Source organism: Microbacterium sp. NPDC055502 (assembly GCF_053643635.1).
Genome location: NZ_JBSHKJ010000002.1, coordinates 283,489 through 396,041, shown reverse-complemented (window position 1 = coordinate 396,041; position 112,553 = coordinate 283,489). Strand labels below are relative to the sequence as shown.

The window sequence follows — 112,553 nt, the reverse complement described above, 5'->3', positions numbered from 1 at the left end:
CGCCCTGCTCGACTTCGACGACCCCGTCCGCATCCTGGAGCACCTCGTGATCGGCTCGGAGGGCACGCTCGCCTTCGTCGCCGAGGCGCGCTTCCGCACGATCGAGGTACGCCCCGCGATCGCGACCGGGCTGCTCGTGTTCGAGACGCTGTCGGCCGCCATGTCCGCACTGCCCGACCTCACCCGTCTCGGTCTCGCCACGATCGAGCTCCTGGATGCGGCGTCGCTGCGCGTGGCCCAGGGGCTGAGCGACGTCCCGGCGGCGATCGCGGAGATCGACGTGCGGGGGCACGCCGCCCTCCTCGTGGAGGTGCACGCGGCCGACACCGACGCACTGACGCTCGCGAGCGCCGCCGCCCAGTCGCACTTCGATGCCCTCCCCCTCGCCGTGCCGCCACGGCTCACGACCGACGCGGCCGAGCGGGCCGCGCTGTGGCACGTGCGCAAGGGCCTCTACACCGCCGTCGCCGGTGCCCGCCCCTCCGGCACGACCGCGCTGCTGGAGGACATCGTGGTACCGGTGCCCCGGCTGCTGGCCACGTGCGAGCGCCTGATCGAGCTGTTCGCGGAGCACGGCTACGAGGGATCCGTCATCTTCGGGCACGCGAAGGACGGCAACGTGCACTTCCTGCTCAACGAGCGCTTCGACGACCCCGACAGCGTGGCCCGCTACCGCCGCTTCACCGACGACCTCGTCGAGCTCGTCCTCTCCCAGCAGGGGTCGCTCAAGGCCGAGCACGGCACCGGTCGCATCATGGCGCCGTTCGTCCGGCGGCAGTATGGCGACGAGCTCACCGACCTGATGTGGGAGCTCAAGCGACTCATCGATCCGGACGGCATCCTCAACCCCGGCGTGGTGCTCTCCGACGACCCCGACTCCTACCTGCACGACCTCAAGCGCGTTCCCACGGTCGAGAGCGAGGTGGACCGCTGCGTGGAGTGCGGGTACTGCGAGCCCACGTGCCCGAGCAAGAGCATCACCCTCACCCCGCGGCAGCGCATCGTGCTGCGCCGCGACATGGCGTGGGCCGAGGAGCAGGGCGACACCGAGCTGCTGCGCGACCTGCGCGCCGACTACGACTACGACGGCGTGCAGACCTGCGCCGTCGACGGCATGTGCGGGGTCGCGTGTCCGGTCGACATCAACACGGGCGACCTCGTGCGGCGGCTGCGGGCCGAGCAGTCGAACGCGGTCGAGGGCGCCGTCTGGGGCACCGCCGCGAAGCACTGGAGCATGGTCACCCGCGCGGGCGGCGTGGCCCTCACGGTCGCGGACGCCCTCCCCGCCCCGCTCGTCCGCGGCGTGACGCAGCTCGGACGCGCCGTGCTCGGCGCCGACACCGTGCCGCTGTACGACGGCGGACTCCCCCGCGGCGGCTCGAAGCCCGATCGACCGGTGTCACCGCCCGACGCGCAGGCCGTGTTCTTCGGCGCGTGCATCGGCACGATGTTCGGCGCGGAGGACGGCGGCCACGGATCCCGTGATGCCCTGCGCCACCTGCTCGACCGGGCGGGGATCGCGGTGGTGATCCCGGAGGAGAACGGCGGGCTCTGCTGCGGCACCCCGTGGAAGTCGAAGGGACACCTCGACGGCTACCGGCTGATGTCCGACCGGGTGCTGGCGTCGCTGTGGGAGGCCAGCCGTCACGGCGAGCTCCCCGTGGTGTGCGACGCCGCGTCGTGCACCGAGGGGCTCGACGTGATGCTCGCCCAGTCCGTCGCGAAGGATCCGCGCTACGCGGGACTGCGCATCGAGGACGCCACGACCTTCGTCGCCCGCGAGGTGCTGCCGCGGTTGAGCGTGCCGGCGAAGCTCCCCTCCATCGCGGTGCACCCCACCTGCTCGACCACGGCGCTCGGGGCGACCGGGGCCCTGACGGAGATCGCTGCCGCCGTGGCCGACGACGTGTTCGTGCCCGAGGGTTGGGGCTGCTGCGCGTTCGCGGGCGACCGCGGCATGCTGCACCCCGAGCTCACCGCGAGTGCGACTGCGCAGGAGTCGGCCGAGGTCGCGGCCGCTGACGGGGAGCGCGGGGGCTTCGACGCGTTCGTGTCCGCCAACCGCACGTGTGAGATCGGCATGACCCGCGCCACCGGGCGCCCCTACCGGCACGTGATCGAGGTGCTGGAGGAGCTCACGCGACCCTGAGCCGCGCGGGGCGATGGAAGCGGACGAGGGCTCCGGTGCGCGACACCGGAGCCCTCGTCGTTCGCATCGTGCGGGGTGGCTGCTCAGACGCCCTGGGCGGACAGCACCGCGACCGGAGCGGGCTGCAGCCCCGGCGGGATGGTGGCGACAGCGCCGGAGCCGTCTCGCGACACCTCCGCCTCCGAGCCGTCGCTCCAGCGCAGCGTGGCGTGGTCGAGCTCCGCGGGGAGCTCGATGCGGCCGGCCGCGGGGTCGAGCGCGTGGACGTGCACGGCACCGGCCGAGGTCGTGTAGCGGCGCGGGGCCCCGGCCTGCTCCCCCATTCGGATCCATGGCCGCGTGCCGTAGACGGCGTCGCCGTTCGCGTCGAGCCACGACCCGAGCTCGCGCATGGCCCGGCGCTGCAGCTCGGGGATCGAGCCGTCTGCCGCGGGGCCGACGTTGATGAGCAGATTGCCGTTCTTGGCCACGACGTCGACCAGCAGGCGGATCAGGGCCGCGCCGGACAGGGAGTGGCGCTCGTCCTCGTCCTGGTTGAAGCCGAACGAGTAGCCGAGTCCGCGCGTGGACTCCCACGGCTCGGGGATGATCTCCGGGATGTCCGTGTACTCGCGCGTGAGGAAGCCGTGGTACGGCACACCCCAGCGGTCGTTCACGACGCCCTCGGGCACCGCATCGAAGTAGCGGCGCAGCAGCGCGGCGACCGCGTACTCCTGGTCGCCCTTGCCGCCGTCCGGCCACTCGATGTCGTTCCACAGCACATCCGGCGCGAAGCGTTCGACGAGCTCCTCCAGCTGGGCGGCCGAGTATCGCGCGAAGTGCTCGTCGTTGCGGCGGAACCGGAACAGGTCGGTGTCGGACTCGATCGCCGGGAAGTCGCTGACGTGCCAGTCGAGCGCCCCGGAGTAGTACACGCCGAACTTCGCGCCCGCGCGACGCGTGGCGTCGTGGAACTCGGCGATCAGGTCGCGCCGGGGCCCACGCGCGACGGCGTTGAAGCCGGTCGTCGCGGTGTCCCACAGACAGAAGCCCTCGTGGTGCTTGGTGGTGGGCACGATGTACCTCGCGCCCGCGCCCACCAGCTCTCCGACGAACGCATCGGCGTCGAACGCGGCGGCGTCCCAGCGGTCGGCGAGGTCCTCGTAGGAGGTGCCCGGGCCGTACAGGCGCTGGTGCCGCTCCCACGTGGGGCTCCCCGCGATGCGCACGGTGTTGCCGTACCACTCCGCGTACTGGTGCCACGCGTAGGCGTCCTCCGTGGGGATGTTGACGCCCTCGCCGTGCTGCACCGCCCACGCCGGCACCGAGTACAGGCCCCAGTGCACGAAGAAGCCGAGCTTCGCGTCGCGGTACCACTCCGGCACACCGTTCGCGGGGTACACCGGTGCCGCGGAGCCGAGGTCGGGCCCGGTGCGCTTCTCGAAGTTCATCATGCGGGGGTCTCCTCTGCGGGGGTGGAGTCGACGGGCGTCTCGGCGTCGCCGCGGCGGACGACCGTCGCGGTCAGGTCGGGCGTGCCGGTGGTGTCGAAGGGGTAGACGCCAGGGCGCAGACGGTGGTGGCCGAGGCGCAGCAGGTCCTGGTCGACGCCGCCGGGCGTGAGCGCGAGCGTCCAGTCGGCGGCGAGCTCGTACAGCTCCGGCTCCAGGTAGCCGATCTTCACCACGACGATGTCGGCCTCGGTGGGCTCGAGGCCCAGCATCCGGAAGTCCGAGAGGTGGTGGAAGGGCTTGCGGCGCTCGGTCACGATGGCGTGCAGGCCGCCGACCGCGATCACGGCCTGGGTGCCCGCGTCGGGGTCGCCGTGCGTGATCGAGAAGACGGTGCCGCGGATCGTGACGGGCCCGTGCGGACCCGGGTCGACGCGGGCCCCCGCCTCGAGCTCGACCTCGGCGCCGACACCCGCTGCGACCGCGCGCGCGACGGCCTCACGGTCGAAGATCGACGCGACGAGGGTCGTCTGGCTCCCGTCGGTGAGCTCCGGTCGCTCCAGCAGGCGCGCGAGCGTCCAGGTCACGTCGCCCGCTCCCCCGGCGGTGGGGTTGTCGCCCGAGTCCGAGATGAGGTACGGCCGGGCGGCTGCGGGCGCAAGCGCGCGGTCCAGCGCCTCGTCGAGCGTGCCGGTCTCGGCCACGAACACGAAGTCCTCGCGCGCGCCCCAGAACCGGCGGGCGAGGCGCTCGGCCTCCCGGGCGATGACCTCACGGTCGTCGCCGGTGACCACGACGTAGGCCTGGCAGCGCGGCTCGTCGGCCCACGCGTACCCGATCCAGACGGACGCGTCGACCACGCCGGGCAGCGCCTCGATCGCGGGCAGCTCGGCGTAGATACCGCGCGCCGGTTCGAGCCGCGTGCTGGTCTTCTCACCGGGCAGCAGCACGGGGACCGGCACCCAGGCGGTGAAGGGCCGTCGCGCGAGCGGGTCGGCGCCGTGCGGCCCGCGCAGCCGGTCGAGCAGGTTCCACACCGCGCGCTCCTTGGTGTTGAGCCAGTCCTCGTGCGGAGCCATCCGGTAGCAGGTCAGCAGGTCGACCGCATCGCGCAGCACCTCCGACACGTTGCCGTGCAGGTCCATCGACGTGGAGACGAGCGTGTCGGACCCCAGTGCCTCACGGACGGCACGGGCCAGGTCGCCCTCGGCGTCGTCCATGCCCACGACGCTCATGGCGCCGTGGATGTCGAAGAAGAAGCCGTCGAAGGGCCCGTGCTCGCGGATGCCGTCGAGGATCGCGTCCTTCATCCGCCGGTACGTCTCGGGGTCCACGGCGCCGCCGGGCAGCGAGCGGCCGTGCGTGAGCGGAACCCACTCGGCGGCCTCGGCCAGCTCGCGCCCATCGTCGAGGAACGGGTAGTAGGCGCGGAGGTCCGCGCCGGTACGGATCGTGAAGGCCTCGTCGCCGGAGATGTGCGGCGAGAACGTGCTGGACTCGATCGAGATGCCGGCGATGCCCACGCGGGGCTTCGGCAGGCCGCCGTCGGCGACGGGCGGCAGCGGGCCCATCCAGATCTCGTGGGCGTCCTGGGGTGCGGTCACGATGCGATACCTCTCATCCGGGGAGTCGATTCAGAGTGGGGGTGCGGGGGCGAGGGCCCGACGGGCGGTCTCGATCGCTCCGAGGGCGACCGCATCGGAGCCCAGTTGCGCCGGGACGATGCGCAGCGGGATGCCCGACACCGGCGAGTCCGTGCGCAGGGTCGCCTGGATCGCGGGTTCCAGCAGGTCCCACGCCGAGGCGACGCCACCGCCCACGATCACGGTCGGCAGGTCGAGCAGGGTCGCGGCGCTCGCACTGGCGAGGGCGACCGCGCGACCGGCGGCGGCGAACACGGCGAGGGCGTCCGCGTCTCCACCCCGAGCGAGGGCGGCGACCGCCCGGGCGTCTGCCGCTTCGCCGCCCGTCCGCTCGCGGTAGCGCAGGGCGATGGAGGTTCCGGAGGCCAGCGTCTCCAGGTGCCCCGTCTGCCCGCAGGTGCACACGAGCTCGCTGTACCCGGGGGTGTGTCCGATCTCGCCCGCCGCACCGTGGGGCCCGTGGTGGAGCGCGCCGTCGATGATGACGGCTCCGCCCACGCCCGTGCCGAGCATCACGCCCAGCACGTCGCGCTCGGTGCGGCTCAGCGCGGCCGCTTCTCCGAGCAGGAACGCGTTGACGTCGTTCTCGACGCTGACCGGCACGCCCAGGCGTCGTCCGAGCTCGTCCGCGAGCGGGAATCCCGCCCAGCCGACGAACGTGGCCGAGGCCGCGCGCACGGTGCCGGTCTCGTGGTCGATGACGCCCGCGGCGCCCACGCCCGCTGCGGCGAGCGGCACCCCGGCCTCGCCGGCGAGTGCCCGGACGAGGCCCGCCGCGGCATCGGCCATGGCCGCTCCGCCCAGGGCGGCAGGGGCCGGCACGCTGCCGCGGGCGACGACGGAGCCGTCCTCCCCCACGACGAGCGCGGCGATCTTGGTGCCGCCGATGTCGATCCCCGCCAGCCCGGTTCGCGGACGCGGTCGACCGTCGATGGGCACAGTGGTGCCCTGTTCCTGACCGATCATGCTCAGCGTCCGCCCAGTCCTGCCATCGCGATGCCCTTGACCAGGTGCTTCTGCAGCACGATCACGAGCACGGTGGTCGGGATCATCGAGATGATCGCCGCCGCCATCTGCAGGTCCCAGCGGGTGCCGGTGAGACCGGCGAAGCTGGCCAGTCCGACCGGGAGCGTGCCGTGCGCGTTGTAGTCGACCGTCACGATCAGCGGCCACAGGTAGCTGTTCCAGAACGACAGGAACGTGAACACCGCGAGCACGGCGACGGCCGACTTCGACAGCGGGAGGATGATCTGCAGGAACGACCGGACGGGACCGGCGCCGTCGACGCGTGCCGCCTCCTCCAGCTCATAGGGGATCCCGCGGAAGAACTGCCGCATGAGGAAGGTCCCGAAGGCGCCGAACGCGAACGGCAGGATGAGCGCCTGGTATGTGTCGACCCAGTTGAACCACTGCATGACCTGGAACATCGGGATCACGAGCACCTCGGCCGGCACCATGAGCGTGGCGAGGAAGAGCACGAACACGGCGTCGCGCCCCTTCCACCGCAGCCGCCCGAACGCGTACCCGGCGGTGGTCGAGACCACCAGCACGACCAGCGTGCCGCCGACCGCCACGATGAACGAGTTCATGATGTACGTCAGGAACGGCCCGTAGGCGAACACGTCGACGAAGTTGCTCCAGCGGATCTCCGAGCCGACGAGCGTCGGCGGCATGGAGAACATCTCGGAGTTGGGCTTGAGGGCCGAGAAGAACGCGTACGCGAGCGGCGCGATGAAGATGAGCGCGGCGATGTAGATGCAGACGTGCGCGAGTACCAGGCGAAGGCGGGCACCCGGAGTCGTGGAGGCTCCGCGAGCCTTCTCGCGCTCACGCTCGCGGTCGCGGCGCGGCGCGGGGCCGGCGGGGCGGACGAGGGTCTCAGTGCTCATAGTGCACCCACTTCTTCTGCGCGGCGAACTGGAGGCCGGTGATCGCGATGATGATGGCGAACAGGATCCAGGCGGCGGCGGCCGCGAGGCCGAGGTCGCCGAACGTGAAGCCCTGCTCCCAGATGTACATCACGAGCGGCTTGGTGGCGTTGCCCGGGCCGCCGCCGGTGAGCATCTGCGGCTGCACGAACACCTGCAGCGAGGTGATCATCGTCATGATGGTGGCGAAGAAGATCGACGGCGAGATCATCGGGATGATGATGCTCCACACGCGGCGGAAGCCCTGCGCGCCATCGATGCTGGCCGCCTCGAGCACGCTCTCGGGGAGCTGCTCGAGAGCCGCCGAGAAGATCAGCATGTTGTAGCCGAGGCCCTGCCAGACGCTCATCACGACGACCATGATCATGGCCCAGGAGGGATCGGCGAGGAAGTTCGGCAGCTCGATCCCGAACCAGCTGACCGAGAGGCCGTTGAAGAGGCCCTGCGGCTGCAGCATCATCTTCCACACCAGCACGTTGGCGACCATCGGCGTCACGACCGGGATGAAGAAGAGCACGCGCAGGGCGCCGCGACCGCGGATCCGCGGTCCGAGTCCGAGAGCGAGCACGAGCGAGAGGGCGACGCTCAGCGGCACGTACAGCAGCGTGTACACCGCCGAGTTCCGCAGCGCCGGCCAGAAGTCGGGGCTGCTGGTGAACAGCTTGACGTAGTTGTCCACCCCGTTGAAGGTCCGCTCGCCGAAGGTCGGCCAGTCGAAGACGCTCATCACGATCGACAGCCCGACGGGCACGATCGTGAACAGGGCGAGGCCCACCAGGGCCGGGCTTGCGAAACCCAGCGCCTGGCGGCCCTCGACCTTGGCGAGCGATCCTCGACGTGTCGTCGTGATCGTCATCTCTTGTCTTTCTCTGTTACTGCTGCGGCGGCCGGAGCCGGGTCACTCGCCGAACTGCGCCTGGGCGTTCGACAGCAGCTCCTCCATCGTCATCTGGCCGTTGTAGACGCTGACGAGGTTGGGCTGGATGTAGCTGTCGAGCTTCTGCCAGCTCTTGGTCATGTACAGCGGCACGGTGTCGGCGAACGCGGCCTCGAACACCGACTGCACCTGGTCGCGGTACTGCTCGTCGATCGACTCGAAGTACAGCGGCTGCGAGGAGGTGCGCGCGGGGTACGAGCGGCCGGACGACGCGATGTAGTCCTGCGCGTCCTCACCCACCAGCGAGCCGAGGACCTTCAGCGCGGCCTCCGGGTTTTTGCAGTTGGCGGCGATGCCGTAGCCCGAGCCGAGGATCGGTCCGGGGTTGCCGTCGACGCCCGCGGGCAGCGGCACCATGCCGGCGGCGAAGCCGGACTCGTTGTTGAGGTAGCTGACCGCGTTCCAGGTGCCGTCGACGGCCATGGCCGCGTTGGCGCCGGTGTACTGGTTCTCGCCCCAGCCCGTGTCGGAGGCCGAGGCGACGGGCGCCGCGACCTTCTGCTCGGTGACCAGCCCGGCGTACCAGGTGGCCGCATCGACGAACGCGTCGTCGTCGATGTGCAGCGTGCCGTCCTCGGAGGCCGGCTGCGTGGCGGAGTACGCGATGGGCATCGACATCCACTGGTAGCCGCCCATGCCCATGCCGAAGCCGTACTTGCCGTCCTTCGTGGCGTCGGCGGCGATCGCGGAGAAGTCGTCGAACGTCCAGCCGATCTCCGGCGTGGCGGCACCGGCGGCGGTCAGCATGTCCTGGTTGTAATAGACGAGCATGGTGGCCACGTCGAACGGCACGCCGTAGACCTTGCCCTCGAAGCTGAGGATGCCGTCGGCGCTCGGGTTGAACTCCGACCAGTCGATCCCGGCCGTCTCGAGGTCCTTCTCGCTCAGCTCGCGGAAGCCGCCCGTGTAACCGCCGAGCTGCGCGCCGCTCATCCCGGTGATGCACGCCATGTTGCCGCTGGCCATGTTGGTCGTCAGCTTCGTGAAGAAGTCGCTCCAGGGCGACGTCTGCAGCTTGATGGTGATGTCGGGGTTCTGCTTCTGCGCGAACTCGATCTGCGCCTCGAGCGCATCGACGTCGGACTCGCTGCCCGCCCACATGTCGACGACGATGGTGTCGCCGTCGGCGGAGCCTCCGGAGCCGCCCGTGCTGGCACAACCGGTCATCGCCACGGCGACGCCCGTGACAGCGGCGACAGCCCCCACACGCAACTTCTTCATTGAATGCCTCCTGAGAAGGGAAAGGTTATTTCGCGGGTCGAATTAACCTAATAGGATTTCGTATGAAGTGAGGCTTTCATAGTTCGGGGAGTGCCGCAAGCTGAACATCCGATGTTTATCGGACGGTGATACGGCGTCACCTCCCCGAAACACGACACTCCCCCGCTACGCTGACGATGCTCCGAGACGAAGGGCTCCCATGACGAACCCCGCCGACACCCCCGTCGACGACCCGCACACGCGGCGCATCCTCGACCTCGTCGCGCGCGGTCAGGCCCGCTCCCGCTCGGAGCTGGCGGCGACGATGGGCGTCGCCGCGTCCACGGTCGGACTCCGCGTGCAGGCGCTGCTCGACGCCGGCGTGCTGCAGGAGGCCGGAGCCGGCACCTCGCGCGGCGGTCGCCGGCCCCGCGTGCTGCAGATCGCCTCCGACGGCCTCGTGCTCTCCGCCGACCTGGGCGGAAAGCACGCCCGCGTGGGACGGCACGACCTGAGCGGCGCACTGCTCGACAGCGAGACGATCGCGATCGACGTCGCCGACGGCCCGGAGGCCACGCTCGCGCGAGTCGCCGAGGTGTTCGACCGCCTCGTGGCGGACACCAGGGTGCACGCGATCGGGGTCAGTCTCCCCGGCCCGGTCGACATCGCCACGGGATCCGTCGACCAGCCCTCGCGCATGCCGGGATGGCCGGGCTTCCGCGTGGGCGAGCACCTCGCCGAGCGCTACGGCGTGCCGGTCGTCGTCGACAACGACGCGAACCTCGCGGCGCTCGGCGAGCATCGGGAGCAGCTCGGTCACGGACAGCACAGCATCACTGTGAAGGCGGGGACCGCGATCGGCAGCGGCATCATCGTCGACGGTCACGTGCACCGCGGCGCGACGGCCGCGGCGGGCGACATCACCCACACCCGCATCGACGGCAGCGGCGACATCCCCTGCTCGTGCGGCAACACCGGATGCCTGGAGACCGTGGCCAGCGGTGCCAGCCTCGTGCGGCAGATGCACGAGCGCGGCAACACCGCCGTCGCCTCGACCGCCGACGTGCTCACGCTCGCGCGCGACGCCGATCCCGTCGCGACCACGCTCGTCCGCACGGCGGGCACGCACCTGGGTCAGGCGCTCTCCGGTGTCGTGAACTTCTTCAACCCGCACGCCGTGTTCCTGACGGGCAGCATGAGCGCCTCGGAGCCGTTCATCGCGGCCGTCCGCAGCCGGGTCTACGAGGCCTGCCACCCCCTGGCCACGCAGCGCCTGCGCATCGAGGCGGCGACCACGGGCGCGGACGCGATCCTGTACGGCGCCGCGCGGCTGGCGCTCGAAGGCGTGGAGATCCCGGTGGCGACGGCCTGAGCCGCCGCCACCGCCCGCTCACTCCGCGCGCAGGCGCAGCTCGATCACCGGCACCAGCACGTCGGGACGACGCACGGGCAGATGCACCGTGAGCGTCCCCTCGGCCTCGCCGGCGGGGGTCATCAGATCCGCCTGCTGCTCGGGGTCGGACACCGAGGTGCGCAGCCACGAGCCGTCGTTCAGCAGGCGCGCGTACGTCACGCGGTCGGCGAGCCCGGGAAGGTGCACGAACCCGAGCGGCCAGCTGAACAGGCTGAGGTAGAGGCGGTCGCCCCGCAGCGTGTACACGCCCTCGCGCGGCGGGGTGAACGGGGCGTGCCCTGCACCGATGACCGCGCGCTCGTGCAGCCGCATCCACTCCCCGATCTCCGCGAGCGTCCCGGCATCCCGCGGCGCGATCGCCCCGCGGCCGTCCGGACCGATGTTGAGCAGCATGTTGCCCCCCATCGAGACCGAGTCGACCAGCATCTGCACCAGCAGCGTCGGCGACTTCTGATCGGTGTTGTCGCGGTGGTATCCCCACGATCCGTTGAGGGTCTGGCAGGCCTCCCACACCAGGGGCTCGCCGTCGCGCAGGAGTGGCGCGGTCGGCTGGTACTGCTCCGGGGTGACGAAGTCGGCGGGGATGCCCAGGCGGTCGTTCACCAGCATCTCCGGCTGCAGCTCGCGGCACAGAGCAAGCAGCGCCTCGGCGTCCCAGTCCTGGGGCCCCTTGCCGGCCCAGCCGTCCTTCTCCTCGGGGTAGGTGAAGTCGAAGAACAGGTAGTCGATGTCGCCGTACGCGGTCAGCAGCTCGCGCACCTGCCCGTGCAGATACGCGCGGTACCGCGACATGTCGCGACCCTCGTTGAGCGCGTGCGCGTTCTCGTCGTCGCGGCGGGGGTGGTTCCAGTCCACCGTGAAGTCCGGGTGGTGCCAGTCGATCACCGAGTGGTACAGCCCCACCTTGAGCCCCTCGGCGCGGAGCGCGTCGACGTACTCGCGCACGAGGTCGCGCCCGACGGCCGACACCGACGTGAAATCCGTGAGTGCGGAATCCCACAGGCAGAAACCGTCGTGGTGCTTGGTCGTGAGCACGACGTAGCCCATCCCGCTCTCCTTGGCCGTCCTGGCCAGGGCGGCCGCATCGAACAGATCGGGGTCGAAGTTGTCGAAGTACGGGCGGTAGTCCTCGTCGGTGAGGCGTTCGTAGTTCTGCACCCACTCGTGCCGCGCCGCGCCGCTGTACAGCCCGAAGTGCACGAACATCCCGAAGCGGGCGTGATCAAACCATTCCTGTCGCATGCCTCCCATCCTGGCATAGACATCCGATGTTTGACGGACGAATGAGGTCCGGAAACGCAGAACGGGCGCCCCCGAGGGGACGCCCGTTCCTTCGACGATCGACTCAGCGCGCGGCGCTGCCGTCCACGTAGTCCTCGTCCTGCTGCTTCCAGGCAAACAGCGACCGCAGCTCCTTGCCGGTGGCCTCGATCGGGTGCTGCTCCTCCTTGGCACGCAGCGCGAGGAACTCCTCGGCGCCGTTGTCCTGGTCCTCGATGAAGCGCTTCGCGAACGCGCCGGACTGGATGTCGGACAGCACGCCCTTCATGCTCTCCTTGACGCGCTCGTCGATCACGCGCGGTCCGGAGACGTAGTCGCCGAACTCAGCCGTGTCGGAGATCGACCAGCGCTGCTTGGCGATGCCGCCCTCCCACATCAGGTCGACGATGAGCTTCAGCTCGTGCAGCACCTCGAAGTAGGCGATCTGCGGCTGGTACCCGGCCTCGACGAGCGTCTCGAAGCCCGCCTGCACCAGGTGGCTCATGCCACCGCAGAGCACGGCCTGCTCACCGAAGAGGTCGGTCTCGGTCTCCTCGGTGAACGTGGTCTTGATGACGCCGGCCCGGGTGCCGCCGATCGCCTTGGCATACGACAGCGCGAGGTCCCAGGCGTGACCCGATGCATCGCGCTCGACGGCGATGATGTCCGGGATGCCGCGACCGGCGACGAACTCGCGGCGCACCGTGTGACCGGGCGCCTTCGGGGCGACCAGGATCACGTCGACACCCTCGGGGGCGTCGATGTAGCCGAAGCGGATGTTGAACCCGTGCGCGAACGCGAGGGTCTTGCCCGCGGTCAGGTTCGGGGCGATCGACTCGCTGTAGATCGTGCGCTGGTGCTGGTCCGGCGCGAGGATCATGATGACGTCGGCCCACTCGGTCGCATCGGCGACGGTCTTGACCGGGAAGCCGGCCTCCTCCGCCTTCGCGGCGGACTTGGAGCCCTCCTTGAGGGCGATCGCGACCTCGACGCCCGAGTCGCGCAGGTTCTGCGCGTGGGCGTGACCCTGCGAGCCGTAGCCGACGATCGCGACCTTCTTGCTCTGGATCAGGGACAGGTCGGCGTCGTCGTCGTAGAAGATCTCGGTGCTCACGGTGTGTTTCTCCTTGATTGTGGTTCGGAAGAGTGGGGAATGGTCAGCCGCGCAGGACGCGCTCGGTGATGCTCTTGCCGCCGCGGCCGATGGCCAGGAGACCGGACTGGGCGATCTCCTTGATGCCGAAGGGCTCCAGCGCACGCAGCAGCGCCTCGACCTTGCCCTTGTCGCCGGTGACCTCGATCACCAGGGCGTCGGAGGCGTAGTCGACGACCGACGCGCGGAACAGATTCACGACCTCGATCACGTTCGACCGGGTGGCGTTGTCGGTGCGCACCTTCACGAGCATGTGCTCGCGCTGCACCGAGGTGGTCGGGTCGAGCTCGACGATCTTGATCACGTTGATCAGCTTGTTCAGCTGCTTGGTGACCTGCTCGAGCGGAAGCTCCTCGACGTCGACGACGACCGTGATGCGGGAGATCCCCGGCACCTCCGTCACGCCGACCGCGAGGGAGTCGATGTTGAAGCCGCGGCGGGCGAAGAGCCCCGCGACGCGGGTCAGCAGGCCGGGGGTGTTCTCCACCAGCAGGCTCAGCACGTGGGTCGACATGGCTCAGTCCTCCTCGTCGAAGGCGGGCGCGTGGTCGCGCGCGTACTGGACATAGCTGTTGCTGACGCCCTGCGGCACCATCGGCCACACCATGGAGTCGGCGCTCACCACGAAGTCGATCACCACGGGGCGGTCGTTCGTGTCGAGAGCGAGCTGGATGGCCGCGTCGACCTCCTCCTCCTTCTCCACACGGATCGCGAGGCAGCCGTACGCCTCTGCGAGCTTGACGAAGTCGGGGATGCGCACCGTGCCGTGGCCGGTGTTCAGGTCGGTGTTGGAGTGACGGCCGTCGTAGAACAGCGTCTGCCACTGCCGCACCATGCCCAGCGAGGAGTTGTTGATGATGGCGACCTTGATCGGGATGTTGTTGATCGCGCAGGTCGCGAGCTCCTGGTTGGTCATCTGGAAGCAGCCGTCGCCGTCGATCGCCCAGACCTGGCGTTCCGGCTCGGCGACCTTGGCCCCCATCGCCGCGGGGACCGAGTAGCCCATGGTGCCGGCTCCCCCGGAGTTGAGCCACGCGTTCGGACGCTCGTACTTGATGAACTGCGCGGCCCACATCTGGTGCTGCCCCACGCCCGAGGCGAAGATGCCCTCCGGTCCGGTGAGCTCGCCGATGCGCTGGATCACGTACTGCGGCGCCAGCAGCCCGTCGGTCGTCGGCGCGTAGCCGAGCGGGAACTCGTTGCGGAGGCCGTCGAGGTACGACCACCACTCCTCGATGTCGGGCTTCGCGCCACCCGTCGCACCGCGGAATGCGGCGTCGAGGTCGGTCAGCACGTCACGCACGTCGCCCACGATCGGCACATCGGCCGTGCGGATCTTCGAGATCTCCGCGGGGTCGATGTCCACGTGCACGACCTTGGCGTGCGGAGCGAACAGCGCCGCCTTGCCCGTCACGCGGTCGTCGAAGCGCGCGCCGAGCGACACGATGAGGTCGGCCTCCTGCAGCGCCAGCACCGCCGGAACGGTGCCGTGCATGCCGGGCATGCCCAGGTGCTGCGCGTGGGAGTCGGGGAAGGCGCCGCGAGCCATCAGCGTGGTCACCACGGGGGCGCCGGTGGACTCCGCGAGCTCCAGCAGCTCGGCGGCCGCACGACCGCGCACGACGCCGCCGCCGACGTACAGCACCGGCTTCTTGGCCTCGGCGAGCAGGGCGGCCGCGGCCTGGATCTGCTTGCCGTGCGCCTTGGTGACCGGGCGGTAGCCGGGCAGGTCGATCTTGGGCGGCCACACGAACGGGGCGACCGCCTGCTGCGCATCCTTCGTGATGTCCACGAGCACAGGACCGGGACGACCGGTGCCGGCGATCTCGTAGGCGGCCGCGATCGCGCCGGGGATGTCCGCCGCGTCCTTCACCAGGAACGAGTGCTTCGTGATCGGCATCGTGATGCCCACGATGTCGGCCTCCTGGAACGCGTCCGTCCCCATCAGGGTCGAGAACACCTGGCCGGTGATCGCCAGCAGCGGCACCGAGTCCATGTAGGCGTCGGCGATCGCGGTGACGAGGTTCGTCGCGCCGGGACCGGAGGTGGCGATGCACACGCCGACCTTGCCCGACGCGGACGCGTACCCCTCGGCCGCATGACCGGCGCCCTGCTCGTGGCGCACCAGGATGTGGCGCAGCTGCGACGCGTCCATGAGCGGGTCGTACACCGGCAGGATCGCGCCACCGGGGAGACCGAAGACGTCGGTGACGCCGAGCAGCTCGAGCGAGCGCACGACGGCCTCGGCACCGGTGATCTCCGGGGCGGATGAACGGGCGGGCGGCCTCGGCACGGCCGAGACGGTGTCAGCAGTCATGACTTTCCTTCTGGTGAACTGTGGAGGACGCCGGATGCCGATGCATCCGGGTCAGCCGGTGGTCGCTCCCTCGGCGGCGGACCGCACGAGGCGCGAGTACTTGGCAAGAACGCCTCGGGTGTAGCGCGGGGGAAGCGGCTCCCAGCCAGAGCGGCGGGAGGCGAGCTCCGCCTCGTCGACGAGTAGGTCGAGAGAGCGAGCTGCGATATCGACCCGTATCAGATCACCATCGCGCACGAAGGCGATGGGACCAGCGTCCACCGCTTCGGGTGCTATGTGGCCGATGCACAGGCCGGTTGTGCCGCCTGAGAATCGTCCGTCCGTCAAGAGTAGTACATCTTTTCCGAGCCCAGCGCCCTTGATGGCCGCGGTGATCGCGAGCATCTCCCGCATGCCCGGTCCGCCCTTGGGGCCCTCGTAACGGATGACGATGACACTGCCCGGCTCGATCGAGCCCTCGGCGACCGCGTCCATCGCCGCACGCTCGCGCTCGAACACACGCGCCGGTCCCTCGAACACGGCCGCGTCGAATCCGGCGGTCTTGACCACGGCACCCTCCGGGGCGAGCGAGCCGTGGAGGATGGTGAGGCCGCCCGTCGCGTGGATGGGGTTGTCGAAGGTGTGGATGACCTCGCCGTCGATCGGCTGCGGGTCGAGGTCGGCGAGGTTCTCGGCGAGCGTCTTGCCCGTCACGGTGAGCGCGTCGCCGTGCAGCAGGCCCTCGTCGAGCATGGCCTTCATGATGACGGGGATGCCGCCGTGACGGTCGACGTCGTTCATCACGTACTTGCCGAACGGCTTCATGTCGGCCACGTGCGGCACGCGGTCGCCGATGCGGTTGAAGTCGTGCAGGCTCAGCTCGACCTCGGCCTCGCGGGCGATCGCGAGCAGGTGGAGCACCACGTTCGTGGAGCCTCCGAGGGCCATCGCGAGCGCGATCGCGTTCTCGAACGCCTCCTTCGTGAGGATGTCGCGGGTCGTGATGCCCTGGCGGAGCAGGTTCACCACGGCCTCGCCGGAGCGGTGCGCGAAGTAGTCGCGACGGCGGTCGGCCGCGGGCGGAGCAGCCGAGCCGGGAAGGCTGAGGCCGAGCGCCTCGGCGACCGACGCCATCGTGTTGGCGGTGTACATTCCGCCGCACGCCCCCTCACCGGGAGCGATCGCGCACTCGATGCGCTTGAGGTCCTCCTCGCTCATGAGACCGGCCCGGCACGCGCCCACCGCCTCGAACGAGTCGATGATCGTGACGTCCTTCTCGGTGCCGTCCGAGAGCTTGACCCACCCCGGCGCGATCGATCCGGCGTAGAGGAACACGCTGGAGAGGTCGAGGCGGGCGCTGGCCATGAGCATGCCGGGGATCGACTTGTCGCAGCCCGCGAGGAGCACGGAGCCGTCGAGGCGCTCGGCCATCATCACGGTCTCGACCGAATCGGCGATGACCTCGCGCGAGACGAGCGAGAAGTGCATGCCCTCGTGGCCCATCGAGATGCCGTCCGACACCGAGATCGTCCCGAACTGCAGCGGGTAGCCGCCGCCGGAGTGCACGCCCTCCTTCGCGCCCTGTGCCAGACGGTCGAGGCTCAGGTTGCACGGCGTGATCTCGTTCCAGCTGGACGCGATGCCGATCTGGGGCTTGTCCCAGTCCTCGTCGCCCATGCCGACGGCACGGAGCATGCCGCGGGAGGTCGTGGCCTCGATGCCGTCGGTGACGACGCGGCTGCGGGGCTTGATGTCGATGGGCGCGCTGGAGGAGGGATCATGCGAGGACATGACGAGAGTCTATTCCTGCGCGAGCACCCGTTCGTCCGCACGCGGGCTCCAGAAGCGCGGCGATCTGTTGTGGGGTGTCCACACGCGCGCAGCGGGAGCCGGAGGGTCAGCGCCCGAGAGCGACCTGCCGCTCGTCGGCGAGCGTCTCCAGCAGGGCGCCCACCTGCTCCGGGGAATCCACCCGCAGGGCCGCGGCGCTCTCCCCCGGGCCGACGCGCACGCCGAGGTCGCCCTCCCCGAGCACGCGCATGGCGTCCTCATCGGTCACGTCGTCGCCCGCGAAGAGGATGCCCGTCGCGTCGAAGCGCTCACGCAGCGCGGCCATCGCCGCATCCTTCCCCTCCGCCCGGGACGAGAACTCCAGCACCCGATGGCCCGCGCGGCGACGCCAGTGCGGGAACCGCTCGGCGACCAGCGCGTCGATCTCCGCGAACACGCGCTCCTCGGTCTCGCGGTCGGCGCGGCGCGTGTGCACCCCCATGCCGAACGTCTTCGGCTCCAGCTCCGCCCCCTCGTAGCGGTCGATGATCGGCTGGGCGGCCGCCCACAGCTCCTCGCGCGCACCGTCCGCCGTGGGAGCACCCGGCGCATCCGCCGCGCCTTCGCCGGGGAACCAGTACTGTGCGCCGTGCGACCCCGCGAGCGCGATCACCGAGTCGTCCGTGTGCTCGGTGATCTCACGCAGGTCGTGCATGCTGCGGCCGGAGACGAAGGCCACGACGGTGTCGCGCATCGCGGCGAGCCGGGCGATCTGGGTGGCGACCGCGGGATGTGCCCTGGCGGCCATCGGGTCGACGACGAGCGGCGAGGCGGTGCCGTCGAAGTCGAGGGCCACCACGAGCCGGGGGGTCGCGGCCAGCGCGGTCAGGTCGGCGTCGGCGGTTCCGGGGGTCCAGGGGCGCGTCACGGGTTCTCCGTTCGAGGTGCGGGTATCGGGCGGGCTCAGCGACCGCGTACCGCGGCGAGGGCCTCGAGGAAGGAGGTCGACCAGGCGTTCACGTCGTTGTCGAGCACGCGGCGCCGCAGCGACCTCATGCGGCGCGCCTGCTCGGCGGGCGACATCTCGACGGCCTCCATGATGGCGTCCTTGAGCCCGGCGATGTCGTGCGGGTTGACCCGGACGGCCTGGCGTAGCTCGTCGGCGGCACCCGTGAACTCGCTCAGCACCAGCACGCCGTGGTTGTCGGTCCGCGTCGCGATGTACTCCTTGGCCACGAGGTTCATGCCGTCGCGGAGCGCGGTCACGAGCATCACGTCGGCCGCGAGGTAGAGCGCCACCATCTCCTCGCGGGGATAGCCCTGGTGCAGGTAGCGGATGGCGGAGTGTCCGACCGTGTCGTGGTCGCCGTTGATGCGGGCGACCGCGAGCTCGATCTCGTCGCGCAGGTGGGCGTAGGCGTCCACGCGCTCGCGGCTCGGGCTGGCGACCTGGATGAGCGTGACGTCCTCGACGGCCAGGCGCCCGTCCTCGAGGAGCTCGCCGTAGGCCTTGATCCGGTGACCGATGCCCTTGGTGTAGTCGAGGCGGTCGACCCCGAGCAGGATCCGTTTGGGGTTGCCGAGACTCGCGCGGATCTCGGCCGCCCTCGCCCGGACGTCCGGTCGCGCGGCGAGCTCCAGGTACGGCGCCGTGTCGATGGAGATCGGGAACGCCTTGGCGAGCGCGGTCCTGGTCTCGCCGCCCTCGGGTACGGCGACGTTGGCTCCCTTGACCTCATAGCGCAGCCGACGCCGCACCGCCGTGAGGAAGTAGGTCGCGTCCTGCGCCCGCTGGAAGCCGATGACGTCCGCCCCGAGCAGGCCGCGCAGCACCTGGTCGCGCCAGGGCAACTGCGCATAGAGGCCGTGCGCGGGGAACGGGATGTGGTGGAAGTAGCCGATGGTCACGTCGGGTCGCAGCTCGCGCACCATCTGCGGTACGAGCTGCAGCTGGTAGTCGTGCACCCAGACGGTGCCGTCCTCCGCCACGGCTGCCGCGGCCGCCTCGGCGAAGCGCCGGTTCACCGTCACGTACGCCTCCCACCACTCGCGGTGGTACTGGGGTGGCGCGATCACGTCGTGGTAGAGCGGCCAGATGGTGTCGTTCGCGAAGCCCTCATAGTAGTCGGCGACCTCCTCCGCGCTCAGAGCGACGGGGATCAGATCGATGCCGTCCGCCTCGAACGGGTCCAACGCGACGTCGGGCTGCCCCGGCCAGCCGACCCAGGCGCCGTGCACACGGCGCATCATGGGCTCGAGGGCGGCCACGAGACCGCCCGGCGAGGTGCGCCATGTCTCTTCGCCGTCGGGGCCCACCACCCGGTCGACGGGTAGGCGGTTGGCGACGACGACGAAGTCAGCAGCGGTCACGGAGAGCTCCTTGGGGGTTTCATCCAGGCTATCGAGGAACCGCGGCGCTCGCCGATCTGCGCTCAGGGCTTGACGGGCGCGCGTCGATGCGTCACGCCGCTGAGGGCCCAGTTCGCGACACCCGCGCCGAACGCGATGGCTGCGGCGACCATGGGCAGCACCAGCGCGGCCTCGGTTCCCGCGCTCTCCGCGAGCTCGCCCGCCACGGCCGCGCCGATGGACTGACCCACGACGACACCGGATCCGAGCATCGTCATGACCGTCGCGGACCGACCGCGTGGGCTGCGTGCCGCACCGAAGCTGTACTGCGTGACCAGGGTGGGGCCGATGCCGATGCCCATCACGGCCAGCGCGATCATCATGGCCGCGGGGCTGTCGACGACCCAGAGGAGCAGCGTGCCCGCGAGCAGGATCGCGGAGAACACGAGCCACCGCGCCCGCAGCGTGAAGCGGGCGGGGAGCCACGCGACGCCCAGGGCGAGCGCCGCCGATCCCACGCCCATCACGCCGTACAGCAGCCCGGCCTGCTCCGGCGCACCGCGGTCGGCCATGAACGACGTGAGCGAGGTGAGCATCGCGCCGAAGAACAGTCCGACGCCCAGGATGCCGAGCACCACGATCAGCAGTCGCGGGCGGAACAGCTCGGACACGGCCGAGGGAGCACGGCCGTCCGCGTCGCGGTCCTGCGACACCTGGCGACCGCTGGGGTGCAGGGCGAAGGCTCCCACGAAGACCAGCGTCAGGACCGCCGCGCCCACCAGCGGGGCCCAGGGCGCGAGAGCGGATGCGAGGATGCCGACCAGGAACGGCCCGAACACGAACACGGTCTCGTCGGCCGCCGACTCGTACGCCATCGTTCCGGACACGGTCCTGGTGCGGCGCTCCTCCGGCATCCGCTCCACGATCAGCGTGACCAGGCGGGAGCGGGACAGCGGGGCCACCTGGGGCGCCGTCGCCCCGATGCCGACCGCGGCGAGCAGGACGAACCCGTCGGCGGCCTCGCCGTACACGACCGCGGTGAACAGCAGCAGCATGGCGGCGTTGCCGACCGCGAGCACGAGAAGCACAGCGCGCTGACCGAACCGATCGGCCGCGGCGCCCAGGAGCGGCCCGAAGCAGGCGGTCCCCAGGCCGACCGCGGCGGAGGTGAGTCCGCCGAGGGCGAGGGAGCCGCGGGCCGAGACCACCACGGTGAGCACGCCGACGACCATCATGGCGAACGGCAGTCGCGCGATGAACGCGATCAGGAAGTAGGGCAGGCCGGCGAGGCGGAAGAGGCTCGGCTCGTGGGCGCGGGCAGGAGGGGTGACGGTGACGTGTGTCATGGCTCTCGCGCGTCGATGACGCGATGTCGGGTGCCGCCGCTGTCCGCCGGAGAGGCCGGCGGCCGGTAGATACACGGTGTGTGCGGCCGCGGGTGACCCGCGACTCCCCCATGATAACGACCCCGCCTGCATGGGCGCCCTGCCAGCACCGCCCTCGCGTTGTCAAGGCAGGGCGAGGGACGGAGGGCGGCGGGTAGCGTAGGGGCATGCGCTACCTCTTCAGCACCGGACTCGTCGCCGCGATCTCGGCAGGGATCTCGCTGCTGCGCGGCACCCGCAACGAACCCATCACCTGGCGCTCGCTCCTGTCGTGGGTGAGCTGGGGCATCACGATGGCACTCGCGGTGGGCGCCGTGGTCGACATGCGTCGCGAGCGCCACGGCGTCCCGGTCGACGCCGACTCCCCGCAGTCCGTCAAGAAGTCGAAGAAGGCGCAGCGGCTGCAGTTCCGGTCGCAGAAGGCCCTCGCCGACGCGCAGGGGCACGCCCAGGACAAGCGGTCCTGACGCGCCCCCACGGCCCGCGGTCGTTCACCGGGTGAGGATGAGCGCCTCGCCCTGCCCGCCGCCGCCGCACAGCCCGACCGCGGCCGTGCCGCCCCCGCGTCGCACGAGCTCGTGAGCCGCGTGCACGACCAGGCGGTTCCCTGACGCTCCGATCGGGTGGCCGATCGCGATCCCGCCCCCGTGCACGTTGACGATGTCGCTGTCGAGACCCAGTTCGGTCTGCGACCGGGCGACGACCGCACCGAACGCCTCGTTGATCTCCACGATGTCCAGATCCGCCGGCGTGATGCCCTGCTTCTCGCACGCGCGCTCGATCGCCCGTGCGGGCTGCGCCTGCAGCGAGTTGTCCGGCCCAGCGGTCTGCCCGCTCGCGCCGACGGTCGCCAGCACGGGCCAGCCCTTCGCCTCCGCGATGCGCCGCGTCGCCACGACGACGGCCGAGGCGCCGTCGGAGATCTGCGAGGAGTTTCCCGCGGTGATGCTGCCGCCCTCCGCGAACGCGGCACGCAGCCCGGCCAGCGACTCCACGGTGGTGTCGGGGCGCACGCCCTCGTCCCTCGTGACGCGCAGCGGCTCACCGCGTCGCTGCGGCACCTCGACCGGCACGATCTCCGCGTCGAGCACGCCGGACTCCTGCGCCGCGGCGGCCCGCTGGTGCGAGAGCGCGGCGACCGCGTCCTGAGCCTCGCGCGTGAGGCCGAAGCGCTCGTTGTGCCGCTCGGTGGACGCCCCCATGCTCTCGCGGTCGTACGCGTCGGTCAGGCCGTCGTAGGCCAGGTGGTCGAGCACCTCGACGGTGCCGTACGCCCAGCCGTCGCGCGACCCCATCAGCAGATGCGGGGCCCTGGTCATGGACTCCATGCCCGCAGCCACCACGACCTCGGCGTCGCCGGTGCGGATCATGCGGGCGGCGTCGATCACGGCCGTCAGCCCGGACAGGCACACCTTGTTCACGGAGTGCGCCGGCACGTCCCAGCCGATCCCCGCGCCGATCGCCGCCTGCCTGGCCGCGTTCTGTCCCGAGCCGGCGGCGAGCACCTGTCCGACGATCACGGCATCCACGTCGCCGGGGTCGACGTGTGCCTGCTCCAGAGCGCCGCGGATCGCGAACGAGCCCAGCTGCGGCGCGGTGAACGCGGCGAGCTGACCCTTGAGCCGGCCCTGCGGGGTGCGCGCGGCGGCGACGATGACCACGTCGTCGTCCGTCACCATGTGGTTGTCAGTCATGGGTGGGGGTCCTTCCGTTCTGCAGTTCCGGGGAGAGGCTGAGGGGCGGTTCCGTGGCGGCGGCGACCTCGTCGATCGTGACACCGGGGGCGAGTTCGACGAGCACCAGGCCGTCGGGCGTCACGTCGATCACGGCCAGGTCGGTGATGATGCGGTCGACCACTCCGCGGCCGGTGAGCGGGAGGGAGCAGTCGTCGACGATCTTCGCCGACCCGTCCTTCGCCACATGCTCCATCAGCACGATGACCCTGCCCGCGCCGTGCACGAGGTCCATGGCGCCGCCCGGACCCTTGACCATCTTGCCCGGGATCATCCAGTTCGCCAGGTCGCCCGCGGCCGACACCTGCATGGCACCGAGGATCGCGGCGTCGATCTTCCCGCCACGGATCATGCCGAAGCTGAGGGCGGAGTCGAAGAAAGCCGCTCCGGGGAGCGTCGTCACGGTCTCCTTGCCCGCGTTGATGAGGTCGGGGTCGACCTCCTCCTCGCGCGGGTAAGGCCCGACCCCCAGGATCCCGTTCTCGGACTGCAGCACCACGGTCACGCCGGGCGGCACGTGGTTGGGCACGAGCGTGGGTAGCCCGATCCCCAGGTTCACGTAGGAGCCGTCCTGCAGCTCGGCGGCGGCGCGGGCGGCCATCTGGTCTCGCGTGAGCGCCATGTCAGGCTCCTTCCGCCGCGACGGTGCGTCGCTCGATGCGCTTGGGGATGTCGGTGCCGACCTCCACGATGCGGTGCACGAACACCCCGGGCAGGTGCACCGTGTCGGGGTCCAGGTCGCCGGGCTCCACGAGCCGCTCCACCTGCGCGATGCAGATGCGTCCGGCCATGGCCGCGAGCGGGTTGAAGTTGCGCGCAGCCTTGGTGAAGACGAGGTTGCCGTGACGGTCGCCCAGGGCGGCGTGCACGAGGGCGAAGTCGGTGGTGATTGCCTCCTCCAGCACGAACTCCCTCGGCTCCCCGCCCACGTCGAAGGTGCGCACGTCCTTCGCCGGCGATGCGACCGCGATGGAGCCGTCCGGGTGGTAGCGGCGCGGCAGGCCGCCCTCCGCAACCTGTGTGCCCACACCCGTCTGTGTGAAGAACGCCGCGATACCCGCACCGCCGGCGCGCAGCTTCTCCGCGAGCGTGCCCTGGGGCGTCAGCTCGAGCTCGAGCTCGCCGCTGAGGAACTGGCGCTCGAACTCCCTGTTCTCCCCCACGTACGACGAGGTCATCTTCCGGATGCTCTGCGCCGCGAGGAGGATGCCGAGCCCCCAGTCGTCGACGCCGCAGTTGTTGCTGACGATGCTCAGGTCGGTCGTGCCCTGGGCGAGGAGAGCCTCGATCAGGGCGATCGGATTGCCGGAGAGGCCGAACCCGCCGACCGCGAGAGAGGCGCCGTCGGGGATGTCCGCGACGGCCGCGGCGGCGGACTCCCAGTGTTTGTCGATCACGTCTGCTCCTTCGGTTTCGTGCTCTCCTCCAGGATCCGCCCGGCGGGTGCGACCACGCCAGCACGGTCTTGTGATGTGGCCCGCAGGCCGACTACCGTCCACAATGTGGAATCGACGTCTCGAAGCGTGCCCGGGGCCCAGGCGATCGCGAGGGCGGCCGGGCTCCTGCGCCTGGTCACCGCGTCCGGGGCGGAGGGCGCGACGCTGCAGGAGCTCGCTCGCGCCTCGGGGCTGTCGCGCTCCACGGCGCATCGGCTGCTCACCGCCCTCCGCGTGGAGGGCCTGGTCGACCGGGACACGGACAGCGCGCGCTGGATGCCGGGGCCGGAGCTGTTCCTGATGGGATCCGTGGCGGCGGCGCGCTACGACGTGACCGGCCTCGCGCGCGACATCGTGCGCTCGCTCGCCGTCACGACCGAGGAGAGCGCGTTCTTCTCGGTGCGCCGTGCCGACGAGACCGTCTGCCTGCTGCGCGAGGAGGGCTCGTTCCCGATCCGCTCCTTCGTCCTGAGCGAGGGGGTGCGCTTCCCCCTCGGTGTCGCGAGCGCCGGCCTGGCGATCCTGTCCTTCCTGCCGGACCACGATGTGGATGCCTATCTCGAACGCCACCCCGACCTGGAGACCCGCTGGGGTCGCGCCCACGGGCGGGCTCCCCTGCGTGCGCGACTGGCGGAGACCAAGGAGCGCGGGTACGCCGTGAACCCCGGTCTCATCGTGGAGGGCAGCTGGGGCCTGGGCGCCGCCGTGTTCGATCGCGCGGGGCGCCCGGAATGGGCGCTGAGCCTGACCGGTGTGGCCTTCCGGTTCGGACCGGATCGCCAGGCCGAGCTGGGCCGCATCCTGCTGGCGCACGCCCATCAGCTCTCGGCGCGGATCGCGAACGCCCGCCGCTGACGCGTATACATACCAAGCGATATATACTGGCTGGTATGAATCGCGTGGATGTCATCCCGTCGCTCGTGCTCTCCGGGTACGCGCTCGGCCGGATCGCCGCTCAGGACGCGGGGAACGACGCCCCGGCGGCACAGTGGCGCGTCCTCAGCCTGCTCACCCAGACGGGGCCCCGTCGCGTGGGCGAGCTGGCCGCGGCGGCGCGCACGACCCAGCCCGGCATGACGCGGCTGATCGGCACCCTCGAACGCGAGGGGCTCGTGCACCGCTCCCCCGATCCCGACGACTCCCGGGCGATCACGGTCGCCATCACGGAGGCCGGGACGGCAGCCGTGGACGAGTGGAGGGCGGAGTTCCGCTCCACCATCGCCCCGCGATTCGCAGACCTCGACGACGACGACTGGGCCGCGCTCACCCGCGCGGCCCGGATCCTCGCCGAGCGCACCACCGCCGACAGAGCAGGAGACCACCAGTGACCCAGACCACCGCCGCATCGACCCCGTCCGTCTGGAGGCAGCCCGCGCAGGTGTGGGCGGTCGCGTTCGCCTGCGTCGTCGCGTTCATGGGCATCGGGCTGGTCGACCCCATCCTGCCCGCCATCGCCGAGTCGCTCGAGGCGTCACCGGTCGAGACCGAGCTGCTGTTCACCAGCTACCTCCTCGTCACCGGCCTCGCGATGCTCGTCACCAGCTGGGTCTCCAGCCGTATCGGCGCCAAAGCGACGCTTCTCGTCGGTCTCGCGCTGATCGTGGTGTTCGCTCTCCTCTGCGCCCTGAGCGGCAGCGTCGACGCGGTGATCGGGTTCCGGGCGGGCTGGGGCCTCGGCAACGCGCTGTTCATCTCCACGGCTCTCGCGACCATCGTCGGGGCAGCCTCGGGCGGCAGCGGCGCGGCGATCGTGCTGTACGAGGCAGCCCTGGGTCTGGGCATCGCCGTGGGTCCGCTGCTCGGCGGCATCCTCGGCGAGCAGAGCTGGCGCGGCCCCTTCTTCGGTGTCGTCGTGCTCATGGCGATCGCGTTCATCGCGGTGTCCCTGCTGCTGCGCGGCCCGAGCGAGAAGCGCACGCCCGTTCCGTTCTCCGCGCCGTTCACAGCACTCCGTCGTCCCGCGCTCGCGATCCTCGCCGTCGCCGCGCTGTTCTACAACATCGGCTTCTTCGTGCTGCTGGCGTTCTCGCCGTTCCCCCTGGGCTTCGGCGCGATGGGCATCGGCTTCACCTTCTTCGGCTGGGGTGTCGCGCTCGCGGTGACCAGCGTGTGGGTCGCACCCGTGCTGATGCGGCGCATGCCCCGCACCCGGATCATCCTGGTCGTGCTGCCCCTGCTGGCGATCGACCTCGTGGTCGCCGGACTCGTCGTCGACAGCGCCGCCGCGCTCGTGGCGTGCATCATCGTGGGCGGCCTGCTGCTCGGCATCATGAACACGGTGCTGACCGAGGCCGTGATGGAGGCCACCGATCTGCCCCGCTCGGTCGCATCGTCCGCCTACTCGGCCGTCCGCTTCCTCGGTGGCGCGATGGCTCCGCCGATCGCGGCACTCCTGTGGCACCTGTTCAGCGCGACCGTTCCGTACCTGTTCGCGGCGGTCGCGGTGCTCCTCGCCGCGCTCACCGTGTTCCTCGGCCGTCGTGCCCTCGCGCACATCGACGACGAGCCCGCTGACCCCGCGGCGGAGGACGCCCAGGCCATCGTCGTCGGCGACGCGGCCTGAGCGCCTCCACTACCGTGGTGCCATGACCGACGCGCCCTCGCTTCCCGAACGCAGCCGCCTGGTGCATCAGCACCTCGTCGAGTCGGGTGTCGATGCGGAGATCCGGGTCCTCCCCGACTCCGCTCGAACCGCGACGGAGGCCGCGGCCGCCATCGGCTGCGAGGTCGCCGCGATCGCCAACAGCCTGGTGTTCCTCGCCGACGGTGACCCGGTGCTCGTGATGACGAGCGGCGGACACCGGGTCGACCTCGGCGTCCTGGCGCGCAGTGTCGGCGCCACGGAGGTCTCGATGGCGCCGGCGTCCGTCGTGCGGGAGGCGACAGGTCAGGCGATCGGCGGCGTGGCACCGGTCGGGCACCCGGCACCGCTGCCGACCTACCTCGACCGCGCACTCACGGCGTTCCCGGAGATCTGGGCTGCCGCAGGGCACCCGCACACGGTGATGCCCCTCACCTTCGCCGAACTGGAGCAGCTCACGCACGGCACCGTGATCGACGTCGCCGGAGCCTGATCCGGGCTCCGTGCATCCAGGGCCGTGCACCCGCGCACCCCGTGCAGCATGATGGGACGATCGAGTCCGGTGCGCGGGGCATCGGCGGACACGGATCTGCGAGGGTGAGACATGTGCGGACGATTCGCGAACGATGCGACCACCGACGAGCTGATCCGCGAGTTCGTCGCCGAGGGCGGCCGTCCCGAGGACTGGTGGAAGTCGTGGCACGGCGCCTACTCGATCGCCCCCACCGAGAACGCACCGATCGTCCGCGACCGCGGTGAGGGCCGCATCCTCGAGCTCGTCCGCTGGGACTGGCAGAGCCCGCCCAACCGCCCCCAGCGCGCGCCGCTCATCAACGCCAGGATGGAGAAGCTGGCGGCCGGGTTCTGGGCACCCGCGTTCTCCGCCGCCCGGTGCATCGTCCCGATGCGCGGCTACTTCGAGTGGACCGGCGAGAAGGGGCGGAAGACCCCGCACTTCCTGCACGCCGACGGCCTGCTCGCCGCCGCGGGACTGACGTGGTCCATGGAGCACGAGGGAGAGCGGGTGCGATGCTTCGTCGTGGTCACCAGGGAGGCCAGGGACGCGAGCGGCGAGGTCCACGACCGCATGCCGGCCTTCCTGACGCCGGACACGTGGGACACCTGGCTCAGCCCGGACAAGCTGACCGGGCAGGCGAAGCTCGACGCGCTGGCGATGCTGGACCATAGCTCGGCGGATGTCGCCGCCACGATCCGTGGGCGCATCGTGGACCGCAAGGTCAGCAACACCCGCACGCTCGACCCGTACGACCCCACCCTCCTCGATCCCGTCGCCTGAGACGCCCCTGTCGCCGGCCGGGGTACCCGGTTCCTCGAATGTGTGAGACCGTAGAGGAACACCACACCAGTGATCATCTTGGTTGCGCCTCTTGGCACAGGTTTCTGTGGCGGAACAGGAAGCAGGTCATGGGTCGTTTCGTGTACGAGAACAGCGTGAAGGTCGAGATCGAGGATCGGGCACTCACACACGTCCAGCTCGTCATGACCGCGAAGCTCCGCCGCGGGGAGCCGTTCGGCTTCACCTGGCGGGAAGACGCCAGCATCGGCGGCGGACGCACCACGGTATGGGTGCACGCGGGCAGCTCGCTCGTCTTCAAGTACAGCGGCAGCCGCCAGCCGGCCGTCAACCGGGCCTGGGTCGACGCACTCGCGTTCACGGCCAACGCCCCCACCGGGCTGTACCTGGTGTCCGAGCCCGCAGAGCAGGCACCGACGGATCGCGAAGCGGTCCTCGCCCCGGCGTGACCGCCCGTAACACGATGCGCAGGCTGGTTCAACCCCTCTTGCCGCCTCGGTGAGCCCTGCCTACCGTGGACCGCATGGGGAACACCGAGACGACCACGACGCACATCGAGATCGATGGGCACGACTTCGCGCTCCCGTCCAGCACCGACGTGGCTGACCTCATGACGCGCATCGAGGCTGCGGCACGTTCCGAGCCGACCTTCGTCGATCTCGCCACCGGCGACAGTCTGACGAGTGTGCTGATCACGGCGCACTCTCGCGTGGCGGTCTACCTGCGGCGGAGCACCACGGATGCGCCTCCTCCCGTCGATCTGCGATCCGCCCTCGACTGGGACCTCTGACGCGTCGCGCGCCTCCTAAGCTGGGAGGATGCTCATCGCCCTCATCCGCCCCCTCGGCACCGCAACCGCCGACGTCGTCGGCACGTCCCTCGAGGATGTGCGCACACAGCTGGCCGCCCACGCGCAGCCTGGGTTCGACCTGGCATCCGCACCGGTGCGGATGCTGAAGGGCGAGGCGAAGATGGAGGCCACGGGAACGTTCCGCCGGGTCGACGGCGTCGAGCAGATCGAGGCGGAGGACATGGCGTCGCTCGAGGCCAAGGTTCCGGAGGGCTGGCAGATGCTGTCCGTCCGGCGCGCCTGACCGCACGCCGTCGACCGGACGAGCACCGTACGAGAGAAGCCCTCGACCGTGGAGCACGGATCGAGGGCTTCTGCGTGGTGCACCCCCAGGGACTTGAACCCTGAACCCACTGATTAAGAGTCAGTTGCTCTGCCGATTGAGCTAGAGGTGCGTGGCCCGGGATAACCCCGACCGAGGAATTACATTACCAGCCGATCAGCCGCCGACGAAATCGTGTGCCGCCCGGGCGCGCCAAGCGCACGCGTACGCCTCGGGACGCGGCCATGGTGGCCGATGGTCACTCAGGGCGGCGCGGTCACCGCCACTATCCTGGGAGCGTGACTCAGCCCCCTGCCGCGACCGACCTGCGCGCCGACCTTGCCCTCGCCCTCCGGCTCGCCGACGCGGCGGACGCCCAATCTCTGCCGCGCTTCGACGCCGCGGATCTGGAGATCTCCACCAAGGCCGACCGGTCGCATGTCACCGACGCCGACCTGGCGACCGAGCGTGCAGTGCGCAGCATCCTCGAGACCGAGCGGCCCGATGACGGCATCTTCGGCGAGGAGTTCGGCGCACAGGGGGCCACGGACCGACAGTGGATCATCGACCCGATCGACGGGACGGCGAATTTCCTGCGCGGCGTGCCGCTGTGGGGCACCATGATCGCTCTGGCGGTCAACGGGGTGCCCCAGGTCGGGGTGGTGAGCATGCCCGCGCTGGGGCGACGCTGGTGGGCGGCCGCCGGCGACGGCGCGTGGACCGCCGTGGACGGCGAGGAACGACGGCTGACGGTCTCCGCCGTGTCCTCCCTGGATGACGCGAGCGTGAGCTTCCAGAGCATCGCTCAGTGGCGGGACGCCGGGCACCTCGACGCCCTCCTCCGACTGTCGGACCGGGTCTGGCGGGACCGCGCCTACGGCGACGTGTACGCCTACATGCTGCTGGCCGAGGGCCGCCTCGACATGGTGGCCGAGTTCGATGTGAAGGAGTATGACATCGCGGCCGCCGTGGCGATCGTGCGCGAAGCCGGCGGCCGGATGACGTCCTTCGAAGGCAGCGAGACGATCTCCGCCCGCTCGACACTCGCCACCAACGGAGTCCTTCACCAGGACCTCATCGCGCTCCTGCACGACGACTGACCGCCACCGCGATCCCGAGGACCCCCATGACCGCCCGCAGCCTTCCCGCCGCCACCGGCGCGCTGCTGGTGCTGCTGCTGGCGGGCTGCAGCGGGGCTCCGCACGCCGAGCCCACCCGCTCTCCTCCTGCCACGGCCGACACCACGGTCGAGACGTCCTCCCCCGCCCCCGTTCCGGCGCCCGAACCCACGGGCGAGGAGCTCACGTGCGAGTCGATGATCTCCGACGGCACGGTCGCCGCGCTGACGTCGGCCGGCTGGAGTGCGCAGGGCAAGGAGTTCCGGGCCGGAGGCGTGGAGTTCACCGAGGGACTGCTCTGCTTCTGGGCCGACTTCTCGGTGCCCTCGGACCACGGTCAGCTGTACGGATGGGCCCGCGTCAGCGCCGCGGACGCGGCGGAGGCGCAGGCCGGGCTGCTCGCCGAGGGGTGGCAGCGCGAGGAGTCGGAAGAGGGCGTGTACGTCACGGAGGACCCGGAGTTCTCGATGGGAACCGATGAGGACGGCTACGGCATGACCTACCTCTTCGGCGACGGCTGGGTGAAGTTCGCCGACACCCGCCAGAGCCTGCTGCTCGTCGACTGGGCGGGCTGAGGGCACCGCGGCCGCTCAGGGGCGACCGCGCCCCATCGAGCTGTCGCGGATGCGCCCGAACCGGTGCGTCGTCGGCGGCGTCCACAGCAGGGTCACGAGCACGCCCGCGACCAGCCCCGTGATCCCGGCACCCCAGTCCCAGCGATCCCCCGCGAGCAGCACCGCGACGCTGACCGCGATGGCGAGCGTCAGCACGATCGTGAGCAACAGGCGCGACAACCCGCTGCCCCGCCGCACGCCCGCCGCGATCGCGAGCACCAGGAGCCCGAACAGGGCGATCGATGCGCCGAGGAGCGAGAACGCCGTCCGTCCCACCGTCCCCTCGTAGCGCGAGAGGAACACCAGCACACCGAACGCCGTGGCGAGCAGGCCGAAGACATAGGCGAGGGCTGCGACCCCATTCGTGAGGACCCGCGCCACGGTGCTGCCGCGGGCAGCCTGAGCGGCGCGCTCGGTTTCGCCGGTGCGGTCGCCGCTCGGGCGAACACGATCGACGACGACGCGGCGATGGACGAACCGGATGATCTCGATCGCGGCGATCATCACCGCGACGATCCCGGTGAGGGCCAGCGCGAGCTCCTCCCCCGGATCGACCAGGGCGAAGAAGCTGCGCGCCGGCGGCAGGCTGAAGATGCCGACGAGCAGCACGAACATGGCGCCCACCACGAGGACCTTGAAGCGATTGAGGGGCCGCGCCAGCACCGCCAGCACCCAGATGCCGACGATCGCGAGGATCACGGTCGCGCCGGTACGCAGCTGCTCCTCGGAGACGCCGAGACCGCGCGCGACAGCGTCGTACCAGGTGAGGCCGCCCGCCACGACGACGCCGGCCGGGATCGCGAAGCTGAGGGATCGCCGCAGGAAGCCGGGGAGGTAGCGCGAGGCGTTCGGCATGAGCGCCAGGAAGAACGCGGGGATCCCGATGGTGAGGCCGTCGGTGATGGACAGCTGGCGCGGGAGGAACGGGAAGGCCAGGATCAGCGCACCGAACACGACGGCGAGGGTCGTCGCATACGCCGTCTTGGTGAGGAACAGCATCGAGACGCGTTCGATGTTCGCGATGACCTGCCGCCCCTCGGCCACGACGTCGGGCAGGTGGGAGAACTGCCCGTCGAGCAGGACGAGGCGCGCGACGGCCTTCGTCGCCGGCGAGCCGGAGTTCATGGCGATCCCGATGTCGGCCGTCTTGATCGCCAGGGCGTCGTTGACCCCGTCTCCGGTCATGGCGACGGTGTGTCCGTGGCTCTGCAGCGCGGTCACCATGCGCTTCTTCTGCTCCGGCGTCACCCGCCCGAACACCTGCTGGCTGTCGAGGAGCCGGGCGAGCTCGGCATCGTCGTCGGGGAGCTCCCGCGCGTCGAACCCCTCCTCCACGTCGAGTCCGACCTCGCGCGCGATCGCCGCCACGGTCCGCGGGTTGTCTCCGGAGATGATGCGGATGGCCACCTCCTGGCGGCGGAAGTACTCCAGCGTCTGCGCGGCGTCAGGACGCACCTGTTCGCGGAAGGTGAGGACGCGGACGGGGGCCAGTCCGGCGGGCAGGCGCTCCTCGGCGATCTCCGACTCGGACAGCGGCTGTTCCGCCCGCGCGAGGACCAGCGTGCGGCGCCCGCTCTCCGCGAGCCTCGTGACCGTGCGGCCGAGCTCGGTGCTGCTCGAGGTGGCCTCGTCGCCGAAGATCATCTCCGGTGCCCCCATCACCCAGGTGCCGTCGACCTCCTCGAACACCGTGGCGCTCCATTTGCGCGCCGAGGAGAACGGGATGTCTCCGCGGACGTGCAGCGGTGCGCGCACCGGGTGGTCGGCGCGCAGGGAACGGGCCGTCGAGTTCGCGTCCGGAGCTGCCGCATACCAGGCCAGCACGGCGGCCACCTCGTCTGCACGGGACGGAGACGCGCCGCCGATCGTGTGCTCGGCGTCGAAGACGATGTCGCCCACCGTGAGCGTGCCGGTCTTGTCGAGGCACACGACGTCGACACGAGCGAGCCCCTCGACCGCCGGCAGCTCGTTCACCAGCACCTGTCGACGCGCGAGCCGCGACGCTCCGACCGCGAACGCGATGCTGGTCATCAAGACGAGGCCGAGCGGAATCATCGCGGTCAACGCGGCGATCGTGTTGACGACCGCCTGCTGCCACGAGCCTGAGCTGAACGCCGTCGCATAGCCGCCGGTCACGATGATCTGCGCGTTCAGCACGAGGAGCCCGACGGGACCGATGATCCAGCCCACCCAGGTGAGGACGCGATCGATCGACGACCGGAGCTCGCTCGCCACCAGCGAGAACCGCCGCGCCTCACCCGTGAACCGGTTCGCGTACGAGTCCGCCCCGACCCGGGTGGTGACGGCGAGCCCTTCGCCGGCGACGACGACCGCCCCCGACAGCGCCTCATCGCCCGGGTGCTTCTCGACCGGGTCCGACTCGCCGGTGAGCATCGACTCGTCGATCTGCAGCCCGCGGGACTGCGTGACCGTGGCGTCGGCCGGGACCTGTTCGCCGGCACGCAGCACGAGCACGTCGTCGAGCACCACATCGCCGGGGACCACCTCCGTCTCGGCTCCGTCCCGTCGGACGAGCGCACGCGGGGCGTTCATCAGGGCGAGGCGATCGAGGGCCGCTTTCGCTCGGAACTCCTGCACGCAGCCGATGATCGCGTTGGAGAACGCGGCGAGACCGAAAAGGGCATCCTGCCACCGCCCGATCGCGAACAGCACGAAGAAGCACGCGAACACGATCCCGTTGAAGATGGTGAACACGTTCGCGCGGACGATGCTCCAGGCGCTCCGGCTCGTATCGGCCGTGAACGCGTTCGTTCGGCCCGTCGAGACGCGTTCCGCCACCTGGGCGCGCGTGAGTCCGTCGGCGGGCGTGGGCGGGGTCATCGTCACGGCCTCAATATAGGCTGCGCCGGCGTCTCCTGCGGCATGCCCTCCTCCGCGTCTGCTCCCTGGGCCGCGCGTGGTCGCATTGTCAACCGTCTGGCCCCCGATCCTCCGGGAGGAGAGGGTGGAGGAAGTCACCCAGAAAGGAACGCGCATGAGCAGCGACAGCCACCGCAACGACATCAGCACCGAATCCTCCCCCGGGCCCGACGAGAACGACAACCTCGGCGCCGAGGACAACAAGGGCGAACCGCCCACGGTGCCACCCACCGGCGACGACGACGTGGAGGCTCACGACGGCACCGACGCCGACTAGCCGGTCTCGGAACGACGAAGCCCCCGTGTTCATGAGGAACACGGGGGCTTCGTCTGTGACAGCGACCTGGTGGAGCTGGGGGGAATCGAACCCCCGTCCAACGCTGAGTCTCCACGCCTTCTCCGGGCGCAGTCTGTGGAAGCGTTCTGCTCGGCTCCGACCTTTGTCACAGACACCTAAGTCGACGAGCCCAGCCTGGGAAGAGTCCCACGTGACGTCCAGACGCCGTCACGCAGCAAGATTCCTAGATGACGCCAGGATCCGTATCGGAATCACATACGGTCTGACGGACTATCGGGCTCGCTTAGGCAGCGAGGGCGAAGTCGTTGCGCTTGGATTCGGCAACTATTGTTTTGCAGAGAGCGTTTACGAGATAACTCTGCATCCTCGGCCCGCTTCTCGTGGATTCACAGGCGCTGTCGAAACCGATCAGCCCCGTGGTCCTTCTCGCGAAGGAGCCGCTGTCACACTGTGGAATTACCAGGCCGGGCGACATGCACCCGAGCATCACAGGTTACAACGTTCGGAGGCCCTTCGCCATTCCGCCCCTGCCCCGACCGGCTCGCGTAGAGTCGGCGCATGAGCGAGGTCATCGTCACCGTCCGTGGTGAGCACGAAGTGCGGGTCCACCCCGAGCGTGCCACCGTCCGTGTCTCCGTCCGTGCCGAGGGGCCGGAGCGCGGCCCCGTGGTCGACGAAGCCCTGCGTCTCTCCGAGCCCGTGCGCGAAGACCTCGCCGAGCGCACGAAGACCGGGTCAGCGCTCGACTGGAGCAGCGCGAACCTCAGCGTCCGGGCGGAGCGCCCGTGGAGCAGCGATGGCTCGCGCCTCGCGCCCGTCTACATGGCCGGCGTCAACTTCACCGCGACGTTCGCGGAGGACGGCGAGCTCTCCCTGTGGGTCACCGAGGTCTCAGCGCGGGAGGGAGTCGAGGTCGGCTGGGTGGACTGGCACCTCACCCCCGAGACCCGCACCCGTGTCGAACGCGAGGTCGCGGCCCGCGCCGTGGAGGCCGCCGTGCTGCGCGCCGAGGCGTACGCGGGTGCCGTCGGCCTCCATCAGGTCTCGCCCGTCGAACTGGCCGACGTCGGACTGATCGCCCCCGGCCACCCCGGCCCCGGTACGCCCCTGATGAAGGCTCGCGGAGCGGTCGCGTTCGCCGCCGACGCCGCACCCTCCATGCAGTACGAGCCGGAGGAGATCGTCATCTCGGCAACCGTCGAGGCGCGTTTCCTCGCCCGCTGAGCGCGCAGCTCACCCCTCCGCGACGAACGGCGCCAGCTCGGCCGCCAGACGTTTGGACACCCGCGCGTGCACGGCGCTTCCCTGCTCCTGATGCTCGACGGAGAGCAGCATGCCCGTCTCGTGGATCGCGGCGACGAGGTCGCCCCGGTCGTACGGGACCACCGCACGAATCTCGACCGCGGGCTGGGGCAGCGCCGCCTCGATCGCGGACCGCAGCTCGTCGATGCCCTCCCCCGAGCGCGACGACACGAAGTGCGCGTGCGGCTCCAGGCCGCGCAGCACGAGACGCTCATCCTCGGGGATCAGGTCGGCCTTGTTGAAGACCACGATCTCCGGCAGGTTGCGCACCCCGACGTCGCCCATCACGTCGCGAACCGTCTGCAGCTGGCCGGCCGGGTCGGGGTGCGACCCGTCGACGACGTGCAGCACGACATCGGCGTCGCCCACCTCTTCCAGCGTGGAGCGGAAAGCCTCGACCAGCTGGTGCGGCAGGTTCCGCACGAAGCCCACCGTGTCGGTGAGGGTGTAGACACGGCCGTCCTCGGTCGCCGATCGGCGCACGGTCGCGTCGAGGGTGGCGAAGAGGGCGTTCTCGACGAGCGCGCCGGCGCTCGTCAGGGCGTTCAGGAGGCTGGACTTGCCGGCGTTGGTATAGCCCGCGATCGCGACGGAGGGAATGGTGTTGCGCTTGCGCTCGGCCCGCTTGGCCTCGCGAGCGGGCGCGAAGTCGCGGATCTGCTTGCGCAGCAGCGCCATCTTCGTGCGGATGCGACGACGATCCAGCTCGATCTTCGTCTCACCCGGGCCGCGCGATCCCATCCCCGCGCCGCCTGCGCCGACCTGCCCACCGGCCTGGCGGCTCATGGACTCACCCCATCCGCGCAGCCGCGGAAGGAGGTACTCGAGCTGCGCGAGCTCGACCTGGGCCTTGCCCTCGCGGCTCTTCGCGTGCTGGCTGAAGATGTCGAGGATCACGGTCGTGCGGTCGATCACCTTGACCTTGACGACGTCTTCGAGGGCGCGACGCTGGCTGGGCGCCAGTTCGGTATCCGCGATGACGGTGTCCGCGCCGACCGCGGCCACGATGTCCTTCAGCTCCTGCGCCTTGCCTCGTCCGAGATAGGTCGCGGCGTCAGGGTGGGGCCTCCGCTGCAGCACGCCGTCCAGGACCACGGCACCCGCCGTCTCGGCCAGCGCGGCCAGCTCGCGCAGCGAGTTCTCGGCGTCTTCCTGCGCCCCCTGCGGGTACACGCCCACCAGCACGACGTTCTCGAGCCGTAGCTGTCGGTACTCGACCTCGGTGACGTCTTCCAGTTCGGTCGAGAGTCCGGCCACGCGACGCAGCGCATGGCGATCTTCGAGGTCCCACTGCTGACCGTCGGTCTGCGAGTGCGCGGCCGTGGCCTCGTCCTGCAGGGCCTGGGCGGCGCCGAAGACGCGGACCTCCGATCGCTTCTCCGCGTTCGAAAGCACTCGGTCGACCGTCTGGTCGTCGGTGGAGGGGATCTTCGTCTCCGTCATCCGTTCCTGTCTCTGGTTTCCTCGCGAGCCTTAACCTTAGCCCGCACCGTCCGGTACGCTCACCGTATGGGGTCCGACCACTACTTCACTGCGGCCCCGGCAAGCCCCGAGAACCTGCGCACGATCCGTGTATCCCTGGCAGGGCGCGAGCTGGAGATGACCACCGCCGGTGGGGTCTTCAGCCCGGATCGGCTCGATGCCGGAACCGCGGTCCTTCTCGCCAACACTCCGCCCGTTCCACCCGGCGGCCATCTTCTCGACCTCGGCAGCGGCTGGGGACCCATCGCCCTGTCGATGGCTCTGGCTTCACCGCACGCCACCGTCTGGGCGGTGGACGTGAATGAACGTGCGCTCGACCTCGTGCGTCGCAATGCTTCCGCGCTCGGCCTCACCAATGTCAACGCCGCGCTGCCCGGAGATGTTCCCGACGACGTGACCTTCCGCACCATCCGCTCCAACCCGCCGATCCGCGTGGGGAAGAACGAGCTCCACGGGCTTCTCGAACGGTGGATCCCCCGGCTCGACGAGCGCAGCGATGCCTGGCTCGTGGTGCAGCGCAATCTGGGTGCCGACTCCCTGCAGCGGTGGATCGCCAGCACGTTCCACCCCGGCTTCAGCGTCTTCCGCACCGCGACCGGCAAGGGCTACCGCATCCTGAAGGTGCGCAAGCACGGCACGCCACCGACGGAGCCGATCGCGCTGGTCTGATCCGCGCCTCAGAGCAGGTCGATCTCGCCCTGGAAGACCAGCTGCGCAGGCCCGGAGAGCGCGACGTGCTCGCCGTCCTCCGCCGGGAACATCCGCACGGCCAGTGTGCCACCGGGCACCTCGACCTGCCAGTTGTTCGGCGCCTGCGCACCCGCCCAGTACCGCACGGCGAGGGCCGTCGCCGCGACACCGGTTCCGCAGCTGAGCGTCTCGCCGACACCGCGCTCGGAGACCCGCATGCGCACATGGCCGATGCCGTCGCGGACCAGGGGTTCACCCGGGACGACGAACTCGACGTTGGCGCCCGCAGGAAGGGCGGGTTCGAGCTCGGGTGCACGCGTGAGCTCGAGCAGCGCGAGTTCGGCCTCGGATGCCAGCGCGACAACGACGTGCGGGTTGCCCAGATCGATGCCGAGGCCGGGGCGGGTCACGGTGAGCCCATCCGCACGGACGAGTGGGTCGTCGCCCGACAGGCGCCACGCCCCGAGGTCGACCTGGTAGCCGTTCGCGCTGCGGGTCACGTCGCGCACTCCGGCCCTGGTACCGATCGGCAGCGTCGCGCCCTGCTCGATACTCGCGAGACCGGAACGCACCAGATAGTGCACGAACACGCGGATCCCGTTGCCGCACATCTCCGCGACCGAGCCGTCGGCGTTGCGATAGTCCATGAACCACTCCGCGGCGGGCTCTTCCGCCAGCGCCGCAGCGCCCTCCGGAAGGGACGCAGAGCGGACGACCCGCAGGACCCCGTCTGCGCCGATGCCGAAGTGGCGGTCGCAGAGCACAGCCACCTGCTCCTGTGACAGAGGCAGCTGCCCATCGGGGTCGGCGATGATGATGAAGTCGTTGCCGGTGCCGTGCCCCTTGGTGAATGCGACCATGCTCCCAGTCTAGGGACGGTTCGTTCCCCCCTCGTCGCGGACGACGCGATAGCGCCCGCACAGGAAGCTGCGGTTGCGCGCGACCTCGAGCAACTCCAGATCGAGTCGACGAGGAAGAAGCGGTGCACCTGACCCGAGGGTGACCGGGGCGTATTGCACCCAGACCTCGTCGAGAAGCCCGGCGTCGGCGAACTGCCCGGCGACGTCTCCCCCGCCGACGATCCAGACATCGCGACCTTCCGCCGCCGCCACCGCGCGGGCATGCACTTCGCTCACGGAGTCGCTGGTGAGTTCGACGGCCGCCCCCGTGGGCAGCTCGAGGTCGCGGTGCGTGAGCACCCACGTCGGCTGGGTGTACCCCCACCGTCCCTCCTCGTGCCGCATCACCCATTCGTAGGTGGACGCCCCCATCACGAGGGCGCCGACGTTCTTCTCGAACGACGGGTACGCCATCGGCCCCTCCAGATCGATGTCCTGGCTCAGCAGCCAGTCGAGTGAATGGTCGAGCGTGGCGATGAACCCATCGAGACTGGAGGCGGTGTAGAAGTGAGTGGCCATGCGCGCAGTCTTGCACCGGGCACCGACACTCGTCAGTCGGCGAGAAGCTGCTCCGCGGAGGTCGGCACGTCGTGCCACTCGAGCTGCGGGTAACGCTTGAACCACGACACCTGACGGCGGGCGTACCGGCGGGTGAGGGCCTGCGTCTCCGCGATCGCCTCCGCCTCCGTGAGCCGGCCGTCCAACTGTCCCAGCGCCTGGGCGTAGCCGATCGCGCGGGAAGCCGTGGTGCCGCCCTCCAGGCCACGCCCACGGAGACTCTCGGCCTCCGCCACCAGCCCCTGCGCCCACATGCGGTCGACCCGGTCGTTCAGCCGGCGCACGAGCGGCTCGCGGTCCAGGCGCAGGCCGATGATCCGCGTCTGCGGCATCCACAGCGTCGGCGCATCGGGAAGCGCTGCCCCGTGCGTAGCACTCCCCTGTTCCACCACTTCGAGCGCACGGATGACCCGTCGGCTGTTCCTGGGGTCAACGCGCTCCGCCGTGGTCGGATCGAGGAGCCGCAGTCGCTCGAGCAACGGCGTGATCCCCTCGGCCTCGAACTCGAGCTCCAGCCGCCTCCGCACCGCCGGGTCTCGCGGCGGGAAGTCGAAGTCGAAGATCACGCTGGAGACGTACAGACCCGAGCCGCCGACCAGGATGGCGTCTCCGCCGCGCTCCTGGATGTCGCGCACCGCCGCACGCGCCAGCGGCTGATACCAAGCGGCAGCAGCATCCTGCGTGACCTCTCGCACGTCGAGGAGATGATGGGGAATGCCACGACGGTCGGCGATCGGCAACTTCGCCGTGCCGATGTCCATGCCGCGATACACCTGCATCGCGTCGGCGTTGATGATCTCGGCCGGGTTGCCCTGACGCCGCAGGGCTTCGGCCAGGTCCAGGGCGAGGTCGCTCTTGCCCGTGCCCGTGGCACCGACGATCGCCCAGAGTCGCGGCGCGGTCACACGCCGACGCGCAGCGTCGGAAGCCCGAGCGACACGGCGCTCGACCCGCTCGCACTCGGTGACGGCACCGCGCACGACTCCGCCTGCGAGCGGTCCCAGGCATCTCCGCCCCGTGTCCGGCGGATGTGCAGAGGCGCGCCGGTGGGGTCATCGGCCAGCAGGTGGAACGGCGCGGCGTGCGTGACCGTCACCGTGACGACGTCACCCGGGCGCGGAAGCTCCGACCCCGGCGGGACCTCGAAGTGCACGAGACGGTTGTCCTCGCCTCGGCCCGTCAGGCGGTGGGTCTCGGCGTCCTTCTTGCCCTCCCCGGTGGACACGAGCACCTCGATCTCGCGGCCGACCTGCTTCTGGTTCTCTTCCAGCGAGATGCGCTCCTGCAGTGCGATCAAGCGATCGTAGCGGGCCTGCACCACGGCCTTCGGAACCTGATCCGCCATCGTCGCCGCCGGTGTGCCCTCCCGGATCGAGTACTGGAACGTGAAGGCTCCGGAGAAGCGCGCCTGCTCGACCACCCGCATCGTGTCTTCGAAGTCCTCCTCGGTCTCACCCGGGAACCCGACGATGATGTCGGTCGTGATGGCCGCGTGCGGGATGCGTGCCCGCACCCGATCGAGGATGCCCAGGAAACGCTCGCTGCGGTACGAACGCCGCATGGCCTTGAGGATGCGGTCGCTACCCGACTGGAGCGGCATGTGCAGCTGCGGCATCACGCTCGGTGTCTCGGCCATCGCGTCGATCACGTCGTCGGTGAAGGCGGCCGGATGCGGACTCGTGAATCGGATCCGCTCCAGGCCCTCGATCTGCCCGGCCGCGCGCAGCAGCTTGCCGAAGGCCTGGCGGTCTCCGAACTCCACACCATACGAGTTGACGTTCTGGCCGAGCAGGGTGACCTCGATCGCGCCGTCCTCGACCAGCAGCCGGATCTCGTTGAGGATGTCGCCCGGGCGGCGGTCCTTCTCCTTGCCACGAAGGCTCGGAACGATGCAGAACGTGCAGGTGTTGTTGCAGCCGACCGAGATCGACACCCAACCGCTGTGGGCGGAGTCGCGCTTGGTCGGAAGCGTGGACGGGAACACCTCGAGCGACTCGAGGATCTCCAGCTCCGCGTCTCCGTTGTGGCGGGCGCGCTCGAGGAGGCCGGGCAGGGAGCCCATGTTGTGCGTTCCGAAGACGACATCGACCCACGGCGCCTTGTCGAGCACCGCCTGCTTGTCCATCTGTGCGAGACAGCCACCGACGGCGATCTGCATGCCCGCCTTCCGACGCTTCACCGCGGCGAGGTGTCCGAGAGTGCCGTACAACTTGCCCGCCGCATTGTCGCGCACGGCGCAGGTGTTGATGATGACGACGTCGGCTTCACTGCCCGCGGGCGCAGGGACGTAGCCCGCGCTCTCGAGCGAACCGGACAGCCGCTCGGAGTCGTGCACGTTCATCTGGCACCCGAAGGTACGCACCTCATACGATCGCTGTCGCCCGTCGTCGTCGACGGCCGCCGATGAGGCGCTGATGATCGTCGGTTCACTGCGGGGGATAGTCATGATCTGTCCATTGTACGAGCCCCGTCACCGCGCTCAGGGCGGCGCCCTCAGTCGGAATCCACGAAGCGCACGCCGGACCCGGAACCACCGGACGACGCCTCGCGCAGCGCCGTCTTGGCGGCGGTCATCGCGACCGATCCGGCATAACCACGCCGCGCCAGCTGACCCGTGAGGCGACGAAGCGCCGTGTCGGCGTCGAGTCGGCTGAGAGACCGCGCCTTGGTGCGAGCGAACTCCAGCGCCCGCTCCGCATCGTCGTCAGGGAGTTCCTCCAGCGCCGCATGGATCACCTCTCGCGGGATCCCGCGCTGGGCGAGCGCGCGGGACAGCGCGACACGCCCCTGCCCCTTGCGTTCGGCGCCCGAGGTCACGAGCATCTCGGCGAGCACCGCGTCGTCGAGGTAACCGCGACGGCAGAAATCCTCGATCAGGTCGTCGACGTCGTTCGCCTCCACCCCGTGGCCTCTCAAGACCAGGCGCGCTTCGGAGACGGACAACGAGCGGGTGCGAAGCTTGCGGAGCAGAGATTCTTCGGCCGCGACACGGACCTCCTCCGTGGTGGGACCGTCCTCGTCTCCCCGCTCGGCATCCGCCCCGCCGAGCGTCCCCTCGTCGATCGCGCGCAGCCGAGGGACCGGGGTGCCCGCTGTCGATCGCCCGCGTCGACCGCGTGCGGGATGCCGTTCGCTCGGCGTGCCCGCGTCGGGTTCCTGCGGGAAGTCGGACGGCGCCTGATGCCAGGTCGAGCGCCACGACGCGGCGCCGTCAGTCGATGCCGGCGCGTCCACCCCCGAATGATCGGGCGGGGTAGGCCGTCGTGAGGGCTGCCGAGATGGCGCCCCTCCGAAGAGCGGGATGATGGGGGCGATCCGTTCCGGATCGCCCCCACGCTGCTCGTTCATCAGGCCGGGCGACGCTCAGCGAGCTCGTCCGCAGACGCGGGCGCGGGCTGCGCACCGATGCCGAGCTTCTGCTTGATCTGCGTCTCGATGGCGAGGGCGATGTCGGGGTTGTTGAGAAGGAACGTGCGCGCGTTCTCCTTGCCCTGCCCCAGCTGGTCGCCGTCGTAGGTGTACCACGAGCCAGACTTCTTGACGATCCCGTGCTCCACGCCGAAATCGATCAGGCTGCCCTCGCGAGAGATCCCCACGCCGTAGAGGATGTCAAACTCCGCCTGCTTGAACGGCGGGGCCATCTTGTTCTTGACGATCTTGACCCGCGTACGGTTGCCGACGGCGTCGGTTCCGTCTTTGAGGGTCTCGATCCGTCGGATGTCCATGCGCACGGAGGCGTAGAACTTGAGCGCCTTTCCACCGGCGGTGGTCTCGGGCGATCCGAAGAAGACGCCGATCTTCTCGCGCAGCTGGTTGATGAAGATCATCGTGGTGTTGGTCTGGTTGAGCCCACCCGTCAGCTTGCGCAGCGCCTGCGACATGAGCCGGGCCTGCAAACCCACGTGGGAGTCGCCCATCTCACCCTCGATCTCGGCTCGCGGCACGAGGGCCGCGACCGAGTCGACGACGATGAGATCGATGGCACCGGACCGCACGAGCATGTCGGCGATCTCCAGCGCCTGCTCACCGGTGTCCGGCTGCGACACCAGCAGGGAATCGATGTCGACGCCCAGCTTCGCGGCGTAGTCGGGGTCGAGCGCGTGCTCCGCGTCGATGAACGCCGCGATACCGCCCGCGCGCTGCGCATTGGCGATGGCGTGCAGGGTGAGTGTGGTCTTACCCGAGGACTCCGGGCCGTAGATCTCCACGATGCGGCCACGCGGCAGGCCTCCGACCCCGAGGGCGACGTCGAGGGCGATGGAGCCGGTGGGGATGACTGCAACGGGGGCGCGCTCATCGCTGCCCAGCCGCATGACCGAGCCCTTTCCGAACTGACGGTCGATCTGCGCGAGGGCGGTCTCGAGGGACTTCTCGCGGTCGGCGGGTGATGGCATGGTGTGCTCCTTCTGCGCGTGTGATGCCGCCTGTAGGCTGTCGCGGCTCTTCCGGCTGGAAGGAACTCTCCGACAAGGCGTGTGGCTTCTTCAGCCTGGTCCTCACGCTAGGACGAGCCACCGACATTGCATCGGCCCACCCGAGGTCTGTGATGATCCAGGCATCGAAACCACTTGTGCAGAAGACTACGCCCGGTTCGAACAGATTTTCGACAACAGCGCAACGCGGCGTGTCGGAGTTCCGCACAGCGCGGAGAACGAGAGCAGCAACTCAGCGGCTCCGCGGCTCCAGCCGTCCGACGCCGTGCCGCCGAGACAGCGGAACATCCATCTCCTCGCACAGAGCGAGCCAGATCTCCCGGGGCGGCACGCCGTCCGCCAGCGCTTCGCTCGCGGTACGGCCGTTGACCGCCGTCAGACTGAGGTCGTTCACCAGTGACGGCCCTCGCGCCTGGAACTCCGCGTCGACGGCGCGAAGGAATTCGCTACGTCGCATCGTCACCCGGCCGAGTGGTCAGTGCAGCGAGAGCTCGGGCTCGACCGAGGCGACCAGATCGTCGGGAACGACGTCGGGGAAGACCTGGATGCCCTCGAGGACGGAGATGCGATCCCCGACCTCGCGCATGATGGTGGAGATGGGAACGTCGAGGGCCTCCGCGACCGAGGCGAGGATCTCGCTCGACGCCTCCTTCTGTCCGCGTTCGACCTCGCTGAGGTAGCCGAGCGCGACGGACGCCTTGCTTGCGACCTGCCGGAGGGTGCGCCCCTTCTGCAGGCGGAAGTCCCTCAGCACATCGCCGATTTCCTGTCGTACAAGAATCATCGGAACCTCCTCCCCATGTGTTCGATCGAGGTTCCCCTCGAAGAGACAGCCAGTCTAGCCCTCCTGGCCTGCACAGAATCTACCCTTGCACTCTGTGGTTTGAATGTGAGCACATCGGTATCAACCTTCGGCTGACGGCTCGTATTCCCCGACCGCCTCAGCCAGCATTCGCACCAGCATCGCCACCGACTGCGCGCGTACCGCCGCTCGGTCGCCGTCGAAGACGAACGCCTCCGTGCGAGTGCCCTTCGGAGTGACGACGCCCAGATGGACGGTCCCGACCGGCTGACCGTCCGGCGACTGCGGCCCGGCGATCCCGGTGGTGGAGATACCGACGTCCGCCGACCGTCCGTCGACGGCGACGGCGTGGCGAACCCCCTCGGCCATCTGCCGCGCCACCTCGGGATGGACGGGTCCCTGTGTCGCGAGCAGCTCGGCGTCCACCCCGAGCAGCGAATGCTTGACCGGCGTCGCATACGCGACCACGCCGCCGAGGAGAACGACGGAGGCTCCGGGAACGGCGACCAGCGCCGCGCAGACCGCGCCGCCGGTCAGCGACTCGGCGACCCCGAGCGTCCAGCCGCGCGCGCGCAGGGCGCCCACGACCATCTCAGGGGTGAACGACGTCATGACTGCTGTCGCGAACCGCGTACCTGCGCCACGATGTAGTCGATTCCGCTGACCACCGTGAGGACGAGCACGATCAGCATGAGCACGAAGGTGATGGTCGTCCACGGACCGAGACCGATCCACACGTGAAGCGGCAACAACGCCCAGCCGAGGGCCACGCCCTGGAACGCGGTCTTGATCTTGCCCATCCAGGCGGCAGCGACGACATGCTCGCTCGCGACCACCAGACGATGGATCGTGATCCCCCACTCGCGGACGAGGATCACGATCACGATCCACCAGTTGACCTCGCCCAGAATGGCCAGCCCGATGAAGCCGGCCCCCGTGAGGAGCTTGTCGGCGATCGGATCCCACAGCTTCCCGAAGTCGCTCACAATGTCGTAGCGACGCGCGAGATACCCGTCGACCCAGTCGGTCGAGATGGCCACGATGAAGAGGATGCCGGCGATCCAACGCACCACCGGATCCGGGATTCCATAGGTGCCACCGAGGAGCAGGAGAACGAAGAAGACCACCGCGAGCGGGATCCGCGCCACCGTGATCGCGTTGGGGAGCTGCCGGGAAATGGCCATCAGTCGCGTCCCGTCAGGCCCCAGGCGTCTTCATCGCCTTCCGCCTCCACGACCGGAAGCCCGTCGTACTGCCCCGCGATCGGGTCGCGCTCGGGCGACGGAGGTGCGGCGGCCGGTGCGCCGGCGCTCGGAGCGGACGCGGGCACGTCCTCACCGCGAAGGCGGGCCATGACCTGCGGCAGCTGCTCCGGGGTGGCCAGCACGTCGCGGGCCTTCGACCCCTCCGACGGGCCGACGACCTCACGCGACTCGAGCAGATCCATGAGCCGGCCGGCCTTCGCGAACCCGACGCGGAGCTTGCGCTGCAGCATCGACGTGGATCCGAACTGCGACGAGATGATGAGCTCGGCCGCGGCGAGGAGGAGCTCGAGGTCGTCGCCGATGTCCTCGTCGACCTCTTTCTTCTTGCTCGGCTCCATCGCCTCCTGCACATCGGCGCGGTACTCCGGTCGAGCCTGACGCGTGACGTGCTTGACGACGGCGTCGATCTCCTTCTCGTCCACCCACGCACCCTGCAGGCGGAAGGGCTTCGACGAGCCCATCGGCGAGAAGAGCGCGTCTCCCTGACCGATCAGCTTGTCGGCGCCGGGGCTGTCGAGGATCACGCGGCTGTCGGTGACGCTCGTGACCGCGAACGCGAGCCGGGACGGCACGTTGGCCTTGATGAGACCGGTGACGACGTCGACGCTCGGACGCTGCGTGGCGAGGACGAGGTGGATCCCGGAGGCACGGGCCAGCTGGGTGATGCGGACGATCGAATCCTCGACGTCACGCGGCGCGACCATCATGAGGTCGGCGAGCTCGTCCACCACGACGAGGAGGTACGGATAGGGCTTGAGCACCCGCTCGCTGCCCACCGGCACCTCGACCTCCCCGGCGCGGACCGCCCGGTTGAAGTCGTCGATGTGACGGAAGCCGAACGACGCGAGGTCGTCGTAGCGCATGTCCATCTCCTTCACGACCCACTGCAGCGCCTCAGCCGCCTTCTTGGGGTTCGTGATGATGGGGGTGATGAGGTGCGGAACCCCGGCATAGCTCGTGAGCTCCACGCGCTTCGGGTCGATCAGCACCATGCGCACATCCGCCGGGCGAGCGCGCATCAGCAGACTCGTGATCATCGAGTTCACGAAGCTCGACTTACCCGAGCCGGTGGAGCCGGCCACGAGGAGGTGCGGCATCTTGGCGAGGTTCGCGACGACGAAGTTGCCGCCCACGTCCTTGCCGACGCCGATCGTGAGCGGGTGGGTGCTCTTCTGGGCCGCGGCGGAACGCAGCACGTCGCCGAGGGCGACCGTCTCCCGGTCGGTGTTCGGGATCTCGATGCCGATCGCGCTCTTGCCAGGGATCGGAGAGAGGATGCGGACGTCGTTCGAGGCGACGGCGTAGGCGAAGTTGTTGCTGAGCTGGAGGATCTTCTCGACCTTGACGCCGTGGCCGACCTCGACCTCGTACTGCGTGACCGTTGGGCCGCGGGAGAAGCCGGTGACCTTGGCGTCGACCTTGAACTGGTCGAGGACGCTGGTGATCTGCTCGACGATGCGGTCGTTCGCGTCGGAACGCGCGACCGAGGGCGGCCCCTCAGAGAGCACGCCGGGCGACGGCAGGGTGTACGGAGCGACCGGAGCCTGTAGCCCCCGCTCCCCCGGCCCTTCGGTACCGAAGCCGTCGAGCCCGGGGAGCTCGGGCATCTCGCCCGTGTCGGACTCGTCGTCGAGGAGGGCCGTGGTCTGCTGCTCAGCGAGGGAGTCGGCGATGGACCGGACGTCGGAGAGCACCTCAGTGGCTGCCTCCGAAGGATTGGCGACCGTGATCGCCTGGTCGTACGCGGGCGTCGGCTCGTTCGTGGTGAGCAGTGCCGTGATGTCGTCGGAACCGAGCGTCCCCTCGTCCGGATCCTCCTCGCGGCCCGTCTTGTTCCGGCGCCACCAGGGCAGCACGTCGGGATCGTCGACCTTGTCGGCCTCGTCGATCGCCGCCGCGTCCTTCGTCGGCTTCTCCGGGCGCTCCGCGTCGAACATCCACGCGTAGAGGTCGCCGAGACGCGAACCGATGCGGTTCGGCGGAGTCTTGGTCAGGATCAGGATGCTGAGGACGACCAGCAGCGACAGCAGCACGTAGGCGGGGATGTCGGTGAGGTAGGAGACCGGCTGTCCGAGGAGCCAGCCGAGGAGACCGCCCGATTCGCTCAGAGCCGGCATCCCCTGGTTCGGATGGGGCCGCGGTCCGGCCACATGGAAGATCGCCGACAGCGCCAGCACGAACAGGCCGAAGCCGATCCCGATGCGCCCGTTGTCGTGAACGGAGGAGGGGTGCCGGAAGAGCCAGCCGGCCAGGAGGAGCAACAGCACCGGCATGATGAACGCGACCCGGCCGACGAACAGACCGACCGAATAGGCGCTGATGTTCGCCGCGATCTCGTTGCCGATGAAGAACCACTCGTTGACGGCGCCCAGCACCGCCAGGATCACCAGGAAGAACGGGAAGCCGTCGCGACGGTCGTCCTTCTCGAGCGTCTCCGGCCCGAACGCACGGAAGAGCCCGCCGACCGCGTGCGCCAGGCCGTTCCAGGCGCGGACGGCGACCGGAGGCTTGTCCGCTTCGTCGACGTACTTCTTGGGTGCCGGCGCCGCCTTGGAAGCCGACTGCCGCTTGGGGCGCGACGACGCGGTCGTCGACGCGCGCTCGGTCTTCGTGGTGCTCCTGGCCATGCTCCCACGCTACGTCCAACAGCCGACATCTCCGCGCAATGACGCGGCTTTCCGCGGCTATCCGGGGTCAGGCCTCGATGACGAGGGGCACGATCATCGGACGGCGACGGAGCTTCTGGTTAACCCAGCGGCCGATCGTACGGCGCACGACCTGGGAGAGGGCGTGCGTGTCGCGCACGCCGTTGCCCGAAGCCTCCTTGAGCGCGGCGACGATCTTCGGCGCGACGTCGTCGAAGACCGAGTCGTCCTCCGCCACGCCGCGGGCGTGGATCTCGGGGCCGGAGATGATGCGACCGGTCGCCGCGTCCACCACGACGATGACCGAGATGAACCCCTCCTCGCCCAGGATCCGCCGGTCCTTCAGATCGGCGTCGGTGATCTCGCCCACCGTGGAGCCGTCCACATACACGAACCCGAGATCGAGCTGTCCGCTCACGCGGGCCACGCCGTCCTTGAGGTCGATCACGGTGCCGTTGGAGGCGATGATCGTGTTCTCCTCCGGGATCCCCGTGTCCTGGGCGAGCTTGGCGTTGGCGATCAGGTGGCGGTACTCCCCGTGCACCGGGAGGACGTTCTTCGGCTTGAGGATGTTGTAGCAGTAGAGCAGCTCGCCCGCCGCCGCGTGGCCGGACACGTGCACCCGCGCGTTCGCCTTGTGGACCACGTTCGCGCCGAGCTTCGTGAGGCCGTCGATCACACGGTAGACCGCGTTCTCGTTGCCGGGGATGAGGCTCGAGGCGAGGATGACCGTGTCACCCTCGCTCACCTCGATCGCGTGGTCGAGGTTCGCCATGCGGCTGAGCACCGCCATCGGCTCGCCCTGCGACCCCGTCGACATGTAGACGATCTGCTCGTCGGGCAGGTCGCGGGCCTTCTTGAAGTCGATCAGCACGCCCGCGGGCACCTTGAGGTAGCCGAGCTGCTCGGCGATGGTCATGTTGCGCACCATGCTGCGACCGAGGAAGGCGACGCGCCGTCCGTGCGCGTGCGCGGCGTCGATCACCTGCTGCACGCGGTGCACGTGGCTGGAGAAGCTGGCGACGATGACGCGGCGCGGGGCCTTGCCGATGACCTGGTCGAGGACCGGCCCGATCGAGCGCTCGGTCGGGGTGAACCCGGGGACGTCGGCGTTCGTGGAGTCGACGAGGAAGAGGTCGACGCCCTCCTCCCCCAGCCGCGAGAACGCGCGCAGGTCGGTGATCCGGCCGTCCAGCGGCAGCTGATCCATCTTGAAGTCGCCCGTCGCGAGCACCATGCCCGCCGGCGTGCGGATCGCGACGGCGAGCGCGTCGGGGATGGAGTGGTTGACGGCCACGAACTCGAGGTCGAACGGCCCGACCCTCTCCTTCTGCCCCTCCTTGACGGTGAGGGTGAACGCCTTGATGCGGTGCTCCTTGAGCTTCGCCTCGACGAGCGCGAGCGTCAGGCCGGAGCCGATCAGGGGGATGTCGCTCTTCAGGCGCAGCAGGTACGGCACGGCGCCGATGTGGTCCTCGTGCCCGTGCGTGAGCACCACGCCGACGATGTCGTCGAGACGGTCGCGGATGGGCTCGAAGTCGGGCAGGATCAGGTCGACGCCGGGCTGGTGCTCCTCGGGGAACAGCACGCCGCAATCGACGATCAGGATCTTGCCGTCGTACTCGAACACGGTCATGTTGCGGCCGACCTCGCCGAGGCCGCCGACCGGGATGACCCGCAGCGTTCCTTCGTCGAGAGCGGACGGTTCGGCCAGGGGAATGGACATGCTGTCTCCTCAGTCGGACACTTCGCGCGTCCGTTCGTTCATGGGGACGCGACTCAGCGCGTCGTGCCGTGCACCTTCGGCAGGGCGCCGCCCGCGGCCGCGTTGCGGTCGGGACGGAAGTTCGAGAAGTCCGCACCGGGAACCCCGGCGACCAGATCGAGCTCGTCCTCGATCAGCGCGGCCTCCCACTCCTCCGGGCCCACCAGAGGCAGCCGGACGCGCGGGCTCGAGATGCGACCGAGCCCGTGCAGGATGTACTTCGCCGCGACCGTGCCGGGGACATGCGTCATGACGGCGCGCACCAGAGGCTCGAGGCGCTTGTGCTCGGCGGTGGCGGTGGCGAGGTCGCCCCGGTTCACCGCATCCACGATCGTGCGGTAGGGCGTGGCCGTGATGTTGGCCGTGACCCCGATGAGCCCTGTCGCACCGATCGCGAGATGCGGCAGGACGTTCGCGTCATCGCCCGAGAAGTACATCAGATCGGTCTGGTTGAGCACGCGGCTCACCTCGGAGAAGTCTCCCTTGGCGTCCTTCACGGCGAGGATGTTCGGGTGCTTCGCGAGGCGGAGGATCGTCTCGTACTTGATCGGAACGCCCGTACGACCGGGGATGTCGTACAGGATGACCGGAAGGTCCGTGGCGTCCGCGACGAGGCGGAAGTGCGTCAGGATGCCGGCCTGCGTCGGCTTGTTGTAGTACGGCGTGACGATCATGATGCCGTCGGCACCGGCCTTCTCGCTGGCCTTGTAGAGCTCGATCGCGTGCGCGGTCTCGTTCGATCCACCGCCGGTGATGATCTTGGCGCGGCCGGCGGAGACCGACTTGCCGACCTCGACCAGCTTCAGCTTCTCGGGGTCCGTCAGGGTCGAGGTCTCGCCGGTCGTTCCCGTCACGACGATGCCGTCCGCTCCCGCGGTGATCACGTCATCGATGTGCTTCTCGACGGCGGGCCAGTCGACTTCGCCGTCGGCCGTCATCGGAGTGACGAGCGCGACGAGAACCTGTCCGAAAGGGTTGCCCGAGTGCGTCATGACACCAGCGTATCGGGTCACGTGGCGCGGCCGCGGACCGCGCCGCCTAGGCTCACGCCATGGGATGGATCACGCACGCGTCGCGCCTCGCCTACGAGAACCCCTGGATCCGCGTACGCGAGGACCAGGTCACCGGTCCGAGCGGCCGAGGGATCTACGGCGTCGTCGAGATGCAGCACCCCGCCGTGTTCGTGGTCGCGGTCGACGCCGACGACCGCGTCTGCCTCGTCACTCTTGACCGGTACACCGTGGGGCCGTCGCTCGAGATCCCTGCGGGGGGCACCGACGGCGAAGAACCGCTCGTGGCCGCCCGCCGCGAGTTCCTCGAGGAGACCGGTCACACGGCCGACGACTGGACCGAGCTCGGCACCATGAACGCCCTCAACGGGATCGCCGTCGCGACGGAGCACGTGTTCCTGGCACGCGCGATCCGTCGTGTGGACGAAGCGACCGGCACCCGGGCCGAGGAGGGCATCGAGTCGGTCTCGTGGGTGCCGTTCGCCGACGCCCTCGCGATGACCACGGATGGACGGATCACCGATGGAGAGACCATCGCCGCCCTCGCCCTGGCCGGCATCCGGCTCGGACGCTTCCGCTGAGACCCTCAGACGCGCCCGCGCCGCGCCACGGCGGAGGTCAGCGACTGCGGGAGCACGCGGGCGACCGCGACAACGACCTTGTAGCGGAGCGATGGGATCGACACGGGCTTCCCACGGGCGGCATCGCGAAGACCGGTGCGCACCACCGACGGGGCGTCGAGCCACAGGAGACCCGGAACCCCCTCCTGCCCCACCGCGAGGCCCATGCGCTCGTGGAAGGACGTGTGCGTGAAGCCGGGGCAGAGCGCCGTGACCGTCACGCCGTCGCGCGCGTACTCCGCGTTCGCCCAGCGGCTGAAGCCGATCAGCCACGCCTTGCATGCCGAGTACGTCGACCGGGAGATGAACCCGGCGACCGACGCGACGTTGATGATGCGTCCTCCGCGGCCGCGCATGCTCTGGAGTGCGGCGTGCATGAGGCGCATCGATGCCTCCACGTGGACACGCAGGTGCCGCACCTCGTCGTCGATGTCGTTGTCCGCGAACTGCAACGGCAGTCCGAAGCCGGCGTTGTTCACGAGCAGATCGACGGGATCGGACGTGTCCCGCAGGCGCTCGGCGACGCGCGAGACGCCCTCCTCCTCCGACAGGTCGGCGACGAGCACCTCGACCGCGACGCCATACTCGCTGCGCAGCTCCGCCGCGAGGGCCTCGAGCGCGTCGGCCGAGCGGGCGACCAGGATGAGGTCTCCCCGACGTCGGGCGAGCTGACGCGCGAACTCCGCGCCGAGGCCGGCGCTCGCTCCCGTGATGAGTGCGGTGGGCATCAGCGCTCGTATCCCAGGAAGCGATACCGCACGCCCGTGCGCGAGGTCTGCCACTCCCCCTCGTCCACGAGCCGCCACCCCGTCGTCGGAGGCGCGAACGCGTCGCCGTCGACGTCGAGGTCGATCTCGGTCACCTCGAGCCTGTCGGCGTCGCCGATCACCTGGCGGAAGATCTCCGCCCCTCCGATGATCCACACCCTGTCGCGGCCGCGCACGGCCTCGGCCACGGTCGCGGCACGGAAGGCCCCGTCCGCCGCCCAGTCCTGCTGGCGCGTGACGACGAGGTTGTCGCGCCCGGGGAGCGGCCGGAACCGCTCGGGCAGCGAATCCCAGGTCTTGCGCCCCATGATCACGGGCGCTCCGTGCGTGATCTCCTTGAAGTGCGCGAGATCTTCGGGAACGTGCCACGGCATGCCGCCCTCGGCGCCGATCACCCCGCCGTGGGCCTGCGCCCAGATCAGCCCGACCCAGGTCATACCGCCACCGCCGCCCTGATCGGCGCGTGGTGCTGATAGTCCTCCACCACGAAGTCCTCGTAGCGGTAGTCGAAGATCGATTCCGGGGTGCGGGCGAAGCGCAGCGTCGGATACGGGAAGGGCTCCCTCGTCAGCTGCTCGCGCACCTGGTCGACGTGGTTGTCGTACACGTGGCAGTCGCCGCCCGTCCAGACGAAGTCGCCCGGTTCCAGCCCGACCTGCTGCGCGATCATCATCGTCAGCAGGGCATAGGACGCGATGTTGAAGGGCACGCCGAGGAACATGTCGGCGCTGCGCTGGTACAGCTGGCAGGAGAGCTTGCCGTCGGCCACGTAGAACTGGAACAGGGCGTGACACGGCGCGAGAGCCATGTCCGGGATGGCGGCGGGGTTCCACGCCGACACGATCAGGCGTCGCGAGTCCGGGGTGCGACGGATCTGCTCGATCACCTCGGACAGCTGGTCGATGCTGCCCCCGTCCGGGGTGGGCCACGAACGCCATTGCACGCCGTACACGGGTCCGAGGTCACCCTCCGCGTCCGCCCACTCGTCCCAGATCGTCACGCCGTTCTCCTGCAGCCAGCCGACGTTGGAGTCGCCGCGGAGGAACCAGAGCAGCTCGTAGGCGATCGACTTGAAGTGCACGCGCTTGGTCGTGATCAGCGGGAAGCCCTGGGAGAGGTCGAACCGGATCTGACGGCCGAAGACGCTGGTGGTCCCGGTTCCGGTGCGATCGCTCTTGTGCGTCCCCGTCTCGAGGACGTCGCGGAGCAGGTCTTCGTACGGGGTCGGGACGGGGGCGCTCATGGGAGTCAGGATACCCGGCCCGCTCGCCCCGAGGGCGGATCTGCGCTGTGCCGCCGGGGCGTCATCCGCGGAAACATGCGCGCCCCCATGACTCGCGCGCGCTTAGTCTCGACGCATGTCGCCCGTGCTCGCCCTCGCCGTCGTGACGGTGCTGCTCGGCGCCGCGGTCGTCGCGGGCGCCGTGCTGCGCCACCGCGAGGGCGCTCAGCGCCGCGCCGGAGTCGTCCGGTTCGATCCGTCCGACGCGGGGACTCCACTCGGGCAACGCGCGACACTCGTGCAGTTCAGCACCGAGCTGTGCGCGAAGTGCCCGCAGGTCCGTCGACTCCTGGGCAGCTACGCCGCGGAACAGGACGGACTGCGCCACGTCGAGATCGACCTCACCACGCGTCCCGACCTCGCCAGCCGCTACCGCGTGCTGCAGACCCCGACCACCCTCGTGGTGGACGGCAGCGGCGAGGTCGTCGCCCGTTTCCACGGCGTGCCGCAGCGGCACGCCCTCACTGACGCCGTCGCTGCGGCGTGACCACACCCGGAGGTCCCATGTCCGCTCCCGCCGGCATCGACCCGCGAGGACCACGGTTCGCCGCGACGATCACCAGCGTCCTGCTGCTCATCGCCACGTTCCTGGCGCTGACCGGCGTCTCCACCCACCGGATCGAGCCCGCGGGCGACTGGGCGATCGTCGCCGCCTCACCCCTCGAGCGACTGACCGACCCCGGCTTCCTGGTCGCGCTCGTGATCGCGCTGCTCTTCCTCTGGAGCGTCGTGTCACCGCCGACCACTCCATGGGGTGCGCTGTTCCGCAGGGTCGTCCGCCCGCGCCTCGCGCCACCCTCCGAGCTGGAGGACCCGCGACCTCCACGGTTCGCGCAGGGGGTCGGGCTGGTCGTGGTCGGTGCCGGCCTCGTCCTGCACCTCACGGGAGTCCCCTGGGCGCTGCCGGTCGCCACCGCGGCGGCCTTCGTCGCCGCGTTCCTGAACGCCGCGTTCTCGTTCTGCCTGGGCTGCCAGCTCTACCTGGTCCTCCAGCGCACCGGCCTGCTCGGACGGAACACGAGGCCCGCCTGACCCGGTTCCCCGGCGACCGGCGGCTCGATAGGCTGGCCCGGAGTGCCGCTGCTCACCCCGCAGCGCGAGAACCGGAGGACCCCCATGCCCGTCACCAGTGAAGCCGCCGCCACGTGGACCGGATCGCTCACCGAGGGATCGGGGACGGTCGCGTTCTCGTCGTCGCACCTCGGCACCTTCCCGCTCGACTGGAAGGCCCGCAGCGAAGGCAGCGACACCACCACCACTCCGGAGGAGCTGATCGCCGCAGCCCACGCCTCGTGCTTCAGCATGGCGCTGTCGCACGCACTCGCCGAGAACGGCACACCCCCGGAGCGCGTCAACACCAGTGCCTCCGTCACGTTCAAGCCCGGTGTCGGCATCACCGGCAGCCATCTCAACGTGAACGCCGTGGTGCCCGGCCTGACCCCGGCCGCGTTCCAGGAGATCGCCGAGGGCGCCAAGACCGGCTGCCCGGTGTCGCAGGCGCTGGCCGGGATCGACATCACCCTCGAGGCCACTCTCGCCTGATCGTCCAGGCGGCGGGCATCCGACGACGGGTTCAGGCGCGGAAGAGCCTGATCGCCTCGCGGATGCTCGCCCTCGCGTCCTTGCGTCGACCGGCGGCGTCCTGCACCACGCCGAGACGGTAGCGGGCGCGCCAGTCGCTCGGAGCGGCCGCCGCGGCCTCGGTGTAGCGGGCGATCAGAGGATCCGCGTCCGCCCGGGCCAGGCGGCCGCTGGGCGTGAGCTCGGTCTCCACGGGCGGCATGCCCCCCTCGGCATCGAGGATCCGACCGAGCCGGTCGGCCCCGAACCCGAACAGCATCTCCCTGACCAACGCCCAGGCTCCGAGCGGGGCGAGCACGAGGAGAGTGATGCCCATGCCGATCGACACCGGGGTGCCGACGGAGATGAACATCACCGCCAGCCACACCGCCACCGCCAGGTAGACCAGGAGCGCCGCCGCCATCAGGCCGACGCCGATCCGCGACATCACGAGCGCAGACCGAGGTCGATCATGTTCTCCAGCCCGACGACCACTCCGGTCGCCGACGCGGCATACGGCACGGCGAGCCGGATGCCCGGGGCGTACGCGAGGGCCGAGTCGGTGGTGTCGTGCGTCAAGGTGAGCGACTCGCCAGGGCCCGACAGGATCACCTCCTGCTTCGCGATCACGCCGGGACGGCGGAGGGAATGAATCGGGACGCTTGCGACCTGCTGGCCGCGGGCCCGCTGATCCGCGTGCGGCGCACTGACCGGACCCTGCTCTGCCCGCGCCGCGGCGATCAGCTCGGCCGTGCGGACCGCCGTGCCGCTGGGCGAATCGATCTTCGTCTCGCGGTGCGCCTCGATGATCTCCGCCGATCCGAAGAACGGTGCCGCAGCGGCGGCCAGCGCCGAGCCGAGCACGGATCCCAGCGAGAAGTTCGGGATGAAGACCGCACCCGTCCCCGCCGCGTCGACCAGCGGACGCACCAGAGCGATGCGCTCGGCCGACCAGCCCGACGTCGCCACCAGCACGTTGCTGCCCTGCTCCACCGCGGTGCGCACCACGTCGACGCTGATCTGCGGCGTGGAGGCATCCACCACGAGGTCGGCCCCCTGCAACTCCGACAGATCGCTCGATGAACCGAGGACCCGGGTCACCGCGAAGCCGTCGAGCTCCGCGATCACCGAGCCGATGATCGTCCCGAGCTTTCCGGTTCCGCCGACGAGGGCTACCTTCGTGGTCATGCGTCCAGCCTATGGCCGGGCGAGCGACCGCAGCCGCGGCGCGCTGAGGCGCGGCGTCACACGAGGAGCGCGTCGGGGATCCCGGTGCGCAACTCCACGGGCAGGTGTCCGGTGTCGTTGTGAGTGAGCAGCGTCCACGGACGCCCCTGCTTCTGCGCGATCACGGTGAGACCGCAGTGCGACTGGTTCAACGTCATCCAGCGCCACTCCGGCGCCGCCAGCACCTCGCGCACGAACCACGAGATCACGAAGTTGTGCGTGATGAGCACCTCGTGCACCTCGCCGGTCTTGCGGACCAGGAACTCGTTGACCGCATCGGACATCTGCGCGCGGCCGGCCTCGATCTCCGCCTCCGTGACGGAGCCGAAGAACGGCTCGAACACCGAGGGCGTCTCCTCCGTCATGCCCGTGGGCACGCAGTCGAACAGGAGCGCCGTCGGCTCGGGATCGACCGACGGAAGACGTCCGGCGATCGCCCTCGCCGTCTCGTTCGCCCGCAGGAGCGGCGAGTGCCAGACCGCATCGAGCGGAAGCCCGGACAGGCGGTCGGCGATCAGCTCCGCCTGCCGCTGGCCCCGCGGCGACAGGGGTCCGTCGGCGAGGCCGTGCTCGGCATCCTGATGTTCACCGTGTCTGACCAGATATATGTAGTGCGTCACAACTCGCTCGCTCGCTTCATCGCCAGCTCCCGCCGGACCTCTCCTCCACCCTATGTCACGGGTGGGCCGACGTTCAGTTGCCCGCGCGGGAGAGCTCGGCCACCTGACTCCGTGACAGTGCCACACCCGCACCCTGCATGAGCTCGTCCACCTGCTCGGCCGCGAACGTGTTCACGATCGGCGCGGTCACCGTGCGCTGCGCCAGGAGCCAGGCGATCGAGACCGCGGCCACGGGCACCCCGAGCTCCTCGGCCACCTGGTCGAGTGCACGGAGGATCTTGATGCCGCGCCGGTTGAGGTGGCCGCGCAGCTGTTCCCCGCGCACGCCGCGCGAGGTGAGCGCCTTGTTGCGGTGACGCCCCGACAAGAAGCCGTGCTCGAGAGCGTGCGAGGGCGTGACCGCGAGGTTCTGCGCTCCGGCCACCAGCCGCAGGTCGCCCTCGAACGGCTGACGCCGCACGAGGTTGTACGGCGCGTCGATGACCGTGATGCGGGGGTATCCGGCCGAGGCCAGGATGCGCGCTTCCACGAGTCGCTCCGGGCTCAGTCCGTAGGCACCGACGGCGCCGATCTTGCCGGCCTCCATCAGCCACTCGACCGTCGCGAGCGTGTCTTCCAGGTTGGTCGTCGCATCGAGCGTCGCGTCGAGGTACAGCACATCGATGCGCTCCACGCCCAACCGCGTCAGCGATCCCTCGACGGCGCGGACGAGGTTGACCGAGCCGAGTCCGGGGTTGTCGGCGTGAGCGCCGATGCGGACGCTCAACACGACCCGGTCCCGCTGGTCTCGCGACCGCAGCCACTGTCCGAGGATGTGCTCGCTGCGACCACCGGAGAAGCCGTCGGCCGTGTGGATGGCGTTCCCGCCGATCTCGGCGTAGCGGTCCAGGATGCCGTGGCTGGTCTCCAGGTCGACGTTCCACCCGAACTCGGCGGCGCCGAGCATGAGCGGGAAGGTCTCGAAGCCGGTCTCCCCGAGCGGGAGCCGGATGGCCTCGCCGACGCCGGGGCCGACGATGGGGATGGGGGCGGACGGGTGGTCCTCGTGTTCCTGCGCGGCGCGATCAGCCGCTGTTCCTGCGCCTACGCTGAACAACCGCATACTCTCACCCCCGCATCGATCGGTGCGTGCCGACCTGCCTCGCTGCCTGACTAGCACCCCCCGGTGCGTACTTCGAGGGTATGCGACCGCAGCCGACGTCCCGACCAATCCGGGGAACGGCGCGGAAACTTCCGATAACGTTTTGATCACATCGCCGACGACGAAGCCCGGCCCCCTCCTCGCGGAGAGAGCCGGGCTCCAGACGAACGGGCGGAGTTACTCCGCCGCGGCCTCGTCCGACGGCGCCTGCTCAGCGGCCGGGGCGTCGTCGAGCACGGGCTCCAGCGAGAGCTTGCCGCGGTCGTCGATCTTCGTGATCTTGACGAGGATCTTCTGACCGACCGAGAGGACGTCTTCGACGTTCTCCACGCGCTTGCCACCGGCGAGCTTGCGCACCTCGGTGACGTGCAGCAGGCCGTCCTTGCCGGGCAGCAGCGAGATGAAGGCGCCGAACGTGGCGATCTTCACGACGGTGCCGAGGAACTGCTCGCCGACCTCCGGGTTGGTGGGGTTGGCGATCGCGTTCACCTGGGCACGGGCGGCCTCGGCCGAGGGGCCGTCGGTCGCGCCGATGTAGACGGTGCCGTCCTCCTCGATGGAGATCTGCGCACCGGTCTCATCCTGGATCGCGTTGATCGTCTTACCCTTCGGGCCGATCAGCTCACCGATCTTGTCGACCGGGATCTGCACGCTGATGACGCGCGGCGCGGTGGGCGCCATCTCGTCGGGAGCGTCGATCGCGGCGTTCAGGACGTTGAGGATCGTCAGACGGGCGTCCTTGGCCTGGGTCAGCGCGCCGGCGAGCACCGACGACGGGATGCCGTCGAGCTTCGTGTCGAGCTGGATGGCGGTGACGAACTCGCTCGTACCGGCGACCTTGAAGTCCATGTCGCCGAGCGCGTCCTCCGCCCCCAGGATGTCGGTCAGCGCGGCGTAACGGGTCTCCCCGTTCACCTCGTCGGAGACCAGGCCCATCGCGATGCCGGCGACGGGAGCGCGCAGCGGCACACCCGCGTTCAGCAGCGAGAGGGTCGAGGCGCACACGGAGCCCATCGAGGTCGAGCCGTTGGAGCTCAGCGCCTCGGACACCTGACGGATCGCGTACGGGAACTCCTCGCGGCTCGGCAGCACCGGCACGAGGGCGCGCTCGGCGAGGAAGCCGTGCCCGATCTCGCGACGCTTCGGCGAACCCACGCGGCCGGTCTCACCGGTCGAGTAGGGCGGGAAGTTGTAGTGGTGCATGTAGCGCTTGCTGGTCGTGGGCGACAGCGAGTCGATCTGCTGCTCCATCTTGAGCATGTTCAGCGTGGTGACACCCATGATCTGGGTCTCGCCGCGCTGGAAGATCGCGGAGCCGTGCACGCGCGGGATGACCTGCACCTCGGCGTCGAGCGGGCGGATGTCCGCCAGCCCGCGGCCGTCGATGCGGGTGCCCTCGGTGAGGATGCGCCCGCGGACGATCTTCTTCGTGACCGACTTGTACGCGGCGGAGAACTCCAGCGGGGCCGCGGCCGGGAGCGAGCCCGCCTCGGTGGCCTCGATGAGCTCGGCCTTGACGCGCTCCTTGATGGCGTCGTCGGCGTTCTGGCGCTCGGTCTTGTCGGCGATCTGGTAGACGTCGCTCAGCTCGGCGAACGCGCGCTCGGACACGAAGTCGTAGACCTCATCGCTGTAGGCCGGGAAGACCGGGTAGACGCCCGGCTCCTTCGACGCCGTGGCGGCGAGCTCGGCCTGTGCCTTCACGAGCTGGGCGATGAACGGCTTCGAGGCCTCGAGGCCCTGGGCCACGACGCTCTCGTCGGGCTTGGTGGCGCCCGCCTTGATCAGGTTCCAGCTGCCCTCGGTCGCCTCGGCCTCGACCATCATGATCGCGACGTCTTCGGAGCCGTCGGCCTTGGTGACCACGCGACCGGCAACGATCAGGTCGAACACGGCCTCCGACACCTGCTCGGCCGTCGGGAACGCGACCCACTGGTCGGCGTGCTCGCCGTGGCCGGGGATGAACGCGAGGCGCACACCGGCGACGGGGCCGGAGAACGGCAGGCCCGAGATCTGGGTCGACGCGGACGCGGCGTTGATCGCCAGCGCGTCGTAGAACTCGCCCGGCGCGATCGAGAGGACCGTGATGACGATCTGGACCTCGTTGCGCAGGCCGTCGACGAACGACGGACGCAGCGGACGGTCGATCAGACGGCAGACCAGGATCGCCTCCGTGGAGGGACGACCCTCACGACGGAAGAACGAGCCGGGGATCTTGCCGGCGGCGTAGGACCGCTCCTCGACGTCGACCGTCAGCGGGAAGAAGTCGAAGCCCTCGCGCGGGTGCTTGCCCGCGCTGGTGGCCGAGAGGAGCATGGTCTCGCCGTCGAGGTAGGCGGCGACAGCGCCCTGAGCCTGCTGCGCGAGGCGGCCGGTCTCGAAGCGGATGGTGCGGGTGCCGAAGCGGCCGTTGTCGAGAACGGCCTCGGTGGCGGTGATTTCAGGACCTTCCAAGAGGTCTCTCCTTCTTTGTTTAGCCTCGCGGGCCCGTGTGACGCGCGAGGTGTTCATGAAGGAGCGGATGCGGTGGGGTTCGGGCGCGCGGGGATTCCCCGAGTCTCGCCTGCGCTGGCCACCAGTAGAAAGCCACCCGACGACCACGCCGAGGAACCCACCACAGGGGACCAGCTTCTCCGCCGATCGCTCCATGAGTCGATGTGAAGTTGTACAGTCGACCGCAGTCAACCGGATCCACCCTACCAGCGACGTCCTCGGATCCCGCGTGCTCTCGCCGTCGAAAGTGTCGACACCCGCCGGTCATGGTGTGTTCACCCTCCCGTCGACCGTGCGTCCAGGGCGTCGGCTCTGCTGGGGCCATGCGCATGTCAGTGATCGGATGCGGGTACCTCGGGGCCGTGCACGCCGCGGCCATGGCATCCCTCGGACACGAGGTGATCGGCGTCGACGTCGACGAGGGCCGCGTGGCTGCGCTCTCCCGCGGGCAGGCCCCGTTCTTCGAGCCGCAGTTGGACGACCTCCTCGCGTCGGGTCGGGCGACAGGGCGCCTCCGCTTCGGCACCCGCATCGAGGACGCGGCAGGCGCGACCGTGCACTTCCTCGCCGTCGGCACGCCGCAGCAGCCGCACGGCCCGGCCGCCGACCTGCGCTTCGTGGACGCCGCCGTCGACGCGCTGCTCCCCCATTTGCGCCCCGGCGACGTGGTGGCGGGCAAGTCCACGGTTCCCGTCGGCACCGCCGCGCGTCTCGCCGGACTCGTGCACGACCGCGGAGCGACGCTGGCGTGGAACCCCGAGTTCCTCCGGGAGGGCTGGGCCGTGCACGACACCCTGACCCCCGATCGGATCGTGGTGGGGGCGGACAGCGGGGCAGCCGGCGAGCGCGCCGTCGCGGTCCTGCGCGACGTGTACCGTGCCGCGATCGAGGCGGGAACCCCCTTCCTCGCGACCGACCTCGCCACCGCCGAGCTGGTGAAGGGCGCGGCCAACGCCTTCCTCGCCACCAAGATCTCGTTCATCAATGCCATGGCCGAGATCGCCGAGGCCGCGGACGCCGACATCGCCCTGCTCGCGGAGGCGCTCGGCCACGACACGCGCATCGGGCCGCGCTACCTCGGCTCCGGCATCGGATTCGGCGGCGGCTGCCTGCCCAAGGACATCCGGGCGTTCGCGGCGCGCGCGGAGGAGCTCGGTCGGCGCGAGGCCGTGGGCTTCCTGCACGAGGTGGACGCGATCAACCTCCGCCGCAGAGACCGCGCGGTGCAGCTCGTGGTCGACGCCCTCGCCGGACGGGTGTTCGGCCGCCGGATCGCGGTGCTCGGTGCCGCGTTCAAACCCTTCAGCGACGACGTGCGCGACTCCCCTGCGCTCGATGTCGCCGTGCGCCTGCGCGGCCTCGGCGCCGACGTCGTGGTCACCGACCCCGCGGCGATCGACAACGCCAGGGCCCTGCACCCGCAGCTGGGATACACGAGCGACCGGGACGAGGCCCTCCGCGGGGCCGACGCCGTGGTGGTCGTGACGGAGTGGGACGAGTACCGGCGGGCGCTCTCCCCCGCACATGCGGGGTCGCTCGTGCGCGGACGAGTCGTGGTCGACGGCCGCAACTGCCTCGACGCCGCGGCGTGGTGTGCGGCCGGTTGGACGTACCGCGGCATGGGTCGTCGCTGAGCGCCACCCCCGCGCTCAGCCCACCGGCGCGCCGCGCTCGACGGACGAGCGACCGAGGTAGACGTAGTCGTCGTGCTTGGCGCGGCGGCCGTCACCCGCGGCCCTCCCGTGCAGGCGACGCCACACCCACGGCAGCGCGTACCGCCGCCACCACGCACCGGCTCCGATCGACTCGTGCTCGTGCAGCACGGCGTCGAGCGCGCCGAGGGCCTCGGCGTGGGGCACCCCGAGCACCTCGCCGACGCGATAGGCGAGGAACCGGTGCCCGCGACTGCTGAGGTGCACGAGATCCTCCCCCCAGTGCGGTCGCTCCGCGAGCGCGGGATGCAGGTCGGTGTCGATCAGGATGGCGCCGGTCCGCGCGGCCACCCCGGCGAGCGCGGTCGCGAAAGCTGCGAAGCGTCGCGCGTACAGGGCTGCCGCGCGTCGTCCGGGGAGGAAGGGCGTCACCAGCACGACCTCGGCGCCGCCGGCGCGCAGTCGCACGATCGCGCCCTCGACCTGTGCCGCGAGCGTCGGCACGGGGGCACGGTACTTCACCAGGTCGTTCGCGCCCACGAGGATCGAGACCAGGTCGGGTCGGAGCTCCAGCGCGCGCTCGAGCTGCTCCCCGCACACGTCCTGCACGCGCTTCGACCGGATGGCGAGGTTGGCGTAGTGCAACCCGCCCCGCGCTGCGAGCAGCAGCGCCAGTCGGTCGGCCCAGCCCCGCAGCGCCCCATCCGCGCCCGGGTCGCACAGGCCCTCCGTCAGCGAGTCGCCCAGCGCGACGTATCTGCGCCAGCGCGCCGGCGGCACGGGTGGCGTGGGCTCGGGCCTCACGAGCCGACGGGCTCGCGCCGCCGCGTCCGTCCTGTGCAGCTCCTCGGCCTCCGCGAAGTGCCCGAGGAGCTGATCCCCGACGGCCGCCCAGCTGCGCGCCTGGACGCTCTCGTGACCGGCGCGGCCGAACGCGCGCCGCGTGTGCGCATCGGCCGCGAGCTCGCCCACGCGCCGGCGCAGCTCCCGCAGGTCACCGGGAGGGTAGAGCCAGCCGTCGACTCCGCTGCGTACGAGGTCGAGCGGTCCCCCGCGCCCCGTCGCGACCACGGGGACGCCGCTCGCGTGCGCCTCCTGCAGAGTCTGCCCGAAGGTCTCGCTCTCCCCCGGGTGCACGAACACGTCGAACGACGCCAGGGCCGCGGCGAGCGCGTCGCCGTCGAGGTGGCCCAGGAACAGGGCGTCAGGGAGCAGGTGCTGCAGGCGCCCACGGCTCGGGCCGTCGCCGACCACGACGAGACGCGTACCGGGGATCCCGGCGAGCACGGCCAGGTCTTCCACCTGCTTCTCCGGGGCCAGACGCCCGACATAGCCGATCACGGTCTGCTCACCCCACCGTGCACGCAGAGCGGGGTCGCGGCGCGTCGGATGGAACCGCTCCGCGTCCACGCCTCTCCCCCAGCGGCGGAGGCGGTCGACGCCGAGCTGAGCGAGCTGTCGGGCGGACTCGGCAGACGGAGCCAGCGTCAGGGTGGCCCGCCGGTGGAGCCGGGTGACGTGTGCCTGCGCGATCCCCGCTGTCGCGGCCACGCGGTAGCGCTCGGCGTAGGACACGACATCGGTCTGGTACGCGGCCACCGCGGCGACTCCCTGCCGCTCCGCCGCGAGCACGCCCCGCCACCCGAGGGCGAACGGCGACGCCAGGTGCACCACGTCCGGTCGGAAGTCGGCCCAGCTCGCGATGATCCGCGCGGGAGCGGACGCGCCCACCCGCACGTCGCGGTAGCCGGGAAGGGGCATGCTCGGCACCGCCGTGATCCGCGCGCCGTGGAGCTCGCGCGGCATGCCCTCCGCCGCCGGCGCGATGACCTGCGCCTCGTGTCCACGGCGCTCGAGATGGCGGAGGATCTGCATCACGGATCCGGTCACGCCGTTCATGTGCGGAAGGAAGGACTCGGTGACGATCGCGACTCTCACACCCACAGGATGGCCGCGGCTCGAGCGGCCACCGCCCGGAAACGGCCCGGTGCACCAGATGTTCACCGGATGCTGGACCGGGGGTCACCGGCCAGCTTCCCGTCGGTTGCCGTTCACCCGCGCCGTGCACGCTGGGCGTCGTGCCGACCGATCTGTTCGCCGACGCGCTCGCGAGCCCGTGGAGCCTCGTGGTCATGAGCCTGCTCGTACTGGGTGACGCGTTCGTCGTCGTGATCCCCGGCGAGATCGCGGTGACGGCACTCGGCGCACTGGCCGTCACGACGGGCAGTCCTCCGCTCTGGGCCGTGGTTCTGTGCGCCGCCGCGGCCGCCGCCGTCGGTGACGCCTGCTGCTACCTGATCGGACGGCTCGTCGGGACCCGGCGATGGCGGTGGATGCGCGCGCCGCGCGTGCGGCAGGCGCTGGACGGCGCGAGACGGCGCCTCGACCGCGGCGCGGCCACGGTGCTGTTCACGGCGCGCTTCGTGCCCTTCGCGCGGCTCGCGGTGAACCTCGTCGCCGGAGCCTCGCATGTGCGACCCCTGCGCTACTTCCCCCTGGTGGTCGTCGCGGCGACCGGGTGGGCGGTGTACCAGGCCGCGGTCGGCGCCCTGATCGCCGCGGTGCTCCCCGGCGGGCCGCTGGTCGCGGTGCCGGTGTCGATCGTCGTGGCCGTGGCGCTCGGACTCGCTGTGGACCGGGTCGCCGCGCGACGCCGCGGCCGACTCCCCGCGCGCGACGACGGTGCCCTAGGCTCGGGGGCATGAGCACCGAAGAAGGCGCCTCCTCCTCGGAGGACATGAAGCGCAAGTTCAAGGAAGCGCTCGAGAAGAAGAACGCGCACCACCGGCAGGGCGAGGCCCACCTCGACGGCGACTCCGCCGTCCACGCCGCCAACGCCCCGCAGACGCGACGCGAGTTCCGACGCAAGAGCGGTTGACCGCGGTGATGCGGGAGCCGGTGATCACCGGCTCCCGCATCCCTGTCCCGCCCGTGTCATCCGCCGAGGGCCCGGTTGCGCGCGCGCTCCTCCTTCGCGGACATCTCGGTGACGGCGGCCTCGTGCAGTCCCTGGACGTCGGTGGCCTGCGGGTGCGGCGCCGCGTGGGCGTCCACCCCGTCGAGTCGTGATTCGTCGAACGGCAGCTCGCCGCTCAGGACCCGGCGTACGCGGTCGCGGTCGATCTGCCTGGTCCAGGTGCCGATCAGCAGCGTGGCGACCGCGTTGCCGGTGAAGTTCGTCAGCGCCCGCCCCTCGGACATGAACCGGTCGATGCCGACGATGACGCCGACGCCGTCGACGAGGTCGGGCCGGTACGCCTGCAGCCCGCCGGCCAGCGTCGCCAGGCCCGCTCCCGTGACGCCCGCCGCCCCCTTGCTCGCGATGATCATGAACACCAGCAGGCCGATCTGCTCCCCGATCGACATGGGCTGGCCCATCCCGGTCGCGATGAACAGCGACGCCATCGTGAGATAGATCGCGGTGCCGTCGAGGTTGAACGAGTAGCCGGTGGGCACGGTGATGCCGACGACGGGCTTGGAGACCCCGATGTGCTCCATCTTCGCGATCAGGCGCGGCAGCGCGGACTCCGACGACGACGTGCCGACGATCAGCAGGTACTCCCTGGCCAGGTACTTCATGAGCGACAGGATGTTGACCCTGGTGACCGCCCACAGGAGCGTCCCCAGCACCACGAGGATGAAGACGATGCAGGTGATGTAGAACGCCACCATCAGGATCCCGAGGCTCCAGATCGCGGCCACCCCCGTCTTGCCCACGACGGCCGCGATCGCCCCGAAGGCGCCGATGGGGGCCAGCCACAGGATCATGCCGAGGATCCGGAACACGAGCTTCTGCAGCTGCTTGACCGCCTCCATGATCGGGGCTCCGCGCTCACCCAGCCCCTGCAGCGCGAACCCGGTGAGCAGGGCGATGAAGAGGACCTGCAGCACGCTCTCGCCCGTGAAGGCGGAGAAGAACGTCGCGGGGATGATCCCGAGCAGGAACTCCTGCGTCGTCGTGGCCTCCGTGGTCTCCGTCTGATAGCTGGCGTTCGCCATGTCGAGCCCGGAGCCGGGGTGGATGATGTTCCCCACGATCAGGCCGATCGCGAGCGCGAAGGTCGACATGACCATGAAGTAGAGCAGCGCGAGACCGCCGATCTTCCCGACCGTCGCCGCCTTCGCGATCGAACCGACACCGACCACGATCGTGCAGAAGATGATCGGCGCGATCATCATCTTGATCAGCGCGACGAATCCCGTGCCCAGCGGCTCGAACCCGCGTCCGACCTCCGGCCAGACCAGCCCGACGACCGCGCCGAGCACCACCGCGATGATCACCGAGACGTACAGCCAGGTGTGGCGGTCCCAGGCCTGCTTGCCTCGCCGCCAGTGGAACCGGGGAAGGGAGAATCCCGTCGTGAGCGCCATGCGTCCTCCTCGTGTCGACGTCGTCGTCCGAGCCGGTGGCCTCTGTGCCCCCGACCCCTTCCACGGTCTCCGCGCTCGCACGACGACGCCATTTGTGGTCGTATTGGTCCCTGCCGGACCCGTCGACGATCGGAGGAACGGGATGGCGCACGCCTCCCCAGGCCGCAGCGCCGCGTCGCGGGTATTCGCGGCGCTCGTGGTGACCGCCGTGGTCGTCGGCGCGCTCGTCGCGCTGTTCCTCGTGGTGGAGGCGCAGCGCGCCGTCCGCTCCGAGGCCGAACGGCTCACCGCCGCCACAGCCGCCGCCCTCGCCTCCGCACCGGACGTGGTCGCACTGCTCACCCGCGGCGATACGGCGAGCGCGAGCGCGTCGCTCGAACCGTACGCGCTGGAGGTCATCGACAGGGCGGGGTTGGACTTCGTCACGATCATGACGCCGGAGGGTCTGCGCCTCACCCATCCCGATCCGACTCAGATCGGCGCGCCGTACCTCGGGACGGTCCCGTCGACTCCGCGCGTGCTCACCGAGGAGTTCCGCGGCACGCTCGGTCCGTCCGTGCGGACGATCGTCCCTGTTGTCGATGATGACGGCACCCTGGTGGGCTGGGTCGCCACGGGGGTGACGACCGAGACCATCTCCGAGACCCTGGTGCGGCGGTTGCCGCTGTCGCTCGCCATCACGGCGGGACTGGTGCTGCTCGGGGTGGGCGGTGCCCTGCTCGCCCGTCGGGTGACGCGGCGGTTCGCGGGCGACCTGCCGCCCGGGGAGCTGCGCGACGCGGTCTCCTCCTATGAGTCGGTCCGCACCCTCGGCGAAGCGCTGCGGGCGCAGACGCACGAGCACGGCAACCGCATGCACGCGGCGGTGGCGCTGCTCGAACTCGACCGCCGCGACGAGGCGATCGAGATCCTCACGCAGACGTCCCGGCAGAGCCAGTCCCTCGTGGACCAGGTCACGGCGCGGCAGCACGGCGACCCCGCGGTGGGCGCACTGATGCTGGGCAAGGCCGCGCAGGCGCGCGAGCGCGGCATCGACTGGCGGATGGACATCGCCCCGGACACCCCGCGCACCCCGCTGGCGCCCGTCGACGCGGTGGCTGTGCTCGGGAATCTGGTCGACAACGCGATGGATGCCGCGGCGGAATCCGCAGACCGCTGGGTGCGGGTGTCGCTGCGGCGCGGCGATCATGGCGGCATCGTGCTGGAGGTGGCGGACAGCGGCCCGGGGATCCCGGTCGATCAGCGGGAGCGGATCTTCGCCCAGGGGTACACGACGAAGCCCGCGGGGCCGCACGGGCGCGGCATCGGGCTGGCCCTCGTCCGCTCCGTCGTGAGGGAGGCCGGCGGGGACGTGACCGTGGCGGGCCCGCCGACGGCGTTCCGGGTGACCCTGCCGTCGGCATCGTCACGCGGGAGCAGGTCGTGATCCGCGTCCTCCTGGTCGACGACGACCCGCTGACCCTCGAGCTGCATCGCACCTACCTCGCGCGGCTGGACGGCTTCGCGGTGGCCGGTGAGTGCACGGGAGCGCGCGCGGCTCTCACGGCCGTGCGGGAACGACCCGGCGCTGGCGCGTTCGATCTGATGCTGCTCGACGTGACGATGCCGGACGGATCCGGACTGGAGGTGCTGCGCGCGCTCCGCGCGAGCGGTGCGGCGCTGGACGTGATCGCGATCACCGGCGTGCGCGACGCGGAGACGGTGCGGCAGATGGCGGCACTCGGCGTCTTCCACTACCTCGTGAAGCCGTTCGCGTTTGCGGTGTTCCGGGAGCGGCTGGAGCAGTACCGGGCGTATCGTGCCCAGGCGCACGGGACGACGGGCCCGGCGACGCAGGCGGAGATCGACGCGCTGCTGAGTCGGTCGACCGGAGCCATCGTCCTGCCGAAGGGCCTGTCGGCGACCTCGCTGGAGCGCGTGACGGCGGAGCTGCGCGCCCGCGGACCGCTCTCCGCGCGCGAGGCCGCCGAGCGCCTCGGACTGTCACGCGTGGCCGTGCGCCGCTACCTCGAGCACCTGGTCGTCGACGGCGTGGCGGTGCGCGGTGCCCGCTACGGGACGCGCGGTCGACCCGAGACCGAGTACACCTGGCGGCGGGGACCGGCTGGGCGGTGACGCGCGCCCCGTCCCCGTGTCTCCACGGGGACGGGGCGCGGACGTCGGCGCGGGGTCACTCGCCGGCGAGACCGCCGAGCATGTGTCCGAACGATCGACCCTCACCGAGATAGGTCGCCGGGTCGTACGGGTCGACGACCGTGGCGGCTTCGCGGCGGGCGACCGCCTCGGCCAGCTCCCTGGCACCCTTCTCGACGCGCTTGGCGAGCGGGGCCACGTCGTCGCCCGCGCCGCCCCAGTCGCTGGACGCCGCGAACACGCCGGTCGACACGGCCTCCGCATGCAGGTAGGCGAATAGCGGGCGGATCGCGTAGTCGATTGCGAGCGAGTGCCGCGGGGTGCCCGCGTTGGCGCCGATCAGCACGGGCTTCCCGGTCAGCGCGTCCGGGTCGAGCACGTCGATGAACGACTTGAACAGGCCGGAGTAGCTGGTCGAGAAGATGGGCGTCACGGCGATCAGCGCGTCCGCCGAGACGACCGTGTTGATCGCGGTCTCCAGGGCGGGCGGCGCGAAGCCCGTCAGCAGGTTGTTGGTGATGTCGTGCGCGTAGTCACGCAGCTCGATCACGTCGACCGCGGCCTGGATGTCGCGCTCGGCGAGCGCCTTGACGGTCTCGGCGGCGAGCCGGTCGGCCAGCATCCGCGTGGACGAGGGGTTCGACAGGCCGGCCGAGACGACGGCGATGCGACGCGTGGTCATGTCAGGCCTCCTTCCGGCCGAGTCCGAACGCGGCACCCGCGGGTGCCGGGGTGTCCTGGTAGGGCGAGTCGCCCGTGAGGTTGTCGCCCCGGTTGGCGCCGGGTCGCGCCTGACGCGTGGGGCCGTCGCCGAACTCGGCCTTCACGCGCGCCGCGTGCGTCGGGGCGTCGGGCACGCCGGCCGGACGGTCCTTCGCGAGCTCCTTGCGCAGCACCGGCACGACCTCGGAGCCGAGGATGTCGAGCTGCTCGAGCACCGTCTTCAGCGGAAGGCCGGCGTGGTCGATCAGGAAGAGCTGGCGCTGGTAGTCACCGAAGTGCTCACGCATGCCCGCGTACCGGTCGATGACCTGCTGCGGCGAACCGACCGTCAGCGGCGTCATCTCGGTGAAGTCCTCCATGCTCGGGCCGTGGCCGTACACGGGGGCGTTGTCGAAGTAGGGCCGGAACTGGTTCACGGCGTCCTGCGACTTCGCGGCCATGAACACCTGCCCGCCGAGCCCGACGATGGCCTGCTCGCGCGTGCCGTGGCCGTAGTGCTCGAAGCGCTGGCGGTACAGCTCGATCAGGCGCTGGTAGTGCTCCTTCGGCCAGAAGATGTTGTTCGCGAAGAACCCGTCGCCGTAGTAGGCGGCCTGCTCCGCGATCTCCGGGGTGCGGATCGATCCGTGCCAGACGAACGGCGGGATGCCGTCGAGCGGGCGCGGGGTCGACGTGAAGCCCTGCAGCGGGGTGCGGAACTTGCCCTCCCAGTCAACGACGTCCTCGCGCCACAGCTTGTGCAGCAGGGCGTAGTTCTCGATCGCGAGCGGGAGGCCCTGACGGATGTCCTGTCCGAACCACGGGTACACCGGGCCGGTGTTGCCGCGCCCGAGCATCAGGTCCATGCGGCCGTCGGACACGTGCTGCAGCATCGCGTACTCCTCGGCGATGCGCACGGGGTCGTTCGTGGTGATGAGCGTGGTCGACGTCGAGACAATCAGCCGCTCGGTCTGCGCGGCCAGCGCCGCCAGGAACGTGGTGAGGCTGGAGGACCAGAACGGCGGGTTGTGGTGCTCGCCGATCGCGAAGACGTCGAGGCCCACCTCCTCGGCGTGGGTGGCGATGGCCAGCGTGGCCTTGATGCGCTCCTGCTCGCTGGGGGTGACGCCCGTGGTGGGGTCGCGGGTGATGTCGCTGACCGACATGATGCCGAACTGCATCGCCTGCGCGCCTGACTGCTCGCTCATGATTGCTCCGTGTTCTCCGAACCCGATGATCGTGCCACCCGGTTCTATTCATTTGAATGTAATCGTGTCAACGCGTGCACGGCAACTTTATTCCCGCGCCTGTAGCCTCGGAGGATGAGCACCACCGGGGCCGACATCACGGGGCCCGCCACCGGGTCCGTCCCGCGGAAGCGCCGGCGCGTGCCCTTCTGGGACAACGCTCGCTACGCGTGCATCGTCCTCGTCGTGCTCGGCCATGCGATCCAGCGGCTCATCTACGACTCCGACATCGCGTTCGCGTTCTACCTCGCGCTGTACGCGTTCCACATGCCGGCGTTCGCGATCATCTCCGGCTACTTCTCCAAGTCGGGCTCGCCCACCAAGACGCAGATGGCCAGGGTGATCACCGACATCGTCCTGCCCTACGTGATCTTCGAGACGCTGTGGACCCTCACCAAGTGGCTCGTCGAAGGTCAGGCCACCCCGAACTTCACCAAACCGAGCTGGACACTGTGGTTCCTCCTGGCGCTGGCGATCTTCCGCCTCGTCCTCCCCTACCTCGCGCTGCTGCGCTGGCCGCTGCTGTGGACCGTCGTGATCTCGATCGGCGCCGGCTACCTCTCCAACGTCGACAGCACCTTCTCGCTCTCCCGCACGCTGGGCCTCCTCCCCTTCTTCACGCTCGGCTGGTGGCTGCGCGAGCACGACGTCGTCAACCGGCTGCGCCTGCTGGACTTCCGCCCCTGGTGGATCCGCGCGGCGGCGATCGGCGTCTTCGCGGCGACCGGGTGGGCCGCCTGGAACTGGCTTCCGCTGTGGCAGGCCGCCGACCTGCGCGAATGGCTGTTCTACGAGGCCTCCTACTCCGACCTGGTCGGCACGCAGTGGTGGGCCGGCGCGATCCGGGTCGCCCTCATGCTGCTCGCCGTCGTCCTGTGCGCGGCGTTCTTCGCGCTGATCCCCCGCGGCTCGTACTGGTGGACGACCTTCGGCCAGTACACGATGTACGTCTACCTGCTGCACTCGTTCGTGCTCTATCCCTTCAGGGAGAGCGGTGTGCTGCGCGACCTCGAGCCGACCTGGTTCTGGCTGCCGCTCGTGACCGCGCTCTCGGTGGTCCTCGCGCTGCTGCTGGCCACCAAGCCCGTGCGACGGCTGTTCCGCCCGCTCGTGGAGCCGCGCCCGCGCTGGCTGTTCTCCGATCCCGAGCTCGCCGCGCGCGAGGGTCGCAGGAACGACCCGACCGGCTCGCGTCGTCCCCGATGAGCGGCGCCCCCGGAGCCGACGCCCTCTCCGTGAAGGACAGCCTGGTCGCGATCATCGAGGACACGGGCTTCCGCGCACACGGCCTCCACGTGCGCGCGGGCGACGGGACCGCCGAGCACCGCTGGGCGCCGGACGTGCGAGAGGACATCCAGTCGGTCGCGAAGGGCGTGTGCGTGCTCGCCGTGGCTCTCGCCGCCGACGACGGCGCGGTCTCGCTCGACGAGCCCGTGGCGCACCTCCTCCCCGATCACGAGCTCGGGCCGGGCGTCGACCGGGTAACGCTGCGCCACCTCCTGTCGATGTCGAGCGGGATCGACCTGCCCTGGTCGCCCACGCTTCTGACCGACTGGCCCGACCTCGCCGCGGAGTTCCTGCGGCGACCCTCCCGCGGGCGCGTCTTCCAGTACTCCAATGCCAGCACCTACACCGCCATGACGGCCCTCGCCGCGCGCGTCGGCGACGTGGGCCACTACCTCGACGACCGCCTGCTCGAGCCGCTCGGCATCCACGGCGCGCGGTGGACCCGCTGCCCCCACGGCCGCATCGAGGCGGGCGGCGGTCTCGCGCTGCGCACCGAGGAGATGGCGCGCATCGGGCGGCTGATCCGCGACCGCGGCGCGTGGGAGGGGCGGCGGCTCGTGTCGCCGGAGCACATCGACGCCATGCACCGCGACGGCGTCGTCGCCGGCGTGAACCCGGGCTACGACCGCTACGCCCTCGCCGGGTGGGGCGGACCGGGACGGGCCTGGCGGCTGCACGGCGCCTACGGGCAGCTGATGATCTTCCTCGATGACGCTGTGGTGACGATCAGCGCCGACGACCACGCGGGAGCCGACGCGCTGGCCTCGTCCGTCGTCGAGGTGCTGGAGGCCGCGCGGCTCGGGTCCTAGGGCCAGTCAGGCGAAGAGCTCGGCGCCCACGTAGGAGCCGGGCTTCGCGCCGGCCGGCACCGCCCAGATCCCCGACCCGACGTGGCGGATGTACTCGTTCATGCGGTCGGTCGCCAGCCGGCGCTGCAGCGTGATGAACTGCGCGGGGTCGCGCTGATACGACAGGAAGAAGAGCCCGGCGTCGAGCCGTCCGAGCGTGTTGTTGCCGTCCACGTAGTTGTAGCCGCGGCGGAGGATGCGCACGCCGTCGTTCTGCGTCGGGTGCGCGAGCCGCACGTGGCTGTGGGCGTCGATCGCGCCGCCGTGGAAGTCGGGCTCGGTGAACTCGTCGCCGCCGGAGAGCGGGGCGCCCTCGCCCTTGTCGCGGCCGATGATGGTGGCCTGCTCCGAGAGTCGCACCCGGTCCCACGTCTCGATCAGCATCGCGATGCGCCGGGCGACCAGGTACGAGCCGCCCGCGAGCCAGCCCGGATCGTCCGCGGCGGAGACCCACACGTGCTCGTCGAGCGCGGCGGTGTCGTCGGCGAGGATGTTTGCGGTGCCGTCCTTGAAGCCGAACAGGTTGCGCGGCGTGGCCTGCGCCGCCGTGGTGCGGGACGTCTTGCCGAACCCGAGCTGCGACCACCGCAGTCGCGCACGCCCGAACGCGATCCGGCTGAGGTTCCTGATCGCATGCACCGCCACCTGCGGGTCGTCGGCGCACGCCTGCACACAGAGGTCGCCGTGGGACATCTCGGGGTCGAGGTCGTCGCCGAGGAAGGCGGGCAGCCGCTCCAGCCCTGCGGGACGCTGCGCCGCGATGCCGTAGCGGTCGCCGGCTTCGTTCTCGAACAGGCTCGGACCGAACCCGATCGTGATGGTCAGCCCGGCGGACGGCAGACCGAGCGCTTCACCCGTGTCGTCGGGCGGGGCTTCCGGGCTGCCGCCGACGGCACCGCTCGCGCTGACCTCGAGTCCCTGCGTGAGGCGCGAGGCCGCGTAGCTCCAGTCCTGGAGCAGCGAGATCAGGTCGTCGCGGTCGGTGCGCGGCATCATGTCGAAGCTCGCGAAGTGCAGGTGGTCCTGCACGGGCGTGGTGATGCCGGCCTGGTGCACGCCGAAGAAGTCGTAGCTGTTCTGCGCGTCTTCGGCGGCGCGGGCGCGTCCGAGCTCGACGCCGCCGGTCAGTCCCGCCCCCAGGCCGACCGCGAGACCTGCGACCCCGCCGCCCACCGCGAGACCGAGCAGTCCGCGCCTGCTCAGCCCCGCGGGAGCGTCGACGCGTGCGGCCTCCGCCCGGTCCTCCGGTTCGCGGATCGGTTCGCTCTCGGTCATGTCCGGCGCCTCTGCGGTCCCGTCAGTCGAGCACCGTCGCGGTCAGCTGCGACAGCGGCTCGGCCAGGGCGTTGATCAGGTCGGTCAGCTCGCGCTTGTCGTCCGCCGTGAGGGTGGCGTACCCGACGAACCCGTCCGCGAGGGAGCCGTGCGTGGCGAGCGACGACTCGAGCGCGGCGTACCCCGACTCGATCTCGTCGACCAGCGCGGCGCCGTCGTCGCCCTGCGCCGTGGCGAAGTCCTGCACCAGGGAGAACGCCATCTTGGAGCCTTCGACGTTCGCCGCGAAGTCGAACAGGTCGGTGCCGGACCACCAGTCCTCCTCGCCGGAGATCTTGCCAGTCGCGACCTCGTCGAGCAGCGCGATCGCGCCATTGGAGACACCGGCGATGCCCTGGTCTTCCAGGGTCGTTGTGAAGTCGTCGGAGTGCACGTAGTCGTACAGCTCCTGCACGTCGGCGAGCAGCAGGTCGCCGTAGTCGGCACGTTCCTCGGGCGTGGACGGGGCCCAGCCCTGCCACGCGGGCGTCTCCCCGTCGGCGTTGAGAGCGTCCTGCGCCGGCACCCACAGGTCCTTCTCGATGCGGTGGAAGCCGGTCCAGTCGAGCCCGTCGGCCACGGCGTCGACCTCGCGGAAGTCGATGCGCGGATCGAGGTCGCCCAGCGCCTCGGCCACGGGCTCGATGCGCTCGTAGAAGGCGCGGCTCTGCGGGAACAGCGTGCGGGCGGTCGCGTCGTCGCCGGACTGGTAGGCGGCCACGAGCTCTTCCACCGCCGGCACGAGCTGACCGACCTGATCCTTCACGAACGCCGCGTACAGGTCGACCGCCGTCGTCTTCTGCTCGGCGTCCGGCCCGTCGACGGCCACCGGGTCGCCCGTGACGGTGAAGGCGGCCTTGCCCACGCCGTCGCCCACCATGCCCGGCTTGCACAGCGTGAAGTAGTCACCGGGCTGCACCACGACCGTGAGCGTGCGCGACGCCGCCGGCGCGATGTTCTCGACCTCGCCGACGATGCGCAGGCCGTCGTCCGCGAGCAGGTAGAACTCCGACACCTGGTCGGTGTCATTCGAGACGTCGAACGTGAGGGTGCCGCTCTCCGCGGTGGCGGCCGAGACCGCGCAGTCGGAGTCGGTGGACGACACGTCGAAGGCGGCCGTAGCCGCGGTGTCCTCCTTCGCGACGCAGCCGCTCAGGACGAGGACGGCTGCGCCGGTCACGGCCAGCACCCCCAGGGACCGGGACGAGATGGTCATGCTGCTCCTTGCTGTGAGAGAGGGGTCGCCTCGGTGCGAGGGCGCGGCGTCGGTGCCGCGGAGCGACGCCGCGGGCGGAGGCCACGCACGTAGAACGTGCCGACGATGGCGAGGTAGAGGACCCAGGCGGTCACCTGGAGCCAGGTCATGGCCGGCATGAAGCCGATGGTGGCCTGCAGCACGGCGGCGAGAGGGCCGCCGGGGGCGATCGCAGACGACACGTCGAAGGCCCAGCCGAACGGGAAGCCGGCCGCCCCCACGGCGACCGCGCCGGTGGCCGCGTCGATCGGCGCGGCGGCCGTGAACGGACCGGGCAGCGCCCCCGCCTCCTGCAGATCCATGACGGCGTACGCGAGCACGCCGGCGGCGACGATCACGAGGAACCCGCCGGTCCAGGCGAAGAACCGGCGCAGGTCGAGGCGCAGCGCGCCCCGCGAGATCAGCCAGCCGAGGGCCACCGCGGCGAGCAGACCGAGCAGCGCGCCCAGCAGCGCGGAGGGCGCGTCGCCGAACGACTGCACCATCGACCACAGCAGCAGGGTGGTCTCGATACCCTCCCTGGCGACGGAGACGAAGCCGATCGCGACGAGCGCCCAGAGTCCGCCCGCGGTGAGCGCGCGGTCGACGCCGCCCTCGAGGGTCGCCTTCATCGTGCGTCCGGCCCGCTGCATCCAGAAGATCATCCAGGTGACCATCGCGACCGCGAGCAGGGACAGCCCGCCGCCGATCAGCTCCTGGGCGGTGAACGTGAGCTCGTACGCGCCGAAGGTGAGGACCGCACCGATGGCCAGAGCGAGCCCGACCGCGAGACCGACGCCCGCCCAGAGCTTCGGGAGCGCATCACGCCGGTCGAGACGCCGCAGGTAGGCGACGAGGATGCCGACGACGAGCGCGGCTTCGAGCCCCTCGCGGAGGCCGATGAGGAAGGTGGCGAGCACGGACGGTGTCCCTCTGATGACGACTGAGGTAAGGCATCCCTTACCAACGAGACTCTAGCACCGCGACACCCGTTCCCCCGACCGGATGACATCCGCCGGTGCCGGGACACCCGCCCGAGTAACGCGACGCAACACTCGCCCGCGGCCCGAGAACCTCGACATACCCTCGGTCCATGGCTGAACTCTCGCTCCCGATCCTTGACCTCTCCCAGCTCGACCAGGGCCCCGAGGCCGCGGCGCGGTTCCGCGACGAGCTGCGTGCCGCGACCCACGACGTCGGCTTCTTCTACCTCACCGGCACCGGCGTCTCTCCCGAGCTGGAGGCGCGCCTGCACCGCGCCGCACTCGACTTCTTCGCCCTCCCCGAAGAGGACAAGCTCGCGATCGAGAACGTCAACAGCCCCCACTTCCGCGGCTACACCCGGGTCGGCGGCGAGCGGACCCAGGGCAAGGTCGACTGGCGCGAGCAGATCGACATCGGCCCGGAGCGCGAGCCCGTGAGCGACGGCCCCGCCTTCAACCGCCTGATCGGCCCGAACCTGTGGCCAGCGGCCCAGCCCGAGCTCCAGGCCGTGGTCGCGGAGTGGCACGACTCCCTGACAGAGATCGCACGCAAACTCCTGCGCGCCTGGGCTGTCACTCTCGGCGCGGACGAGACCTACTTCGACGAGACGTTCCGCGATCCGTCGACCCTGATCAAGATCGTGCGATACCCGGGCACGGACGAGCCGGAACCACAGCAGGGCGTCGGAGCGCACAAGGACTCCGGTGTGCTGACGCTGTTGTGGGTCGAGCCCGGAAAGGGGGGCCTCCAGGTCGAGCGTGACGGCGAGTGGGTCTCGGCTCCCCCGGTGTCCAGCGCATTCGTCGTCAACATCGGAGAGTTGCTGGAGTATGCCACCGGCGGCTACCTCAAGGCAACGAACCACCGCGTGATCTCACCGCGGGCACCCGAGGAGCGCATCTCGATCCCGTTCTTCTTCAACCCCGCACTCGATCAGCAGCTCCCGCTGCTCGAGCTCCCCGCCGACCTCGCCGCTCAGGCGACCGGGGTCACCGATGACCCGGGAAATCCGATCCACGCGACCTACGGCGAGAACGCGCTTAAGTCCCGGCTTCGTGCGCACCCCGATGTCGCGGCGATCCATCACCCCGACCTCGTGACCGTCTGACGGGCGTCACAGTTCCTGCCCGGCACCGAGGGCCACGATCTCACGCAGTGCCTGAAGGTGCGCGGCGAAGGCATCGCGCCCTGCCTTCGTCGAACGCACCCAGGTGCGCGAGCGCCCCCCGACCGCGCCCTTGCGCGCGACCACGTACCCGGCGGCCTGCAGGTGCGCGATCGCCTTGCTCAGGGGCGAGTCGCCGCACTGCAGCATCTCCCGCAGGGCCGCGAAGTCGAGTTCCATCCCGTCGCCCAGTCCGGCCATGAGGGAGAACCGGATTGGCGAGGCAAAGTTGTCGTCCAGCCGCGTGCGCGGGTGTGGGACAGACGCGGGCTCACGCACGTTCGCCGTGCCCCGCGACGAAGGAGACCGCCACGAAGGACGCGAGCACGCCGGCGCCCGCGCACACGCCGACGAGTCCTGCGTTGCCGAGCGATCCGGATCCCAGGACGATGCCGACGGGCATGCAGGCGGCGATGAAGAAGACAGTGATGTGCGGCCAGCGCCAGGACGCGCCGACTGCGGGTAGACCGAAGTCTGAGGCGGAGGCGGCGATCCACCCCACGAGGCACAGCATCACGAGCAGGGTGATGATGCTCCTCAGCACGTCGTCCGGCGATCCTGCGAGCATCGTCAGCACGGCGAACGCGACGCCTATGAGGACGGTGCCCCATCGAAGCCGGTGCGGCAACGAACGGGGAGCCGGACGGGGACGACCCAGGTCGCCCGCAGCCCGTATGAGCCGCGCGACGCCGTGCCCTCCGACTCCGACGAGCACCGTGACTGCCGGGATGAGCACCACCCCGACAGGAAGTCGCGTATCGAGAGCAGCGAAGCCGAACACCACGAGCGCACCGATGATGATCGCTGCGCCGCCGACCAGCAGCGGCCACCGCGAACGCGTCATCCGCCACTGCATGCCCGTGCGCTGCGCCATCCCCGTGGACAGCTGTCCCCAGACCAGAAGGGTGAACAGCACGATCTGCGACGCCAGCACGTCGTCTCGCCGGAGAACAAGCGCGAAGGCGACGAAATACGCAGCCATGACCACGGCGTTGCCGATCTGCAGCCGGGCGAGAGCACGTCGGTCGACTGCATGTTCGCGGCGGTCCACCACCGCCTCCGCCGCCTCGAGGTACCGCCGGGCCGTCTCCGAGTCCGGGGGCACCAGAGCGTCCTGACCTGCGATCGGTTTCTGCTCCATGGCGACCTCCCCGCTTTCCACTTGGAAAGCTCCAGGACTTTCCTATCGGAAAGTTGCACGGGTGGCAACCAGAGCTACAACACATCTGCACACGACGAAGGCCGCCCCACACCGTGGGGCGGCCTTCTCAAGAATGTTCTGCGCGATTGAACGCTGGGTTCGCTCTGCCTTATCGGCGGAGTCCGAGACGCTCGATCAGCGAACGGTAACGCTCGATGTCGATGTCCTGGAGGTAGCCGAGCAGACGACGGCGCTGACCCACGAGCAGGAACAGACCACGACGCGAGTGGTGGTCGTGCTTGTGCTCCTTGAGGTGCTCGGTGAGGTCCTTGATGCGCTGCGTCAGCATTGCGACCTGCACCTCGGGGGATCCGGTGTCACCGGGGTGCGTCGCGTACTCTTCGATGATCGCCTTCTTGACGTCTGCTTCCAGTGCCATAGATTCGATCCCCTCTCTGCTTGTTGCGCGGCGCCCGACGCCTGATGCGTGAGCTCTCTTTATCCGCGGCCGATCGAACGGCAACCTGACGAGTCTACCAGCCCGGGCGAGCCCCGAGCGACACGGCCGACCAGCGCTCCCGCGCACTCCACTACGCTCGAGGAGTGCGGGAGAGGTGCGTGGCGTGAACGCGGGACGAGGACATTTGATCGACCTGACGCCGCTGCGGATCAGCCCCGCTTTCGCACGCATGTGGATCGGCTCGACGCTCGCGGGCATCGGCGGCCAGCTCACGATCGTCACGGTGATGCTGCACGTGTTCGCGCTCACCGGGAGCACGTTCGCGGTGTCGATGATCGCGGTGGCCGGGCTCCTGCCGATGGTCCTGGCCGGCCTGTACGGCGGCATGCTCGCCGACGCCTTCGATCGCCGTCGCGTCGCCCTCATCGCCGCCACCGTGACCTTCGCCTCCACCGCTCTCCTCGCGGCGCTCACGTGGACCGGTGCCGAGACGATCTGGTGGCTGTACGCGCTGAGCATGATCAACTCGGCCGCCAACTCGGTGGGCATGGCCACGCGCACCGCGATCGTCCCCCGCCTCATCCCCCGCGAACAGCTCGCCGCGGCGTCCGCGCTCAACGGTGTCGCCTTCGGGCTGACGGTCATGGCCGGTCCAGCCCTGGCCGGCCTGCTGGTCGCGCTCACGGGCTACGGCTGGACGTACTCGATCGACGTCGTGCTGATGCTGTCGATGTTCCTCGGCCTGTGGACGCTGCCCTCGGTGCGTCCGGAAGGCGAGATCGTCCGCCCCGGTCTCGCCTCGCTCGTCGACGGCTGGCGCTTCCTCCGCCGCGCGAGCAACATCCGGATGCAGTACGTCGTCGACATCATCGCGATGACGTTCGGCCAGCCCCTCGTCCTCTTCCCCGCGCTGGGCACGCTGCTGCTGGGCGGCGGCGCGGTCACCACCGGCATCCTCACCGCAGCCGTGGCGGTGGGCACCTTCGCCTCGAGCCTGTTCTCGGGCCGGGTCGTGCAGTACCGCTGGCACGGTCGCGGGATCGCACGCGCGGTCGAGGCCTATGGCGCATCGATCCTGCTGTTCGGTGTGGTGCTGCTCGTGGGCGCCTTCTCCTCCCCCGCCGACGAGGACACACCCCACGTCGGACTGATCATCGCCGCCTGCGTGGCCCTCGCGCTGTCCGGCGCCTCCGACAACGTCAGCTCGATCTACCGCAACACGATGATGCAGGCGGCCGTGCCGGACACGATGCGCGGACGCCTGCAGGGGCTGTTCATCGTGGTGGTCGCCGGCGGCCCGCGCATCGGCGCCCTCTACGCCGGCACGCTCGCCACGCTCACGACGCTGTGGTTCCCTCCCCTGCTCGGCGGGATCCTGGTGATCGCGCTCGTCGCGCTGATCGCCGGGCGCAACCGCCGCTTCCGCTCCTATGACGCAGAGAACCCCGAGCCCTGACGGACCCGGGGTTCCTGAAGCCGTGCGGCGATCAGTCCTGCTGCAGCGCTCCCTGCAGGTCGAGGTTGATCGTGACGTCCTTGCCCACGAGCACGCCGCCGGTCTCGAGCGCCGCGTTCCAGGTGAGGCCGAAGTCCTCGCGGTTGATGACCGTCTTCGCCGAGGCGCCCGCCTTGTAGTTGCCCCACGGGTCGCTGCCGAAGCCGCCGAAGTCGAGCTCGAACGTGACCGGCTTCGTGATGCCGCGGATCGTGAGGTCGCCGTCGACCAGCAGGTCGCCGCCCTCGACGCGCGCACCGGTCGACACGAACTCCATCGTGGGGTAGTTCTCGGTGTCGAAGAAGTCCGCCGAGCGGAGGTGCTGGTCGCGGCCCTCGTCCTTCGTGTCCACCGACGTCACGTCGACGCTCGCCTCGACCTTGGCCTCGAGCGGGTTCTCCGGAGCCACGAGCGTCGCGCTCTTCACGCCGAACGTGCCGCGCACCTTCGAGATCATCATGTGACGGACGCTGAAGGTGACCTCGCTGTGCGCGGGGTCGAGGACCCAGGTGCCGGGGCGGTAGCCGGGGATGTCGATGCTGGTCATGGGTTTCTCCTCGGAGACATCGGCCGCGCGGAGGCGGCGTACGGACAGGGCCGCGATCGCGGCGTCCTCCAGCCCAACCTACATTCACGCGAATGTATTCCCGTGCATGCACACGCATTCCGGAAAGACAGAACGCCCCTCCTGGCGAGAGGAGAGGCGCTCGAGATGTCGCGTCGGGATCAGCCCACGGCGACGAGGTCGATGATGAAGATCAGCGTCTTGCCGGACAGGAAGTGTCCGCCGCCGACCGGACCGTAGGCCAGGTGCGGCGGGATGATCAGCTCGCGGCGTCCGCCGACCTTCATGCCGGGAATGCCGTCCTGCCAGCCCTGGATCAGGCCGCGAAGCGGGAACTGGATGGTCTCGCCACGGCCCCACGAGGAGTCGAACTCCTCGCCGGACTCGAACTCCACACCGGCGTAGTGGACGGTCACCGTGTCACCGGGCTTGGCCTCGGCACCATCACCCTCGATGATGTCGCGGATGACCAGCTCTGCGGGGGCAGGAGCGGTCGGGGCGTCGAACTCGGGCTTCGTGCGATCAGTCATGGCTCCATCCAAGCGGACCCGCGCGCGCCCGGTCAACGCGACGGGACCTGCTCACAGCGAACACCTCGACCGGGCGGGTGGCCTCGCGCCCTGCCCCTTGACACGTCCGAGGGGCCGGGTGCACCCTGGTGGCAGATCAACTCAGCGCCCGGGAGACATGCAGGCATCGCCGCAGCACCGGGCGCTGAGTCTTGCTCAGGGCGGATCAGTAGGCCAGCAGCGCGGCCCTCGTCGCGCGCGTGCGGATCAGCAGCGCCCGCTCGTCCTCGACCGCCAGCGGGTCGCGGCCGGTGATCGCCCGCTGCCGCACCGCCGCCAGCGCCGTCGCGTCCTTGATGAACTCGCGCATGAGCGGACGACGGTCGCCGCGCAGCTGCGCCGCCCACGTCAATCCCGCCTTGCGACCGGACGGCGTCGCCAGCATCGTGACCTCCTCCGGCGTGAACCAGCCCGCAGCGGCGTACTCGGCGAGCCGGGCTCGCGTGAGCCGCGCCTCCTCCCGCCGCAGCGCGATGATGCCCAGGATGAAGCCGATGAACAGCGGGACCTGCAGCGTGAAGTAGAGGCCGAAGAAGTCCGCGAAGGTCGCCGAGCCGTTCCACAGCGCGTGCAGGAAGACCGCGCCGAACCACCCGAGCAGTCCCGCGCCGAGGGCCGCCCCGGCGGAGGCGTGCCGGCGCGCGACGAGGCCGATCGCGAACCCCGTCAGCGACGTGAACATGGCGTGCGCGAAGGGCGACAGCAGCGCGCGCACCACGAACGTGGCGCCGAGCTGCTCGCCGCCACCCTCGATCAGGCTGACCGCGAAGTACTGGATGTTCTCGGTGAACGCGAACCCGGCCCCCACCAGCGCGCCGTACACCACGCCGTCGACCGGACCGTCAAACGAGCGGCGGGCGAGCAGGAAGACCAGGAACACCCCGAGGCCCTTCCAGAACTCCTCCACGATCGGCGCCTGTACGACCGCCGCCACCGCCTCCGGCACCGGGCCGAGCAGGATCGTCATCCCGACGTCGACCAGGAGAGTGAGGCCGACCGCCGCCACCGCGCCCCACGCGATCGCGAAGATCACGAGACGCTTCGGCTCCGGCTCCCATCGGTCGATCATCCGCACCCCGAGGAACACGATCGCCAGGGGGATCAGCGCGAGAACGAGCCCCACGGCCGACGCCGTCGGCCCCAGCGCCCAGCCGAAGTAGCCGATCAGCGCCAGGAGCAGGAACCCGAGGAAGGCGAACAGCCACAGCGAGACCGTCCTGCCCTTCTTCGTGGTCACCGGCAGGGCGGGCAGCGACTCCGCCGGCGACGGCGCGACGGGCGCCGGCGGGGTGTACGGCGTCGGCTGCGCCAGTGCGGACGCGTAGCCGGGCTGCTGCCCGTAGGTCGCCGGCAGATAGGGCGACTGCGCATACTGTGCCGCGGAGTACGCCGACGGTGCGGGCTGCTGGGCGGGCGGCGGCGTGTATCGCCCGGGCTGCTGGGGGTCGGCCGGTCCTCCGAAAGTCATAGCCAAAGCTTATGGGGCACAAGCAATACCGCCCGGGTCTGGTCGAGTCCTCCATCCGCCCCGCCGCAGCCACCCGGTAGCGTAGAACCATGCGGTTCGCTCATCTGCGCCGTCCCGACTCCCCCCGCGCGGTCCTCGCCGTGGTGGACGACACGGACGCCATCCTCGTCTCCGATCTCCTGTCCGACGCTCCTGCCACACTGCAGCAGCTGATCGAGCGGGGTGACGTCGCCCTCGACGAGCTGCGCACCGCCCTGGCCGACGGCACCGCTCCGCGTCACCCGCTGGGCGACTGGAGCTTCGACTCCGCCGTGCTCGCCCCGCCCGCCGTGCTCGCGGTCGGCCTCAACTACGCCGCGCACTCCAGCGAGCTCGGACTCAAGACCGACGCTGCGCCCACGGTGTTCACGCTGTGGCCCAACTCCCTCACCGGGCACGATCACGTCACCTCCTGGCCGCGCAGCCTCAGCGAAGCCGTCGACTACGAGGCGGAGCTCGGCGTGCTGATCGGCACCCCCGCGAAAGACGTGAGCGAAGCCGACGCGCTGTCGCACGTGTGGGGATACACCGTGGTGAACGACATCACCGCGCGGAACATCCAGTTCTCCGAGGCGCAGTGGTCGCGCTGCAAGTCGTTCGACGGCTTCACGCCCACCGGTCCCTTCGCGGTCACGGCCGACGAGGTGCCCGATCCGCAGGACCTCCACATCTGGACGGTCGTCGACGGGCACACGGTGCAGGACGCGAGCACCGACCAGATGGTGCGCTCGGTCGCGAAGCTGATCGCGCATCTGTCGCAGTCGCTCACGCTGCTGCCCGGGACGCTCATCTCCACCGGCAGCCCCGGCGGTGCGGGCTACTCGCGCGACCCGCAGATCTTCCTCCGCGACCACTCGACGGTCACGGTCGGCATCGACGGGATCGGCGAGCTCACCACGCACTGCCGCATCCTCGGCTGACACCGGACACGCGGAAGGGGACGGGAGCCGCGGCTCCCGTCCCCTTCTGCGTGTTCGGCGTGCAGCGGGTCAGATCTGGATGAGGTCGTCGGGCGTGACGATCGGGATGGCCGCCGTCACGGCCTCGAGGCCCGACAGGCGCGCGGGCGAGAGCTGCTTGGTCACCTCGTCGCGCGACATGAGGCCCGCCTCGACCACCAGATCGGCGACGTTGCGGTTGGTGAGCAGTGCGGTCTTCGCGAGCGCGGCCGCGGCGGCGTAGCCGATGAAGGGGGTGAGCGCCGTGATCACGCCGACCGACGCGCCCACCATCGCCCCGAGGCGGTCGCGGTTGGCGGTGATGCCCTCGACACAGTTCACCCGCAGGGTCCACATGGCCTGACGCATCCAGGTGATGGACTGGAAGATCGAGTGCGCGATGACCGGCTCGAACGCGTTGAGCTGCAGCTGTCCGCCCTCGACCGCCATGGTCACCGTGGTGTCCGCGCCGACGACGGCGAACGCGACCTGGTTCACGACCTCGGGGATCACCGGGTTCACCTTGCCCGGCATGATGCTCGAGCCGGCCTGGCGGGCGGGGAGGTTGATCTCGCCGAGGCCCGCCTGCGGACCCGACGAGAGCAGGCGCAGGTCGTTGCAGATCTTCGAGAGCTTGATGGCGTTGCGCTTGAGCGACGACGAGAACGACATGAAGGCGCCGGTGTCGCTCGTGGACTCCACGAGGTCGGTCGCCGTCTCCAGGTCGAGCCCGGTGATCTCGCGCAGGTGCTTGAGCACGGCCGGCGCGTAGTCGACGTGCGTGGTGATGCCGGTACCGATCGCCGTGGCGCCCATGTTGATCTCGAACATGAGCGAGGCGTTCTCGGTGAGACGGCTGTGGTCCTCCCCCAGCGTCGTGGCGAAGCCGTGGAACTCCTGGCCGAGCGTCATCGGCACCGCGTCCTGCAGCTGGGTGCGCCCGACCTTGAGGATGTCGTGGAACTCGCTCGCCTTGCCCAGGAACGCGATGCGCAGGGCGTCGAGCTCGTCGAGCAGCGACCGCAGCGTGAGCGACAGCCCGATCTTGACCGCCGTCGGGTACACGTCGTTGGTGGACTGGCTGCGGTTGGTGTGGTCGATCGGCGAGAGGAACGCGTAGTCGCCCTTCTCGCGTCCGGCCATCTCGAGCGCGATGTTGGTGATGACCTCGTTCGCGTTCATGTTGGTCGAGGTGCCGGCACCGCCCTGGATGACGCCGACCGTGAACTGCTCGTGGAACTCGCCGTCGATCACCCGCTGCGCCGCGCGGTCGATCAGGTCGGCACGCTCGGCATCGAGCACGCCGATCTCCTTGTTCGCCCGCGCACTGGCCTGCTTGACCATCGCCAGAGCGATCACCAGGTCGGGGTACACGGAGATCGGCCGCTTGGAGATCGGGAAGTTCGCGTCGGCGCGGGCCGTGTGGATCCCCCAGTAGGCGTCGACGGGGATCTCCATGCTCCCCAGCGAATCGGTCTCGGTACGTGTAAGTGCAGGCGCGGCAGAAGCCATGTCACATCCTCGTGGGTCGTGGCGAATGGAAAAGTGGGGGATGCGACCAGTCTACGCCGGTCGGCGCGGCGGTTTCCGGGAGAACGCGTCGAGCCGCTGCTCCGGCGTGAGGGCGGCCATCCGCTCCAGCCACTCGGAGGAGAAGAAGTCGCCCGTGGGAGCGTCGACCACCGGGACGACGGTGTGGGTGATCGTGTCGGGATACACATGCACGAGCTGGAACGACTGCGCCGCGTCCATGCCGTTCACGTCGGGTGCCGGCCGGGCGACGTTCATCGTGTAGCAGGTCGCCGAGGCCACGCTCACCGGGACGCCGGCGAACACCCCGTGCGAGGAGTAGTGCAGGTGTCCCGCGAGGATCCCGCGCACGTCGGTGCCGCGGATCACCTCCGCGAGCTCGTCCTGGTGGCGCAGCTCGAGGATGTCGAACAGCGGCAGGTGGCTCGGCAGCGGCGGGTGGTGCATCGCCAGCAGCGTGCCGTGCGGCGCCGGCTCCGCGAGCAGTCCGGCCAGCCACTCGAGCTGACCGGGGTCGAGGTCTCCGTGGTGCCATCCGGGGACACTCGTGTCGAGCGCGATGAGCCGCAGTCCGTCCAGCTCCCACACGCCCGTCACCGGCTCCTCCGTCGGCTCCCGGTCGAGAAGCTCACGGCGCAGCGCGGGGCGTTCGTCGTGGTTGCCCGCGACCCACACGATCGGTGTGCCCCGGTCCGCGGCGACCGGCTCGAGCGCGGCCCGCAGTCGCCGGTACGCGTCCGGCTCACCGAGGTCTGCGAGGTCGCCCGTGACCACGATGGCCGCGGGCGCCGGGTGCACGGCGCGGATCGCCGCGAGGGTGCGGTCGAACGAGGCCTGCACGTCGTAGCTCCCGCCGAGCAGCGCCCCTCCCGCGAGGAAGTGCGGGTCGCTCACGTGGATCAGGACGTGGGAGGCCGGATCGTGCCTGCCGAAGACGTACGGGGTTCCGGGTGCCGCGGACATGACCTCAGCCTAGGGTCACGCCCGGACGCCGGGTCCGGACGCGCCAGGGCCGCGGGGTCTCAGTGCCCGAGGACGAGGAGGAGGATGCCGCCGATGACCGCCGCACCGCACAGCACGAAGCACACGTAGGCACCCACGAGGGCGAGAGTCTTCTGTCCCTCGGTGAGCGGGCTCTTCTTCGCCGCCTTGGCCGCCTGCTTTGCCGCGCGCTTGAGTTCCTTCTCGGAGATCACGGTGATCGCGTCGGTGAACTCGGCGGGGCTCACGACGGGTGCCCGGCCGCTGCGGACCAGGAGCCGCAGTCCCAGCGCGTAGAAGGTGACGATGGCCGCGGCGCCGATGAGGGCGGCGGCGAACACCTGGAAGAACGCGAGCCAGTCGATCGTGACGCTCATGCCGAGTCCCCGTTCCGCGTGATCGTGGCCTCGTCGGCGGCCGACTCCGGCGCCGGGGCCGGGGGCGGGGCGACGGGTGCAGCGCCGGTCTTCGCCGCCTTGGCACCGGCCTTGGCCTCCGCCTTCTTCTTGGCCTTGTTCTTCGCCTCGGCCTTCGCGCGGTCCTTGGCCTCGGCACGCGCCTTGGCCTCGGCCTTCGCGCGCTCGATGCGCTGCTGACGGCGCGTGGGCGGGGGCGTGTCCGGCAGCTCGATCGCGAGACCCGACTCCGCCACATCGCTCATCGCGTTCGCGTGCGTGACCGCGTTGCGCCGCGACCGCAGGAACAGGCCCAGGATGATCGCGAGCGCAAGGACCGCATCGATCGCGACGCCCCATGGGCCGAGCCACACGACCAGCAGGGCCGCGAGGGCGCCGACACCGCCGGCGGCCGGCAGCGTCAGCAGCCAGCCGACGCCGATGCGTCCGGCCGTCCGCCACCGCACGGTCGAGCCGCGGCGACCGAGCCCCGAGCCGATGACCGAGCCGGACGCCACCTGGGTCGTGGAGAGCGCGAAGCCCAGCGCGCTGGACGCGAGGATCGTGGCCGCGGTCGAGCTCTCGGCGGAGAAGCCCTGCGCCGGCTTGACATCGGTCAGCCCCTTGCCGAGCGTGCGGATGATGCGCCACCCGCCGAGGTACGTGCCGAGCGCGATCGTGAAGGCGCACGCGACGATCACCCACAGCTCGGGCTCGTGGTGGGCTCCCGACTGCCAGCCGATCGTGATCATGGCCAGGGTGATGACACCCATGGTCTTCTGCGCGTCGTTCGTGCCGTGCGCCAGCGCGACCAGCGAGGACGTGAAGATCTGACCCCAGCGGAAGCCGTCGCGTCCGTCCGGCTTGCCGTCGTAGCGGCGCGTGACCGAGTACGCGATCTTGGTGGCTGCGAACGCGATGATGCCCGCCGTGATGGGGGCGATCAGCGCGGGGAGCACGATCTTCGACAGCACTGCGCCGAAGTCGATGCCGCCGAGGCCCGCGCCGACGAGCGTGGCGCCGATGAGGCCGCCGAACAGCGCGTGCGAGGAGCTCGACGGCAGGCCGAGCAGCCAGGTGAGCATGTTCCACGTGATCGCACCGATGAGGCCGGCGAAGATGAGCGACAGGAACAGTTGCGCCCCCGCCTCGAGGATCGCATCCTCGCGGATGATGCCGCCCGAGATGGTCTTCGACACCTCCGTGGACAGGAAGGCACCGACGAGGTTGAGCACGGCGGCCAGCAGCACCGCGGTCTTGGGCTTCAGGGCACCGGTCGCGATGGGGGTGGCCATCGCGTTGGCGGTGTCGTGAAAGCCGTTCGTGAAGTCGAAGAAGAGTGCCAGCGCGATGACGAGCACAACAATGAGGGCTGCGGTTTCCACCGTTCGCTTTCGGTCTTGAGGAAAGGGAATGTCGACGGGATCGACGTGACGAACGAAGAGTTCACCGTGGGTTTGACTTCCGTTTACCGGCCCCGGTAAATCCTCCCACCGTCCCCCGTGCCGGTCAACTCGACCTGGGATAGCGTGGAGCGGTGACTGACGCCCCGATCGCCGCCCGCCGTCCGACGTTCCGCACGCACCACGGGGACACCGTGGAAGACCCCTACGAATGGCTGCGCGAGAAGGACTCCCCCGAGGTCATCGCTCATCTCGAGGCCGAGAACGCCCACACCGAGGCCGAGACCGCCCACCTGGCCGGACTGCGCGAGACCCTGTTCCAGGAGATCAAGGGCCGCGTGCAGGAGACGGATCTGTCGGTGCCGACCCGCCGCGGCGACTGGTGGTACTACAGCCGCACCGAGGAGGGCGCGCAGTACGCGATCCACTGCCGCGCGGCCGCGGAACCCGACGACTGGACTCCCCCGCGCCTGGAGCCCGGCGTCCCGGTGCCCGGCGAGGTCGTGCTGCTGGACGGCAACGCCGAGGCGGAGGGCCACGAGTTCTTCTCGCTCGGAGCCTTCGACACCACGGATGACGCGACGAAGCTCCTGTGGTCCACCGACTTCGAGGGCGACGAGCTCTACACCGTGCGCGTACGCGATCTCGCGACGGGCACCACGCTCGACGACGAGATCCCGAACACCGGCAGCGCCTTCTTCACCCCCGACGGCACGGGGGTGCTCTACACCACGCGCGACGAGGCCTGGCGCCCGGACACCCTGTGGCTGCACCGCCTCGGCACCCCCGTCGCGGACGACGTGCGGCTGTTCCACGAACCCGACGAGAAGTTCTGGCTCGGCGCCGGGATCACCCGCAGCCGCCGGTACCTCGTGATCGCGGTCGGGTCGAGCATCACGAGCGAGGAGCGCCTGGTCGACCTGTCCGGCGACATCACCGCGGAGCCGCAGCTGGTGTGGCCGCGTCGCGAGGGTGTGGAGTACTCGCTGGAGCACGCCGTGGTCGACGGCGAGGACCGACTGCTGATCCTGCACAACGACGGCGCCCTGGACTTCGAGCTCGTGTCGGTGACCGTCGCGGACCCGCAGGGCGAGCGACGCGTGATCCTCCCCCACGAGCCGGGACGGCGACTCCTCGGGGTCGATGCGTTCCGGGACTTCGCCACCGTGGAGTACCGCAGCGAGGGGCTCGAACGGGTCGGCCTGCTCGACTACGCGACCGATGCGGTCGAGGAGCTCCGCTTCGACGAGCCGCTCTACTCCGCCGGCGTGAGCGGCAACCCCGAGTGGCACGCCCCCTTCCTCCGGCTCGGCTACACCTCCTTCGTGACGCCAGGCACGGTGTACGAGCTCGACCTCGCCACGCGCGAGCTCGTGCTGCGCAAGCAGGTGGCCGTCCTGGGCGGCTATGAGCCCTCCGCCTACGGCCAGCGCCGCGAGTGGGCGACCGCGGAAGACGGCACCCGCGTGCCGATCTCGCTCGTCTGGAAGCGGTCGTTCGGGGAGCCGGGTGCCGAGGCGCGCCCCGTGCACCTGTACGGCTACGGCTCGTACGAGCACTCGATCGACCCGGGGTTCTCCGTGGCGCGGCTGTCGGAGCTCGACCGCGGCGTGGTCTTCGCGGTCGCCCACGTGCGCGGCGGCGGCGAGATGGGACGGCAGTGGTACGAGGAGGGGAAGCTGCTGCACAAGCGCAACACCTTCACGGACTTCGTCGCGTGCGCACGGCACCTGGTCGCGGAGGGCACGACGACGCCCGCGCAGCTGGTCGCCGAGGGCGGCAGTGCGGGCGGCCTGCTGATGGGCGCGGTCGCGAACCTGGCCCCCGAGCTGTTCGCCGGAGTGCTCGCCGGGGTGCCGTTCGTCGACGCCCTGACCACGATCCTCGACCCGTCGCTTCCCCTCACCGTGATCGAGTGGGACGAGTGGGGCGACCCGCTGCACGACGCAGAGGTGTACGCCTACATGAAGTCGTACACGCCGTACGAGAACGTGCGCGAGGGTGTGCACTACCCGCGGATCCTCGCCGTGACATCACTCAACGACACGCGAGTGCTGTACGTCGAGCCGGCCAAGTGGGTGGCCCGGCTCCGCGAGGCCGGGGCGACCGACGTGCTCCTCAAGTGCGAGATGGTCGCCGGGCACGGGGGCGTGAGCGGGCGCTACAACTCCTGGCGTGAGCGCGCGTTCGAGCTCGCCTGGCTGCTCGACACGCTCGGCCTCGCCGACGCCTGAGCCGCGGCGGGTCAGCCGAACAGCGCGGCGGCCTCGTCGTAGCGGTAGCGCGGCACCGTGTTCAGCTCGCCCAGCGCATCCGCGAAGGGCACGCGCACGATGTCGGTGCCCTGCATCGCCACCATCTGGCCCCAGGCGCCGTCGACGATCGCGTCGGCGGCGTGCAGGCCCAGGCGCGTGGCCAGCACGCGGTCGAACGCCGAGGGCGAGCCGCCGCGCTGGATGTGCCCCAGGATCGTGGCGCGGGTCTCGATGCCGGTGATCCGCTCGATCTCCGGGGCCAGCAGGTCGCCGATCCCGCCGAGGCGCGGGCGGTTGAAGGCGTCGAGGCCCTTGTCGCTGTAGGCCTCCTCCATGCCCGTGAGCGTGAAGCCCTCCGACACCACGACCAGCGGAGCGCGGCCGCGGTCGTGTGCCCGCGTGACCAGCTCGGTGATCTCGTCGATGGACATGGGGACCTCGGGGATGCAGATCACGTGGGCACCGGCGGCCATGCCGGCGTGCAGCGCGATCCAGCCGACGTGACGGCCCATGACCTCGGCGACCATGCACCGCTGGTGAGAGTCGCCGGTCGTCCGCAGACGGTCCATGGCGTCGGTCGCGATGTTCACCGCGGTGTCGAAACCGAACGAGTAGTCGGTGGCGCGCAGGTCGTTGTCGATCGTCTTCGGGACGCCGAGCACCTTGATGCCGTCCTTCGCGAGCCGGTCGGCCGCGGCCAGGGTGCCCTCGCCGCCGATCGCCACGATGCCGTCGATCTTGTGACCGTAGAGCGTCTTGGCGATGTTCTCGGCGCCGCCGCGCTCACCCTCGTACGGGTTGGTGCGGCTCGTGCCGAGGATCGTGCCGCCCACCTTCGACAGACCCTTCACCTCGTGCCGGGTGAGGGGCATGAAGTCGCCCTCGACGACCCCGCGCCAGCCGTCGCGGATGCCGACGAACTCCAGGTCGTAGGTGGTGGTGCCCTTGAGCACGATGCCGCGGATGACCGCGTTGAGTCCGGGGCAGTCGCCGCCGCTCGTCAGGATGCCGATCTTCATGCTGCTGCCTTCGGAGGTTCGAGTGTCGGGAGGGGGAAAGGCGACGGTGCCTGGGATCGACCCTAGCGGCACGCCGCCCTCCGCCGCCATTCGGACGCGTCGAAAAACCAGGATCTTGACGCGTCCGACCCGCGGAATCCGCGAACTTTGAGATCGAAGCCCGATCCGAGGCGAATCCGGCGTTAAGAACTCGCGTTCTTAGCGGAGGCTCAGCTCCCGCCGAGGGCCTCGCGCAGCAGGTGCATGAGGGCCGCCAGCTGCACCGACTCGCTCGCCGCCTCCTCGGTCGCCTCGCCGTCCAGCGCCCTGGCCGCGAGGCCCTGCTTCTGGTCGATGAGCTCCGCGATCTTGGTGTCGATCGTGTGCGCGGCGATGATGCGCCACGCCGTCACCGGCTCGTCCTGCCCGATGCGGTGCACGCGGTCGATGGCCTGCGTCTGCTCGGCCGCCGTCCACGAGAGCTCGGCGAGCACGACGTTCGACGCGGCCTGGAGGTTGAGCCCCACACCGGCGGCCGTCAGCGAGCACACCGCGATGCCCACGTCCGGGTCGCCGTTGAAGTCGTCGATCGCCTGCTGACGCACGGTCGTGGTCTGATCGCCGCGGATCGACACCGCGCGGATGCCCGCGGCGGCGAAGTGCGCCTCCGCCTGGTCCATGACGTCGATGTGCTTCGCGAAGAACACGACCTTGCCGACCGACCGCTGCAGCTGCGCCGCGTAGTCGGCCGCGAGCGGCGCCTTGGCCTGACCGATGCGGCGCACCATCGTGAAGACGTTGTCGCCTCCGGTGCCCGCGGCCTTCGACTCCTCGAGCTCGTTCTGAGCGACCAGGCGCACGATGTCGTCGTCGATCTCGCCGGGAAGGAGCCCGCGATCGCCCCGCGCCTCGATGATGCGGCGGTAGCGCGCGGCCAGCCGCTCCCCCAGCTCGCGCTCGGCCTGACGGATGCTGCGCCCGAACTCGTCGTCGAGCTGCACCGGCAGATCTGCGACGAGCTTGTCCGGGAGGTCGGCCGCGACGTCCTTCTTCTTGCGGCGCACGATACCCATCGAGATCACCGCGTCCCGCGCTTCGGGATAGAACGCCTTGTCGGCGGGCGTGAACCCGGTCGCGTCGAGCTTCTCCATGAGCGCCGGTCCCGGCTTCTCGCCGTTCGTCCACCCGAGGAAGCGCCAGATGGCGTCGAAGTCCTCGACGTCGTTGATCAGCGGGGTACCCGTGAGCGCGAGCATCAGCGGGTCGTGTCCCGGCGTGCGCTCACGCACCTGCGCGGCCAGCGACAGCACGTTCTGGGAGCGCTGCGACGACAGGTTCTTGATGAAGTGCGCCTCGTCGACGACCATGCCCCGCAGACCGATGGTCGCGAGCCACGACAGGTGACGATCGAGGATCTCGTAGTTGACGATGAACACGTCGGCGAACGCGTCGATGTCGTCGCCGTCGCCCTGGATGACGGTCGCGCGGCGCTGCGGCGTCCACCGCTCCACCTCGCGCGCCCAGTTCATCTTCACCACGTTCGGCACCACGGCGAGCAGCGGGTAGGCGCCTGCGACGGATGCCGCCAGCACCGACTGCGCGGTCTTGCCCAGACCCGGCTCATCCGCGAGCAGGAAGCTGCGGTGCCCCGCGCGCACCGCCTCGAGGAAGCGCGACTGGTGCACCATCACGTCGAGGCCCTTGGGCGACACGTGGTCGAACTCGGGCGCGGGCGGAAGCTCCATCGAGGCTGCCGCACCGCCGGCGCCGGTCTCGAACGCCTTGTACAGCGGCCCCATCAGCTCCCAGCCGTCGAGGCGGCGCCGGGGCGTGCTGGCCGGGCGCGGCGTGAGGTCGGGCGCGAGGAAGGGGTTGGCGAGCTGTCGCGACTCCACGGACGGCGGCGTCACCTGACGTTCGGCGATCGCGGCCGGCACCACGGGGGCCTGCACGGGCGCCTGGTCCGCGATGATGAGCTCCTCGGGCGGCAGCTCGGCGCCCGACTCCAGCAGCCAGTCGCGGCGCATGCGCTTGGCGACGGGCGACGTGGCCTGGTCGGCCTCCAGCAGCTGGATGAGCGAGGTGTCGCGCGCGGCCGTCTTGGCGAGGATCGTGGCGACGCCGTCCAGACGCTTGAGCAGCTCGGTGCGCGCGGCGTCGGTGATCTCGGTGTCGGCCTTGACCCGCGCGCGCTCCTCACGCACCAGGAACGCGATGACCTGGAACTTCGTGCGGTTCGTCGGGCCCAGCTTGCCGCGCTGGGACTTCGCCTCGATCTCGCGCACCTTGCGCGCGAGGATCGGGATGAGGGGTGCCTCGTCGTCGCGACGGGACGTCTTCTTGCGCCGCGTGGCGGCGGTTGCCGTGGTCGGCATGCTCCTCCTGAGCCTGAAGGGCCCGGCGCCCCCAGGGAGCCGATGGCCGTTCTCGTCGTCCGCGTGTGGCGTGAGCCAGGACCGTGCGGACCGTGGATCGTCTCCCTCCGGCGCTCACGGCGGTGCGCGGGTCGGCGGGAGCCTGCTCCCATTCTATGTCATCGGGCCGACCGCCCGCGGAACCGCGCGCCGGAATCGCGGTGCAGCGGTCAGGACTCCACGCCGAGGATCGCCGCAGCCTGCGCCACATCGGCCGCCATCTGCGACATGAGCTTCTCGATGCCCTCGAACGCCACCATGCCGCGCAGCCGCTCCACGAACTCCACCGTCACGTCGTGCCCGTAGAGGTCGAGCCCCGTCTCCCCCAGCACGTGCGCCTCGACCTGGCGGACCAGCACGTCGTCGAACGTGGGGTTCGTGCCGACGGAGATCGCGGACGGATGCCGGATGCCGGTGTCGTGGTCGACCAGCCAGCCGGCGTAGATGCCGTCCGCGGGGACGAACGCATCGACGATGGTCGAGAGGTTGGCGGTGGGGAACCCCAGCTCGCGGCCGCGCTTGAGGCCGTGCACGACCTCGCCGCGCACATCGGGAGAGCGCCCCAGCACCCGCGCGGCGCCCGCGACGTCGCCGTCCACGAGCAGCTCGCGGATCCAGCTCGACGACACGCGCCGCGACGACCCCTCGAGGTACACGTCCTCGACCACCTCGACCGTGAAGCCGTAGCGGGGGCCCAGCTCGCGCAGCAGCTCGGGTGTGCCTGCCCCGCGATGCCCGAACCGGAAGTCCGCGCCGACGAACACGGTCGACACCTGCAGCGCGCCCACCAGGATGTCCACCACGAAGTCCTCCGCCGAGCGGGCGGCGAGCTCCTCGTCGAAGGTCAGCATCAGGGTCGCGTCGAGGCCCAGCTCGCCGAGCAGCTCGAGCTTGCGCTCCACCGTGACGACGTTCTCGGGGCACCGGTCGGGGCGCAGGACCGCGAGCGGATTGCGGTCGAAGGTGACGGCGACCGCCCGGCTCCCCGTGGCGGCCGCGGTGTCCTTCAGCCGCTGGATCACGGCGCGGTGCCCTCGATGCACCCCGTCGAACTTGCCGATGGCGACCGCGCTGGGTCCGAAGCCGTCCGGCACCTCCTCCGGACTGCGGAACACGATCACGCGAGGGCCTCCACCGGGCGCTCCACCGCGACGGGGCGGTGCGTGCGCAGCCACCAGATGCCGAAGACGGGAAGCACCAGCGGCACGAAGAGGTAGCCGCGGCCGAACAGCGACCACACGGTCTCGTGCTGGAACAGCGCCGGAAGCAGGATGCTCAGCACCCCGACGACGAGAACGCCGGTGAGCTCGAACACGATCGCGACCCACGCCACGGTGTACCACCCGCGACGCCGGGCGAAGATCAGCGCCAGTGTCGCGAGGATGTAGACGAGCGCGGCGACGGCGGACAGCGTGTACGCGAGCGGCGCCTCATCGAACCGGCGCACGATCTGCACGAAGCTGCGCCCCGTGGCAGCCAGCGCCATGACGGCGTAGACGATCACGAGGACACGACCGATTCCGGTCATCCGGGTGGAGGGGGCGGTGGAGCTCATAGCGCATTCCATCCTAGAGCCGCGGCGGGACGCCGGACTCCGCCGCGCTCCCGCCGTCAGGCGACCTGGACGGTCCAGATGGCCTGCATGCGCCACAGCATGACCGCGGTCGCGAGCGCCGCGACGCCCAGCACGACCGTGCTCCAGCGGCTGCGCTCCATCAGGGCCCACAGCACGGCGCCGATCGGCAGCAGCACGGCGGAGACCAGATACACCCAGTACTCGAGGAGATCGCCCGTGGGCGGGTTCCCCGCGAGCGGGGCGACGATCGCGACGACGACCTGCCCGATCAGCAGCAGCTCGACGAGTGCGAGCGCGCCGACCGAGAAGTCGCTCGGCCGGCGCCCCGCCAGACCGGCCACCAGGCAGAAGACGCCGGCGGCGACCGCCACCGCGATCTGCACGATCGTGAACCACAGGATCATCGGACGGCCTCCGGCATGTTCATGGCGCTCTTGACGTCGGCGCCGCGTCTCTCGACGATGCCGACCAGCACGTCGTCCTGATCGATCGCCGCGACGAGGGCGCCGGAGAGCCGATCGGCCTGGCCCACCAGGCGTTTCCCGTGCCGCAGGTCCCTCGCCTCATCCGCCGAGACCGCGAGCACCGGGAGGATGCGGGACGCCGCCTGCGCCGGGGTCAGCGTCGGCGCGCCCTCCAGCTCGTCGACGCCCACCGCGTCCGCCGCGTCGAAGGGGCCGACCCTGGTCCGCCGCAGGGCCGTCAGATGGCCTCCGACCCCGAGCGCGGCACCGAGGTCGCGGGCCAGGGAGCGGATGTAGGTGCCGGACGAGCAGTCCACGATCACGTCCAGGTCGATGTGGTCCTCGCCGCGACGGCTGGCGAGCACGTCGAACCGGCTGACGGAGACCTCGCGGGCCGCGAGCACGACCTCCTCCCCCGCGCGCACCCGGTCGTAGGCGCGACGTCCGTCGACCTTGATGGCCGACACCGCGCTGGGCACCTGGGAGATCTCCCCCGTCAGCGCGGCGACGCCGGCAGCGATCGCGTCGTCGGTGACGGTCGACCACGCCGCAGACTCGGCGACCGTGAGCGTGTCACCCTCGGCGTCGTCCGTGGTCGTGGTGGCGCCGAGCCGGATCGTGGCCAGGTAGGTCTTGTCGGCACCCACGACGTAGGTGAGCAGCCGCGTCGCACCCTCGATGCCGATCACCAGCAGCCCGGTCGCCATCGGGTCGAGCGTGCCGGCGTGACCCACCTTGCGGGTGCCAAAGGCCCGCCGCGTGCGGGCGACCACGTCGTGACTGGTGAGCCCGCCGGGCTTGTCGACGAGGAGGATGCCGGAGGGGACCATCCCTCCAGCCTACCGACGCGTGGTGCGCCGTCCGTGCGTCAGCCGCGCACCTCGTACGACGGCTCCGTCCCTCGGCCCGGTCCTCCCGATCCCGCTCGCCTAGGCTGGCGGGGTGCCCGTTCCGCCGTCTTCCCCCACGACGATGCCGAACCTGACGTCATGGTATCGATCGGCCGCCCGCGACCTGCCGTGGCGGCGCCGCGAGTTCCACGACGGCTTCGGCGCCTGGGGCGTGCTGGTCAGCGAGTTCATGCTGCAGCAGACCCCCGCCACCCGGGTCATCCCGCATCTGGACGCCTGGCTGACGCGGTGGCCGACCCCCGCGGCGATGGCCGAGGCGACGACCGCCGAGGTCGTGCAGCAGTGGGCCAACCTCGGCTACCCGCGCCGTGCCCTGTGGCTCCACCGCGCCGCGATCGAGGTCGTCGAGCGGCACGGAGGTGTCGTGCCGCGTGACGTCGACGCGCTCCTGGCCCTCTCCGGCATCGGCGACTACACGGCACGAGCGGTCGCGGTGTTCTCGTACGGTGATCGGCACCCGGTCGTCGATACCAACACCCGACGCGTGCTGGCCAGGGCGGTCGAGGGGCGCGCACACCCGGCGCCGCCGTCCCGGCGCGACCTCGCCCTCATGGACGCGCTGCTGCCGGACGACGACGTGGAGGCCGCGCTCTTCAACGCGGCGACCATGGAGCTGGGCGCCACGATCTGCACGGCTCGGGCACCGCGCTGCGAGGTGTGCCCGATCGCCGAGCAGTGCGCCTGGCTGGCGGCCGGCCGACCGGACACCGGCGACGCTCGACGCCGCCAGGCCGCCTACGAGGGATCGGACCGTCAGGCCCGCGGCACGGTGCTGCGCCTCCTCCGCGACGCCGCCCCCGACGCCGTCCCCCTGGCCGCGGTGATCCCGGAGTGGCCCGACGCCCGGCAGCGCGACCGGGCGATCGACTCCCTCATCGCGGACGGCCTCGCCGAGACCGACGGCGAAGGGCTCACGCTCCCCCGGTGACCCCGGATCAGAGGTGACGCTCGGTGCGGTGGGCGAGAGCCGTGAGCTCGACACGGTTGCGCACCTCCAGCTTCGCGAACACGCGCCCGAGGTGCACCTCCACGGTCCGCACCGACACGCTCAGCTCTCGACCGATCTCGCGGTTGCCCGCGCCACGAACGGCCAGCATCGCGACGTCGAGCTCACGCGCGGTGAGCCGCCGCCTCCACACGCTGCGGCACACCGAGAGCCGCTCCGGCGCGGGGACGAGCTGCGCCGCCGTGGTGTCGAGCCGATCGATCCTGTCCCTGGCCGCCCGCGCCCACGCGTCCGCACCCGCCGCCTCGAACAGCCGCTCCGCCCGCTGCAGGTGCATCCGTGCGGCGAGATGGTCGTCACGCACCGCGTGCTGCAGACCCAGCACGAGCTCGACGCGCGCCCGCGCGAACGGGGAGCGCAGCGTGCGCGCCGTCTCCCGCACGTCGTCTCGCTCCGACGGCCAGCTCCCCGCCGACGCCGCCAGGAGGCGCACCCGGAGGTCGCGTGCCGCCGCGAGGTCCGGAGGTGTGACGGGCCCGGATGCCGCGCGCTGCACCTGCGCCGCGACAGCCACCTCCTCGAGCCCGGGAACACCGAGCACCGGCTCCGGAGCCCCGCCGTCGCGCCAGAGCTCCACCGCCGCCCCCGCCGCGTCCACCGCGCCCGCCAGGAAGGCCTCGATCCCGCTGTCGACCAACCCGTCGACGCCTCCCCCTACCGGAAGCACGGCCGTGAGGGCGTGGGCGACCGGTCCGATCTCCCCCCGCACGGCGAGATCGAGCCGCCGCGCGAGGACGACCCCCAGTCCCGCGAACGGAAGCGCGACCGGGAGCTCGACCGCGGCGCGGAGCAGCCGCTCCCGCGCCGCGCCGATGTCACCACGCCACACCAGCAGCAGCGTCTCGGCCACCGCCCGATAGGCGCGCACGAGCGGACTGCGCTCGAGCCCCGGCACCAGATGGTCCGGTGCGAGATCGGCCAGGGGCGAGTCGTCGCGCAGCAGGCGCAGCCCCTGCTCGATGTCACCGCGAGCCGCGAGTCGGAGCGCCCGGAGCAGGGTTCCGCACAGCGGCCCCTCACCCTCTCCGACGCCGACCTCGCTGTCCCCCGCGAGAAGCCAGCACAGGGCGACGACGGGCTCCCGCAGCTCGGTCTCGGCCCCGACGACCGCGGCTCCCTCGCGCACCGCGTCGAGCCACAGGCGCATCGGGGCCCGGTCTCCTCGTTCCGAGCACAGCAGCGCCGCGAGCCCGGCCGCTCTCGTCCAGTCGCGCCACGCAGCCCGACCCTTCGCGCTGCGCGGTCGGAACAGCGCCGGATCGACATCCGGCACCGCGCCCAGCACGAACGTCTGCGCCACCAGCAGTCCCCCGAGCGCCCGTCCCCGGAGCCGCGCCGACGCGCGGGGATACAGGCTGCCGAGATCGTGCACGGCATCCCCGACGAGACCCGCGCCGACAGCCGCGAGACCGGCGAACAGCATCGCCCCGTCCCGCCGGCGGCCCGACACGTGCGCCGCGGCCTCCCGGGCGAGAGCCAGCGCGCGCTCCTCCCGTCCGGCGCCGAGCAGTCTCCGCGCCGCACCGACCAGCGTCCGTGCGGCCGCGGGGTCGCCGGTCAACGACGCGCGCGCCCGATGCCACGCCGCTGCGTCCTCATCGCCGAGGGCCGCGTGCAGTCCCGCCAGCCGGGTGTGCACCTCCGCCGTCCGCGCCGAGGTCGACAGCGCCTGAATCCACACCGAGAGGCGCGGGTCGGACAGTCGCACCCGGCCCGCATGGATCACGAGCAGTGCGCCGACCGGGGAGGCCGCCAGCTCCCGCGCCGACCGGCCGTCGAACGCGACCAGGGTGCCGAGGTCGTCGCCGCTGCGCAGTGTCTGCGCGAGCAGCAGCGTGCGGTCACGCTCCGAGAGCTCGAGCTCCGCGAAGGCACGCTCGACCGCGGGCGTCAGGGGCAGGGGTGACGGCAGTGCGCGCCGCCCCAGCCGCTGGTCCGGCGTCAGCCGCTCCGCGACCTCGACGACGCTCGGCGGATCGGCGGCGAGACGCGCGGCCAGTCGCGCCACCACGTGCGGCGCGCAGACCAGTTCGCGCGCGAGAAGATCGCGGAGCAGCAGCTCCACGATCGCGGGCGCGACGACACCGTCGTCGCTCGATACCGTCGCTGGAATGCCGATCCCCCAGGTCCATCGGATGTCATCCCCGCGGACCCGAGGGTATCAAACGGATCAGTCCTCGTCGTCGACCGAGCGGTACGGGTCGGCGTCGCCGGCCGGGGAGGCAGAGGAGGCGAGCTTCGCGACCTCGGCGTCCCGCTCCTGCGCCTCACGCAGCAGCGCCGTGATGTGATCGGCGTTCTCCGGGAGCGCGTCCGGGATGAACTCGAGCGTCGGCACGAGACGCGTGCTCAGCTGTCGGCCGACCTCGCTGCGCAGCATGCCCGTCGCCGAGGTCAGGGCGGCACCGCTCGCGATGCGCTCCTCCTCCGAGCCGAGGACCGTGTAGAACACCGAGGCGTGCTGCAGGTCTCCGCTCACGCGGACATCGGTGATGGTCACGAACCCGAGCCGCGGGTCGCGCAGACCCTTCTCGAGACGCTCGGCGAGGATCACACGGATGCGGTCCGCGAGTCGTGCCTGTCGTTCGCCTGCCATAGCTCTTTCCCTTCAGAGGCCTTCGGGCGGGGACGCCTCAGCATCCCCGCCCGAAGGTATCGAACCCGATCAGCCGCGAGGCTTCTCGACCATCTCGGTGGTCTCGATCTCGTCGCCGATCTGGATGTCGTTGTACTTGCCGAGGCCGATACCGGCTTCGTAGTCGGTGCGCACCTCGGTGACGTCGTCCTTGAACCGGCGCAGCGACTCGATGGCCAGGCCATCGGCGATGACGACGCCGTCGCGGATGACGCGGGCCTTCGCGTTGCGCGTGATCGTTCCCGACCGCACGATGACACCGGCGATGTTGCCGAACTTCGAGGAGCGGAACACCTCGCGGATCTCGGCGACACCCGACTGGACCTCTTCGTACTCCGGCTTGAGCATGCCCTTGAGCGAGCTCTCGATCTCGTCGATCGCGTTGTAGATGACGGAGTAGAAGCGGATGTCCACGCCCTCACGGGAGGCGCGCTCGCGCGCCTTCGTGTCGGGGCGGACGTTGAAGCCCACGATGATCGCGTTGTCGATCGTCGCCAGGTTCACGTCGGACTCGGTGATCGCACCGACACCGCGGTGGATGATGCGCAGCTGGACCGAGTCGTCGACCTCAATCTTGAGGAGCGACTCCTCCAGCGCCTCGACGGCACCGGAGACGTCACCCTTGATGATGAGGTTGAGCGACTCGACCTTGCCCTCTTCCAGAGCACGGGTGAAGTCCTCGAGCGAGATGCGCTTGCGGGCCTTGGCCAGCTGGGCGTTGCGCTCGACCGCTTCACGCTTCTCGGCGATCTGACGGGCCATGCGGTCTTCCTCGGTGACGATGAAGACGTCGCCGGCGCGGGGCACGGAGTTGAGTCCCTGCACCTGGACCGGGCGAGACGGCGCGGCCGCCTCGACGGTCTCGCCGTTCTCGTCGATCATCGCGCGCACGCGGCCGTAGGCGGTACCCGCCACGATCGCGTCACCGACCCGCAGGGTTCCGGACTGGATCAGCACCGTCGCGACCGAACCGCGGCCCTTGTCGAGCTTCGCCTCGATGGCGACACCGCGAGCGGCCTTGTTCGGGTTGGCGGTGAGGTCGAGACCGGCGTCCGCGGTGAGCAGCACGGCGTCCAGGAGGTCCTGGATGCCGGTGTTCGCGCGAGCCGACACGTCGACGAACATCACGTCGCCGCCGTACTCCTCGGCCACCAGACCGTATTCGGTCAGCTGCTGACGCACCTTGGCCGGGTTGGCCTCGGGCTTGTCGACCTTGTTGACCGCGACCACGATCGGCACGTTCGCCGCCTGGGCGTGGTTCAGGGCCTCCACCGTCTGCGGCATGATGCCGTCGTCGGCCGCGACCACGAGGATCGCGAGGTCGGTCACCTGGGCACCACGGGCACGCATGGCGGTGAACGCCTCGTGACCCGGGGTGTCGATGAAGGTGATGGCCCGCTCGATGCCCTCGTGCTCGGTCCAGACCTGGTACGCACCGATGTGCTGGGTGATGCCGCCGGCCTCGCCCTCGATGACGTTCGTCTGACGGATCGCGTCGAGAAGGCGCGTCTTACCGTGGTCGACGTGACCCATGACGGTGACGACCGGGGGACGGATCTCGAGGTCGTCCTCGCTCTCCTCCGCCAGCTCCTTCTCGAGGTCGAGACCGAAGCCCTCGAGGAGCTCCTTGTCCTCGTCTTCGGGCGAGACCATCTGGACCTTGTAGCCCAGCTCCTCACCCAGGACCTCGAACGTGGCCTCGTCCAGCGACTCGGTGGCCGTGGCCATCTCGCCGAGGTTGAAGAGGATCGTCACGAGCGTGCCCGGCTGCACGGTGTAGCCGGTCAGTGCCTCGATCTTGTCGGCGAAGTCCGCGATGGACGCACCGCGGCGCATGCGGATCGTCTCGCCGTTGCCGCGCGTGACGTTGACGCCGCCGACGACCGGGGCGCTCCGCATCTCGAACTCTTGCCGCTTCGCCCGCCGCGACTTGCGCTGCTTGCTCTTGCCGCCGCCCTTACCGAAGGCACCGGCCGTGCCGCCACCGGGGCCACGACCGCGACCGCCGCCGCCACCGGGACGACCGGCGAAGCCACCACCGGGACGGGGGCCCGCACCGGGACCGCCACCGGCGCCACCCGGACGACCGGGACCGCCCGTGCGCTGCTGGAACGGAGCACCGGGACGACCGCCCTGGCCGCCACGAGGCGCACCCGGACGGGGCGAACCCGGACGGGGCGCTCCGGGACGAGGAGCCCCGGGACGCGGCGCCTGCGGACGCGGGATGTTGCCGGGGGTCGGCCGCTGTCCCATGCCCTGCGCCGAGGCGAAGGGGTTGTTGCCGGGACGGGGACCGGCGGGGCGCTGCCCCATGCCCTGCGCCGACGAGAAGGGGTTGTTGCCGGGGCGCGGCGCACCGGGCTTCGGGGCGTTGCCGTCACCCGACGACGGGGCGGCCGGCGCCGGAGCGGACGGCTTGGCCGGAGCCGCGGGAGCCGGAGCCTTCTCCGCCGGAGCCTGTGCGGCGGCGGGAGCCTCGGCGGGTGCCGGAGCGGCCGGAGCCGCGGGTCCGGGCTTGGGTCCCGGCTTCGGGCCGGGGGTCGGTGCCGAGCTCTTCGCCGCGGGCTTGGGCCCGGGCTTGGCCGCCGCGGGCTCGCCGGACGCCTTGAGCGACGGGTCGGCCTCGATCGCGGCGCGCAGCTTGCGCGCCACCGGGGGCTCGACCGTCGACGACGGGCTCTTCACGAACTCGCCGAGCTCCTTGAGCTTCGCGAGGGCGACCTTGCTGTCGACGCCGAGTTCAGCGGCGATCTCATGTACGCGTGGTTTACCAGCCACAATTCTCCTGTCTGGGTCGGTCTGCCCAGACAGGGCAGACCACTAGTCGCGGACGGGTCTCATTTCGAGCCGTTCACTTTGTTTCCATAGCCGTTCAGCCTTTGGTTCTCAGCGGATGCTGTTCGATGGTCTGCGTGTCCAGAGTGGCGGACACACGGAGTGCACGTCCGAAAGCACGGCGCCGCAGGGCGGCATCCATGCATTCCTGTGTCGGATGCACCCACGCGCCTCGTCCCGGCAGGACAGCACGCTCATCGAGGACGAGGGTGTTGTTCTGGCTCACCACCCTGAGCAGGGCGGAGCGGGGAGCACGCGTGCGACAACCGACGCACATTCGTACGGGATCCATCTTACACCTGCGTTCCGTCCGCGTTCGCCCGCCCCGGGGCGTGGCGGGCCGCGGAGTCCGATCAGTCGAGGACGCTGTCCGGCTGGATGTCGATCTTCGCGCCGGTCAGCTTGGCGGCGAGGCGGGCGTTCTGCCCCTCCTTGCCGATCGCGAGGGACAACTGGTAGTCCGGCACGAGCGCCCTGACCGCCTTGGTGGAGGCGTCGAGCACGAACGAGCTCGTGACCTTCGCCGGTGACAGCGCATGGGCGACGAAGGTCGCGAGGTCGGGGTCGTGGTCGACGATGTCGATCTTCTCGCCGGACAGCTCCTCCGTGACGGCGCGTACGCGCCGCCCGAGCTCGCCGATGCACGCGCCCTTCGCGTTGATCGACGGGTCGTTCGCGCGCACGGCGATCTTCGTACGGTGACCGGCCTCCCGCGCGAGCGAGACGATCTCGACCAGTCCGGCTGCGATCTCCGGCACCTCGAGCGCGAACAGCTTGCGGACGAGGCCCGGGTGGGTGCGCGACACGGTGATCTGCGGCCCCTTGAGCCCCTTGGCGACGCTCGTGACGTACACGCGCAGACGCGAGCCGTGCGTGTACTCCTCGCCGGGCACCTGCTCCTCCGGCGGGAGGATCGCCTCGACCGAGCCGAGGTCGACGTGGATCATCCGCGGGTTGGGCCCCTGCTGGATGACGCCGGCGACGATGTCGCCCTCACGCCCCTTGAACTCGCCCAGCACGGCGTCGTCGGCGATGTCCCGGAGGCGCTGGCTGATGACCTGCTTGGCGGCGAAGGCGGCGATGCGCCCGAAGTCGTCGGGGGTCGCGTCCTCCTCGCCGATGACCGCGCCCTCCTCGTCACGGACGACCTGCAGCACGGCGACGTGCCCTGTCGTACGGTCGAGCTCGACGCGGACGCCCTCGGGCGCCGCCCCCTCGGGCGACACGTGCTTGGAGTACGCGGTCAGGATCGCCTGCTCGATGATCGCGACGAGCTCGTCGAACGGGATCGCCTTCTCCTTCTCGATCCCTCGCAGCAGACTCAGTTCGATGTCCATGACGGCCTCCCTATTCAGCTCTCGTCGCGCCTGATCGCACGCGCGACATCCGTACAACGATACCGTGCGTCGGAGACCCCGGCCACGCGGCAGGGGCGGGGGCGGGTCAGGCGGTCGGGGCGGACGGCAGCGCGTTGATCGCCCCGATGAGGCGGAACAGGTTGCCGACCTGGCGCTGATCCAGGTGCAGCATCAGACGCGGCAGGTCGAGGCGATCGTCGTCGGCCGCCTCGGGCGGCAGCGGCGGCGTCCGCTCGATGCGACCGTCCGACAGCATCGAGCCGAACGCCTCGTTCAGTTCCGCCACCTCGGCCTCGGTCGGTTCCGCGCGCAGCCGCAGCACCAGCGCGTCACCCACCCAGCGCAGCGAGTCGTAGTTGCGCCAGAAGCCCGTGATCTCCGCCCTCGCCGCCTCCACCGAATCGGTGATCACGACCCGATCGAAGTCGCCCTCCGAGATCACACCCATCGGCGCGAGGTGCTCGTCGACGAAGCGACGCATCCCCTCCCAGAACGACCCGCCCTTCTCGTCGAGCAGGACGATGGGCGTCGGCTCCGCCTTACCCGTCTGCTGGAGCGTGAGGAGCTCGAACATCTCGTCCAGCGTCCCGAACCCGCCGGGAAGGCAGAGGAACCCGCTCGACTCCTTGATCAGCATCAGCTTGCGCGTGAAGAAGTACTTCATCGCGACCACCTGGTCCTGACCTGCGACGACCGCGTTGGCCTTCTCCTCGAAGGGCAGCCGGATGGAGACACCGAGCGACAGCGCGGGGCCCGCTCCCTCCGCCGCGGCTTGCATGATCCCGGGGCCGGCGCCCGTGACCACCATCCAGCCATCGCGGGCGAGCGCGGCGGCCACGTCCCGCGCCTGCACGTACAGCGGGTCGTCCTGGCGCGTGCGGGCGGAGCCGAACACCGTCACCTTCGGTACACCGCGGAACGGTGCGAACAGACGGAAGGCGTCGCGCATCTCGGCCAGCGCCGCCGAGGCGATCTTGAGGTCGAGGCGATCCGTGCCGTCCTCCCCCAGCTGCAGCGCGGTCCGGAGCATCCGCATCACCAGGCGCCGATCCGCGTGCACGCCCGCCTCGTCCAGCACGGCGTTGATCTCGGACGTGAGCGCGGGAGGAAGGGACTGTTCGGCCATGTCACCAGCGTGTCATGCTCGCACGCGATCGGGCCCCGCAACGCCGTCCGCGCGGCGGAGCACCACGCGCGGCGTCAGCACGCTCGTCCGCCCCTGTCAACGCCCCTGCGGCGGCGACCGGGCGGGGGCATCCTGGCTCCATGACCGAGATCACCGGACCTGAAGCCCTCGCCCGCGTCTCCGAGCTCGTGGAGGACATCGACATCACGATGCTCACCACCGTCGACGAGGACGGCCACCTCGTGAGCCGCCCGATGTCCACCCGGCAGATGGACGATGCGGGAGACATCTGGTTCTTCACCGCGGAGGACACCGAGAAGGTCGATGAGGCACGCCGCAACCACGACGTGGGGCTCGCGTACTGCGACTCCAAGGGCATGCGCTACGTCTCCGTCGCCGGAACCGCGGAGGTCGTGCACGACCGCGCCAAGATGGAAGAGCTCTACTCGCCGTCACTCGACATCTGGTTCGCCGACGGCCTGGAGACGCCGGGCATCGCCCTCCTGCGGGTCACCCCGCGGGTCACCGAGTTCTGGGAACCCGCCAAGGGGAAGATCGCGATGGCCGCCGGGGCGCTGAAAGCCCTCGTGACCCACGACACCCCGGACGACACCATGGATCACGGCCGCATCACCTGCTGAGCCGCGCGGTCACCGAGGTCAGCGCGACGTGAGTCGCGCGACCGCCTCCTCGATGGACAGCGCGTCACGCTCGCCGCTGCGCCGATCCCACAGCTCGACCTGTCCTTCGGCGGCACCGCGACCCACGATCAGGATGCGCGGCACACCGACGAGCTCGGCGTCGCCGAACTTGACGCCGGGCGAGACCTTCGGACGGTCGTCGTACAGGACATCGAGTCCCGCGCTCTCCAGCCGCTGCGAGATCTCCTCCGCGACGTCGAAGGCCACCTGGTCGCGGCCCGCCGCCACCACCTGGACGTCGAACGGGGAGACGGACGCGGGCCAGATCAGTCCCTTGTCGTCGTTGTTCAGCTCGGCGATGATCGCGAGGATGCGCGTGACACCGATGCCGTACGAGCCCATCGTCACCGTCACGAGCTTGCCGTTCTCGTTCAACACCTTCAGTCCCAGCGCCTCGGCGTACTTGCGACCGAGCTGGAAGACGTGGCCGATCTCCATGCCGCGCGCGAGCTCGACCGGACCGGAGCCGTCGGGCGCGGGGTCACCCGCGCGCACGTTCGCGATCTCGACGATGCCGTCGGCGGCGAAGTCGCGGCCCATCACGACGGAGTGGGCGTGCTTCTGGTCGATGTTCGCCCCGGTGATCCAGCTGGTGCCCTCGCTCACCCGCGGGTCGACGAGGTACCGGATGCCGGTGGCGGACTCCTCCCCCAGCACCGCGCCCGTGGGTGACCACGGACCGATGTAGCCCTTGACGAGCAGAGGGTTGTTCTCGAAGTCGTCCGCGGTCGCGGTCTCGACCTCGGCGGGAGCGAAGGCGACCTCGGCGCGCTTCTCGTCCACCTCGCGGTCGCCGGGGATGCCCACGATGACGAGTTCGCGGGTGCCGTCGAGGTGCTTCAGCGCGAGCACGACGTTCTTGAGCGTGTCCGCCGCCGTGTACTCGCCCTCCAGCTCACGGTTGCAGTGCGAGACGAGCGTCTCGATGGTGGGGGTGTCGGGCGAGTCGAAGATCACCGGGGTCGCGTCGGCGTCGAACGGCACGGGCGCAGGCACCTCGGTCGTGAACGCTTCCACGTTCGCCGCGTAACCACCGGCGCTGCGCACGAACGTGTCCTCGCCGACGGGGGTGGGGTGGAGGAACTCCTCACTGCGCGAGCCGCCCATCGCGCCCGCATCCGCCTGCACGATCACGTACTCGAGTCCCAGGCGCTGGAAGATCCGCTCGTAGGCGTCGCGCTGAGACTGGTAGCTCACGTCCAACCCCTCGTCCGAGGCGTCGAACGAGTAGGCGTCCTTCATCGTGAACTCGCGGCCGCGGAGAAGGCCGGCGCGGGGCCGCGCCTCGTCGCGGTACTTGTCCTGGATCTGGTAGATCGTCAGCGGCAGATCCTTGTACGACGAGTACAGGTCCTTCACGAGCAGGGTGAAGGCCTCCTCGTGCGTCGGGGCGAGCAGGTAGTCGCCCCCCTTGCGGTCCTGGAGGCGGAACAGCAGATCGCCGTATTCCTCCCAGCGACCCGTCGCCTCGTAAGCCTCCCGCGGCATCAGCGCCGGGAAGTGCACCTCCTGGGCACCCGCGGCGGCCATCTCCTCGCGGATGACCGTCTCGATCTTGGCCTTCACCCGCAGCCCGAGCGGCAGCCACGCGAAGATGCCCGCGGCCTGCGGTCGGATGTACCCGGCGCGGATCAGCAGCTTGTGACTGGCGACCTCTGCACCGGCAGGGTCTTCACGGAGTGTACGGAGGAAGAAGTTCGAGAGACGAGTGACCACGGCTCAAGTGTAGTGAGCCGTGGTCCCCCGTCCCGCCGCGTCAGTTCAGGGCGGGCAGGCCCTGCGGGACGACGCCGCCCGCGTACAGGCTCTCGGCCAGCTCCTGGAGCGCCGTGAGCGCGACCCGCTGCGGCAGCGGACCGTACGAGATGCGGGCGACGCCGAGCTTCTCGTACTCCGAGGCGGCGAGCGCACCGGGGATGCCGATGACGCTCACCTTGCGCTCGCCGATGCCCTCGACGAGCTGCCGCGTCACGTTCGCGTCGAGGATCCCGGGCACGAACACGGCCGTCGCTCCCGCGTCGAGGAAAGCGCGGCCGCGCTGGATCGCATCGGCGACGCTCTCCTGGACGGGACGGTGCCCCGCGCGCACGAACGCGTCGGTGCGGGCGTTGAGCGCGAACGGCACGCCCTCCGCCTCGGCCGCCTTCACGATCGCCTCGACCGCGGCCACCGACTCGTCGAGCGGCTTCAGCCGGTCTTCGACGTTCGCCCCGACGACACCGGCGGCGATCGCGAGCCGCGTGGTCTCCCCCGCGTCGCCGTAGCCGTCGTCGAGGTCGGTGGTGACCGGGACCTGCACGGCGGCGGCGATGCGTCCCACCATGTCGATCATCAGCTCGCGCGGGGTGGAGCCGTCGTCGTAGCCGAAGGTCGCGGCGATGCCGTGTCCGGCGGTCGCGATCGCCTTCGTCTCGGGCAGAGCGGCGACCGCGCGCGCCGACACGACGTCCCACACGTTCACCACGCGGAGGATCTCCGGCGCGTCATAGAGTCCGACAAGGGTCTGAGCCTTCGCAGCAGTGGTCATGTCCCCACGCTAACGCCCGGCACGGACGCGAGGGCCGCAGTGGTGGGGATGATGTCTCGGCCCGGTCGCGGGGCGCCGACGGAAGCTGAGAGTCGGCATCCCCCTATGCCGACCCTCTGTCCCCTGCGCCTTCAGGCGGTGAGCACCACCTTCAGCGCCTTCGTCTCCGCGGCCCGCGCGAACGTGTCGTACGCCTGTTCGATGGCGTCCAGCGCGAAGCGGTGACTGACGAACACCGCCGGGTCGATCCGACCCTCGGCGACGAGCCGGGTGAGCATGCGCGCCGTGTCGGCGTTCACCAGGCCCGTCGTGATGGTGAGGTTCTGGATCCACAGGCGATCGATCGGGAAGTCGACGGGTGCGCCGTGGACTCCGACGTTGGCGACGTGCCCGCCGGGGCGCACGATGTCCAGCGCCATGCCCCAGGTCGCCGGAACACCCACGGCTTCGATCGCGACGTCGACGCCGAGCCCGTCGGTCAGGGCGAGCACCTGATCGCGCCAGTCCCTCGGCGCCGGCGACCACGCCGTGCGTGGCCCCGAAGAGTCTGGACTGCTCGACACGGTTCGCGTCGAGGTCGATCGCGATGATCTTGCTCGGCCCGTAGAGCTGCGCGGTCATGATCGCCGCGAGGCCCACCGGCCCGGTGCCGACGACGGCGACCACGTCGCCCGCCTTCACGCCGCCGTACTGCACCCCGATCTCGTGACCCGTGGGAAGGATGTCGCTGAGCACGACCGCCGTCTCGGCGGAGACGCCATCCGGAAGCCGGTGCAGCGAGGTCTCGGCGAACGGGATCCGCACCAGCTCCGCCTGCGTGCCGTCGATCAGGTGCCCGAGGATCCAGCCGATCCCCGACGCCCCCTCCTCGGCTCGGCAGTGCGATGCCAGCCCGGCGGTGCAGAAGTCGCACTTCCCGCACGAGGTGATGCACGATGATCACGCGGTCCCCCACGGCGAGATCGGTCACGGCTCCTCCGACCTCGGTGATCACCCCGACACCCTCGTGACCGAGGATGCGCCCCTCGGTCACGGCCGGGACATCGCCCTTGAGGATGTGCAGGTCGGTGCCGCAGATGGTCGTGGCCTCGATGCGGACGATCGCGTCGGTCGGCGCCAGGATGGTCGGATCCGGAACCTCCTCCCATCGCTTCTCTCCGGCTCCGTGGTAGACGAGTGCTTTCATGGCTGTCCCTTCCGGCGTCACCCTGACGTCGTCGGTGAAATGTTACGCGCCACCACCGACAGAACGCCTCCGGAGATCGGGTCTTCTCGGCCTAGGGTGGGAGCCATGCCTCAGCGCCGGTCCCATGTCGCTCCCTCCGCCGCCCAGACCGAGCTCGCCGCCGCGCTCGCCGACCTCCGCGAAGCGCTCGACGCCCCCACCTCGTTCCCGCCCGACGTGCTCGCCGAGGCCGAGCGCGCCAGCGGATCCACACCCGAGCTCGACCTGCGCGACATCCCCTTCGCGACGCTCGACCCGGCGGGCTCGCGCGACCTCGATCAGGCCTTCCACCTGGAGAAGACCTCGTCGGGGTACACCGTGCGCTACGCGATCGCGGACGTCCCCGGTTTCGTCGAGCCCGGCGGGGCGGTCGATGCGGAAGCGCGTCGGCGCGGACAGACCCTGTACGCGGCGGACGGCACGATCCCGCTGCACCCTCCCGTGCTCAGCGAGGACCGCGCCTCCCTCCTCGCCGACGCCGACCGCCCCGCGCTGGTGTGGACCTTCGCGCTGGACGAGACCGGGGAAGTCGGCGATTTCCGCCTCGAACGGGCGCTCATCCGCTCCCGCGCCCAGCTCGACTACGCGACGACGCAGGCGGCCCTCGATCGCGGCGAGGGTGGACCCGCGGCGCTCCTCCCGGAGATCGGCGCCCTCCGGCTCGAGCTGGAACGGAAGCGCGGCGGGGCCAGCCTCAACCTTCCCGATGAGGAGGTCGTGCGCGCGGAGGACGGCAGCTACGCGATCGTGCGACGCCGTCCCCTCCCGATCGAGGAGGCGAACGCGCAGCTGTCGCTCATGACGGGGATGGCGGCAGCGCAGCTGATGCTGGGCGCCGGCGTCGGCATCCTGCGCACCATGCCGGAACCCGACGATGCCGCCTTCGAGACCTTCCGCCTGCAGACGGTCGCCCTCGGTCGCCCGTGGACGGACGGGACCTATGGCGAGTTCCTGCGCGGGCTGGACCGGAACGACCCCCTGACGCTGCCCGTGCTCGAAGCCGCGTCGTCGCTGTTCCGCGGTGCGGGCTATCTGGTGTTCGACGGCACGGCTCCGGACGACGCCGTCCAGGCCGCCATCGCCGCGCCCTACGCCCACGCGACCGCGCCCCTGCGGCGACTCGTCGACCGGTGGTCGCTGGCGATCTGCCTGGCCGTCTCGAGCGGCGCACCCGTACCGGCGTGGGCGCGTGACTCGCTCGCCGAGGTGCCGGCCCTGATGCAGGAGTCCGGTCAGCGCGCCTCCCGGCTGGCGTCGGCGACCGTCAATGCCGTGGAGGCGGCGCTGCTGACTCCGCTGGTCGGCGCCGAGCTCGAGGCCACCGTCGTCGAGGATCGCGGCGAGCGCGTGACGATCCAGATCGCCGAACCAGCGGTCACGGCGAGTGCCCCCGCTCCCGTCGGCGCGAAGCCGGGCGATCGCATCCGCGTGCGCGTGGTGCGCGCGGACATCGCAAAGGGCGAGGTGGAGTTCGAGGACGTCGCCGGCGAGCTCAGGCCGCGGGAGTCGCGGTCGTCGTCATGAGGAGAAGCTGAGGATCCGCCAGGTCCAACGCCACCCGGATCGCGCCGAACTCGGCGAGCGAGTGCGCGTGCGTGCCCCCGCACAGGATCACGGCCTCGCCCTCCGGCAGTTCGCAGTGCCAGCGGCGACGGTCCACGATCGTCGGCCCCTCGGTCTCGACGCGGCTCGCGGCCGCGGACGTGATCCACTCCTCGAGTTGTGCGTTGATCCGCTGCTCCCGGTCGGCGAGGGTCGACGCGAAGGTCTCGGTGTCGAAGCCCGCGCGGCGCAGGCTCTTGCCGAGGCGGTACTCGTCGACGGCGCCATCCGCGTGGATGCGGCTCGTCTGGTTGGCGCGCCCCTCGAAGTCCGGGGTGCCGAGGGCGTCGAGACCCGGGTCTTTGCGCCACAGGTCGGCGACGGCCAGGTCGAGGGCGAGGGACGCGAGGTGGCAGGCGGTGTGCCCGCGGCTCAGGCCGGCGCGGCGGTCCGCGTCGACGTCCAACCGCACGGCGGCGCCCGGTACCAGGGCCGCC

Annotated in this window: 106 protein-coding genes, 1 tRNA gene, 1 other RNA gene and 1 pseudogene (2 of these 109 only partly in view); 34 read left to right on the top strand and 75 right to left on the bottom strand. The window is 70.4% G+C overall.

The features are described from left to right. On the top strand, nt 1-2,149 hold the 3' portion of the coding sequence (locus ACWH95_RS12885) for an FAD-binding and (Fe-S)-binding domain-containing protein (protein WP_454120773.1). 686 nt of this gene lie to the left of the window's left edge; 2,149 of the gene's 2,835 nt are visible here — the last part of the coding sequence; the start codon falls outside the window, past its left edge; its stop codon occupies nt 2,147-2,149. Between the two features lie 83 nt (nt 2,150-2,232). On the opposite strand, the gene ACWH95_RS12880 is transcribed toward ACWH95_RS12885, so the two are convergent. The 6 genes from ACWH95_RS12880 to ACWH95_RS12855 form a co-directional block, all read right to left on the bottom strand. Beyond that, on the bottom strand, nt 2,233-3,582 hold the full coding sequence (locus tag ACWH95_RS12880) for an alpha-L-fucosidase (protein ID WP_378803649.1): 1,350 nt from the start codon (nt 3,580-3,582) through the stop codon (nt 2,233-2,235). Beyond that, nucleotides 3,579-5,150: a M81 family metallopeptidase gene (locus ACWH95_RS12875; protein ID WP_378803861.1), complete on the bottom strand. Its 1,572-nt coding sequence runs from the start codon at nt 5,148-5,150 to the stop codon at nt 3,579-3,581. Before ACWH95_RS12875 ends, ACWH95_RS12880 begins: the two co-directional genes overlap by 4 nt. Nucleotides 5,151-5,213: 63 nt before the next feature. After that, on the bottom strand, nt 5,214-6,188 hold the full coding sequence (locus ACWH95_RS12870; RefSeq protein ID WP_378803648.1) for an ROK family protein: 975 nt from the start codon (nt 6,186-6,188) through the stop codon (nt 5,214-5,216). 2 nt (nt 6,189-6,190) lie between these two features. After that, nucleotides 6,191-7,111: a carbohydrate ABC transporter permease gene (locus ACWH95_RS12865; protein ID WP_454120772.1), complete on the bottom strand. Its 921-nt coding sequence runs from the start codon at nt 7,109-7,111 to the stop codon at nt 6,191-6,193. Then, nucleotides 7,101-8,006, bottom strand: coding sequence for a carbohydrate ABC transporter permease (locus tag ACWH95_RS12860; protein WP_136034945.1), 906 nt, complete (start codon nt 8,004-8,006; stop codon nt 7,101-7,103). The genes ACWH95_RS12865 and ACWH95_RS12860 overlap by 11 nt, the downstream gene beginning before the upstream one ends. A gap of 42 nt (nt 8,007-8,048) precedes the next feature. Continuing rightward, on the bottom strand, nt 8,049-9,308 hold the full coding sequence (locus ACWH95_RS12855; RefSeq protein ID WP_136036744.1) for an ABC transporter substrate-binding protein: 1,260 nt from the start codon (nt 9,306-9,308) through the stop codon (nt 8,049-8,051). 199 nt (nt 9,309-9,507) lie between these two features. Here ACWH95_RS12855 and ACWH95_RS12850 point away from each other — a divergent pair, with 199 nt between their 5' ends. Then, nucleotides 9,508-10,659 (top strand): ROK family transcriptional regulator, encoded by a 1,152-nt coding sequence (locus ACWH95_RS12850; RefSeq protein WP_378822745.1) that lies wholly within the window; start codon nt 9,508-9,510, stop codon nt 10,657-10,659. Between the two features lie 18 nt (nt 10,660-10,677). Here the strand turns inward: ACWH95_RS12850 and ACWH95_RS12845 are convergent, their stop codons facing one another. From ACWH95_RS12845 to ACWH95_RS12810, 8 genes are all read right to left on the bottom strand, one after another. Continuing rightward, complete coding sequence (locus ACWH95_RS12845) at nt 10,678-11,952, bottom strand: alpha-L-fucosidase (protein WP_454120771.1); 1,275 nt, start codon at nt 11,950-11,952, stop codon at nt 10,678-10,680. A gap of 94 nt (nt 11,953-12,046) precedes the next feature. Next, complete coding sequence (gene ilvC / locus ACWH95_RS12840; protein WP_136046205.1) at nt 12,047-13,075, bottom strand: ketol-acid reductoisomerase; 1,029 nt, start codon at nt 13,073-13,075, stop codon at nt 12,047-12,049. 43 nt (nt 13,076-13,118) lie between these two features. After that, nucleotides 13,119-13,628 carry an acetolactate synthase small subunit gene (ilvN, locus tag ACWH95_RS12835; protein ID WP_136036742.1) on the bottom strand — a complete coding sequence of 170 codons (510 nt, stop codon included), beginning with the start codon at nt 13,626-13,628 and terminating at the stop codon, nt 13,119-13,121. Between the two features lie 3 nt (nt 13,629-13,631). Further along, nucleotides 13,632-15,431, bottom strand: coding sequence for an acetolactate synthase large subunit (locus tag ACWH95_RS12830; protein ID WP_136034957.1), 1,800 nt, complete (start codon nt 15,429-15,431; stop codon nt 13,632-13,634). A gap of 51 nt (nt 15,432-15,482) precedes the next feature. After that, entirely contained in the window at nt 15,483-17,201 is a 1,719-nt protein-coding gene (gene ilvD / locus ACWH95_RS12825) for a dihydroxy-acid dehydratase (RefSeq protein WP_136036741.1), read from the bottom strand. Nucleotides 17,202-17,307: 106 nt separating this feature from the next. Further along, nucleotides 17,308-18,108, bottom strand: coding sequence for a trehalose-phosphatase (gene otsB / locus ACWH95_RS12820; RefSeq protein ID WP_454120770.1), 801 nt, complete (start codon nt 18,106-18,108; stop codon nt 17,308-17,310). Nucleotides 18,109-18,143: 35 nt separating this feature from the next. Next, nucleotides 18,144-19,550 carry an alpha,alpha-trehalose-phosphate synthase (UDP-forming) gene (locus ACWH95_RS12815; RefSeq protein ID WP_136036740.1) on the bottom strand — a complete coding sequence of 469 codons (1,407 nt, stop codon included), beginning with the start codon at nt 19,548-19,550 and terminating at the stop codon, nt 18,144-18,146. Nucleotides 19,551-19,612: 62 nt separating this feature from the next. Further along, nucleotides 19,613-20,875 carry an MFS transporter gene (locus ACWH95_RS12810; RefSeq protein WP_378822742.1) on the bottom strand — a complete coding sequence of 421 codons (1,263 nt, stop codon included), beginning with the start codon at nt 20,873-20,875 and terminating at the stop codon, nt 19,613-19,615. Nucleotides 20,876-21,081: 206 nt separating this feature from the next. On the opposite strand from ACWH95_RS12810, the gene ACWH95_RS12805 reads away from it, so the two are divergent. Further along, nucleotides 21,082-21,381 (top strand): hypothetical protein, encoded by a 300-nt coding sequence (locus ACWH95_RS12805; protein WP_025103262.1) that lies wholly within the window; start codon nt 21,082-21,084, stop codon nt 21,379-21,381. Nucleotides 21,382-21,405: 24 nt separating this feature from the next. Here ACWH95_RS12805 and ACWH95_RS12800 read toward each other — a convergent pair whose 3' ends face one another. Genes ACWH95_RS12800 through ACWH95_RS12790 form a run of 3 tightly spaced genes read right to left on the bottom strand, consistent with a single transcriptional unit; the run spans nt 21,406 to nt 24,044 of the window. After that, complete coding sequence (locus tag ACWH95_RS12800; RefSeq protein WP_240744681.1) at nt 21,406-22,608, bottom strand: acetyl-CoA C-acetyltransferase; 1,203 nt, start codon at nt 22,606-22,608, stop codon at nt 21,406-21,408. After that, entirely contained in the window at nt 22,601-23,269 is a 669-nt protein-coding gene (locus tag ACWH95_RS12795; RefSeq protein WP_247638697.1) for a CoA transferase subunit B, read from the bottom strand. Before ACWH95_RS12795 ends, ACWH95_RS12800 begins: the two co-directional genes overlap by 8 nt. Before the next feature lies 1 nt (nt 23,270). Next, a complete protein-coding gene (locus ACWH95_RS12790; protein ID WP_454120769.1) occupies nt 23,271-24,044 on the bottom strand; it encodes a CoA transferase subunit A in 774 nt (257 codons plus the stop codon). A gap of 126 nt (nt 24,045-24,170) precedes the next feature. Here ACWH95_RS12790 and ACWH95_RS12785 point away from each other — a divergent pair, with 126 nt between their 5' ends. From ACWH95_RS12785 to ACWH95_RS12750, 8 genes are all read left to right on the top strand, one after another. Continuing rightward, nucleotides 24,171-24,938, top strand: a complete 768-nt coding sequence (locus ACWH95_RS12785; protein WP_372490590.1) for an IclR family transcriptional regulator — start codon at nt 24,171-24,173, stop codon at nt 24,936-24,938. 35 nt (nt 24,939-24,973) lie between these two features. Further along, nucleotides 24,974-25,411 (top strand): MarR family winged helix-turn-helix transcriptional regulator, encoded by a 438-nt coding sequence (locus tag ACWH95_RS12780; RefSeq protein WP_136034971.1) that lies wholly within the window; start codon nt 24,974-24,976, stop codon nt 25,409-25,411. Further along, nucleotides 25,408-26,646: an MFS transporter gene (locus tag ACWH95_RS12775; RefSeq protein WP_136036736.1), complete on the top strand. Its 1,239-nt coding sequence runs from the start codon at nt 25,408-25,410 to the stop codon at nt 26,644-26,646. Before ACWH95_RS12780 ends, ACWH95_RS12775 begins: the two co-directional genes overlap by 4 nt. A gap of 22 nt (nt 26,647-26,668) precedes the next feature. Beyond that, nucleotides 26,669-27,157, top strand: a complete 489-nt coding sequence (locus ACWH95_RS12770; RefSeq protein ID WP_454120768.1) for a YbaK/EbsC family protein — start codon at nt 26,669-26,671, stop codon at nt 27,155-27,157. A gap of 111 nt (nt 27,158-27,268) precedes the next feature. Then, entirely contained in the window at nt 27,269-27,961 is a 693-nt protein-coding gene (locus tag ACWH95_RS12765) for an SOS response-associated peptidase (RefSeq protein WP_454120767.1), read from the top strand. 128 nt (nt 27,962-28,089) lie between these two features. Then, nucleotides 28,090-28,428, top strand: a complete 339-nt coding sequence (locus ACWH95_RS12760; RefSeq protein WP_136036733.1) for a DUF7882 family protein — start codon at nt 28,090-28,092, stop codon at nt 28,426-28,428. 74 nt (nt 28,429-28,502) lie between these two features. Further along, complete coding sequence (locus ACWH95_RS12755; protein WP_136034982.1) at nt 28,503-28,769, top strand: hypothetical protein; 267 nt, start codon at nt 28,503-28,505, stop codon at nt 28,767-28,769. Between the two features lie 28 nt (nt 28,770-28,797). Further along, nucleotides 28,798-29,073 (top strand): hypothetical protein, encoded by a 276-nt coding sequence (locus tag ACWH95_RS12750; RefSeq protein WP_136034984.1) that lies wholly within the window; start codon nt 28,798-28,800, stop codon nt 29,071-29,073. A gap of 75 nt (nt 29,074-29,148) precedes the next feature. On the opposite strand, the gene ACWH95_RS12745 is transcribed toward ACWH95_RS12750, so the two are convergent. Next, nucleotides 29,149-29,224, bottom strand: a tRNA-Lys gene (locus ACWH95_RS12745). 166 nt (nt 29,225-29,390) lie between these two features. On the opposite strand from ACWH95_RS12745, the gene ACWH95_RS12740 reads away from it, so the two are divergent. Together ACWH95_RS12740 and ACWH95_RS12735 are read left to right on the top strand one after the other, a co-directional pair. Next, nucleotides 29,391-30,191 carry an inositol monophosphatase family protein gene (locus ACWH95_RS12740; RefSeq protein WP_454120766.1) on the top strand — a complete coding sequence of 267 codons (801 nt, stop codon included), beginning with the start codon at nt 29,391-29,393 and terminating at the stop codon, nt 30,189-30,191. Between the two features lie 26 nt (nt 30,192-30,217). Continuing rightward, nucleotides 30,218-30,784 (top strand): hypothetical protein, encoded by a 567-nt coding sequence (locus tag ACWH95_RS12735; RefSeq protein WP_454120765.1) that lies wholly within the window; start codon nt 30,218-30,220, stop codon nt 30,782-30,784. A gap of 15 nt (nt 30,785-30,799) precedes the next feature. Here ACWH95_RS12735 and ACWH95_RS12730 read toward each other — a convergent pair whose 3' ends face one another. Further along, the gene (locus ACWH95_RS12730) at nt 30,800-33,664 is read right to left on the bottom strand and encodes an HAD-IC family P-type ATPase (protein ID WP_454121002.1); all 2,865 of its coding nucleotides are present in this window, start codon (nt 33,662-33,664) and stop codon (nt 30,800-30,802) included. A 154-nt stretch (nt 33,665-33,818) separates the two neighbouring features. Here ACWH95_RS12730 and ACWH95_RS12725 point away from each other — a divergent pair, with 154 nt between their 5' ends. After that, on the top strand, nt 33,819-33,980 hold the full coding sequence (locus ACWH95_RS12725; protein ID WP_168387320.1) for a hypothetical protein: 162 nt from the start codon (nt 33,819-33,821) through the stop codon (nt 33,978-33,980). A 67-nt stretch (nt 33,981-34,047) separates the two neighbouring features. On the opposite strand, the gene ssrA is transcribed toward ACWH95_RS12725, so the two are convergent. Further along, nucleotides 34,048-34,417: a transfer-messenger RNA gene (gene ssrA / locus ACWH95_RS12720) on the bottom strand. Nucleotides 34,418-34,559: 142 nt separating this feature from the next. On the opposite strand from ssrA, the gene ACWH95_RS12715 reads away from it, so the two are divergent. Continuing rightward, nucleotides 34,560-35,225, top strand: a complete 666-nt coding sequence (locus ACWH95_RS12715; RefSeq protein ID WP_454120764.1) for an SIMPL domain-containing protein — start codon at nt 34,560-34,562, stop codon at nt 35,223-35,225. 9 nt (nt 35,226-35,234) lie between these two features. Here ACWH95_RS12715 and hflX read toward each other — a convergent pair whose 3' ends face one another. Beyond that, nucleotides 35,235-36,746, bottom strand: a complete 1,512-nt coding sequence (gene hflX, locus ACWH95_RS12710; RefSeq protein WP_454120763.1) for a GTPase HflX — start codon at nt 36,744-36,746, stop codon at nt 35,235-35,237. Between the two features lie 66 nt (nt 36,747-36,812). On the opposite strand from hflX, the gene ACWH95_RS12705 reads away from it, so the two are divergent. Further along, on the top strand, nt 36,813-37,454 hold the full coding sequence (locus ACWH95_RS12705) for a class I SAM-dependent methyltransferase (protein WP_136034994.1): 642 nt from the start codon (nt 36,813-36,815) through the stop codon (nt 37,452-37,454). A gap of 8 nt (nt 37,455-37,462) precedes the next feature. On the opposite strand, the gene dapF is transcribed toward ACWH95_RS12705, so the two are convergent. From dapF to dapA, 13 genes are all read right to left on the bottom strand, one after another. Further along, nucleotides 37,463-38,335, bottom strand: coding sequence for a diaminopimelate epimerase (gene dapF / locus ACWH95_RS12700; protein WP_136034996.1), 873 nt, complete (start codon nt 38,333-38,335; stop codon nt 37,463-37,465). A 9-nt stretch (nt 38,336-38,344) separates the two neighbouring features. Beyond that, the gene (locus tag ACWH95_RS12695) at nt 38,345-38,893 is read right to left on the bottom strand and encodes a dihydrofolate reductase family protein (protein WP_136034998.1); all 549 of its coding nucleotides are present in this window, start codon (nt 38,891-38,893) and stop codon (nt 38,345-38,347) included. 32 nt (nt 38,894-38,925) lie between these two features. Next, entirely contained in the window at nt 38,926-39,837 is a 912-nt protein-coding gene (miaA, locus tag ACWH95_RS12690; protein WP_454120762.1) for a tRNA (adenosine(37)-N6)-dimethylallyltransferase MiaA, read from the bottom strand. Further along, nucleotides 39,834-41,378, bottom strand: coding sequence for a tRNA (N6-isopentenyl adenosine(37)-C2)-methylthiotransferase MiaB (miaB, locus tag ACWH95_RS12685; RefSeq protein WP_454120761.1), 1,545 nt, complete (start codon nt 41,376-41,378; stop codon nt 39,834-39,836). Before miaB ends, miaA begins: the two co-directional genes overlap by 4 nt. 47 nt (nt 41,379-41,425) lie before the next feature. Continuing rightward, nucleotides 41,426-42,166 (bottom strand): regulatory protein RecX, encoded by a 741-nt coding sequence (locus ACWH95_RS12680; protein WP_240745394.1) that lies wholly within the window; start codon nt 42,164-42,166, stop codon nt 41,426-41,428. A 113-nt stretch (nt 42,167-42,279) separates the two neighbouring features. After that, nucleotides 42,280-43,326 (bottom strand): recombinase RecA, encoded by a 1,047-nt coding sequence (recA, locus tag ACWH95_RS12675; protein WP_136035007.1) that lies wholly within the window; start codon nt 43,324-43,326, stop codon nt 42,280-42,282. A 271-nt stretch (nt 43,327-43,597) separates the two neighbouring features. After that, a complete protein-coding gene (locus ACWH95_RS12670; RefSeq protein ID WP_136035009.1) occupies nt 43,598-43,822 on the bottom strand; it encodes a DUF3046 domain-containing protein in 225 nt (74 codons plus the stop codon). An 18-nt stretch (nt 43,823-43,840) separates the two neighbouring features. Next, on the bottom strand, nt 43,841-44,149 hold the full coding sequence (locus tag ACWH95_RS12665) for a helix-turn-helix domain-containing protein (protein WP_136036724.1): 309 nt from the start codon (nt 44,147-44,149) through the stop codon (nt 43,841-43,843). Between the two features lie 120 nt (nt 44,150-44,269). Next, nucleotides 44,270-44,779, bottom strand: coding sequence for a CinA family protein (locus ACWH95_RS12660; RefSeq protein WP_454120760.1), 510 nt, complete (start codon nt 44,777-44,779; stop codon nt 44,270-44,272). Continuing rightward, a complete protein-coding gene (gene pgsA / locus ACWH95_RS12655; RefSeq protein ID WP_454120759.1) occupies nt 44,776-45,351 on the bottom strand; it encodes a CDP-diacylglycerol--glycerol-3-phosphate 3-phosphatidyltransferase in 576 nt (191 codons plus the stop codon). The genes ACWH95_RS12660 and pgsA overlap by 4 nt, the downstream gene beginning before the upstream one ends. Then, nucleotides 45,351-48,059 (bottom strand): DNA translocase FtsK, encoded by a 2,709-nt coding sequence (locus ACWH95_RS12650; protein ID WP_454120758.1) that lies wholly within the window; start codon nt 48,057-48,059, stop codon nt 45,351-45,353. The genes pgsA and ACWH95_RS12650 overlap by 1 nt, the downstream gene beginning before the upstream one ends. Nucleotides 48,060-48,126: 67 nt before the next feature. After that, nucleotides 48,127-49,803 carry a ribonuclease J gene (locus ACWH95_RS12645; protein ID WP_136035018.1) on the bottom strand — a complete coding sequence of 559 codons (1,677 nt, stop codon included), beginning with the start codon at nt 49,801-49,803 and terminating at the stop codon, nt 48,127-48,129. Nucleotides 49,804-49,856: 53 nt separating this feature from the next. Continuing rightward, on the bottom strand, nt 49,857-50,834 hold the full coding sequence (dapA, locus tag ACWH95_RS12640; protein WP_136035020.1) for a 4-hydroxy-tetrahydrodipicolinate synthase: 978 nt from the start codon (nt 50,832-50,834) through the stop codon (nt 49,857-49,859). Nucleotides 50,835-50,893: 59 nt separating this feature from the next. Between dapA and ACWH95_RS12635 the strand changes: the two genes are divergently transcribed. After that, on the top strand, nt 50,894-51,433 hold the full coding sequence (locus ACWH95_RS12635; RefSeq protein ID WP_454120757.1) for an NUDIX domain-containing protein: 540 nt from the start codon (nt 50,894-50,896) through the stop codon (nt 51,431-51,433). A gap of 5 nt (nt 51,434-51,438) precedes the next feature. On the opposite strand, the gene ACWH95_RS12630 is transcribed toward ACWH95_RS12635, so the two are convergent. The 3 genes from ACWH95_RS12630 to ACWH95_RS12620 are packed head-to-tail and all read right to left on the bottom strand — an operon-like array spanning nt 51,439 to nt 53,482. After that, nucleotides 51,439-52,200: an SDR family NAD(P)-dependent oxidoreductase gene (locus ACWH95_RS12630; RefSeq protein WP_136035024.1), complete on the bottom strand. Its 762-nt coding sequence runs from the start codon at nt 52,198-52,200 to the stop codon at nt 51,439-51,441. Further along, nucleotides 52,200-52,676 (bottom strand): dihydrofolate reductase, encoded by a 477-nt coding sequence (locus ACWH95_RS12625; protein ID WP_454120756.1) that lies wholly within the window; start codon nt 52,674-52,676, stop codon nt 52,200-52,202. The genes ACWH95_RS12630 and ACWH95_RS12625 overlap by 1 nt, the downstream gene beginning before the upstream one ends. Next, nucleotides 52,673-53,482, bottom strand: coding sequence for a thymidylate synthase (locus ACWH95_RS12620; protein WP_136036716.1), 810 nt, complete (start codon nt 53,480-53,482; stop codon nt 52,673-52,675). Before ACWH95_RS12620 ends, ACWH95_RS12625 begins: the two co-directional genes overlap by 4 nt. 115 nt (nt 53,483-53,597) lie before the next feature. On the opposite strand from ACWH95_RS12620, the gene ACWH95_RS12615 reads away from it, so the two are divergent. From ACWH95_RS12615 to ACWH95_RS12605, 3 genes are all read left to right on the top strand, one after another. After that, entirely contained in the window at nt 53,598-54,008 is a 411-nt protein-coding gene (locus tag ACWH95_RS12615; RefSeq protein WP_454120755.1) for a thioredoxin family protein, read from the top strand. Between the two features lie 17 nt (nt 54,009-54,025). Further along, on the top strand, nt 54,026-54,553 hold the full coding sequence (locus tag ACWH95_RS12610; RefSeq protein WP_454120754.1) for a DUF4395 domain-containing protein: 528 nt from the start codon (nt 54,026-54,028) through the stop codon (nt 54,551-54,553). An 84-nt stretch (nt 54,554-54,637) separates the two neighbouring features. After that, complete coding sequence (locus tag ACWH95_RS12605) at nt 54,638-55,063, top strand: OsmC family peroxiredoxin (RefSeq protein ID WP_136035033.1); 426 nt, start codon at nt 54,638-54,640, stop codon at nt 55,061-55,063. A 31-nt stretch (nt 55,064-55,094) separates the two neighbouring features. Here the strand turns inward: ACWH95_RS12605 and ACWH95_RS12600 are convergent, their stop codons facing one another. From ACWH95_RS12600 to ACWH95_RS12580, 5 genes are all read right to left on the bottom strand, one after another. After that, complete coding sequence (locus ACWH95_RS12600; RefSeq protein ID WP_136035035.1) at nt 55,095-55,529, bottom strand: hypothetical protein; 435 nt, start codon at nt 55,527-55,529, stop codon at nt 55,095-55,097. Next, on the bottom strand, nt 55,529-56,269 hold the full coding sequence (dapB, locus tag ACWH95_RS12595; protein ID WP_136035037.1) for a 4-hydroxy-tetrahydrodipicolinate reductase: 741 nt from the start codon (nt 56,267-56,269) through the stop codon (nt 55,529-55,531). The genes ACWH95_RS12600 and dapB overlap by 1 nt, the downstream gene beginning before the upstream one ends. A gap of 56 nt (nt 56,270-56,325) precedes the next feature. Then, complete coding sequence (locus ACWH95_RS12590) at nt 56,326-56,928, bottom strand: histidine phosphatase family protein (protein WP_136035039.1); 603 nt, start codon at nt 56,926-56,928, stop codon at nt 56,326-56,328. Nucleotides 56,929-57,001: 73 nt separating this feature from the next. Beyond that, nucleotides 57,002-58,030: an aldo/keto reductase gene (locus ACWH95_RS12585; protein WP_136035041.1), complete on the bottom strand. Its 1,029-nt coding sequence runs from the start codon at nt 58,028-58,030 to the stop codon at nt 57,002-57,004. Nucleotides 58,031-58,246: 216 nt separating this feature from the next. Beyond that, nucleotides 58,247-60,523, bottom strand: a complete 2,277-nt coding sequence (locus ACWH95_RS12580) for a polyribonucleotide nucleotidyltransferase (RefSeq protein WP_136036712.1) — start codon at nt 60,521-60,523, stop codon at nt 58,247-58,249. 362 nt (nt 60,524-60,885) lie between these two features. Between ACWH95_RS12580 and ACWH95_RS12575 the strand changes: the two genes are divergently transcribed. Further along, the gene (locus tag ACWH95_RS12575; RefSeq protein ID WP_454120753.1) at nt 60,886-62,196 is read left to right on the top strand and encodes a UDP-glucose dehydrogenase family protein; all 1,311 of its coding nucleotides are present in this window, start codon (nt 60,886-60,888) and stop codon (nt 62,194-62,196) included. Nucleotides 62,197-62,211: 15 nt separating this feature from the next. Here the strand turns inward: ACWH95_RS12575 and ACWH95_RS12570 are convergent, their stop codons facing one another. Further along, nucleotides 62,212-64,152, bottom strand: a complete 1,941-nt coding sequence (locus tag ACWH95_RS12570; RefSeq protein ID WP_454120752.1) for a GDSL-type esterase/lipase family protein — start codon at nt 64,150-64,152, stop codon at nt 62,212-62,214. 140 nt (nt 64,153-64,292) lie between these two features. Between ACWH95_RS12570 and ACWH95_RS12565 the strand changes: the two genes are divergently transcribed. Both ACWH95_RS12565 and ACWH95_RS12560 read left to right on the top strand, forming a co-directional pair. After that, nucleotides 64,293-64,919: a VTT domain-containing protein gene (locus ACWH95_RS12565; RefSeq protein WP_206251376.1), complete on the top strand. Its 627-nt coding sequence runs from the start codon at nt 64,293-64,295 to the stop codon at nt 64,917-64,919. Then, a complete protein-coding gene (locus ACWH95_RS12560; RefSeq protein WP_168387276.1) occupies nt 64,916-65,092 on the top strand; it encodes a DUF5302 domain-containing protein in 177 nt (58 codons plus the stop codon). The genes ACWH95_RS12565 and ACWH95_RS12560 overlap by 4 nt, the downstream gene beginning before the upstream one ends. Nucleotides 65,093-65,148: 56 nt before the next feature. On the opposite strand, the gene ACWH95_RS12555 is transcribed toward ACWH95_RS12560, so the two are convergent. Beyond that, complete coding sequence (locus tag ACWH95_RS12555) at nt 65,149-66,585, bottom strand: cation:dicarboxylate symporter family transporter (protein ID WP_136035048.1); 1,437 nt, start codon at nt 66,583-66,585, stop codon at nt 65,149-65,151. Between the two features lie 142 nt (nt 66,586-66,727). Here ACWH95_RS12555 and ACWH95_RS12550 point away from each other — a divergent pair, with 142 nt between their 5' ends. Both ACWH95_RS12550 and ACWH95_RS12545 read left to right on the top strand, forming a co-directional pair. After that, nucleotides 66,728-68,011: an ATP-binding protein gene (locus ACWH95_RS12550; protein ID WP_454120751.1), complete on the top strand. Its 1,284-nt coding sequence runs from the start codon at nt 66,728-66,730 to the stop codon at nt 68,009-68,011. Continuing rightward, the gene (locus tag ACWH95_RS12545; RefSeq protein ID WP_136035052.1) at nt 68,008-68,700 is read left to right on the top strand and encodes a response regulator; all 693 of its coding nucleotides are present in this window, start codon (nt 68,008-68,010) and stop codon (nt 68,698-68,700) included. The genes ACWH95_RS12550 and ACWH95_RS12545 overlap by 4 nt, the downstream gene beginning before the upstream one ends. Before the next feature lie 55 nt (nt 68,701-68,755). On the opposite strand, the gene ACWH95_RS12540 is transcribed toward ACWH95_RS12545, so the two are convergent. Beyond that, nucleotides 68,756-69,400: an FMN reductase gene (locus tag ACWH95_RS12540; RefSeq protein ID WP_454120750.1), complete on the bottom strand. Its 645-nt coding sequence runs from the start codon at nt 69,398-69,400 to the stop codon at nt 68,756-68,758. Nucleotide 69,401: 1 nt separating this feature from the next. Next, nucleotides 69,402-70,628, bottom strand: a complete 1,227-nt coding sequence (locus ACWH95_RS12535) for an LLM class flavin-dependent oxidoreductase (RefSeq protein ID WP_454120749.1) — start codon at nt 70,626-70,628, stop codon at nt 69,402-69,404. A gap of 114 nt (nt 70,629-70,742) precedes the next feature. On the opposite strand from ACWH95_RS12535, the gene ACWH95_RS12530 reads away from it, so the two are divergent. Beyond that, on the top strand, nt 70,743-71,873 hold the full coding sequence (locus ACWH95_RS12530) for an acyltransferase family protein (protein WP_454120748.1): 1,131 nt from the start codon (nt 70,743-70,745) through the stop codon (nt 71,871-71,873). Further along, complete coding sequence (locus ACWH95_RS12525) at nt 71,870-72,763, top strand: serine hydrolase domain-containing protein (RefSeq protein WP_454120747.1); 894 nt, start codon at nt 71,870-71,872, stop codon at nt 72,761-72,763. The genes ACWH95_RS12530 and ACWH95_RS12525 overlap by 4 nt, the downstream gene beginning before the upstream one ends. Before the next feature lie 6 nt (nt 72,764-72,769). On the opposite strand, the gene efeB is transcribed toward ACWH95_RS12525, so the two are convergent. Genes efeB through efeU form a run of 3 tightly spaced genes read right to left on the bottom strand, consistent with a single transcriptional unit; the run spans nt 72,770 to nt 76,270 of the window. Next, nucleotides 72,770-74,077 carry an iron uptake transporter deferrochelatase/peroxidase subunit gene (gene efeB, locus ACWH95_RS12520; protein WP_454120746.1) on the bottom strand — a complete coding sequence of 436 codons (1,308 nt, stop codon included), beginning with the start codon at nt 74,075-74,077 and terminating at the stop codon, nt 72,770-72,772. A 22-nt stretch (nt 74,078-74,099) separates the two neighbouring features. Continuing rightward, the gene (efeO, locus tag ACWH95_RS12515) at nt 74,100-75,332 is read right to left on the bottom strand and encodes an iron uptake system protein EfeO (protein ID WP_136037255.1); all 1,233 of its coding nucleotides are present in this window, start codon (nt 75,330-75,332) and stop codon (nt 74,100-74,102) included. Then, complete coding sequence (gene efeU, locus ACWH95_RS12510; RefSeq protein ID WP_136035066.1) at nt 75,329-76,270, bottom strand: iron uptake transporter permease EfeU; 942 nt, start codon at nt 76,268-76,270, stop codon at nt 75,329-75,331. The genes efeO and efeU overlap by 4 nt, the downstream gene beginning before the upstream one ends. A 173-nt stretch (nt 76,271-76,443) precedes the next feature. Between efeU and ACWH95_RS12505 the strand changes: the two genes are divergently transcribed. Next, a complete protein-coding gene (locus ACWH95_RS12505) occupies nt 76,444-77,442 on the top strand; it encodes an isopenicillin N synthase family dioxygenase (RefSeq protein ID WP_206251380.1) in 999 nt (332 codons plus the stop codon). A 6-nt stretch (nt 77,443-77,448) separates the two neighbouring features. On the opposite strand, the gene ACWH95_RS12500 is transcribed toward ACWH95_RS12505, so the two are convergent. The 3 genes from ACWH95_RS12500 to rpsO form a co-directional block, all read right to left on the bottom strand. Next, entirely contained in the window at nt 77,449-77,778 is a 330-nt protein-coding gene (locus tag ACWH95_RS12500; RefSeq protein WP_136035069.1) for a transcriptional regulator, read from the bottom strand. After that, on the bottom strand, nt 77,771-78,640 hold the full coding sequence (locus ACWH95_RS12495) for a hypothetical protein (RefSeq protein WP_136035071.1): 870 nt from the start codon (nt 78,638-78,640) through the stop codon (nt 77,771-77,773). Before ACWH95_RS12495 ends, ACWH95_RS12500 begins: the two co-directional genes overlap by 8 nt. A gap of 169 nt (nt 78,641-78,809) precedes the next feature. Beyond that, nucleotides 78,810-79,079: a 30S ribosomal protein S15 gene (gene rpsO, locus ACWH95_RS12490; RefSeq protein ID WP_055993247.1), complete on the bottom strand. Its 270-nt coding sequence runs from the start codon at nt 79,077-79,079 to the stop codon at nt 78,810-78,812. Between the two features lie 184 nt (nt 79,080-79,263). On the opposite strand from rpsO, the gene ACWH95_RS12485 reads away from it, so the two are divergent. After that, on the top strand, nt 79,264-80,556 hold the full coding sequence (locus tag ACWH95_RS12485; RefSeq protein ID WP_454120745.1) for an MFS transporter: 1,293 nt from the start codon (nt 79,264-79,266) through the stop codon (nt 80,554-80,556). A 31-nt stretch (nt 80,557-80,587) separates the two neighbouring features. Here the strand turns inward: ACWH95_RS12485 and ACWH95_RS12480 are convergent, their stop codons facing one another. The 3 genes from ACWH95_RS12480 to ACWH95_RS12470 form a co-directional block, all read right to left on the bottom strand. Next, nucleotides 80,588-81,142, bottom strand: a complete 555-nt coding sequence (locus tag ACWH95_RS12480) for a YceI family protein (protein WP_136035076.1) — start codon at nt 81,140-81,142, stop codon at nt 80,588-80,590. A 179-nt stretch (nt 81,143-81,321) separates the two neighbouring features. Continuing rightward, nucleotides 81,322-81,690: an FKBP-type peptidyl-prolyl cis-trans isomerase gene (locus tag ACWH95_RS12475; protein ID WP_136035078.1), complete on the bottom strand. Its 369-nt coding sequence runs from the start codon at nt 81,688-81,690 to the stop codon at nt 81,322-81,324. Nucleotides 81,691-81,895: 205 nt separating this feature from the next. Further along, nucleotides 81,896-83,197: a PrsW family intramembrane metalloprotease gene (locus ACWH95_RS12470; protein WP_240745440.1), complete on the bottom strand. Its 1,302-nt coding sequence runs from the start codon at nt 83,195-83,197 to the stop codon at nt 81,896-81,898. An 89-nt stretch (nt 83,198-83,286) separates the two neighbouring features. On the opposite strand from ACWH95_RS12470, the gene ACWH95_RS12465 reads away from it, so the two are divergent. Next, nucleotides 83,287-84,156 carry a fumarylacetoacetate hydrolase family protein gene (locus ACWH95_RS12465; RefSeq protein ID WP_136035080.1) on the top strand — a complete coding sequence of 290 codons (870 nt, stop codon included), beginning with the start codon at nt 83,287-83,289 and terminating at the stop codon, nt 84,154-84,156. Between the two features lie 69 nt (nt 84,157-84,225). Here ACWH95_RS12465 and ACWH95_RS12460 read toward each other — a convergent pair whose 3' ends face one another. The 4 genes from ACWH95_RS12460 to ACWH95_RS12445 are packed head-to-tail and all read right to left on the bottom strand — an operon-like array spanning nt 84,226 to nt 88,465. After that, nucleotides 84,226-85,686 carry an aspartate ammonia-lyase gene (locus tag ACWH95_RS12460; protein WP_136035081.1) on the bottom strand — a complete coding sequence of 487 codons (1,461 nt, stop codon included), beginning with the start codon at nt 85,684-85,686 and terminating at the stop codon, nt 84,226-84,228. A 51-nt stretch (nt 85,687-85,737) separates the two neighbouring features. Continuing rightward, nucleotides 85,738-86,667 (bottom strand): phosphodiesterase, encoded by a 930-nt coding sequence (locus ACWH95_RS12455; protein ID WP_136035084.1) that lies wholly within the window; start codon nt 86,665-86,667, stop codon nt 85,738-85,740. Between the two features lie 59 nt (nt 86,668-86,726). Beyond that, entirely contained in the window at nt 86,727-87,062 is a 336-nt protein-coding gene (locus ACWH95_RS12450; RefSeq protein ID WP_136035086.1) for a peptidase, read from the bottom strand. Continuing rightward, a complete protein-coding gene (locus tag ACWH95_RS12445) occupies nt 87,059-88,465 on the bottom strand; it encodes an inorganic phosphate transporter (protein ID WP_136045665.1) in 1,407 nt (468 codons plus the stop codon). Before ACWH95_RS12445 ends, ACWH95_RS12450 begins: the two co-directional genes overlap by 4 nt. Nucleotides 88,466-88,617: 152 nt before the next feature. On the opposite strand from ACWH95_RS12445, the gene ACWH95_RS12440 reads away from it, so the two are divergent. Continuing rightward, nucleotides 88,618-90,717, top strand: coding sequence for a S9 family peptidase (locus ACWH95_RS12440; RefSeq protein WP_206251386.1), 2,100 nt, complete (start codon nt 88,618-88,620; stop codon nt 90,715-90,717). An 11-nt stretch (nt 90,718-90,728) separates the two neighbouring features. On the opposite strand, the gene ACWH95_RS12435 is transcribed toward ACWH95_RS12440, so the two are convergent. The 6 genes from ACWH95_RS12435 to truB form a co-directional block, all read right to left on the bottom strand. Beyond that, complete coding sequence (locus tag ACWH95_RS12435; RefSeq protein ID WP_136035092.1) at nt 90,729-91,757, bottom strand: 6-phosphofructokinase; 1,029 nt, start codon at nt 91,755-91,757, stop codon at nt 90,729-90,731. A gap of 209 nt (nt 91,758-91,966) precedes the next feature. Further along, complete coding sequence (locus ACWH95_RS12430) at nt 91,967-94,111, bottom strand: DEAD/DEAH box helicase (protein WP_136037264.1); 2,145 nt, start codon at nt 94,109-94,111, stop codon at nt 91,967-91,969. A 209-nt stretch (nt 94,112-94,320) separates the two neighbouring features. Further along, a complete protein-coding gene (locus ACWH95_RS12425; RefSeq protein WP_136035096.1) occupies nt 94,321-95,271 on the bottom strand; it encodes a bifunctional riboflavin kinase/FAD synthetase in 951 nt (316 codons plus the stop codon). Continuing rightward, nucleotides 95,268-95,705 carry a hypothetical protein gene (locus ACWH95_RS12420; RefSeq protein ID WP_454120744.1) on the bottom strand — a complete coding sequence of 146 codons (438 nt, stop codon included), beginning with the start codon at nt 95,703-95,705 and terminating at the stop codon, nt 95,268-95,270. The genes ACWH95_RS12425 and ACWH95_RS12420 overlap by 4 nt, the downstream gene beginning before the upstream one ends. A gap of 56 nt (nt 95,706-95,761) precedes the next feature. Beyond that, entirely contained in the window at nt 95,762-96,130 is a 369-nt protein-coding gene (locus ACWH95_RS12415) for a hypothetical protein (protein WP_454120743.1), read from the bottom strand. Beyond that, nucleotides 96,127-97,020 (bottom strand): tRNA pseudouridine(55) synthase TruB, encoded by an 894-nt coding sequence (truB, locus tag ACWH95_RS12410; RefSeq protein WP_454120742.1) that lies wholly within the window; start codon nt 97,018-97,020, stop codon nt 96,127-96,129. Before truB ends, ACWH95_RS12415 begins: the two co-directional genes overlap by 4 nt. Nucleotides 97,021-97,162: 142 nt before the next feature. On the opposite strand from truB, the gene ACWH95_RS12405 reads away from it, so the two are divergent. After that, nucleotides 97,163-98,029, top strand: coding sequence for an HhH-GPD family protein (locus ACWH95_RS12405; protein WP_247638884.1), 867 nt, complete (start codon nt 97,163-97,165; stop codon nt 98,027-98,029). Nucleotides 98,030-98,036: 7 nt separating this feature from the next. Here the strand turns inward: ACWH95_RS12405 and ACWH95_RS12400 are convergent, their stop codons facing one another. The 6 genes from ACWH95_RS12400 to ACWH95_RS12375 form a co-directional block, all read right to left on the bottom strand. Then, nucleotides 98,037-100,172: a LuxR C-terminal-related transcriptional regulator gene (locus ACWH95_RS12400; RefSeq protein WP_454120741.1), complete on the bottom strand. Its 2,136-nt coding sequence runs from the start codon at nt 100,170-100,172 to the stop codon at nt 98,037-98,039. Nucleotides 100,173-100,277: 105 nt separating this feature from the next. After that, nucleotides 100,278-100,703 carry a 30S ribosome-binding factor RbfA gene (rbfA, locus tag ACWH95_RS12395; protein ID WP_136035107.1) on the bottom strand — a complete coding sequence of 142 codons (426 nt, stop codon included), beginning with the start codon at nt 100,701-100,703 and terminating at the stop codon, nt 100,278-100,280. Between the two features lie 69 nt (nt 100,704-100,772). Then, nucleotides 100,773-103,520 (bottom strand): translation initiation factor IF-2, encoded by a 2,748-nt coding sequence (infB, locus tag ACWH95_RS12390; protein WP_206251390.1) that lies wholly within the window; start codon nt 103,518-103,520, stop codon nt 100,773-100,775. 94 nt (nt 103,521-103,614) lie between these two features. Then, the gene (locus ACWH95_RS12385) at nt 103,615-103,854 is read right to left on the bottom strand and encodes a YlxR family protein (RefSeq protein WP_240744613.1); all 240 of its coding nucleotides are present in this window, start codon (nt 103,852-103,854) and stop codon (nt 103,615-103,617) included. 76 nt (nt 103,855-103,930) lie between these two features. Further along, nucleotides 103,931-104,914: a transcription termination factor NusA gene (gene nusA / locus ACWH95_RS12380; RefSeq protein ID WP_136032885.1), complete on the bottom strand. Its 984-nt coding sequence runs from the start codon at nt 104,912-104,914 to the stop codon at nt 103,931-103,933. Nucleotides 104,915-105,020: 106 nt separating this feature from the next. Then, a complete protein-coding gene (locus tag ACWH95_RS12375; protein ID WP_247638666.1) occupies nt 105,021-106,061 on the bottom strand; it encodes an LOG family protein in 1,041 nt (346 codons plus the stop codon). 140 nt (nt 106,062-106,201) lie between these two features. On the opposite strand from ACWH95_RS12375, the gene ACWH95_RS12370 reads away from it, so the two are divergent. Continuing rightward, entirely contained in the window at nt 106,202-106,702 is a 501-nt protein-coding gene (locus tag ACWH95_RS12370; protein ID WP_136032881.1) for a pyridoxamine 5'-phosphate oxidase family protein, read from the top strand. Nucleotides 106,703-106,720: 18 nt separating this feature from the next. Here the strand turns inward: ACWH95_RS12370 and ACWH95_RS12365 are convergent, their stop codons facing one another. From ACWH95_RS12365 to ACWH95_RS12355, 3 genes and pseudogenes are all read right to left on the bottom strand, one after another. After that, nucleotides 106,721-108,478, bottom strand: a complete 1,758-nt coding sequence (locus ACWH95_RS12365; protein ID WP_247638665.1) for a proline--tRNA ligase — start codon at nt 108,476-108,478, stop codon at nt 106,721-106,723. 40 nt (nt 108,479-108,518) lie between these two features. Further along, the gene (locus ACWH95_RS12360; protein WP_454120740.1) at nt 108,519-109,289 is read right to left on the bottom strand and encodes an isocitrate lyase/PEP mutase family protein; all 771 of its coding nucleotides are present in this window, start codon (nt 109,287-109,289) and stop codon (nt 108,519-108,521) included. A 131-nt stretch (nt 109,290-109,420) separates the two neighbouring features. Further along, nucleotides 109,421-110,475 (bottom strand): annotated as a pseudogene (locus ACWH95_RS12355) (zinc-dependent alcohol dehydrogenase family protein). A gap of 105 nt (nt 110,476-110,580) precedes the next feature. Between ACWH95_RS12355 and ACWH95_RS12350 the strand changes: the two are divergent. Continuing rightward, nucleotides 110,581-112,038: an RNB domain-containing ribonuclease gene (locus tag ACWH95_RS12350; protein WP_454120739.1), complete on the top strand. Its 1,458-nt coding sequence runs from the start codon at nt 110,581-110,583 to the stop codon at nt 112,036-112,038. Here ACWH95_RS12350 and ACWH95_RS12345 read toward each other — a convergent pair. Next, nucleotides 112,007-112,553: the 3' portion of a hypothetical protein gene (locus ACWH95_RS12345; protein WP_454120738.1), read on the bottom strand. Its footprint extends 320 nt past the window's final position; 547 of the gene's 867 nt are visible here — the last part of the coding sequence; its start codon lies beyond the right edge, outside the window; it ends in the stop codon at nt 112,007-112,009. The genes ACWH95_RS12350 and ACWH95_RS12345 overlap by 32 nt on opposite strands.

Coding starts and splice junctions, on each gene's coding strand:
- ACWH95_RS12880 (WP_378803649.1), bottom strand. CDS start 3,582: ATGATGAACTTCGAGAAGCGCACCGGGCCCGACCTCGGCTCCGCGGCA.
- ACWH95_RS12875 (WP_378803861.1), bottom strand. CDS start 5,150: ATGGGCCCGCTGCCGCCCGTCGCCGACGGCGGCCTGCCGAAGCCCCGC.
- ACWH95_RS12870 (WP_378803648.1), bottom strand. CDS start 6,188: ATGATCGGTCAGGAACAGGGCACCACTGTGCCCATCGACGGTCGACCG.
- ACWH95_RS12865 (WP_454120772.1), bottom strand. CDS start 7,111: ATGAGCACTGAGACCCTCGTCCGCCCCGCCGGCCCCGCGCCGCGCCGC.
- ACWH95_RS12860 (WP_136034945.1), bottom strand. CDS start 8,006: ATGACGATCACGACGACACGTCGAGGATCGCTCGCCAAGGTCGAGGGC.
- ACWH95_RS12855 (WP_136036744.1), bottom strand. CDS start 9,308: ATGAAGAAGTTGCGTGTGGGGGCTGTCGCCGCTGTCACGGGCGTCGCC.
- ACWH95_RS12850 (WP_378822745.1), top strand. CDS start 9,508: ATGACGAACCCCGCCGACACCCCCGTCGACGACCCGCACACGCGGCGC.
- ACWH95_RS12845 (WP_454120771.1), bottom strand. CDS start 11,952: ATGGGAGGCATGCGACAGGAATGGTTTGATCACGCCCGCTTCGGGATG.
- ilvN (WP_136036742.1), bottom strand. CDS start 13,628: ATGTCGACCCACGTGCTGAGCCTGCTGGTGGAGAACACCCCCGGCCTG.
- ACWH95_RS12830 (WP_136034957.1), bottom strand. CDS start 15,431: ATGACTGCTGACACCGTCTCGGCCGTGCCGAGGCCGCCCGCCCGTTCA.
- ilvD (WP_136036741.1), bottom strand. CDS start 17,201: ATGTCCTCGCATGATCCCTCCTCCAGCGCGCCCATCGACATCAAGCCC.
- ACWH95_RS12810 (WP_378822742.1), bottom strand. CDS start 20,875: ATGACACACGTCACCGTCACCCCTCCTGCCCGCGCCCACGAGCCGAGC.
- ACWH95_RS12805 (WP_025103262.1), top strand. CDS start 21,082: ATGCGCTACCTCTTCAGCACCGGACTCGTCGCCGCGATCTCGGCAGGG.
- ACWH95_RS12800 (WP_240744681.1), bottom strand. CDS start 22,608: ATGACTGACAACCACATGGTGACGGACGACGACGTGGTCATCGTCGCC.
- ACWH95_RS12795 (WP_247638697.1), bottom strand. CDS start 23,269: ATGGCGCTCACGCGAGACCAGATGGCCGCCCGCGCCGCCGCCGAGCTG.
- ACWH95_RS12780 (WP_136034971.1), top strand. CDS start 24,974: ATGAATCGCGTGGATGTCATCCCGTCGCTCGTGCTCTCCGGGTACGCG.
- ACWH95_RS12770 (WP_454120768.1), top strand. CDS start 26,669: ATGACCGACGCGCCCTCGCTTCCCGAACGCAGCCGCCTGGTGCATCAG.
- ACWH95_RS12765 (WP_454120767.1), top strand. CDS start 27,269: ATGTGCGGACGATTCGCGAACGATGCGACCACCGACGAGCTGATCCGC.
- ACWH95_RS12760 (WP_136036733.1), top strand. CDS start 28,090: ATGGGTCGTTTCGTGTACGAGAACAGCGTGAAGGTCGAGATCGAGGAT.
- ACWH95_RS12755 (WP_136034982.1), top strand. CDS start 28,503: ATGGGGAACACCGAGACGACCACGACGCACATCGAGATCGATGGGCAC.
- ACWH95_RS12750 (WP_136034984.1), top strand. CDS start 28,798: ATGCTCATCGCCCTCATCCGCCCCCTCGGCACCGCAACCGCCGACGTC.
- ACWH95_RS12735 (WP_454120765.1), top strand. CDS start 30,218: ATGACCGCCCGCAGCCTTCCCGCCGCCACCGGCGCGCTGCTGGTGCTG.
- ACWH95_RS12730 (WP_454121002.1), bottom strand. CDS start 33,664: ATGACCCCGCCCACGCCCGCCGACGGACTCACGCGCGCCCAGGTGGCG.
- ACWH95_RS12725 (WP_168387320.1), top strand. CDS start 33,819: ATGAGCAGCGACAGCCACCGCAACGACATCAGCACCGAATCCTCCCCC.
- ACWH95_RS12715 (WP_454120764.1), top strand. CDS start 34,560: ATGAGCGAGGTCATCGTCACCGTCCGTGGTGAGCACGAAGTGCGGGTC.
- hflX (WP_454120763.1), bottom strand. CDS start 36,746: ATGACGGAGACGAAGATCCCCTCCACCGACGACCAGACGGTCGACCGA.
- ACWH95_RS12705 (WP_136034994.1), top strand. CDS start 36,813: ATGGGGTCCGACCACTACTTCACTGCGGCCCCGGCAAGCCCCGAGAAC.
- dapF (WP_136034996.1), bottom strand. CDS start 38,335: ATGGTCGCATTCACCAAGGGGCACGGCACCGGCAACGACTTCATCATC.
- ACWH95_RS12695 (WP_136034998.1), bottom strand. CDS start 38,893: ATGGCCACTCACTTCTACACCGCCTCCAGTCTCGATGGGTTCATCGCC.
- miaB (WP_454120761.1), bottom strand. CDS start 41,378: ATGACTATCCCCCGCAGTGAACCGACGATCATCAGCGCCTCATCGGCG.
- recA (WP_136035007.1), bottom strand. CDS start 43,326: ATGCCATCACCCGCCGACCGCGAGAAGTCCCTCGAGACCGCCCTCGCG.
- ACWH95_RS12670 (WP_136035009.1), bottom strand. CDS start 43,822: ATGCGACGTAGCGAATTCCTTCGCGCCGTCGACGCGGAGTTCCAGGCG.
- ACWH95_RS12665 (WP_136036724.1), bottom strand. CDS start 44,149: ATGATTCTTGTACGACAGGAAATCGGCGATGTGCTGAGGGACTTCCGC.
- ACWH95_RS12660 (WP_454120760.1), bottom strand. CDS start 44,779: ATGACGTCGTTCACCCCTGAGATGGTCGTGGGCGCCCTGCGCGCGCGC.
- pgsA (WP_454120759.1), bottom strand. CDS start 45,351: ATGGCCATTTCCCGGCAGCTCCCCAACGCGATCACGGTGGCGCGGATC.
- ACWH95_RS12650 (WP_454120758.1), bottom strand. CDS start 48,059: ATGGCCAGGAGCACCACGAAGACCGAGCGCGCGTCGACGACCGCGTCG.
- ACWH95_RS12645 (WP_136035018.1), bottom strand. CDS start 49,803: ATGTCCATTCCCCTGGCCGAACCGTCCGCTCTCGACGAAGGAACGCTG.
- dapA (WP_136035020.1), bottom strand. CDS start 50,834: ATGACGCACTCGGGCAACCCTTTCGGACAGGTTCTCGTCGCGCTCGTC.
- ACWH95_RS12635 (WP_454120757.1), top strand. CDS start 50,894: ATGGGATGGATCACGCACGCGTCGCGCCTCGCCTACGAGAACCCCTGG.
- ACWH95_RS12630 (WP_136035024.1), bottom strand. CDS start 52,200: ATGCCCACCGCACTCATCACGGGAGCGAGCGCCGGCCTCGGCGCGGAG.
- ACWH95_RS12625 (WP_454120756.1), bottom strand. CDS start 52,676: ATGACCTGGGTCGGGCTGATCTGGGCGCAGGCCCACGGCGGGGTGATC.
- ACWH95_RS12620 (WP_136036716.1), bottom strand. CDS start 53,482: ATGAGCGCCCCCGTCCCGACCCCGTACGAAGACCTGCTCCGCGACGTC.
- ACWH95_RS12615 (WP_454120755.1), top strand. CDS start 53,598: ATGTCGCCCGTGCTCGCCCTCGCCGTCGTGACGGTGCTGCTCGGCGCC.
- ACWH95_RS12610 (WP_454120754.1), top strand. CDS start 54,026: ATGTCCGCTCCCGCCGGCATCGACCCGCGAGGACCACGGTTCGCCGCG.
- ACWH95_RS12605 (WP_136035033.1), top strand. CDS start 54,638: ATGCCCGTCACCAGTGAAGCCGCCGCCACGTGGACCGGATCGCTCACC.
- ACWH95_RS12600 (WP_136035035.1), bottom strand. CDS start 55,529: ATGTCGCGGATCGGCGTCGGCCTGATGGCGGCGGCGCTCCTGGTCTAC.
- dapB (WP_136035037.1), bottom strand. CDS start 56,269: ATGACCACGAAGGTAGCCCTCGTCGGCGGAACCGGAAAGCTCGGGACG.
- ACWH95_RS12585 (WP_136035041.1), bottom strand. CDS start 58,030: ATGCGGTTGTTCAGCGTAGGCGCAGGAACAGCGGCTGATCGCGCCGCG.
- ACWH95_RS12575 (WP_454120753.1), top strand. CDS start 60,886: ATGCGCATGTCAGTGATCGGATGCGGGTACCTCGGGGCCGTGCACGCC.
- ACWH95_RS12560 (WP_168387276.1), top strand. CDS start 64,916: ATGAGCACCGAAGAAGGCGCCTCCTCCTCGGAGGACATGAAGCGCAAG.
- ACWH95_RS12555 (WP_136035048.1), bottom strand. CDS start 66,585: ATGGCGCTCACGACGGGATTCTCCCTTCCCCGGTTCCACTGGCGGCGA.
- ACWH95_RS12550 (WP_454120751.1), top strand. CDS start 66,728: ATGGCGCACGCCTCCCCAGGCCGCAGCGCCGCGTCGCGGGTATTCGCG.
- ACWH95_RS12540 (WP_454120750.1), bottom strand. CDS start 69,400: ATGACCACGCGTCGCATCGCCGTCGTCTCGGCCGGCCTGTCGAACCCC.
- ACWH95_RS12535 (WP_454120749.1), bottom strand. CDS start 70,628: ATGAGCGAGCAGTCAGGCGCGCAGGCGATGCAGTTCGGCATCATGTCG.
- ACWH95_RS12530 (WP_454120748.1), top strand. CDS start 70,743: ATGAGCACCACCGGGGCCGACATCACGGGGCCCGCCACCGGGTCCGTC.
- ACWH95_RS12525 (WP_454120747.1), top strand. CDS start 71,870: ATGAGCGGCGCCCCCGGAGCCGACGCCCTCTCCGTGAAGGACAGCCTG.
- efeB (WP_454120746.1), bottom strand. CDS start 74,077: ATGACCGAGAGCGAACCGATCCGCGAACCGGAGGACCGGGCGGAGGCC.
- efeO (WP_136037255.1), bottom strand. CDS start 75,332: ATGACCATCTCGTCCCGGTCCCTGGGGGTGCTGGCCGTGACCGGCGCA.
- ACWH95_RS12505 (WP_206251380.1), top strand. CDS start 76,444: ATGGCTGAACTCTCGCTCCCGATCCTTGACCTCTCCCAGCTCGACCAG.
- ACWH95_RS12495 (WP_136035071.1), bottom strand. CDS start 78,640: ATGGAGCAGAAACCGATCGCAGGTCAGGACGCTCTGGTGCCCCCGGAC.
- rpsO (WP_055993247.1), bottom strand. CDS start 79,079: ATGGCACTGGAAGCAGACGTCAAGAAGGCGATCATCGAAGAGTACGCG.
- ACWH95_RS12480 (WP_136035076.1), bottom strand. CDS start 81,142: ATGACCAGCATCGACATCCCCGGCTACCGCCCCGGCACCTGGGTCCTC.
- ACWH95_RS12475 (WP_136035078.1), bottom strand. CDS start 81,690: ATGACTGATCGCACGAAGCCCGAGTTCGACGCCCCGACCGCTCCTGCC.
- ACWH95_RS12470 (WP_240745440.1), bottom strand. CDS start 83,197: ATGACTTTCGGAGGACCGGCCGACCCCCAGCAGCCCGGGCGATACACG.
- ACWH95_RS12465 (WP_136035080.1), top strand. CDS start 83,287: ATGCGGTTCGCTCATCTGCGCCGTCCCGACTCCCCCCGCGCGGTCCTC.
- ACWH95_RS12460 (WP_136035081.1), bottom strand. CDS start 85,686: ATGGCTTCTGCCGCGCCTGCACTTACACGTACCGAGACCGATTCGCTG.
- ACWH95_RS12455 (WP_136035084.1), bottom strand. CDS start 86,667: ATGTCCGCGGCACCCGGAACCCCGTACGTCTTCGGCAGGCACGATCCG.
- ACWH95_RS12450 (WP_136035086.1), bottom strand. CDS start 87,062: ATGAGCGTCACGATCGACTGGCTCGCGTTCTTCCAGGTGTTCGCCGCC.
- ACWH95_RS12435 (WP_136035092.1), bottom strand. CDS start 91,757: ATGAAGATCGGCATCCTGACGAGCGGCGGCGACTGCCCCGGACTCAAC.
- ACWH95_RS12430 (WP_136037264.1), bottom strand. CDS start 94,111: ATGCCGACCACGGCAACCGCCGCCACGCGGCGCAAGAAGACGTCCCGT.
- ACWH95_RS12420 (WP_454120744.1), bottom strand. CDS start 95,705: ATGAGCTCCACCGCCCCCTCCACCCGGATGACCGGAATCGGTCGTGTC.
- ACWH95_RS12415 (WP_454120743.1), bottom strand. CDS start 96,130: ATGATCCTGTGGTTCACGATCGTGCAGATCGCGGTGGCGGTCGCCGCC.
- truB (WP_454120742.1), bottom strand. CDS start 97,020: ATGGTCCCCTCCGGCATCCTCCTCGTCGACAAGCCCGGCGGGCTCACC.
- ACWH95_RS12405 (WP_247638884.1), top strand. CDS start 97,163: ATGCCGAACCTGACGTCATGGTATCGATCGGCCGCCCGCGACCTGCCG.
- rbfA (WP_136035107.1), bottom strand. CDS start 100,703: ATGGCAGGCGAACGACAGGCACGACTCGCGGACCGCATCCGTGTGATC.
- ACWH95_RS12385 (WP_240744613.1), bottom strand. CDS start 103,854: ATGTGCGTCGGTTGTCGCACGCGTGCTCCCCGCTCCGCCCTGCTCAGG.
- nusA (WP_136032885.1), bottom strand. CDS start 104,914: ATGGACATCGAACTGAGTCTGCTGCGAGGGATCGAGAAGGAGAAGGCG.
- ACWH95_RS12375 (WP_247638666.1), bottom strand. CDS start 106,061: ATGGCCGAACAGTCCCTTCCTCCCGCGCTCACGTCCGAGATCAACGCC.
- ACWH95_RS12370 (WP_136032881.1), top strand. CDS start 106,202: ATGACCGAGATCACCGGACCTGAAGCCCTCGCCCGCGTCTCCGAGCTC.
- ACWH95_RS12360 (WP_454120740.1), bottom strand. CDS start 109,289: ATGACCACTGCTGCGAAGGCTCAGACCCTTGTCGGACTCTATGACGCG.
- ACWH95_RS12350 (WP_454120739.1), top strand. CDS start 110,581: ATGCCTCAGCGCCGGTCCCATGTCGCTCCCTCCGCCGCCCAGACCGAG.